The 113,787-nt window shown below is 73.9% G+C and carries 99 protein-coding genes and 1 pseudogene (2 of these 100 only partly in view); 55 read left to right on the top strand and 45 right to left on the bottom strand.

Features of this window, described 5'->3' with window-relative positions:
- A protein-coding gene (locus AC1UE5_RS02015) for a hypothetical protein (protein WP_482920389.1) crosses the window boundary here: on the top strand, positions 1-36 show its end. The gene continues 693 nt to the left of window position 1, outside the view; 36 of the gene's 729 nt are visible here — the last part of the coding sequence; its start codon lies beyond the left edge, outside the window; its stop codon occupies positions 34-36.
- A gap of 81 nt (positions 37-117) precedes the next feature.
- Positions 118-1,440, top strand: a complete 1,323-nt coding sequence (locus AC1UE5_RS02020; protein WP_482920390.1) for a glutamine synthetase family protein — start codon at positions 118-120, stop codon at positions 1,438-1,440.
- 6 nt (positions 1,441-1,446) lie between these two features.
- On the opposite strand, the gene AC1UE5_RS02025 is transcribed toward AC1UE5_RS02020, so the two are convergent.
- Together AC1UE5_RS02025 and AC1UE5_RS02030 are read right to left on the bottom strand one after the other, a co-directional pair.
- Complete coding sequence (locus tag AC1UE5_RS02025; RefSeq protein WP_482920391.1) at positions 1,447-3,852, bottom strand: MMPL family transporter; 2,406 nt, start codon at positions 3,850-3,852, stop codon at positions 1,447-1,449.
- A gap of 33 nt (positions 3,853-3,885) precedes the next feature.
- Positions 3,886-5,847 carry a thioredoxin domain-containing protein gene (locus AC1UE5_RS02030; RefSeq protein WP_482920392.1) on the bottom strand — a complete coding sequence of 654 codons (1,962 nt, stop codon included), beginning with the start codon at positions 5,845-5,847 and terminating at the stop codon, positions 3,886-3,888.
- 91 nt (positions 5,848-5,938) lie between these two features.
- Between AC1UE5_RS02030 and AC1UE5_RS02035 the strand changes: the two genes are divergently transcribed.
- A complete protein-coding gene (locus tag AC1UE5_RS02035; RefSeq protein ID WP_482920393.1) occupies positions 5,939-6,307 on the top strand; it encodes a YciI family protein in 369 nt (122 codons plus the stop codon).
- Complete coding sequence (locus AC1UE5_RS02040; RefSeq protein ID WP_482920394.1) at positions 6,304-7,548, top strand: RNA polymerase sigma factor; 1,245 nt, start codon at positions 6,304-6,306, stop codon at positions 7,546-7,548. Before AC1UE5_RS02035 ends, AC1UE5_RS02040 begins: the two co-directional genes overlap by 4 nt.
- On the opposite strand, the gene AC1UE5_RS02045 is transcribed toward AC1UE5_RS02040, so the two are convergent.
- Positions 7,532-9,469 carry an alpha/beta hydrolase gene (locus tag AC1UE5_RS02045; RefSeq protein ID WP_482920395.1) on the bottom strand — a complete coding sequence of 646 codons (1,938 nt, stop codon included), beginning with the start codon at positions 9,467-9,469 and terminating at the stop codon, positions 7,532-7,534. The two genes, AC1UE5_RS02040 and AC1UE5_RS02045, sit on opposite strands and share 17 nt — an antisense overlap.
- A 46-nt stretch (positions 9,470-9,515) precedes the next feature.
- Here AC1UE5_RS02045 and AC1UE5_RS02050 point away from each other — a divergent pair, with 46 nt between their 5' ends.
- From AC1UE5_RS02050 to AC1UE5_RS02065, 4 genes are all read left to right on the top strand, one after another.
- Positions 9,516-9,902 carry a Rid family detoxifying hydrolase gene (locus AC1UE5_RS02050; protein WP_482920396.1) on the top strand — a complete coding sequence of 129 codons (387 nt, stop codon included), beginning with the start codon at positions 9,516-9,518 and terminating at the stop codon, positions 9,900-9,902.
- 38 nt (positions 9,903-9,940) lie between these two features.
- Complete coding sequence (gene ilvA, locus AC1UE5_RS02055) at positions 9,941-11,116, top strand: threonine ammonia-lyase (protein ID WP_482920683.1); 1,176 nt, start codon at positions 9,941-9,943, stop codon at positions 11,114-11,116.
- 167 nt (positions 11,117-11,283) lie between these two features.
- Positions 11,284-12,171, top strand: coding sequence for an SDR family NAD(P)-dependent oxidoreductase (locus tag AC1UE5_RS02060; protein ID WP_482920397.1), 888 nt, complete (start codon positions 11,284-11,286; stop codon positions 12,169-12,171).
- A complete protein-coding gene (locus tag AC1UE5_RS02065; protein WP_482920398.1) occupies positions 12,168-12,779 on the top strand; it encodes a carboxymuconolactone decarboxylase family protein in 612 nt (203 codons plus the stop codon). Before AC1UE5_RS02060 ends, AC1UE5_RS02065 begins: the two co-directional genes overlap by 4 nt.
- On the opposite strand, the gene AC1UE5_RS02070 is transcribed toward AC1UE5_RS02065, so the two are convergent.
- The gene (locus tag AC1UE5_RS02070; RefSeq protein WP_482920399.1) at positions 12,748-13,389 is read right to left on the bottom strand and encodes a TetR/AcrR family transcriptional regulator; all 642 of its coding nucleotides are present in this window, start codon (positions 13,387-13,389) and stop codon (positions 12,748-12,750) included. The genes AC1UE5_RS02065 and AC1UE5_RS02070 overlap by 32 nt on opposite strands.
- Before the next feature lie 134 nt (positions 13,390-13,523).
- Here AC1UE5_RS02070 and AC1UE5_RS02075 point away from each other — a divergent pair, with 134 nt between their 5' ends.
- A complete protein-coding gene (locus tag AC1UE5_RS02075) occupies positions 13,524-15,713 on the top strand; it encodes an MMPL family transporter (RefSeq protein ID WP_482920400.1) in 2,190 nt (729 codons plus the stop codon).
- A gap of 38 nt (positions 15,714-15,751) precedes the next feature.
- Here AC1UE5_RS02075 and AC1UE5_RS02080 read toward each other — a convergent pair whose 3' ends face one another.
- Positions 15,752-16,471, bottom strand: a complete 720-nt coding sequence (locus tag AC1UE5_RS02080; protein ID WP_482920401.1) for a potassium channel family protein — start codon at positions 16,469-16,471, stop codon at positions 15,752-15,754.
- Between the two features lie 611 nt (positions 16,472-17,082).
- Here AC1UE5_RS02080 and AC1UE5_RS02085 point away from each other — a divergent pair.
- Both AC1UE5_RS02085 and AC1UE5_RS02090 read left to right on the top strand, forming a co-directional pair.
- The gene (locus AC1UE5_RS02085; RefSeq protein WP_482920402.1) at positions 17,083-20,076 is read left to right on the top strand and encodes a DUF6923 family protein; all 2,994 of its coding nucleotides are present in this window, start codon (positions 17,083-17,085) and stop codon (positions 20,074-20,076) included.
- 79 nt (positions 20,077-20,155) lie between these two features.
- Positions 20,156-20,476, top strand: a complete 321-nt coding sequence (locus tag AC1UE5_RS02090) for a helix-turn-helix domain-containing protein (protein ID WP_482920403.1) — start codon at positions 20,156-20,158, stop codon at positions 20,474-20,476.
- Here AC1UE5_RS02090 and AC1UE5_RS02095 read toward each other — a convergent pair.
- The 7 genes from AC1UE5_RS02095 to AC1UE5_RS02125 are packed head-to-tail and all read right to left on the bottom strand — an operon-like array spanning position 20,473 to position 29,866.
- A complete protein-coding gene (locus tag AC1UE5_RS02095; RefSeq protein ID WP_482920404.1) occupies positions 20,473-21,219 on the bottom strand; it encodes a 3-oxoacyl-ACP reductase in 747 nt (248 codons plus the stop codon). The genes AC1UE5_RS02090 and AC1UE5_RS02095 overlap by 4 nt on opposite strands.
- Positions 21,220-22,590, bottom strand: a complete 1,371-nt coding sequence (locus AC1UE5_RS02100; protein ID WP_482920405.1) for an aldehyde dehydrogenase family protein — start codon at positions 22,588-22,590, stop codon at positions 21,220-21,222.
- The gene (locus AC1UE5_RS02105) at positions 22,587-23,918 is read right to left on the bottom strand and encodes a glutamine synthetase family protein (protein WP_482920406.1); all 1,332 of its coding nucleotides are present in this window, start codon (positions 23,916-23,918) and stop codon (positions 22,587-22,589) included. The genes AC1UE5_RS02100 and AC1UE5_RS02105 overlap by 4 nt, the downstream gene beginning before the upstream one ends.
- Positions 23,915-25,336, bottom strand: a complete 1,422-nt coding sequence (gene eat, locus AC1UE5_RS02110; RefSeq protein WP_482920407.1) for an ethanolamine permease — start codon at positions 25,334-25,336, stop codon at positions 23,915-23,917. Before eat ends, AC1UE5_RS02105 begins: the two co-directional genes overlap by 4 nt.
- A 54-nt stretch (positions 25,337-25,390) precedes the next feature.
- Positions 25,391-27,643 (bottom strand): GGDEF domain-containing protein, encoded by a 2,253-nt coding sequence (locus AC1UE5_RS02115; RefSeq protein WP_482920408.1) that lies wholly within the window; start codon positions 27,641-27,643, stop codon positions 25,391-25,393.
- 59 nt (positions 27,644-27,702) lie between these two features.
- A complete protein-coding gene (locus AC1UE5_RS02120; protein WP_482920409.1) occupies positions 27,703-28,425 on the bottom strand; it encodes a FadR/GntR family transcriptional regulator in 723 nt (240 codons plus the stop codon).
- Positions 28,426-28,435: 10 nt separating this feature from the next.
- Positions 28,436-29,866 (bottom strand): acetate--CoA ligase, encoded by a 1,431-nt coding sequence (locus AC1UE5_RS02125; protein WP_482920410.1) that lies wholly within the window; start codon positions 29,864-29,866, stop codon positions 28,436-28,438.
- 101 nt (positions 29,867-29,967) lie between these two features.
- On the opposite strand from AC1UE5_RS02125, the gene AC1UE5_RS02130 reads away from it, so the two are divergent.
- The 5 genes from AC1UE5_RS02130 (at position 29,968) to AC1UE5_RS02150 (ending at position 35,386) form a co-directional block, all read left to right on the top strand.
- Complete coding sequence (locus tag AC1UE5_RS02130) at positions 29,968-31,320, top strand: hypothetical protein (protein ID WP_482920411.1); 1,353 nt, start codon at positions 29,968-29,970, stop codon at positions 31,318-31,320.
- Between the two features lie 34 nt (positions 31,321-31,354).
- Entirely contained in the window at positions 31,355-32,680 is a 1,326-nt protein-coding gene (locus tag AC1UE5_RS02135; protein ID WP_482920412.1) for a hypothetical protein, read from the top strand.
- Positions 32,681-32,776: 96 nt separating this feature from the next.
- A complete protein-coding gene (locus AC1UE5_RS02140) occupies positions 32,777-33,991 on the top strand; it encodes an acyl-CoA dehydrogenase family protein (RefSeq protein WP_482920413.1) in 1,215 nt (404 codons plus the stop codon).
- A gap of 94 nt (positions 33,992-34,085) precedes the next feature.
- The gene (locus AC1UE5_RS02145) at positions 34,086-35,039 is read left to right on the top strand and encodes an AF_0692 family protein (protein WP_482920414.1); all 954 of its coding nucleotides are present in this window, start codon (positions 34,086-34,088) and stop codon (positions 35,037-35,039) included.
- Complete coding sequence (locus tag AC1UE5_RS02150; RefSeq protein ID WP_482920415.1) at positions 35,012-35,386, top strand: SCP2 sterol-binding domain-containing protein; 375 nt, start codon at positions 35,012-35,014, stop codon at positions 35,384-35,386. The genes AC1UE5_RS02145 and AC1UE5_RS02150 overlap by 28 nt, the downstream gene beginning before the upstream one ends.
- On the opposite strand, the gene AC1UE5_RS02155 is transcribed toward AC1UE5_RS02150, so the two are convergent.
- Positions 35,383-36,021: a TetR/AcrR family transcriptional regulator gene (locus AC1UE5_RS02155; protein WP_482920416.1), complete on the bottom strand. Its 639-nt coding sequence runs from the start codon at positions 36,019-36,021 to the stop codon at positions 35,383-35,385. The genes AC1UE5_RS02150 and AC1UE5_RS02155 overlap by 4 nt on opposite strands.
- 45 nt (positions 36,022-36,066) lie before the next feature.
- On the opposite strand from AC1UE5_RS02155, the gene AC1UE5_RS02160 reads away from it, so the two are divergent.
- Positions 36,067-37,968: a TolB-like translocation protein gene (locus tag AC1UE5_RS02160; RefSeq protein WP_482920417.1), complete on the top strand. Its 1,902-nt coding sequence runs from the start codon at positions 36,067-36,069 to the stop codon at positions 37,966-37,968.
- A 37-nt stretch (positions 37,969-38,005) separates the two neighbouring features.
- Here the strand turns inward: AC1UE5_RS02160 and AC1UE5_RS02165 are convergent, their stop codons facing one another.
- Complete coding sequence (locus tag AC1UE5_RS02165) at positions 38,006-39,607, bottom strand: LCP family glycopolymer transferase (RefSeq protein WP_482920418.1); 1,602 nt, start codon at positions 39,605-39,607, stop codon at positions 38,006-38,008.
- Positions 39,608-39,701: 94 nt separating this feature from the next.
- Between AC1UE5_RS02165 and AC1UE5_RS02170 the strand changes: the two genes are divergently transcribed.
- Positions 39,702-40,721: an ABC transporter substrate-binding protein gene (locus AC1UE5_RS02170; protein WP_482920419.1), complete on the top strand. Its 1,020-nt coding sequence runs from the start codon at positions 39,702-39,704 to the stop codon at positions 40,719-40,721.
- Here AC1UE5_RS02170 and AC1UE5_RS02175 read toward each other — a convergent pair.
- Genes AC1UE5_RS02175 through AC1UE5_RS02185 form a run of 3 tightly spaced genes read right to left on the bottom strand, consistent with a single transcriptional unit; the run spans position 40,718 to position 42,502 of the window.
- Entirely contained in the window at positions 40,718-41,176 is a 459-nt protein-coding gene (locus AC1UE5_RS02175; RefSeq protein ID WP_482920420.1) for a DUF2269 family protein, read from the bottom strand. The genes AC1UE5_RS02170 and AC1UE5_RS02175 overlap by 4 nt on opposite strands.
- A gap of 7 nt (positions 41,177-41,183) precedes the next feature.
- Positions 41,184-41,522 carry a sigma-70 domain-containing protein gene (locus AC1UE5_RS02180; protein WP_482920421.1) on the bottom strand — a complete coding sequence of 113 codons (339 nt, stop codon included), beginning with the start codon at positions 41,520-41,522 and terminating at the stop codon, positions 41,184-41,186.
- Positions 41,519-42,502 carry a winged helix DNA-binding domain-containing protein gene (locus AC1UE5_RS02185; RefSeq protein ID WP_482920422.1) on the bottom strand — a complete coding sequence of 328 codons (984 nt, stop codon included), beginning with the start codon at positions 42,500-42,502 and terminating at the stop codon, positions 41,519-41,521. The genes AC1UE5_RS02180 and AC1UE5_RS02185 overlap by 4 nt, the downstream gene beginning before the upstream one ends.
- Positions 42,503-42,517: 15 nt before the next feature.
- Here AC1UE5_RS02185 and AC1UE5_RS02190 point away from each other — a divergent pair, with 15 nt between their 5' ends.
- The 6 genes from AC1UE5_RS02190 to AC1UE5_RS02215 all read left to right on the top strand — a co-directional run bounded on the left by AC1UE5_RS02190 (position 42,518) and on the right by AC1UE5_RS02215 (position 55,367).
- Positions 42,518-43,753, top strand: a complete 1,236-nt coding sequence (locus AC1UE5_RS02190; protein ID WP_482920423.1) for an MFS transporter — start codon at positions 42,518-42,520, stop codon at positions 43,751-43,753.
- Between the two features lie 106 nt (positions 43,754-43,859).
- Complete coding sequence (locus tag AC1UE5_RS02195) at positions 43,860-47,534, top strand: SdrD B-like domain-containing protein (protein ID WP_482920424.1); 3,675 nt, start codon at positions 43,860-43,862, stop codon at positions 47,532-47,534.
- Positions 47,531-48,289: a L,D-transpeptidase gene (locus AC1UE5_RS02200; RefSeq protein WP_482920425.1), complete on the top strand. Its 759-nt coding sequence runs from the start codon at positions 47,531-47,533 to the stop codon at positions 48,287-48,289. Before AC1UE5_RS02195 ends, AC1UE5_RS02200 begins: the two co-directional genes overlap by 4 nt.
- Before the next feature lie 51 nt (positions 48,290-48,340).
- Complete coding sequence (locus tag AC1UE5_RS02205; RefSeq protein WP_482920426.1) at positions 48,341-49,606, top strand: sigma-70 RNA polymerase sigma factor region 4 domain-containing protein; 1,266 nt, start codon at positions 48,341-48,343, stop codon at positions 49,604-49,606.
- Complete coding sequence (locus AC1UE5_RS02210; protein ID WP_482920427.1) at positions 49,603-51,225, top strand: Ig-like domain-containing protein; 1,623 nt, start codon at positions 49,603-49,605, stop codon at positions 51,223-51,225. The genes AC1UE5_RS02205 and AC1UE5_RS02210 overlap by 4 nt, the downstream gene beginning before the upstream one ends.
- The gene (locus tag AC1UE5_RS02215) at positions 51,222-55,367 is read left to right on the top strand and encodes a CLIPPER-2 domain-containing protein (protein ID WP_482920428.1); all 4,146 of its coding nucleotides are present in this window, start codon (positions 51,222-51,224) and stop codon (positions 55,365-55,367) included. The genes AC1UE5_RS02210 and AC1UE5_RS02215 overlap by 4 nt, the downstream gene beginning before the upstream one ends.
- Here the strand turns inward: AC1UE5_RS02215 and AC1UE5_RS02220 are convergent.
- The 7 genes and pseudogenes from AC1UE5_RS02220 to AC1UE5_RS02250 form a co-directional block, all read right to left on the bottom strand.
- Positions 55,364-56,158, bottom strand: coding sequence for an Fpg/Nei family DNA glycosylase (locus AC1UE5_RS02220; RefSeq protein WP_482920429.1), 795 nt, complete (start codon positions 56,156-56,158; stop codon positions 55,364-55,366). The genes AC1UE5_RS02215 and AC1UE5_RS02220 overlap by 4 nt on opposite strands.
- Positions 56,159-56,168: 10 nt before the next feature.
- The gene (locus tag AC1UE5_RS02225; RefSeq protein ID WP_482920430.1) at positions 56,169-56,570 is read right to left on the bottom strand and encodes an NUDIX hydrolase; all 402 of its coding nucleotides are present in this window, start codon (positions 56,568-56,570) and stop codon (positions 56,169-56,171) included.
- Between the two features lie 97 nt (positions 56,571-56,667).
- Positions 56,668-57,612, bottom strand: coding sequence for an HpcH/HpaI aldolase/citrate lyase family protein (locus AC1UE5_RS02230; RefSeq protein ID WP_482920431.1), 945 nt, complete (start codon positions 57,610-57,612; stop codon positions 56,668-56,670).
- Positions 57,609-58,676: an HpcH/HpaI aldolase/citrate lyase family protein gene (locus AC1UE5_RS02235; protein ID WP_482920432.1), complete on the bottom strand. Its 1,068-nt coding sequence runs from the start codon at positions 58,674-58,676 to the stop codon at positions 57,609-57,611. Before AC1UE5_RS02235 ends, AC1UE5_RS02230 begins: the two co-directional genes overlap by 4 nt.
- Before the next feature lie 63 nt (positions 58,677-58,739).
- Positions 58,740-59,111, bottom strand: coding sequence for a type II toxin-antitoxin system VapC family toxin (locus tag AC1UE5_RS02240; protein WP_482920433.1), 372 nt, complete (start codon positions 59,109-59,111; stop codon positions 58,740-58,742).
- The gene (locus AC1UE5_RS02245; protein WP_482920689.1) at positions 59,108-59,248 is read right to left on the bottom strand and encodes a hypothetical protein; all 141 of its coding nucleotides are present in this window, start codon (positions 59,246-59,248) and stop codon (positions 59,108-59,110) included. Before AC1UE5_RS02245 ends, AC1UE5_RS02240 begins: the two co-directional genes overlap by 4 nt.
- Before the next feature lie 6 nt (positions 59,249-59,254).
- A pseudogene (locus AC1UE5_RS02250) lies at positions 59,255-59,353 on the bottom strand (hypothetical protein); the annotation flags it as partial.
- A gap of 45 nt (positions 59,354-59,398) precedes the next feature.
- Here AC1UE5_RS02250 and AC1UE5_RS02255 point away from each other — a divergent pair.
- Positions 59,399-59,917 carry a MaoC family dehydratase gene (locus AC1UE5_RS02255; protein WP_482920434.1) on the top strand — a complete coding sequence of 173 codons (519 nt, stop codon included), beginning with the start codon at positions 59,399-59,401 and terminating at the stop codon, positions 59,915-59,917.
- A gap of 39 nt (positions 59,918-59,956) precedes the next feature.
- On the top strand, positions 59,957-61,762 hold the full coding sequence (locus AC1UE5_RS02260; RefSeq protein WP_482920435.1) for a phosphoenolpyruvate carboxykinase (GTP): 1,806 nt from the start codon (positions 59,957-59,959) through the stop codon (positions 61,760-61,762).
- 34 nt (positions 61,763-61,796) lie between these two features.
- Here the strand turns inward: AC1UE5_RS02260 and AC1UE5_RS02265 are convergent, their stop codons facing one another.
- A complete protein-coding gene (locus tag AC1UE5_RS02265) occupies positions 61,797-62,420 on the bottom strand; it encodes a TetR/AcrR family transcriptional regulator (protein ID WP_482920436.1) in 624 nt (207 codons plus the stop codon).
- A gap of 56 nt (positions 62,421-62,476) precedes the next feature.
- On the opposite strand from AC1UE5_RS02265, the gene AC1UE5_RS02270 reads away from it, so the two are divergent.
- The 3 genes from AC1UE5_RS02270 to AC1UE5_RS02280 are packed head-to-tail and all read left to right on the top strand — an operon-like array spanning position 62,477 to position 66,372.
- On the top strand, positions 62,477-63,901 hold the full coding sequence (locus tag AC1UE5_RS02270) for a DHA2 family efflux MFS transporter permease subunit (protein WP_482920437.1): 1,425 nt from the start codon (positions 62,477-62,479) through the stop codon (positions 63,899-63,901).
- Positions 63,898-64,584, top strand: a complete 687-nt coding sequence (locus AC1UE5_RS02275) for an SGNH/GDSL hydrolase family protein (RefSeq protein ID WP_482920438.1) — start codon at positions 63,898-63,900, stop codon at positions 64,582-64,584. The genes AC1UE5_RS02270 and AC1UE5_RS02275 overlap by 4 nt, the downstream gene beginning before the upstream one ends.
- 60 nt (positions 64,585-64,644) lie before the next feature.
- The gene (locus tag AC1UE5_RS02280) at positions 64,645-66,372 is read left to right on the top strand and encodes an ABC transporter ATP-binding protein (protein ID WP_482920439.1); all 1,728 of its coding nucleotides are present in this window, start codon (positions 64,645-64,647) and stop codon (positions 66,370-66,372) included.
- Here the strand turns inward: AC1UE5_RS02280 and AC1UE5_RS02285 are convergent.
- The 3 genes from AC1UE5_RS02285 to AC1UE5_RS02295 are packed head-to-tail and all read right to left on the bottom strand — an operon-like array spanning position 66,362 to position 69,076.
- Complete coding sequence (locus tag AC1UE5_RS02285) at positions 66,362-67,609, bottom strand: S1 family peptidase (protein WP_482920440.1); 1,248 nt, start codon at positions 67,607-67,609, stop codon at positions 66,362-66,364. The genes AC1UE5_RS02280 and AC1UE5_RS02285 overlap by 11 nt on opposite strands.
- Before the next feature lie 51 nt (positions 67,610-67,660).
- Positions 67,661-68,455, bottom strand: coding sequence for an esterase/lipase family protein (locus AC1UE5_RS02290; RefSeq protein WP_482920441.1), 795 nt, complete (start codon positions 68,453-68,455; stop codon positions 67,661-67,663).
- Between the two features lie 60 nt (positions 68,456-68,515).
- Positions 68,516-69,076, bottom strand: a complete 561-nt coding sequence (locus AC1UE5_RS02295) for a hypothetical protein (RefSeq protein WP_482920442.1) — start codon at positions 69,074-69,076, stop codon at positions 68,516-68,518.
- A 30-nt stretch (positions 69,077-69,106) separates the two neighbouring features.
- On the opposite strand from AC1UE5_RS02295, the gene AC1UE5_RS02300 reads away from it, so the two are divergent.
- Together AC1UE5_RS02300 and mobA are read left to right on the top strand one after the other, a co-directional pair.
- Entirely contained in the window at positions 69,107-69,946 is an 840-nt protein-coding gene (locus AC1UE5_RS02300) for a crotonase/enoyl-CoA hydratase family protein (protein WP_482920443.1), read from the top strand.
- Positions 69,943-70,494, top strand: a complete 552-nt coding sequence (gene mobA / locus AC1UE5_RS02305) for a molybdenum cofactor guanylyltransferase (RefSeq protein ID WP_482920444.1) — start codon at positions 69,943-69,945, stop codon at positions 70,492-70,494. Before AC1UE5_RS02300 ends, mobA begins: the two co-directional genes overlap by 4 nt.
- On the opposite strand, the gene moaA is transcribed toward mobA, so the two are convergent.
- Complete coding sequence (gene moaA, locus AC1UE5_RS02310; protein WP_482920445.1) at positions 70,491-71,483, bottom strand: GTP 3',8-cyclase MoaA; 993 nt, start codon at positions 71,481-71,483, stop codon at positions 70,491-70,493. The genes mobA and moaA overlap by 4 nt on opposite strands.
- 347 nt (positions 71,484-71,830) lie before the next feature.
- On the bottom strand, positions 71,831-74,851 hold the full coding sequence (locus tag AC1UE5_RS02315; protein ID WP_482920446.1) for a DUF7933 domain-containing protein: 3,021 nt from the start codon (positions 74,849-74,851) through the stop codon (positions 71,831-71,833).
- Positions 74,852-75,409: 558 nt separating this feature from the next.
- Here AC1UE5_RS02315 and AC1UE5_RS02320 point away from each other — a divergent pair.
- Both AC1UE5_RS02320 and AC1UE5_RS02325 read left to right on the top strand, forming a co-directional pair.
- Positions 75,410-77,632 carry a winged helix-turn-helix domain-containing protein gene (locus AC1UE5_RS02320; RefSeq protein ID WP_482920447.1) on the top strand — a complete coding sequence of 741 codons (2,223 nt, stop codon included), beginning with the start codon at positions 75,410-75,412 and terminating at the stop codon, positions 77,630-77,632.
- Between the two features lie 50 nt (positions 77,633-77,682).
- The gene (locus tag AC1UE5_RS02325; RefSeq protein WP_482920448.1) at positions 77,683-78,090 is read left to right on the top strand and encodes an Rv0361 family membrane protein; all 408 of its coding nucleotides are present in this window, start codon (positions 77,683-77,685) and stop codon (positions 78,088-78,090) included.
- Between the two features lie 4 nt (positions 78,091-78,094).
- Here the strand turns inward: AC1UE5_RS02325 and AC1UE5_RS02330 are convergent, their stop codons facing one another.
- The 4 genes from AC1UE5_RS02330 to AC1UE5_RS02345 are packed head-to-tail and all read right to left on the bottom strand — an operon-like array spanning position 78,095 to position 81,008.
- Positions 78,095-79,069: an LLM class flavin-dependent oxidoreductase gene (locus tag AC1UE5_RS02330; protein ID WP_482920449.1), complete on the bottom strand. Its 975-nt coding sequence runs from the start codon at positions 79,067-79,069 to the stop codon at positions 78,095-78,097.
- A 7-nt stretch (positions 79,070-79,076) separates the two neighbouring features.
- Positions 79,077-79,475 carry a hypothetical protein gene (locus AC1UE5_RS02335; protein WP_482920450.1) on the bottom strand — a complete coding sequence of 133 codons (399 nt, stop codon included), beginning with the start codon at positions 79,473-79,475 and terminating at the stop codon, positions 79,077-79,079.
- Positions 79,472-79,771 (bottom strand): antibiotic biosynthesis monooxygenase family protein, encoded by a 300-nt coding sequence (locus AC1UE5_RS02340; protein ID WP_482920451.1) that lies wholly within the window; start codon positions 79,769-79,771, stop codon positions 79,472-79,474. The genes AC1UE5_RS02335 and AC1UE5_RS02340 overlap by 4 nt, the downstream gene beginning before the upstream one ends.
- Before the next feature lie 10 nt (positions 79,772-79,781).
- Positions 79,782-81,008 carry an ROK family transcriptional regulator gene (locus tag AC1UE5_RS02345; protein WP_482920452.1) on the bottom strand — a complete coding sequence of 409 codons (1,227 nt, stop codon included), beginning with the start codon at positions 81,006-81,008 and terminating at the stop codon, positions 79,782-79,784.
- 101 nt (positions 81,009-81,109) lie between these two features.
- On the opposite strand from AC1UE5_RS02345, the gene AC1UE5_RS02350 reads away from it, so the two are divergent.
- From AC1UE5_RS02350 to AC1UE5_RS02380, 7 genes are read left to right on the top strand one after another with little or no spacing between them, the layout of a single operon-like run.
- Positions 81,110-82,039 carry an ROK family protein gene (locus AC1UE5_RS02350; protein ID WP_482920453.1) on the top strand — a complete coding sequence of 310 codons (930 nt, stop codon included), beginning with the start codon at positions 81,110-81,112 and terminating at the stop codon, positions 82,037-82,039.
- Positions 82,032-83,300, top strand: coding sequence for a M20 family metallopeptidase (locus AC1UE5_RS02355; RefSeq protein ID WP_482920454.1), 1,269 nt, complete (start codon positions 82,032-82,034; stop codon positions 83,298-83,300). The genes AC1UE5_RS02350 and AC1UE5_RS02355 overlap by 8 nt, the downstream gene beginning before the upstream one ends.
- The gene (locus AC1UE5_RS02360) at positions 83,282-84,421 is read left to right on the top strand and encodes a substrate-binding domain-containing protein (protein WP_482920455.1); all 1,140 of its coding nucleotides are present in this window, start codon (positions 83,282-83,284) and stop codon (positions 84,419-84,421) included. Before AC1UE5_RS02355 ends, AC1UE5_RS02360 begins: the two co-directional genes overlap by 19 nt.
- 9 nt (positions 84,422-84,430) lie before the next feature.
- Positions 84,431-85,435, top strand: a complete 1,005-nt coding sequence (locus AC1UE5_RS02365; protein ID WP_482920456.1) for an ABC transporter permease — start codon at positions 84,431-84,433, stop codon at positions 85,433-85,435.
- Positions 85,436-85,439: 4 nt separating this feature from the next.
- On the top strand, positions 85,440-86,624 hold the full coding sequence (locus AC1UE5_RS02370) for an alanine racemase (RefSeq protein WP_482920457.1): 1,185 nt from the start codon (positions 85,440-85,442) through the stop codon (positions 86,622-86,624).
- The gene (locus tag AC1UE5_RS02375; RefSeq protein ID WP_482920684.1) at positions 86,621-87,379 is read left to right on the top strand and encodes an ATP-binding cassette domain-containing protein; all 759 of its coding nucleotides are present in this window, start codon (positions 86,621-86,623) and stop codon (positions 87,377-87,379) included. The genes AC1UE5_RS02370 and AC1UE5_RS02375 overlap by 4 nt, the downstream gene beginning before the upstream one ends.
- A complete protein-coding gene (locus tag AC1UE5_RS02380) occupies positions 87,376-88,410 on the top strand; it encodes an SIS domain-containing protein (RefSeq protein WP_482920458.1) in 1,035 nt (344 codons plus the stop codon). Before AC1UE5_RS02375 ends, AC1UE5_RS02380 begins: the two co-directional genes overlap by 4 nt.
- Before the next feature lie 23 nt (positions 88,411-88,433).
- Here the strand turns inward: AC1UE5_RS02380 and AC1UE5_RS02385 are convergent, their stop codons facing one another.
- The 4 genes from AC1UE5_RS02385 to AC1UE5_RS02400 are packed head-to-tail and all read right to left on the bottom strand — an operon-like array spanning position 88,434 to position 92,604.
- Complete coding sequence (locus AC1UE5_RS02385; protein WP_482920459.1) at positions 88,434-88,607, bottom strand: hypothetical protein; 174 nt, start codon at positions 88,605-88,607, stop codon at positions 88,434-88,436.
- Between the two features lie 23 nt (positions 88,608-88,630).
- Positions 88,631-89,659, bottom strand: a complete 1,029-nt coding sequence (locus AC1UE5_RS02390) for a ubiquitin family protein (protein ID WP_482920460.1) — start codon at positions 89,657-89,659, stop codon at positions 88,631-88,633.
- Between the two features lie 6 nt (positions 89,660-89,665).
- Positions 89,666-90,619, bottom strand: a complete 954-nt coding sequence (locus tag AC1UE5_RS02395) for an ArgK/MeaB family GTPase (RefSeq protein ID WP_482920461.1) — start codon at positions 90,617-90,619, stop codon at positions 89,666-89,668.
- The gene (locus tag AC1UE5_RS02400; protein ID WP_482920462.1) at positions 90,616-92,604 is read right to left on the bottom strand and encodes a methylmalonyl-CoA mutase family protein; all 1,989 of its coding nucleotides are present in this window, start codon (positions 92,602-92,604) and stop codon (positions 90,616-90,618) included. Before AC1UE5_RS02400 ends, AC1UE5_RS02395 begins: the two co-directional genes overlap by 4 nt.
- 72 nt (positions 92,605-92,676) lie before the next feature.
- On the opposite strand from AC1UE5_RS02400, the gene AC1UE5_RS02405 reads away from it, so the two are divergent.
- Genes AC1UE5_RS02405 through AC1UE5_RS02430 form a run of 6 tightly spaced genes read left to right on the top strand, consistent with a single transcriptional unit; the run spans position 92,677 to position 96,825 of the window.
- A complete protein-coding gene (locus AC1UE5_RS02405; protein ID WP_482920463.1) occupies positions 92,677-93,204 on the top strand; it encodes a PIN domain-containing protein in 528 nt (175 codons plus the stop codon).
- Positions 93,194-94,021: a uracil-DNA glycosylase family protein gene (locus AC1UE5_RS02410; protein WP_482920464.1), complete on the top strand. Its 828-nt coding sequence runs from the start codon at positions 93,194-93,196 to the stop codon at positions 94,019-94,021. The genes AC1UE5_RS02405 and AC1UE5_RS02410 overlap by 11 nt, the downstream gene beginning before the upstream one ends.
- Positions 94,018-94,872, top strand: coding sequence for a class I SAM-dependent methyltransferase (locus AC1UE5_RS02415; RefSeq protein WP_482920465.1), 855 nt, complete (start codon positions 94,018-94,020; stop codon positions 94,870-94,872). The genes AC1UE5_RS02410 and AC1UE5_RS02415 overlap by 4 nt, the downstream gene beginning before the upstream one ends.
- Positions 94,869-95,708: an MBL fold metallo-hydrolase gene (locus AC1UE5_RS02420; RefSeq protein ID WP_482920466.1), complete on the top strand. Its 840-nt coding sequence runs from the start codon at positions 94,869-94,871 to the stop codon at positions 95,706-95,708. Before AC1UE5_RS02415 ends, AC1UE5_RS02420 begins: the two co-directional genes overlap by 4 nt.
- Positions 95,705-95,992, top strand: a complete 288-nt coding sequence (locus tag AC1UE5_RS02425; RefSeq protein ID WP_482920467.1) for an ATP-dependent Clp protease adaptor ClpS — start codon at positions 95,705-95,707, stop codon at positions 95,990-95,992. Before AC1UE5_RS02420 ends, AC1UE5_RS02425 begins: the two co-directional genes overlap by 4 nt.
- A 56-nt stretch (positions 95,993-96,048) precedes the next feature.
- A complete protein-coding gene (locus AC1UE5_RS02430; protein ID WP_482920468.1) occupies positions 96,049-96,825 on the top strand; it encodes a SigB/SigF/SigG family RNA polymerase sigma factor in 777 nt (258 codons plus the stop codon).
- A gap of 24 nt (positions 96,826-96,849) precedes the next feature.
- On the opposite strand, the gene AC1UE5_RS02435 is transcribed toward AC1UE5_RS02430, so the two are convergent.
- The gene (locus tag AC1UE5_RS02435; RefSeq protein ID WP_482920469.1) at positions 96,850-96,984 is read right to left on the bottom strand and encodes a hypothetical protein; all 135 of its coding nucleotides are present in this window, start codon (positions 96,982-96,984) and stop codon (positions 96,850-96,852) included.
- A gap of 105 nt (positions 96,985-97,089) precedes the next feature.
- Here AC1UE5_RS02435 and AC1UE5_RS02440 point away from each other — a divergent pair, with 105 nt between their 5' ends.
- From AC1UE5_RS02440 to AC1UE5_RS02475, 8 genes are all read left to right on the top strand, one after another.
- Positions 97,090-98,490: a sensor histidine kinase gene (locus tag AC1UE5_RS02440; protein WP_482920470.1), complete on the top strand. Its 1,401-nt coding sequence runs from the start codon at positions 97,090-97,092 to the stop codon at positions 98,488-98,490.
- Positions 98,487-99,161, top strand: a complete 675-nt coding sequence (locus AC1UE5_RS02445; protein WP_482920471.1) for a response regulator transcription factor — start codon at positions 98,487-98,489, stop codon at positions 99,159-99,161. The genes AC1UE5_RS02440 and AC1UE5_RS02445 overlap by 4 nt, the downstream gene beginning before the upstream one ends.
- An 85-nt stretch (positions 99,162-99,246) precedes the next feature.
- On the top strand, positions 99,247-99,369 hold the full coding sequence (locus AC1UE5_RS02450) for a hypothetical protein (protein WP_482920472.1): 123 nt from the start codon (positions 99,247-99,249) through the stop codon (positions 99,367-99,369).
- An 86-nt stretch (positions 99,370-99,455) separates the two neighbouring features.
- Positions 99,456-101,150, top strand: a complete 1,695-nt coding sequence (gene kdpA, locus AC1UE5_RS02455) for a potassium-transporting ATPase subunit KdpA (RefSeq protein WP_482920473.1) — start codon at positions 99,456-99,458, stop codon at positions 101,148-101,150.
- 9 nt (positions 101,151-101,159) lie between these two features.
- The gene (locus AC1UE5_RS02460) at positions 101,160-101,729 is read left to right on the top strand and encodes a potassium-transporting ATPase subunit C (protein ID WP_482920474.1); all 570 of its coding nucleotides are present in this window, start codon (positions 101,160-101,162) and stop codon (positions 101,727-101,729) included.
- Positions 101,726-103,735: a potassium-transporting ATPase subunit KdpB gene (gene kdpB, locus AC1UE5_RS02465; protein WP_482920475.1), complete on the top strand. Its 2,010-nt coding sequence runs from the start codon at positions 101,726-101,728 to the stop codon at positions 103,733-103,735. Before AC1UE5_RS02460 ends, kdpB begins: the two co-directional genes overlap by 4 nt.
- A gap of 10 nt (positions 103,736-103,745) precedes the next feature.
- A complete protein-coding gene (locus AC1UE5_RS02470) occupies positions 103,746-104,861 on the top strand; it encodes a histidine kinase (RefSeq protein WP_482920476.1) in 1,116 nt (371 codons plus the stop codon).
- Positions 104,862-104,908: 47 nt separating this feature from the next.
- Entirely contained in the window at positions 104,909-108,073 is a 3,165-nt protein-coding gene (locus AC1UE5_RS02475; protein ID WP_482920477.1) for a bifunctional diguanylate cyclase/phosphohydrolase, read from the top strand.
- Here AC1UE5_RS02475 and AC1UE5_RS02480 read toward each other — a convergent pair.
- The 6 genes from AC1UE5_RS02480 to AC1UE5_RS02505 form a co-directional block, all read right to left on the bottom strand.
- Positions 108,044-108,937, bottom strand: a complete 894-nt coding sequence (locus tag AC1UE5_RS02480; protein ID WP_482920478.1) for a DUF4097 family beta strand repeat-containing protein — start codon at positions 108,935-108,937, stop codon at positions 108,044-108,046. The genes AC1UE5_RS02475 and AC1UE5_RS02480 overlap by 30 nt on opposite strands.
- A 5-nt stretch (positions 108,938-108,942) precedes the next feature.
- Positions 108,943-109,602, bottom strand: coding sequence for a response regulator transcription factor (locus AC1UE5_RS02485; protein ID WP_482920479.1), 660 nt, complete (start codon positions 109,600-109,602; stop codon positions 108,943-108,945).
- Between the two features lies 1 nt (position 109,603).
- Positions 109,604-110,854 carry a sensor histidine kinase gene (locus AC1UE5_RS02490; protein ID WP_482920480.1) on the bottom strand — a complete coding sequence of 417 codons (1,251 nt, stop codon included), beginning with the start codon at positions 110,852-110,854 and terminating at the stop codon, positions 109,604-109,606.
- A gap of 95 nt (positions 110,855-110,949) precedes the next feature.
- Entirely contained in the window at positions 110,950-111,351 is a 402-nt protein-coding gene (locus AC1UE5_RS02495) for a hypothetical protein (protein ID WP_482920481.1), read from the bottom strand.
- Positions 111,352-111,354: 3 nt separating this feature from the next.
- A complete protein-coding gene (ccrA, locus tag AC1UE5_RS02500) occupies positions 111,355-112,548 on the bottom strand; it encodes a crotonyl-CoA carboxylase/reductase (RefSeq protein ID WP_482920482.1) in 1,194 nt (397 codons plus the stop codon).
- A 156-nt stretch (positions 112,549-112,704) separates the two neighbouring features.
- Positions 112,705-113,112, bottom strand: a complete 408-nt coding sequence (locus tag AC1UE5_RS02505) for a hypothetical protein (RefSeq protein WP_482920483.1) — start codon at positions 113,110-113,112, stop codon at positions 112,705-112,707.
- A 162-nt stretch (positions 113,113-113,274) separates the two neighbouring features.
- Between AC1UE5_RS02505 and AC1UE5_RS02510 the strand changes: the two genes are divergently transcribed.
- Positions 113,275-113,787, top strand: the beginning of a protein-coding gene (locus AC1UE5_RS02510; protein ID WP_482920484.1) for an exonuclease domain-containing protein. 1,194 nt of this gene lie beyond the right edge of the window; only the first 513 of its 1,707 coding nucleotides appear in the window; its start codon is at positions 113,275-113,277; its stop codon lies beyond the right edge, outside the window.

The raw sequence follows: 113,787 nt of genomic DNA on the forward strand, positions 1-113,787 counted from the left end.
TCCGATCCGGGCACCGCGGGCGCCGCGGGCTTCTAGACCGACTGTCGCAACGCGCGGCCAGATCCTTCGCCCCGTGGCTAAACGGGGCGTCGCCGCCACGTCGTAGTCTCCGCCGCTATGTCGCCCGATCGCCCGCGCACCGCCGACGACGTCAAGGCGCTCGTCGAGGAGCGGAACATCCGCTTCGTCCGCTTCTGGTTCACGGACATCCTCGGCCAGCTCAAGTCCTTCGGCGTCGGCCGCGAGCACCTCGACGAGGCGCTCGCCAACGGCATCGCGTTCGACGGCTCCTCGATCACCGGCTTCAACCCGGTCGAGGAGTCGGACATGATCGCCATGCCGGACCCGTCCACGTTCGCCGTCCTGCCGTGGCGGCCCGACGAGCAGGGCGTCGCGCGGATGATCTGCGACATCCGCACCCCCGAGGGCACGCCGTACGAGGGCGACCCGCGCCACGTGCTGCGCCGCGCGATCGAGCGGCTCCTCGGCCTCGGGTTCGACCAGTTCAACGTCGGCGTCGAGCCCGAGTACTTCCTCTTCCGCGACGCGCACGGGACGCAGCCGCTCGACGAGGGCGGCTACTTCGACCTGACGACGCTCGACGCCGGCACCGACGTGCGCCGCGAGACCGTCCTCGCGCTCGAGCAGCTCGGCATCCCCGTGAACACGTCGCACCACGAGGGCGGCCCGAGCCAGCACGAGATCGCGCTCGCCGCCAACGAGGCGCTGAAGATGGCCGACGACGTGATGACCTACCGCATCACGGTCAAGGAGTACGCGGTCAAGGAGGGCTGGCACGCGACGTTCATGCCCAAGCCGCTCGAGGGCGAGAACGGCTCCGGCATGCACACGCACCTCGGCCTGATCCGCGGCGAGGGCGACGCGTTCCTCGACGAGAGCGACGCGTACGGGCTCAGCAACGTCGCGCGCGGCTTCATCGCCGGCCAGCTGCGCCACGCGCGCGAGCTGAGCGCGATCTTCGCCCAGTGGGTCAACTCCTACAAGCGCCTCGTGCCGGGCTTCGAGGCGCCGGTGTACGTGGCGTGGTCGCGGCGGAACCGCTCAGCGCTCGTCCGCGTGCCCCCGCGCGCGTCGCACATGGAGCTGCGCTGCCCTGACCCGGCGTGCAACCCGTACCTGACGTTCGCGGTCCTGCTGCAGGCCGGGCTGGAGGGCATCGAGAAGGGCTACGAGCTGCCCGAGCCGATGGAGAAGAACCTCTACCACCTGTCGCCTGACGACCGCCGCCGCCTCGGCATCGAGCAGCTCCCCGAGACCCTCGGCGAGGCGGTCGAGATCACGGCTGAGTCCGAGATCGTCCTGCGCACCCTCGGCGAGCACATGTTCAACCGCTTCATCGAGATCAAGCGGCAGGAGTGGGAGGACTACCGCGTGCAGGTCACGCAGTGGGAGCTCGACCGCTACCTGCCGGTCCTCTAGCGCCCGCTACGCCGTTACGCGCTCCCGCTCCGGATCGGGCGGGGGCGCGCCCTCGCGGGCGAGCTTCGACGGCCACCAGATCTTCGGGCCCAGGTCGAACACCAGGGCCGGGACGAGGATCGAGCGGACGACGAAGGTGTCCAGCAGGACGCCGAACGCGACGACGAACCCGATCTCGGTCAGGAAGGTCAGCGGCAGCACGCCGAGGACCGTGAAGGTGCCGGCCAGCACGATGCCGGCGGACGTGATCACGCCGCCGGTGACGCTCAGGCCGCGCAGCATGCCCTCGCGCGTGCCGTGCTTGAGCGCCTCCTCGCGCACGCGCGCCATGAGGAAGATGTTGTAGTCGACCCCCAGCGCGACCAGGAAGATGAACGCGAACAGCGGGATCGACGGGTCGCTGCCCGGGAAGCCGAACACGACGTCGAAGACGATCGCGCCGACGCCGAGCGCCGCGAAGTACGACAGGACGACGGTGAGGATCAGCAGCACCGGGGCCACGATCGAGCGCAGCAGCGCGACGAGGATCACGAACACGATCGCGAGCACGAGCGGCATCAGCAGCCGCGCGTCCTGCGCGTTGGCGTCGCGCAGGTCGAACTCGATCGCGGTCGGGCCGCCGACCAGCGCGCCGGGCGCGGCCCCCGACACCGCCTCGCGCAGCGGCTCGATGAGGTCGAACGCCTCGGTCGAGTACGGGTCGGCGGTCAGGAACGCGGCGAGCTGGACGCCCTCAGGGCCCTCGGCGGCCGGCCGCACCGGCACGTCGGCGACGCCTTCGATGCCTCTTGCGGCCTCGACGACGGCGGGGATGCGGTCGCGCTCGGAGGCCGGGACGACGATGTCGGTCGGCGCCGACTGGCCCGCCGGGAACGACTTGGCGATCAGCTCCTGGCCCTCGATCGACTCGACGCTGTCGCGGAACGTGTTGCTCTGCGTCAGCCCGTTGGAGTAGTTGAGGAGGCCGAGCGCCATGATCGCGAGGAGGACGACCGCGCCCCCGCCGATCCGCCGCGGGTGCGCCCGCGTCCACTCGCCGACGCGGTGCCACAGGCCGTGGGTCTCGTCGACCTGGTGCTCACGCGCGTGCATCCGCTCCTCGAACCGCGCCAGGCCGCCGGCCCGCCACGCCCGGTAGGGGAAGCGGAAGAGCGTCACGAGCCCGACGACGACGGCGAGCACGATCGCGCCCGCGACGACGTTGCCCGCGAGTACGCCGAGGGCCGCCAGCCCGCCGACGATCGCGAACGTCAGCACGCCCGGGCCGAGCTTCTCGACCAGCGGCTGGAGGCCGCGCACCTGCATCGGCGTGTGGTCGGGCGCGCCCGCGCCCTCGGGCCCGTACGGCACGAACGGCCAGAACGGGCGGCGGCCGACGATCGTCAGCAGCGCCGGCAGGAACGTCAGCATCGAGAGCAGCGCGACGAAGATGCCCATCGCGCCGGTCGGGCCGAGGCCCGCGGTGCCGTTCACCTTCGCCAGCGTCAGCGCGAGCAGCGCGATCATCACCGTCGCGCCCGACGCGACGATCGCCGGGCCCGCGCTGCGCAGCGCGAGCGCCATCGCCTCGTGCTTGTCCTGGTGGCGCCGCAGCTCCTCGCGATATCGCGCGACGAGCAGCAGCGCGTAGTCGGTTCCCGCGCCGATGACGAGCACCGAGAGGATCGACGACGACTGGCCGTTGACCGTCACGCCGACCTCGGTCAGCCCGTAGCCGAAGGCGCGCGCCGCGATCTCCGCGAAGACCACCGCGAGGATCGGGAAGAACCAGAACGTCGGGCTCCGGTAGATCATGATCAGCAGGACGATCACGAGCGTGAACGCGGCCCCGATCAGCACGCCGTTGATGCCCTCGAAGACCTTGATGGCGTCCGCGGAGATGCCCGACGGGCCGGTGACCTTGGCCTCCAGCCCCTGCGGCAGGTCGGCGCTGACGATCTCCCGGTACTTGTCGACGGGGTCGAGGATCACCGCCGTGTCGCTGCCGCCGTCGGACTTGACGACGTTGCCGATCAGCGCGGTGGTGCCGTCCTCGGACACCTGGAACGGCTCGGGCTGCTCCCGCCCCGCGGGGTTGCCGAACGGCGTCGTGTTGCGGAACGCGCGCGTGGCCTGGTTCAGCTCGCCGATCTGCTGCTCGATGAACTGGCGGTCCTGCTGCGTCAGCCCGCCGTCGCGGCGGTAGACGATCACGGTCGGCGCGGTCTCGCCGTCGGCGAGCGCCTCGGTGACCTCGAGCGCCTTGGTCGACTGCACGTCGGCGGGGAGGAACGAGCGGGACTCGTTCTCCTCGGCGTCCGAGAACTTGCCCGGCAGGTTGGCCGCCATCGAGACGACGAGCGCGGCGATCCACACCGCGAGGACGACCCACTTGCCCTTCTGGGTCGCGGAGTAGGTGAGCGCGCGCTGCATCGCCCGATCCTACGGGTGTGGTCCAGCGACGGCTTAACCGAGCAGTGGAGCCAGCTCGGCCGGCTCGGTCACCGGCCGCTGGCAGGTGAACCGCTCGCAGACGTAGGCCGCCGCCTTCCCGTCGACCGGCGTGCGGTCGCGCAGGAGCGGCACGTCGCCCGTTCCGGCCGCCAACACCACGTCGGGCCGGAAGGTGGAGCGCACGACGCGCGCCAGCTCCGCGACGCCGGCCGCATCGCCGACGAGCGCCACCTCCCGCACCGGACGGGTCTGGAACGCGAGCGCCTGCAGGAGATGGCCGAACGCGTGGGGGTGGCGCGCCGCGAGCTCGTGGACGAGCTGCAGCTGCCCCTCCGCGGCCTGCGCGTACTTGCGTTCGTTCGTGAACGCAGACAACCGCAGGAGGCCGTAGGCGGCGCTCGCGCCGGCCGACGGGATCGGCGAGTCCTCCAGGTCCTTGCGGCGCGCGACGAGCTGCTCGTGATCGTCGCTGGTGGTGAAGAACCCGCCGGCGTCGGGGTCGGCGAAGCGGGCGAGGATCGTGTCGGCGAGCGCGCGGGCTTCGGCGAACCAGCGCTCCTCGAACGTCGCCTCGTAGAGCGTCAGCAGCGCCTCGAGGAGGTACGCGTGATCCTCCAGGTAGGCGTTGAGCTTGGCCGTGGTGCCGTCCGACGTGCGCAGCAGCCGCCCGTGATCGTCGCGCATCGTGTCGAGCACGAACGCCGCGGCCTCGCGCGCGACCGCCAGGTACTCCGGCCGCTCCAGCACCGCGCCGGCCTCCGCGAACGCCCCGATCGCCAGCGCGTTCCACGAGGCCAGCCGCTTGTCGTCGAGTCCCGGCCGCACCCGCGCCGACCGCACCTCCAGCAGCCGCGCCCGGATGCGCGCGCGGGTGGCGGGGTCCGGCGCCGGCCCGCGGGCCTCCAGGACGTTCGCGCCCTCGAAGTTCCCCTGCTCGGTCGCCCCGAAGTACGCGACGGCGGCGTCGTAGTCGGCCGGGTCGAGCGCCGCGCGCAGGCCCTTCAGCGTCCACACGTAGAAGCGTCCCTCGACGCCCTCGGAGTCGGCGTCCAGCGCGCTGAAGAACCCGCCCTCCGGCGCCCGCAGCTCCCGCGCGAGGAAGGCGAGCGTCTCCTCGCACGTCTCGCGCAGCCGTGGGTCCCCGCTGACCTGGAAGCCGTGCAGGAAGGCGCGCGCGAGCAGCGCGTTGTCGTAGAGCATCTTCTCGAAGTGCGGGACCGTCCACGTCTGGTCGACCGCGTACCGCGCGAACCCGCCGCCGACCTGGTCGTTGATGCCGCCGGTGCGCATCGCGTGCAGCGTCGTCAGCGCCATCCGCTGCTCGCCGCGGCCGAGCAGGAAGTCGATCACCGACGCGGGCGGGAACTTCGGCGCCCCGCCGAACCCGCCCCACTGGTGGTCGAACTGGCGGCTGAGGCCGACCTCGGCGGTGTCGAGGTCGCGCGGGTCGAGCGGGCGCTGCGACGGCCGCAGCACCGCGGCGCCGCGCAGCCGCTCGGCCATCCGCGTGCCCTGCTCGGCGATCTCGTCGCGCTGGCTCTCCCACGCGTTGCCGACCGCGGCGAGCACCTGCGACCACGACGGCAGGCCCTGGCGCGGCTCGGGCGGGAAGTACGTGCCGCCGTAGAACGGCACCTGGTCGGGCGTGACGAAGACGTTCAAGGGCCAGCCGCCCTGCCCGGTCATCGCCTGGACGGCCTCCATGTAGAGCGCGTCGACGTCCGGGCGCTCCTCGCGGTCGACCTTCACGCACACGAATCGCTCGTTCATCAGCGCCGCGACGTCGGCGTCCTCGAACGACTCGCGCTCCATCACGTGACACCAGTGGCAGGCCGAGTAGCCGATCGAGACGAGGATCGGCTTGTCCTCCGCCCGCGCCCGGCGCAGCGCCTCGTCGCCCCACGGGAGCCAGTCGACGGGGTTGTCCTTGTGCTGGAGCAGGTACGGGCTGGTCTCGTGTTGAAGAGCGTTCACGCGCCAATTCCTGTCGAGGTGTCGATCGAGGCCCTACCCGGCCGTCGGCCGGTTGAGAGATCGTTCCAAGCCCAACTGAGGAGGGCCACCCATGAAGTACATGCTGCTGCTCTACATCGAGCCGGACCAGCGCCCTGAGCCGGGCACGCCGGAGGCGGACGCCAACCTCGCCGCGTGGTGGGCGGTGCAGGACGAGATGGAGCGCGAGGGCGTGCTGGTGCACGGCGCCGCGCTCCAGCCGACCGAGGCCGCGACGACGGTGCGGACGCCCGACGGCGGCGCGGCCGTGCTCACCGACGGGCCGTTCGCCGAGACGCGCGAGATGCTCGGCGGCTACTACCTGCTCGACGTCCCCGACCTCGACGCCGCCGCCAAGTGGGCGGCGCGCATGCCGAACCTCCGCGCCGGCGCGGTGGAGATCCGGCCGCTGATCGAGTTCAACCGCTCGAAGGTGGCGTGACCCCAGCGCCCACGGCGCTCGAGCGGGCGTGGCGGGACGAGCGCGCGGCGATCCTCGCCACGCTCACCCGCCACGTCGGCGGCGACCTCGGCCTGGCCGAGGACGCCGTGCAGGACGCGTTCGCCGCCGCGGCCGCCGACTGGCCGCGGCGCGGCGTGCCGGCCAAGCCCGGCGCGTGGCTCACCGTCGCGGCGCGGCGCAAGGCGATCGACCGGCTGCGCCGCGAGCGGACCGAGGGAGAACGGGCGGCGGCGCTGGAGCGGCTGGCCCGGCTGGAGGAGGACGACGTGGTGCCCGAGGACGCGTGGCCCGACGACCGGCTGCGGCTGCTCTTCACCTGCTGCCACCCGGCGCTGGCGCCCGAGGCGCGCATCGCGCTCACGCTCCGCGCGGTCGGCGGCCTGGAGGTCCCGCACCTCGCGCGCGCGTTCCTCACCACGGAGACCGCGATGCGCCAGCGGCTCGTGCGGGCCAAGCGGAAGATCGCGGTCGCGGGCATCCCGTACCGCGTCCCCGAGGGCGCCGAGCTGCCCGACCGGCTGGCCGGCGTGCTGCGCGTCGTCTACGTGATCTTCACCGAGGGCCACACGGCGTCGGAGGGCGGCGAGCTCGTGCGCGCGCCGCTGTGCGACGAGGCGCTTCGGCTCGCCCGGCTGCTCGCGGCGCTGATGCCCGACGACGCCGAGACGCACGGGCTGCTCGCGCTCCTGCTGCTGACCGACGCGCGGCGCGCGGCGCGGCGCGACGCCGCGGGGGCCTTCGTCGCACTGGAGGAGCAGGACCGCACGCGCTGGGACGCCGCGAAGATCGAGGAGGGGGAGGCGGCGCTGGAGCGGGCGATGCGCCTCCGGCGGCCCGGGCCGTACCAGCTGCAGGCGGCCATCGCGGCGCTGCACGCCCGCGCGCCGTCGGTGGCCGAGACGGACTGGCCGCAGATCGCCGCGCTCTACGGCGCGCTGGCCGCGCTCGACCCGTCGCCCGTCGTGGCCGTCAACCGCGCGGTCGCCGTTGCGCAGGCCGACGGGCCGCAGGCGGGGCTCCGGCTGCTCGCCCCGCTCGAGGCCGACCCGCGGCTGGTGCAGTACGTCCCGCTCCACGCCGCCGTCGCCGAGCTGCGCCGCCGCGCAGGCGACGAGGCGGCCGCGCGCGCCGCCTACGCCCGCGCGATCGCGCTGACGGGCAACGCGCGCGAGCGCGCCGAGCTGGAGCGGCGCGCCGCGGGCGTCAGCGGAGCGGGGTGAACGCCGCGCCCGAGGCCTGCAGGAGCTTCGGGAACGGCACGTCGGCCGCGGCCTGCGTCAGCTGCGCCACGTCGGTCCCCGCGGACGCCGCCCGCGCCCGAGCGCGGAGGCGAATGCGGCGGCCGGAGAGCGTGCCGGTCAGCTGCTGGCCGCCGTTGGAGAACGTCAGCGTGCCGCGCGCCGCGCGCGAGCCGCGGACGGTCAGCCGCCCGTCGCCGCTGGCCTGGAACGTGCCGCTCACCGTCACGCCGGGGACGAACGTCACGCCGCGGAGGGTGATGGTGTCGCGGTTGAGCGTGATCGTGCCGCCGCGCAGACCCCCGAACCGGCCGGACTGGCCGTCGAGCTGCGCGCCGACCGCGCGCGCCGCCGCGTCCGCGCGTGTGCGGATCACCGCCGTCAGCGTCCGGCCGACCTTGCCCTTGTAGTCGCCGGTGGTCGGCAGCTGGCCCAGGCTCGTGGCGGGGCGCGGCAGCGGCGGGATGAGCGGCTGGGCGGCCGGGCACGGCGTCACGCCCTGGCCGTTGAAGAAGCCCGCGATGGCCGCGCCCGCGCAGCCGCTGGAGTCGACGCCCACGACCGAGTGGCCGACGTGCGGGACCGTGACGAGCGTCGCGCCGGGGATCATCGCCTGCGCCCGCGCGGCGTCCTCGGCGGGCGTCCGCAGGTCGGCGCTGCCGTTGAGGATCAGCGTCGGGACGGCGGGCAGCGCGCCGGTCGGGGTCGGCGCCGGGGCGGCGTTCGGCCACGCGGCGCAGAGGCCGAGCACGCCGCTCTCCACCACCGCGCTCGGCCCGAAGGGCGAGAACGTCCCGGCCGGCTGGGCGAGCAGGGCGGTGCGGGCCTCGCGCGCCCGCGTCGTCGCGTCGGCGGTGCGCGTCCACGGGAAGGCGACGTCCTCGCACGTGGTGGCGAGGAAGAGCGCGGGGCTGCTCGCGTCCTCGATCGACTGCGACTGCGAGCCGGTCGCCGTGATGAGCGAGGCGGCGGCGAGGCGGATCAGCGGGCGGTTGTCGCCGCGGACGGCGGCGCGCAGGGCGCCCGGGGTCAGCGCGCGCCAGGCCGGGTTGAGGTCGCCGGCCGTGAGGATGGAGTAGATCGTCGAGGGCTCCAGCACGCCCGTGCGGCGGCGCCCGCGCCCGTCGATGTACGGGCCGCGGATCGCGCGGCCGCGGCGCACGAGCGTGCGCAGGTCGTTGACCGGGTTCGGCGACGCGCCCGTGCAGCGGCGGTCGGCGCACAGCTCGGCGAGCACGCGGGAGACCGCCTTGAAGCTCGACACCTGGAGCGCGTCGGGCCCGTCGGGCAGGACGACCGAGTCGAGGATGAGCCGGTCGACGTTCTGCGGGTACTTGGCCGCGTAGGCGAGCGCGACCTTCGTGCCGTACGAGACGCCGAACAGCGCGAGCTTCGCGTAGCCGGCCTCGACGCGGAGCGTCTCGAGGTCCTCGACGCTGTCGGCCGTCCGGAAGAACGCGCGGCGCGGGCCGAGCTCGTTCGCGCACGCGGTGACGGCGCGGTTCGTGCTCGAGGTGCTGTTGTCGAGCGCGCTGCACGACAGCGCGCCGGACTGGCCGGTGCCGCGCTGGTCGAACACGATCAGGTCACGGTCCTTCAGCCCGGGTGCGAGCGCGGTCGCGAACTCTGCCGCGATCGGCGCCGCGGCCTGGCCCGGGCCGCCCGCCAGCGCGACCATCGCGGTGCCCGTCGGGTTCGTGGGCGCCTGCAGCCGCCGCACGAAGAGGTTGAGCTGGCCCGCGGCGGGGTTGGCGTGGTCGAGCGGCTGGATCGAGGTGCCGCACTGGAAGGCGCCGAAGCCGGCGTCGGTGCACGGCCCCCACGTGATCGCCTCCGCGGCGGTGGGGGAGGCGAGGAGCGCGGCGGCCGCGAATGCCGCTGCGAGGAGTCGTGACGGGCGCATGCGACGTCCACCGTACCCGGCCGCAATCGGTACTAGCCTCAGGCCAATGCCCACCTCGCGCGAAGTCGTCACCGCCCCGGATGCCCCGAACGCGGTCGGTCCGTACAGCCACGGGGTCAAGACGGGCGACCTGCTGTTCTGCTCGGGCCAGATCCCGCTCGACCCTGCCACGAACGAGCTGGTCGAGGGCACCGCCGCCGACCAGGCCGAGCGCTGCCTGCAGAACCTCGCCGCCGTCTGCGCCGCCGCGGGCACGTCGCTGGAGCGCGCGGTCCGCCTGACCGTGTACCTGAAGGACATGGGCGAGTGGGGCGAGGTGAACGAGGCCTACACGAAGTTCTTCCCGTCCGACCCGCCCGCGCGCGTGGCCTTCGGCGTCGCCGCGCTGCCCAAGGACGCGAAGGTCGAGATCGACGCGGTGGTCGCGCTCTGACGGTCACCCTGGACGATGTCCTCGCCGCGCGCGAGGCGATCGCCGGCGTCGCCCGGCCGACGCCCGTGCTGCCGTCCGCGACGCTGACCGGGCGGCTCGGCGGGGGCGAGGTCGCGCTGAAGGCGGAGATCCTCCAGCGCACCGGGTCGTTCAAGGTGCGGGGCGCGGCGAACAAGGTCCACGCGCTCGGCGACGCGTGCGCGCGCGGGGTCGTCGCGGCCTCGGCGGGCAACCACGCGATGGCGCTGGCCCATGCGGCGCGGGCGCTGGGCGCGCCGTGCACGGTCTTCATGCCCGAGGGCGCGCCGCTGAACAAGGTCGAGGGCGCCGAGGCGCTCGGCGCGCGGGTCGTCGTGGGCGGGGCGAGCGTCGACGAGTGCCTGCTCTCCGCGCGGATGCACGCCGACGAGCACGGGCTCTCGTTCGTCCACCCGTTCGACGACCCGCACGTCGTCGCGGGGCAGGGGACGCTGGGCCTGGAGCTGCTCGACGACGTGCCGGACCTCGCGAAGGTCGTGGTGCCGGTGGGCGGCGGCGGGCTGGCGGCGGGCGTGGCGATCGCGGTCAAGTCGCGGCGGCCGGACGTGGAGGTCGTCGGCGTGCAGGTCGAGGCGTTCGCGCCCTACGTGGAGTCGCTGCGGACGGGCGTCGCGGTCGAGGTCGAGCACCGGCCGACGATCGCCGACGGCATCGCGGTCAAGCGACCGGGCGGGCTGACGCTGGCGCTCCTGCGCGAGTGGCTCGACGACGTCGTCGTGGTGTCCGAGGAGGAGACCGCCGAGGCGATCGTGCTGCTGATGGAGAAGGCCAAGCTCGTCGTCGAGGGCGCGGGCGCCGTGGGGGTCGCGGCGCTGCTCGGCGGGCAGACCGCGGCGGCGCCGTCGGGGACGACGGTCGCGGTGCTGAGCGGCGGGAACATCGACGCGGGCCTGCTCCACCAGGTCGCGCGCCGGCACGAGACGGAGGCGGGGCGCCGCGTCGTCGTGCTGACGCGGGTGAGCGACCGGCCGGGCTCGCTCGCGCGGCTGCTGACGGTGATAGGCGACGCGGGCGCGAACCTCATCGAGCTCCAGCACGTGCGCGAAGGCGTCGACCTGTCGGTGCGCGAGACCGCGGTGCAGCTCGTGCTGGAGACCCGCGGGCGCGACCACGCCACGCAGCTGCTCGGGGCGATCGGCGCGGCCGGCTACCCCGTGCAGACGGTCACGACGTAGCGCCGCCAGGCGCGCGGCGAGGTTCGCGGCCCCATCGGCGGCGCGGCGCAGGTCGGCGGCGATCAGCGCGAGCGCGTCCCATCCGATTCCGTCACACCATCGCCCGGCGCGTCCTCCTTCCGGTAGAACGTCCTCTGCCGGAGGAGGACGACGCGAGGAGGTCGGTCATGGCGACCGGGTCACTGCAGGGGCGACGGGTGCTCATCACGGGAGCCGCGCGCGGCATCGGCGCGGCGACGGCCAAGCGGCTGCACGCACGCGGCGCGCGGGTCGCGCTGGTCGGGCTGGAGCCGGAGCTGCTGGCGCAGGTCGCGGCCGAGTGCGGCGACGCGCCGTGGGCGGAGTGCGACGTGACCGACCGCGCGTCGGTCGACGGGGCGGTCGCGCAGGCGGTCGGCGCGCTCGGCGGGCTCGACGCCTTCATGGCCAATGCCGGCGTCGCGGCGCAGCTGCCGCTGATCGGCGGCGACACCGAGATCTTCGACCGCACGATCGCGGTCAACCTCACCGGCGTCTACAACACCGTGCGCGCCGCCGGGCCGCACGTGGCGCACCCCGGCGGCTACGCGCTGCTCGTCGCGTCGCTGGCGGCGGCCGTGCATGCGCCGCTGCTCGGCGCGTACAGCGCGTCGAAGGCCGGCGTCGAGGCGCTGGGGAACACGCTGCGGATCGAGCTGCGCGGCAGCGGCGCGCGGGTCGGCGTGGCGTACTTCGGCGAGCTCGACACGGACATGACGCGGCGCGGGTTCGGCACGCGCGCGGCGACGAAGATGAACGAGCTGGGTGGGCCGATCACGCGCGTCGCGCCGCTGGAGCCGGGCATCGACGCGATCGAGCGCGGGTTCGCGCGGCGGGCGCGCCGCGTGTACTCGCCGCGGTGGGTCGGGCCGGTGCTGCCGGTGCGGATGGCGGTCCAGCGCGGGGCGGACCTGCTCATGCGGCGGGGGATCGACGAGGCGCTCGCGATCGCGCGCGAGGAGCACGCGCCGCTGACGACCGAGCAGCCCACCGAGCCGCCGGCGCGGTTCTCGACGCCCGAGCACGCCGCGCGGTGAGCCGCCTCGCGCAGCTGCGGGACCTGCGCAAGGACACCGCCGACGTCCCGTACCCCGGTGAGGCGCGCCGCCCGTACGGCGCGCGCGTCCCGCCGGGCACGCGCGCCGAGATCGGGCCGGTGAACGCCGCGATCTGCGGCGCGCTCGCCCGCGTCGCCGGCGGTGGGCAGGCGCCGCACGTCTTCACGACGCTCGCGCGCCACCGCCGCATCTTCCGCCCCTGGCTGCGGTTCGCGGGGCGGCTGATGCCGGCGGGCAAGCTCCCGCGCCGCGAGGCCGAGCTCGTCATCCTGCGCGTCGCCGTGCTGTGCGGCAGCGACTACGAGTGGCACCAGCACGCGGCGATCGGCCAGCGCGCGGGTCTCACGCCGGACGAGGTCGCGCGCGTCGGGGCGGGGCCGGCAGCGGGGGAGTGGAGCGACCGCGACCGCGCGCTCCTCACCGCGACCGACGAGCTGGTCGACGACCACGCGCTCTCGGACGCGTGCTGGCGGACGCTCTGCGGCCACTTCAGCGAGGAGCAGCGGATCGAGCTCTGCCTCCTCGCCGGCCACTACGCGATGCTCGCGGGCACCCTCAACGCGCTGGGCGTCGAGCCGGAGCGCTGAGCCCGGCCGCAGCCGGCGCGCGGAGCGCGGTCAGGCCGCTGTTCAAGAACGCGAGCCCGCGGTCCAGCTCGGCGCCCGGGTCGCCCTCGCAGACGCCGGCGGCGAAGTTGTCGCGCACGCTGAGCAGGACCGCGAGCGTCGCGGCCGCGAAGACGCGCGGCCCGACGCCGCCCGGCGCCTCGCCCAGCTCGTCGGCGACCGCCGCGGCGATCTTGGCCTCCGCCTCCTCCAGCAGCACCCGCTCGCGCGTGCGCAGGTGCTCGTCGGCCGCCACGGCCTGCGCGCGCAGGACGTCGAGGTCGTCGTCGCCCAGGTGCTCGGCCTCGTCGGTGAGCCATCCGCGCAGGCGCTCCACGAGGCCACCGTCGCCGGTGGAGAGCCGCGCCACGAGCCGGTCGATCGCGGCGTCACCGCCCGCGAAGACGATGTCCTCCTTGTGGGGGAAGTAGAGCGAGACGGTGCGCGGAGCGACCTCCGCGCGCTCGGCGATGTGCTGGATCGTCGCGGCGGCGAAGCCCCGCTCGATCGTCAGCTCGAGCGTCGCCCGGACGATCGCGCTGCGCGTCCTCGCCTTCTTGCGCTCGCGCAGCCCGAGCTCTTCGATGCTCATCGGCGCCGACACTAGCACCGGTTGCGACGAGCGGCAGACATACGTCCAATCGCATAACCACAGCGAAGGAAAAGATGCAGTCCGTTGTAGGATTGCGCCTCCCTCCTTCTTTCCGCGACCCCTCCGGAGCCCTCATGTCCGCACTCCTCGCCCGCATCGCGCGGGCGATCACCCACCACTGGAAGCGCAGCCTCGTCGCCGCGCTCGCCGTGATCGTGCTGCTCGGCGCGGCCGCCGGCGCGGGCGGCAAGGCCGCCGACGACTTCGCGATCCCCGGCACCGAGACGCAGAAGGCGCTCGACCTCTTCAAGGCGCACAGCCCGGCGTTCGCCGGCGCGGACGCGACGGTCGTCTTCAGCGTCGAGGACGGCACGCTGCGCGACGGTGAGCGCAAGGCGGCGGTCGAGAAGGCGCTCGGCGAGATCAAGGGCCTCGAGCACGTCGAGGCGGTCTCCGACCCGTACGCGGCGGGCGGCGCCCTGTCGCAGGACGGCCGCATCGCCAACGTCTCGGTCCGCTACGACGTCGAGGCCACCGACATCGAGAAGGAGGACGGCGAGGCGCTGGAGCGCGCCGCCCGCAGCGCCGAGGCCGGCGGCGTCGACGTCTCGATGCGCGGCATCGTCGTCGACCTCGCCGCCGAGCAGGAGGCGCCGGTCGGCGAGCTGATCGGCGTCGCGATCGCGATCGTCCTGCTCACGCTGCTGTTCCGCTCCGCGGCCGCGATGGCCGCCACGCTGTTCGGCGCGCTGCTCGGCGTCATCATCGGCCAGATCCTGCTCGCCGCGCTGGCCAAGCCGCTCGGCCTGCCGGAGTTCGCGACGACGATCGCGGTGATGCTCGGCCTCGGCGCGGGCATCGACTACGCGCTGCTGATCATCGGCCGCTACCGCGAGCAGGTCGCCGCCGGCGACTCCGTGCGCGACGCGTCCGCCAAGGCCGCCGCCACCGCCGGCGCGTCGGTCGTCGCGGCCGGGCTCATCGTCATGGTCGCGATCGCCGGCCTGCTGGTCATCGGCATCCCGATGATCGGCAAGATGGGCATCGGCGCGGCCATCGGCATCGCGGCGGTCGTCGTCTCGGCCATCACGATCCTCCCGATCATGATCGGCGCGTTCGCCAAGCGGCTGCGCCCGAAGAAGCCCGAGCACGTCCAGCCGTCGCCGGCGTTCAGCCGCTGGGGCGCGTTCGTGACGGCCCGTCCCTGGGCGTCGATCGCCGCGGGCGTCGCCGTGCTGCTCGTCTTCGCGATCCCGGTCACGCAGATGCGGCTCGGCCAGCCCGACGACGGCAACCAGCCGGAGGAGAAGACGCAGCGCGTCGCCTACGACAAGCTCAGCGAGGGCTTCGGCGCGGGCTCCAACGGCCCGTTCCTGCTCGCCGTCGACATCCCGCGCGGCGACGGGCAGACCAAGGCCCAGCTCACCAAGCTCGAGCAGGCGGTCGCGGAGCTGCCGGGCGTCGCCGCGGTGACGCCGGCGATGGTCAGCCAGGACGGCGAGATGGCGACGATCACCGCGATCCCGACGACCGCGCCGCAGGACTCCAAGACGAGCGACCTGCTCGAGACGCTGCGCGACGACACGATCCCCGCGGCCACGGCCGGGACCCCGCTCAAGGTCTACGTCGGCGGCAACACCGCCGGGTTCGAGGACTTCTCGGCGAAGGTCTCCAGCCGCCTGCCGCTGTTCATCGGCGTCGTGATCGGCCTGTCGGTGCTGCTGCTGATGGCCGCGTTCCGGTCGCTGCTCATCCCGCTGGTCTCCGCGGTGTTCAACCTGCTGTCCGTGCTTGCCGCCTACGGCGTCGTCGTCGCGGTCTTCCAGGAGGGCATCGGCGCGAGCCTGATCGGCGCCGACACCGGCGTCCCGATCGTGTCGTTCATCCCGGTGATGATCTTCGCGATCCTCTTCGGCCTGAGCATGGACTACAACGTCTTCCTGCTCTCGCGGATCCACGAGGCGTACAACGAGGGCGACGGGCCGCGGGAGAGCGTCATCCACGGCGTCTCGCGGATCGGCAAGGTGATCCTCTTCGCCGGCCTGATCATGGCCTCGGTGTTCCTCGCGTTCGTCACGACCGACGAGGTGACGGCGAAGATGATGGGCCTCGGCCTCGGCCTCGCGGTCCTGATCGACGTGCTCATCGTCCGCCTGGTGATCGCACCCGCCGTCGTGACCCTGCTCGGTGACCGCGCCTGGTGGCTCCCCGCTTGGCTCGACCGCGTCATGCCGAACGTCTCGCTCGAGGGCCACCTCGTCGAGAACGTCGACGGCCCCACCGCCGGCGCCCGCGACGACCAGCGCGAGAAGGTCGCGGCCTAGTCGCGTGCACCCGCCCTCCCGCGCCGCGGGAGGGCGGGCTATCGCCGCTCGTCGAGCGCGTCGAGGCGGCGCATGATCTCGTCGAGCTTCGCGTGGAGCAGCGCGAGGTCGTCCTCGTCGTCCTCGCGCTGCGCGCGCGTGAAGCGCTCCGCAGCGGCCGCCGTGAGGATCGCGACGAACCCGATCCCGACCGCCATCACGGCGATCGCGATGACGCGCCCGGCGGTGGTGGTCGGGTAGGAGTCGCCGTAGCCGACGGTGGTGACCGTCGTGACGGCCCACCAGACGCCGTCCCACGTGCTCAGCTGCTCGCCGTCGGAGCCGGTCTCCACCGCCGCGTAGACCGCGCCGCCGCCGAGCACCGTCATCAGCGCGAGCACCGCCGCGTCGCGGATCCCCTCCGTCGACAGCATCCGCCGCGCGCGCAGCACCGCGCTCACGAGCCTGAGGAGCGGGAGGAGGCGGAACACCCGTGCCGCCTGCAAGCTCGCCGGGAGCACCGGCGGCGTCAGGAGGATGATCGCGACGTCGAGCGGGTGGTCGCGCAGCCACCGCCGGCGGTCCGGGGTGACGCGCAGCACGAGCGCGGCGGCGACGACGAACGTCAGCCAGATCGCCCAGTTGAGGATCGTCGCGGCGAGGTCCAGCGTCGCGCCGGCGTCGCCGGCCTGGATCGCGATGACCGGGATCGTGAGCATCGCCGCCACGAACAGCGGCGGGTCGAGGCGGCGCTGGAGTCGCTGGGCGCGGTCGTCCACGCGCCTCCGTTCGACGTGGTGCTCCGCTCGCCTTCACCGGGACGTTCGCCCGGTTGGGGTCGAGGGCTTCCTGGCGACGCGGGCGCGTGCACCGGTCCGCTCCGTCCGGGAACGAAACGCGGGACCGTATCGGTCGGCCGGTGTCTCATCCGGTCGATGTTCGTCTTCCCTGGCGCGTATCCGCCCGGAAGCCGTGCAGAACCTCCACCGGATCTGCCGGCGACCGCCGGGACACGCCGCCCGCGGGCGTGGAGCGGGGCGCGGTGGGCGACGCGAAGTTCACCAGGATGAGAACGCGTCTCCCACCTTCCGGTGAGCCGTCCGGGGATCTACGGTTGCGCCCGCCACAGGCCAATACCCAGAAGGTCGGACCGACGTAGGACGACCTGTCCGCTGGACGCGGACGTTCTCATCAACGCGTGACGGCGCCCGACCGGCGCCGGCGCGGCCATCCCAGGCAGGGGGATGCGCCGCCCGCAGACCCGCCGCGCCGCACGGCCGCGCGGCGCGTTCTCTGGCGGCCGATGACCCCTGCGGTCCTCCCGGAGGGACACATGTCATCACCTCGTAGGTCAACCCCCCGTCGCAGGCGAACGTGCCTGCGCGCCGGGGTGCTCGGCGCGCTCGTCGCCGGGATCATGGCGATCGCGGCGCCGGCGGCGTCGGCGGCGCCCTGGCAGTGCGACGCGTACGGCTACCTGTTCCAGGCGCCCAGCAACGCGGTCCCGAGCTACGTCCAGCAGATCGACCTCGCGACGGGCGAGTACACGACGGTCGGCCGGCCGACGTCCGTCCTCAACGGCGTCGGCTACAACACGCTCGACAACTACTTCTACGGCTACGACTTCACGAACGGCACGGTCGTCCGCATCGAGGACGACTTCAGCCTGACCCCGGTCCCCACGCCGCCCGGGTACACGGGCTCGGCGATCGGCGACTTCGACGACCAGGGGCACTACTGGACGCTGATCGGGGCGCCCGCCAACACGCTGGTGGAGATCGACTACGCGCCGGGGTCGCCCACGTACGGCCAGATCGTCAGCCAGAAGGCGAGCCCGCAGCCCGGCACCTTCGCGGGCGGCGGCGCCGACTTCTCCTGGATCGACGGCTACCTGTACCGGCTGTTCACCGACGCCTCAGGGCGGCTGCATCTCGTCCGGGTCGACCCGAGCACCGGCGCGCAGGTCGACCTCACGCCGACGGGCGTCGCCGGTATCACCGGCACGGTCGGCGTCGGCGCGACGTACACCGACGCGAACGGCTACCTCTACGGCAGCGACAACTCCTCGGGGATCATCTACCGCATCGATCCCCGGACCCTGCAGGGCATCACGCTGTCGACCGCGACTCCGGCCGGCTCGAACGACGGCGCGCGGTGCGCTGACGCAGTCATCCCGACCGTGACCGTCAAGAAGGCCGTCGACGGCCGCGTGCGGCCGGCCGACCAGTTCACGGTCGGGCTCGCCGAGGCCGGCGGGCGTGTGCTCGACACCGCCACGACGTCGGGGAGCGAGACGACCGCCTCGACGACGAACTGGCCCGTCTCGCAGGGCGACACGTACACGATCACCGACGCGATGGCCGGCGGCTCGCCGACCCCGCTGAGCGAGTACGCCAAGTCGATCGCCTGCGTCGACGGCGCGGGCAACCCCGTCACGACGGGCGGCAGCGCGGGCCGGTGGACGCTGAACATCGCAGACGCGACGTACTACACGTGCACGGTCACCAACAAGGCGGAGGCCGACCTGGCGATCGACAAGAGCCTGGCGTCCACACCGCCGCTGGTGCCGGGCACCAACGCGACGTACCGCATCACGGTCACCAACAACGGCCCGAGCACCGCGATCAACGCCACGGCCAGCGACCCGCTGCCGGCCGGCATGACGTTCGTCTCGGCCGACGCCGGCTGCACGGCGTCGGCCGGCACGGTCACCTGCAACGCCGGTGATCTCGCCCCGGGCGCGTCGCGGACGTACACGATCACCGCACGCGTCAACAGCAACGTCACCGACCCGACGCTCACCAACACGGCGACGACCCGCAGCGACACGCCCGACCCCAACACGGGCAACAACACCGACGGCCACACCGACCCGGTCGACCCGCGCGCCGATCTGCGGATCGTCAAGCACGCGACGAGCGACAAGCTCGTGCCGGGCCGCAACCTGACGTACCAGCTGATCGTCACCAACGACGGCCCGAGCGACGCGCGCAACCTGAAGGTCAGCGATCCGCTGCCCAAGGGCCTGACGTTCGTCTCGGCGTCGAACGGCTGCACGTTCGCGTCGGGCACGGTGACGTGCACCGCTGCGACCCTCGCGGCCAACCAGCCCATGACGTTCGAGGTCGTCACCAAGGTGGCCAGCTCGGTGGACGACCGGGTCACCAACACCGCCACGGTCACGAGCGACACGAAGGACCCCGACACGAGCAACAACGAGGACGAGGAGCAGGTCCCGCCGGGCCCGCAGGCCGACCTCTCGCTCACCAAGACCCCGGCCGTCAAGACCGTGAGCGTCGGGAGCCAGCTGTTCTACACGCTCGTCGTCAAGAACGACGGTCCCAGCGACGCCCGGAAGGTCGTCATCACGGACAACGCCGGCCCGGGCCTGACGCTGGTCTCCGCCCAGACCGAGCAGGGCACCTGCCAGGTCGCCGCCGCGAAGGTCACGTGCGACATGGGGACCGTCCCGGCCGGCGGCACGGCGCAGGTCCTCGTGTCGGCGCGCGCCGACCAGGCCGGTGAGCTGACCAACGGCGCCCACGTCGGCTCCATCACCGACGATCCGGACCCGAAGAACAACGACGACGACGAGAAGGTCACCGGCAAGCAGGACCCGCCGGCCCCGCCGGCCGACCTGGAGATCCGCAAGACCTCCAACACGAAGTCGCTGACGGGTTCGGGCACGATCACCTACACGCTGCGGGTGACGAACCACGGGCCGGGCGCCGCGACCGGGACGCAGGTGATCGACACGCCGAGCCTCCCGCTCAAGGTGAGCTCGGTCAAGACGACCGCCGGCACGTGTGGCAAGACCGCGCCGATCACGTGCGACCTCGGGACGCTCGCCCCGGGCGCCACGGCGACGATCACGGTCGTGGCCCGTCCGATGGCGGCCGGCTCGCTGAAGAACACCGCGAGCGTGACCGGTGACGTGCCGGACCCGAAGACCGACAACAACATCGACGGCAACACCGTCAAGGTCCAGGGTCGCCTGGCCGTCACGAAGGTCGCCAGCACGAAGACGGTGGCCGCCGGGGGCAAGCTGTCCTACCGGATCAAGGTGACCAACCAGAGCGCCTTCGCCGTCACGGCGGTGAAGGTGTGCGACGACCTGCCCTCCGGGCTGGTCTACGTCTCGTCCAGCCCGCGGGCGAAGCCGTCCGGCGGCAAGTACTGCTGGACGATCCCGACGCTCGGCGCCAAGAAGAGCAAGGCGTTCACCATCACGGCCCGGGCGCTGAAGGGCACGGGCGGGCGCAAGGTGAACGTGGCGACCGCCACGTCGCCGAACGCGCGCGGCGCGAAGGCCCGGGCGGCGACCGACGCGGCCGCCGTCCAGGTCCTCGGCCAGCAGGTGCGCGCCGGGGGCGTGACGGGCTAGCGCCCTTCGCCTCTGACCACCAGGGTGCGGCCCGGCCGGCTGGCCGGGCCGCACCCGTGACCTGCGAGGGACGACCACGATGAGCAGCCCCAGCGGCCCGCCGCCGGCCCCGGCCGGCATCGCGGCGTTGACCCCGCGTGAGCGGGAGGTCCTCGCGCTCGTCGCCGAGGGCAAGCCGACCGCCGTGATCGCGGCGCAGCTCGGGATCGCCGAGAACACGGTGAAGTCCCACTGCACCAGCGCCTACAAGAAGATCGGCGCGCGCAACCGCGTCGAGGCGGCGCGCTTCTACCTGACCTCCATGGCCGGGTCGCCGGTGCAGGAGGCCGGCCTGCTGCAGGCCCAGATCGCCGCGCTGCAGGCCCGGCTCGACGCCCTCCGCGCCGTCGACCAGGGCTAGAGCGGCGTCACGTAGGCGCCCGCGATGCCGCCGTCGACGAGGAAGTCGGTGGCGGTGATGAACGAGGAGTCGTCCGACGCGAGGAAGAGCACCGCGTTGGCGATCTCGCGGGCGCGCGCGAAGCGGCCCATCGGGACGTGGACCATGCGGCGGGCGGCGGCCTCGGGGTCGTTGGCGTACAGCTCGCGCAGGAGCGGGGTGTCGACCGGGCCGGGGCAGAGCGCGTTCACGCGCACGCCGTTGCGGGCGAACTGCACGCCGAGCTCGCGCGACAGGGCGAGCACGCCGCCCTTGGAGGCCGTGTAGGAGATCTGCGACGTCGCCGCGCCCAGCCGCGCGACGAACGACGCGGTGTTGATGACGCTGCCGCCGCCGCTGTTCAGCAGGTGGGGGATGCCGTGCTTGCAGCAGAGGAACACGGACTTGAGGTTCACGTCCTGCACGCGCTGCCACGCCTCGACGTCCGTGTCGAGCACCGACACGTCGTCCGGCGGCGAGATGCCCGCGTTGTTGAACAGCACGTCGATCCGCCCGTACTCGCCCGCGACGCGCTCGTACAGCGCCCGCACCGCGTCCTCGTCGGTGACGTCCGCGCGGATCGAGAGCGCGACCCCCTCGGACTCGTCGAGGTCCACGCCGACGACGATCGCGCCCTCGTCCGCGAACACGGCGGCGGTCTCGCGGCCGATGCCGCTCGCCGTCCCGGTGATCACGCACACCCTGCCTTCGAGTCGTCCCGCCACTCAGTCCTCCGTCGAGATGAAGATCGTCTTGACCTCGGTGTAGGCGTCCGTCGCGTGCGGCCCGAGCTCGCGGCCGACGCCGCTCTGCTTGAACCCGCCGAACGGGGTCGTCACCCGCACCGAGCTGTTCGAGTTGATCGAGAGGTTGCCGCTCTCGAGCCCGCGCGCGACCCGCAGCGCCTTCGCCCCGTCGCGCGTCCACACGCTCCCGCTCAGGCCGTAGATCGTGTCGTTGGCCAGTCGGAGCGCCTCCTCCTCGCCGTCGAACGGCACCACCACCGCGACCGGCCCGAAGATCTCCTCGCGCACCGCCGGCGCGTCCCACGGGACGTCCGTCAGGACGGTCGGGGGGAACCAGAACCCGTCGCCGTCCGGCGCGCGCCCGCGGATCGCGACCGAGCCGCTCCCGCCCGCCGGCACGTACGACGCGACCTTCTCCCGCTGCGCCGCGCTGATGAGCGGCCCCATCTGCGTGTCGGGGGAGAGCGGGTCGCCGACGCGGATGCCCTCGACGTGCGGCTGCAGCGCGGCGAGGAAGTCGTCGACGACCGCCCGCTCGACCAGGATCCGCGACCGCGCGCAGCAGTCCTGGCCCGCGTTGTCGAACACCGCCCACGGCGCCGCCGCCGCGGCCCGCTCCACGTCGGCGTCCGCGAAGACGATGTTCGCCGACTTGCCGCCGAGCTCCAGCGTCACGCGCTTGATCGTCTCCGCCGCGCCGCGCGCGATCGAGCGCCCCACCGCGGTCGAGCCGGTGAACGCGATCTTCGCGACGTCCGGGTGCTCCACCAGCCGCGCGCCGACGTCCGCGCCCGAGCCGGGCACGACGTTGACGACGCCCTCGGGGAGCCCGGCCTCCAGCGCCAGCTCCGCGAAGCGCAGCGCGGTCAGCGGCGTCAGCTCGGCCGGCTTGAGCACCACGCAGTTCCCCGCCGCCAGCGCGGGCCCCATCTTCCAGGTCGCGATCGCCAGCGGGAAGTTCCACGGCGTGATGAGCCCGACGACCCCGAGCGGCTCGCGCACGGTCAGCACCTGCCCGCCCGTCACGGGGATCGTGTCCCCGAGCAGCCGCTCCGGCGCCCCCGCGTAGTAGCGCAGCGTGTCGGCGACCATCGCGATCTCGCCGCGCGCCGACCCGATCGGCTTCCCGGCGTTGCGGGCCTCGAGGACGGACAGCTCCTCGTGTGCCTCCTCGACGCGTGTCGCCAGCCGGGCGAGGAGGCGGGAGCGGTCGGTTGGGGACACGGCGCGCCACCCGGGGAACACGGCCTTCGCGCGGGCGACGGCCGCGTCGAGGTCCTCGACCGTCGCGCGCGGGATGGTCTCGAGCACGCCACCGGTGGCGGGCTCCAGGACGTCGAGCGTGCTCACAGCCGCTCGAACCCTCGGTACCGCTCCCAGTCGGTGACGGCAGCGTGAAAGGCGTTCAGCTCCACGTCCGCCATGTTGACGTAGTGGGCGACGACCTCCTCGCCCAGCGCCGCCTTCGCCACCTCGGAGGCCGCGAACAGGTCGCGCGCCTCCTGCAGCGTCCCGGGCACGCGGGCGTGGGAGTCGTCGTTGTACGCGTTGCCCTCGAACGCCGGCTCGAGCTCGAGCCGCTGGTCGACGCCGTGCAGCCCCGCCGCGATCAGCGCGCTCAGCGCCAGGTACGGGTTGACGTCGGCGCCGGGGATCCGGTTCTCGAAGCGCAGCGACTTGCCGTGCCCGACGACCCGCAGCGCGCACGTGCGGTTGTCCTTGCCCCACGCGACCGTCGTGGGCGCGAACGAGGCGTTCGCGTAGCGCTTGTACGAGTTGATGTTCGGCGCGAAGAGGAGCGTCAGCTCCCGCAGGCACGCGAGCTGCCCGGCGAGGAACGCGTGGAAGATCTTCTCGTCCTCCGCGAACACGGACTCCCCGTCAGGCGTCTGCAGCGAGAAGTGGATGTGGCACGACGACCCCTCGCGCTCGTCGAACTTCGCCATGTAGGTGATCGACATGCCCTCCTGCGCGGCGATCTCCTTGGCTCCGTTCTTGTAGATGACGTGCTCGTCGGCGGTCTTCAGCGCCGGGCCGAAGTGGAAGTTGATCTCGTGCTGGCCGAGGTTGCACTCGCCCTTGGAGTCCTCCACGCGCATCCCCGCGCCGCCCATCGCGTTGCGGATGCGGCGGATCAGCGGCTCGACCCGCGAGGTGCCCAGCAGCGAGTAGTCGACGTTGTAGAGGTTCGCCGGCTCCAGCCCCTTGAACCCCTTGTGCCAGGCCTCCTCGTAGGTGTCCTTGAAGACGATGAACTCGAGCTCGGTGCCGGCGAACGCGCTCCACCCGCGCTCCTCCAGGCGCGCGAGCTGCCGCCGCAGGATCTGCCGCGGGGAGGCCGCGACGGGCCTGCCGTCCTCCCACTGGACGTCGGCCATGACGAGCGCGGTGCCCTCGATCCACGGCACCGGCCGCAGCGTGTCCAGGTCGGGCTTGAGCACGAAGTCGCCGTAGCCGCCCTCCCAGGACGACATCGCGTAGCCCTCGACCGTGTTCATGTCGACGTCGACCGCGAGCAGGTAGTTGCACGCCTCGGCGCCGTGCTCGAGCACCTCGGAGAGGAAGTGCTCGGCGGTGAGGCGCTTGCCCATCACGCGGCCCTGCATGTCCGCCAGCGCGACGACGACCGTGTCGATCGCCCCGCGGTCGACGGCGTGGCGCAGCTCGTCGATCGTCATGCGCCCGCGAGCTCCCGCTCCGCCTTCTCGATCGCGTCGAACTCCTCCTCCGGCGCCTTGGCCACCAGCCGGTGGCGCGAGTAGAGCGCGAAGTAGAGGATGCCGACCGCGTAGACGCCGAGCGTGATCAGCGCCGCCTCGACGTCGACGGTGAAGACCGCGACGACCGCCGCGCACGCCAGCACGAGGCCGACGCCGGACGTGGCGACGCCGCCTGGGGTCCGGTAGCCGCGCTCCAACCCTGGCTCACGTTGCCGCAGCAGGATGTGGGAGAGCAGCATCAGCACGTACGAGACGGTCGCGCCGAACACCGCGATCTGGATCATCCGCGCGCCGTCCTCGGTGATCGCGGCGAGCAGGAACCCGATCGCGCCCGGCAGCAGCAGCGCCAGCGCCGGCACGCGGCGGCCGGACGTGACCGACAGGGAGCGGGGGAGGTAGCCCGCGCGCGACAGCGCGAACAGCTGCCGGGAGTAGCCGTAGATGATCGAGAAGAAGCTCGCGATGAGCCCGGCCAGGCCGACGTAGTTGACGAAGTCCGCCACGCTGGTGCTGCCGACCGCGTCCGCCGCCTCGGGCAGCGGGTTGCCCGACGCCTGCATCGCGTTCGAGCCGCCGGTGCCCGGCACGAGCACCAGCATCAGCGCCGCGAACACGAGCAGGATCAGCATGCCCGCGATCAGGCCCTTCGGGAGGTCGCGCTTGGGGTCGCGCGTCTCCTCGGCCGCGAGCGGGACGCCCTCGATGGCGAGGAAGAACCAGATGCCGTAGACGAACGCCGACAGCACGCCCGCGTAGCCGAACGGCAGGAAGTCCGAGGAACCCGACGCGTCCGGGTCGGCCGGGATGTCGGTCAGCTTCGACCCGTCGAAGTGCGGGATCATCCCGACGACGAAGACGAGCAGCGCGATCACCGCGAGCACCGTGATCGCGAAGATGACCTTCAGCGCCTCGCCGACGCCGTACAGGTGGATGCCGATGAACACGGCGTAGAACGCGAGGTAGAGCGGCCATCCGGCGGTGATGCCGAGGAGGTCGAGCGACTCGACGTACGCGCCGATGAACACGACGATCGCGGCAGGCGCGATCGCGTACTCGATGAGGATCGCCGTCCCCGTGAGGAACCCGCCCCACGGGCCCATCGCCCGACGCGCGAAGCCGTAGCCCCCACCGGCGGTCGGGATCGCCGAGGACAGCTCGGCGAGCGCGAACACCATGCAGGTGTACATCGTCGCCATGAGGATCGTGGCGATCAGCAGGCCGCCCCAGCCGCCCTCCGCCAGCCCGACGTTCCAGCCGGAGAAGTCCCCGGAGATCACGTACGCCACGCCGAGCCCGGCGAGGAGCACCCATCCGGCCGCGCCGCTGCGCAGCCGCCGCTTCTCGAGGTAGTCGTCCTGCACTGCCTGGTCAGCCACGGCGCACCCTCTCCCCTCGTTTGGGGGAGGTCTAACCTGCGCGGCCGTCCGAAATCAAGTGCGCATCGAAACGACCGCGCCGGGCGGGGCCTGGACGATCCGGTCGCGGCCGTCGCGCTTGGCCTGGTAGAGCGCCGCGTCGGCGCGCGCCACGAGCCCGTCGGCGCGCTCCTGGCCGTCCCACAGCGCGACGCCGACCGACGCCGTCTGCCCGTGCGGGACGACCCGTCGCAGCCGCTCCAGGACGTCGAGCGCGGCCGGGACGCCGCAGGCGGGCAGCAGCACGGCGAACTCCTCGCCGCCGTACCGGGCGAGCACGTCGCTCGCGCGCAGCTCGGCCTTCCAGGCGGCGGCCGCGTCGCGCAGGAGCGCGTCGCCGGCGGGGTGGCCGTGGGCGTCGTTGAAGCGCTTGAAGCGGTCGAGGTCCACGACCGCGACGCAGAGCGGGTCGCCCGTCCGGCGGGCGCGCGCGAGCTCCTCGGGGAGCCGCTCGTCCCACGTGCGCCGGTTCGCGATGCCGGTCAGCGCGTCGGTGCCGGCGGTCGCCTCGAGCTGGGCGATCAGCCGGGTGCGGTCGATGGCGAGCGCCGCCTCGCTGGCGAGCAGGTCGATCAGGCGGCGGGTGCGGTCGTCCAGCTGCGCCCGCGGGGCGTCCCAGCCGACGGCGAGCACGCCGACCGGGCGGCCGTCGTGGAGGACCGGGTGCCAGATCGCGGCGCGCAGCCCGAGGTCGTCGATGAGCGCGTGGTCGACGCCCTGGGCGGTCGCCAGCTCGCCCTCGAACAGCGTTTCGCCGAGCAGGAAGGAGGTGGCGGTGCCGCTCAGCGCGCCGGTCATCGGCAGACGCGGCCGGACGCCGTCGCCCATGCCCGCGGTGCCGGTGGCGCGCAGCTCGGTGCGCTCCGGGTCGGGCTCGAAGAGGACGGCGAGCGACGCGCCGGTCGCCTCGGCGGCCGCGGCGCAGATCGTCGCGCGGACCGCGTCGAGGTCGTGCTCGGCCGCGAGCTCGTGCGCGACGCGGCCGACGGTCTCCAGGTCCGCCGCGTGCTCGGCCGCGCGCTGCTCGGTCGCCCGCAGCGTCGTGATGTCGAGCATGCTCGCCACCGCGCCGAGCCGCTCGCCCTGCTCGCCGACGATGGGCGAGGCGCCGACGAGCACGTGGCGGTTGCCGACCATGATCTCGGTGTCCGGGACGGTGTCGCCGTCGAGCGCCCGCGCGAGCGGGATCTCCTCGTGCCGGAGCCGCTCACCGGTGGTGCGCGAGCGCAGGTCGAACGCCTCCGACCAGCGCTCGGGGTGCAGGCCGCTTGCCCGTTCGTTGCTCGTGAAGGGGTTGCCGTGGAAGACCTGGAGCCGGCCCTCGGCGTCGGCGACGACGACGCGGTCGCCGAGCTGGTGGAGCACCGCGCGCGAGAACGCCCGGTCGGCCTCCAGCTCCTGCTCGAGCCGCTTGCGGTCGGTGACGTCGCGCATCGTGCCGGCGAACCCGGCGACCCGCCCGCGCGCGTCGCGCTGCGCGCGCGCCGTGAAGGCGACCCACCGCTCGGTGCCGTCCGCGACGTGCACGCGGTTGTCGCGGGTGACGATCTCGACGCGGCCGTGCGCCAGCTCGGCGAACGCCGCGAACGTGGGCGCGATGTCGTCGCGGTGTGTCAGCTCGTGCCAGGCGTGGCCGAGCGCGTGCTCGGCGGGGTAGCCGGTGAACTGCTCGTAGGCGGGGCTGAGCGCGGTCCAGCGGCCTTCGAGGTCGACCTCGAAGAGGACCTCGCCGACCTCGGCGAGCGTCGCTGCGTGGCGGCGCTCGGCCGAGCGCAGGCGGACGACGAGGCCGTTGATCGAGAGCGCGACCATCGGCGCCAGCGACGCCCACAGCAGCACGCGGCGCAGCTCGTCGGTGGGGTAGCCGAGCGTGAGGATCGGGAGGAGGAAGACGAGCGTGAGGCCCCCGGCGGCGGCGAGCGCCTGCCGGCGCGTCCCGTACATCGCCAGCCACACGACGGGCAGCACCGCGATCTGCGAGTAGCCGGAGTGGGCGCCGCCGGTGGCCTCGCGCAGGAGGAAGACGACGGCGAGGAAGCCGAGCGGGACGAGCGCCTCGCTCCAGGCGGGCAGCCGCGGCCACGGGACGAGCGCGCCCGCGGCGACGAGGCCGGCGGCGAGACCCGCGGCGCCCGCGAGCCAGGCGGGGTCGATCGTGGTGCCCGGCAGCGCGAGCGCGGCGAAGGCCAGCGCGAAGATCGCCAGGAACGGCAGCGCCCGGCGGCCCAGGGCGTCGGCGGAGAGGGGGCGTGCCGGCGCGGGGCTCATGCCCGCGTGGTCGGCTCCGGGCGGCTTATGTTGAGGCGGCGGCGGAGTGCGCCGGCGGCTCAGGCGGCGGCGAACCGCTGCTCGAGCAGCCCGGCCAGGAGCCGCTCGGTCTGCTCCAGGTGCGCGCGCAGCACGCCGACCGCGGCGACGCCCTCCTGACCGCGGAGCAGGTGCGTGATCTCGCGGTGCTCGGCGTTGGCGCTGCGCAGGACGTCGGTGGGGTGCGCGATGAGCGCGAGCAGCTCGGTCATCTCACCCTGCACCTCGGTCATCGCCGCGATCAGCCGCGGCGTGCCGGTCGCCTCGGCCAGCGCGATGTGCCAGCGCACGTCCGCGCGCCGGTAGGCGTCGAAGTCGTCGGCGGCGTCCATCTGGTCGGCCAGCCGCTCCATCCGGTCGAGCGCGACGCCGTCCACCCGCTCGGCGGCGAGCAGCGCCGCGCCGCACTCGACGACGACGCGGTGGTCGAGGACGTCGCGCCAGTCCGGCCGCAGCCGGCCGTCGCCGCCCGACAGCGGCGGGGCCTCGGCGACGAACGTGCCGCCCGTCCGCCCGCGGAAGGAGACGAGGTGTCCTGATTGCACGAGGGTCGTCAGCGCCTGGCGGAGCGTCGAGCGCGAGATGCCGAGCTGCTCGGCCAGCTCGCGCTCCGGCGGGAGCCGCTCGCCGGGCTCGAGCAGCCCGAGGCGAATCGCGGTACCGAGGCGCTCCACCGTCTCCTCGAACGTCGTGGGCGGGTGGACCGGCTCGAAGACCGTCCCCAGCGCCGTGGCTCCATCCATGCGAGCGACCCTATGCGGCCGGCGGGTGCTCGCGCAAGAGCGCGCGCCGGATCTTCCCACTCGTCGTCTTCGGGAGGTCGGCCACGAAGTCGACGATGCGCGGGTACTTGTACGGGGCCGTCTCGTCCTTGACGTGGTCCTGCAGCTCGCGCGCGAGGTCCGGTCCGGGCGCGTAGCCGTCACGCAGCACCACCACGGCGCGCACGACCGCGCCACGCTCGTCGTCCGGCGCCGCGACGACGGCGGCCTCGGCGACCGCCGGGTGGGCGACCAGCGCGGACTCGACCTCGAACGGGCCGATGCGGTACCCGGCGCTGATGATCACGTCGTCGGTGCGACCTTCGAAGTACAGGAAGCCGTCCTGGTCCTGGCGCACGCGGTCGCCGGTGCGCCACGGCTCGTCGCGCGGCGCGCCGAGGAAGAACGTGGGGACCGTGCGCGGGTCGGCGACGAGCTCACCGTCCTCGACGGTCAGCGCGATGCCGGGCAGCGGCTTGCCCATCGAGCCGGGGCGGACCTCCTCGTCCAGCGGCGTCCCGGTGAGCTGGCCGGTCTCCGTCTGGCCGTAGCCGTCGCGGATGCGCAGGCCGGTCGCCGCGTGCCAGGCGTGCAGCACCTCGGGGTTGAGCGCCTCCCCGGCGGCGACCAGGCCGCGCAGGGCGGGGAACGGCTGGATCGTCGTGCGCTTGGCGATGACGCGGTACTCGGTCGGGGCCATGCAGAGCACGTTGACGCTCTCGTCCTCGAGCACCTGCAGCCGCTCGGAGGGGTCGAACCGCGCGTCGTGCAGGAGCGCCGCGGCGCCGCGGATCCACGGGGCGATGAAGACGTTGCGGGCCGACTTGGACCAGCCGGACGCGGCGGTGCACCAGACCAGGTCGCCGGGGCGCGCGTCGAGCCAGTGCTTGGCCTGGACGCGCTGGCCGGTGAGGTAGCGCTGGCCGTGGAGGATCGGCTTCGGCTCGCCCGACGTGCCGCTGGTGAACGTGATCAGGCACGGGTCCTCGGGCTGCAGGTCGGGCGCGGGCGGCGGCGTGCGCTCGGGCCAGGCGCCCCACGGGGCCCAGATCGTCGGGCCGTCCCAGCCGGCCTCCTCGAGCACGGCCGCGTTGCGCTCGTCGCACACGACGAGCCTCGGCTCGGTCGCCGCGATGCGGAGCCGCAGGTCCTTCGCGCGCAGCTGCTCGGTGCACGGCAGCACGACGAACCCCTGGCGGAAGCACGCGACCATCGTGAGGACCCACTCGGGCCGGTTGCCGACGAGCGTCATGACGACGTCGCCGCGGCGGACGCCGCGCTCGGCGATGTGCGCCGCGACCGTCCGTGCCGTCCTGGCGACCTCGCCGAACGTCCACTCGCGCCGGTCGCCGGCACGGGAGAGCTCGACGAGCGCGAGACGGCTCGCATCGGCCGCTTCCACGATCTCCCGCGCGAAGTTCACGGGCGCGAGGATACGGCCGGGCGGTTCTGCGTCGAACCAGGGCGGCCGATGCACCGGAACGCGTCGTTGCCACGCGGACGTGCGCGGAGTAGCGATGGCCCATGAGGTCCAAGCGTCTGTCCCGTCCGCTCGTGCTCGTGGCCCTGGCGGCCCTGGCCATCTTCGGCACGGGGTGCCTCGTGCAGTCCGTGACGGTGAGCCAGGAGGTGGGGGGACCGGTCGTCATCGAGGTCCAGCTCTGCCAGCAGGACGACTTCTCCGGGATGGGCAACCCGATCTCGCTCGAGTGCGACCCGGCGGCGGGCGACACGAGCTCGACGCCGTCGGTGCTCAAGACCCAGGACGTGCAGCTCATCCTCGGCCTCCAGGTGCCGGAGGGCACGACGCCGCGTGACGCGGCGCTGACCGGCGGCCTCAGCGGCCCGCTCCAGTTCACGCAGGAGGGCTCGGACCGGTTCACTGCGCAGGTCCCGCCGGTCGTCGGCCGCAAGTGGATCGCGTTCAAGACCGGGCGGCTGCTGAACGGGACGACCAACACGGCCAAGCTCACGGCGCGGCTCGACCCCCCGCCGGGTTTCGGGGGCCAGACGTTCCCGTTCACGTCGCTCGTCGCCGGCCGTCCGGTGGCCACCGACGACGAGGCGAACATGCCGCTGCCGAACCCGTTGGTGGCGATCGAGGTCCCCGCCATCGCGGGCACGTCGCTGAGCGGGACGATCCCGGTCCGCGACATCACCCTCGCGCCCGCCTCCGTCGCCCCGATCGACGCGCGGCGCGGGCAGACGGTCGCGGTGCCGTTCGTGGCCGACTACCGCGGCACGAGCGGGTCGGGGCTCCTCCCGCTGGCCGCGTCGACGACCCTTCCGGGCGCGACGGCGGCGCCGGACGTGAGCCCGCTGCAGTTCGCGAGCACCGGGACGGCGCCGCTGCGTGCCAACGTCGCGATCCCGCCGGGCGCGCCGGTCGGGCTCCACAACGTCACGCTCACGCTCCCGCTGGCCGACGGCGGGACGCGCACGGCGACCGGTCAGGTGCGGGTCCTCGCCGATCCGCCACCGCCGGCGACCACCGTGCAGCCCTCGGCGACGCCGCAGCTGACGGCCCGCCAGATCCGCAGCCTCCTCAGCGTCGTCGCGTTCCGCTCCACGCGACGCTCGACGGTGCTGCGCGACGGCCTGCGGTTCGAGCAGACGTTCCCGGGGCCCGGCACGGTCGTCTGGGAGCTGCGCACGCGCGGGTCCTCCGCACGCGCCGCGCAGGCCGGCCGCCGCCTCGCCCGGCTCACGCGCACGATCACGCGCGCGGGGAGCCAGCGCGTGACGATGCGGCTCACCCGGGCGGGGCGCCGCATCGCCAGCCGCGGCCGCCGCGCGCCGGTCGCGCTGCGCACGACGTTCACCCCGACCGGACGGGGCGCGATCACCGCGACGAAGAACCTGACCTTGCGGCGGTAGCCCGACGGTAACCGGGGCCGCGGAGGGTCGGGCCATGCGAACCCTCCGCCGTCTCCTCCTCCCAGGCGTGCTGGCCGCCGCGGCGCTCGCCGCCGCCGGCTGCTACCCGGTGATCCAGTCGGTCGACACGAGCCAGCCGGACGTCGGCGGGCCGGTGACGGTCACGGCGACGATCTGCCAGGGCAACAACACCGACAACGGCGGCGCGAACCCGTGGGGGACCGTCTGCGACCCGGCGCCCGGCGACCCCACGGCGACGCCCAACAAGCTGATCACGCTCGGCTTCCAGCTCCTCGCGGGCTATCAGGTCCCGAGCGCGGCGACCCCGGTCGACGCGCACACGAGCGGCGCCGTCGAGCAGCCGCTGCACCTGCACCAGCCGTACACCGACTACCTGACCGCGTCGTTCCCGCCGCCCGCCGGCCGCAAGTGGGTGGGGTTCGCGTCCGACGCGCTGCCGGACAGCACGTCCAACGTCGCCGACGTCGCCGCGCGCTTCACGATGCCCGAGGGCTCGGCGGCCATGCCGTACGAGATCGTCCTGCGCGGGCGTGACCTCAGCTCGCTCGACGCGGACGCGCCGGTCCTGCCCGGGCACCTGTACACGAGCACGCCGCTCGCCGGCGTCGTGCCCGAGGGCGAGGCGCCGCTGCGCGACGTGACGCTCGCGGCGGCCTCGGCCGCCCCGGTCGAGGCGCATGCCGGCCAGACCGCGTCGGTGCCGTTCGTCGCCGAGTACCGCGGCGCGTCGCCGTCGGGGCCGCTGCCGGTCACTGCCGCGACCGCGCTCCCGGGCGCCACCGCCGCGCCCGACGCGAGCCCGGTGCAGTTCGGCGCGTCCGGCACCGCCCCGCTGCGCGCGCTCGTCACCGTGCCGCAGGGCGCGCCGCTCGGCGACCACGAGGTGGCGCTGACGATCCCGCTCGCCGACGGCGGGAAGCGGACCGCCAGCGCGACGCTGCGCGTGGTCGCGCCTCCGCCCGCGGCGGCGGCCCCCACGAAGGCCGCGTCGGGCGCCGGCGCGCAGGGCGGGAAGAAGGCTGCGCGGCTGAAGCTCGGCCAGCTGGCCTTCCGCTCCACTAAGCGCGCGGTCGTGCTGCGCGACGGCCTGCGGTTCACGCAGGACATCCCGGCGGCCGGGAAGGTCGTGTGGGAGCTGCGGCGCGGCACCACCCGCATCGCCCGCCTCACGCGCACGGTCACCCGCGCGGGGAAGCAGACCGCGACGCTGAAGCTCACCAAGCCGGGCAAGCGCGCCGCCCGCCGCGGGCGCCGGGCGCCAGTGACGCTGAGGACGACGCTCACCCCGGCCGGCGCCGCCGCGGTGACGCAGGTCCGCAGCCTGACCCTCGGCCGCTAGCCGAACGGCCCCGCGCGGCGCGTCATCACGGCGCGCCGCGCGGACCGCGCGGGGTATCTTCCAAGGGCTGAACCCGAGCTTGGAGACTGACCCGTAATGGCCGTCGCAACCAGCGCTTTCTACGAGAAGACCGATGAGCAGCAGGCGATCACCGAGATGGTCCGCCAGTTCACGGACGAGCAGATCATCCCGAACGCCGAGAAGTACGACCACGAGGACTCGTTCCCCGAGCCCATCGTGGAGCAGCTCAAGGAGCTGGGGCTGTTCGGCATCACGATCCCGGAGGAGTACGGCGGTCTCGGGCTCGACCTGACGACCTACGCGATGGTCGTCGAGGAGCTCTCCCGCGGCTGGATCTCGATCTCCGGCGTCATCAACACGCACTTCATCGGCACCTACCTCCTCCTGAAGTTCGGGACCGAGGAGCAGAAGCAGAAGTACCTGCCGAAGATGGCGACCGGCGAGGTGCGCGCCGCGTTCTCGCTGTCCGAGCCGGAGCTGGGCTCCGACGTGCAGGCGATCAAGACGGCCGCCAAGAAGCTCGACGACGGCAACTACGAGATCAACGGCCAGAAGATGTGGGTCACGAACGGCCTCCGTTCGACGCTCGTCTTCACGCTCGTCAAGACCGACCCGAACGCCGAGAAGCGCCACAAGGGCATGACGTGCTTCATCTGCGAGAAGGAGCCGGGCGTCAGCGAGAACACCGGCCAGTACGCCGGCCTCATCGTCCCGCCGCAGCTCAAGAAGATGGGCTACAAGGGCGTCGAGTCCACCGAGCTCGTCTTCGACGGCTACAAGACGCCGGCCGACTCGATCCTCGGCGGTGAGGAGGCGGGCCTCAACAAGGGCTTCGCGCAGATGATGGACGCGCTCGAGCTGGGCCGCGTCAACGTCGCCGCCCGCGGCGTCGGCCTCGCGCAGCGCGCCTTCGAGCTCGGCATCCGCTACGCGCAGGAGCGTAAGACGTTCGGCGTCCAGATCGCCGACCACCAGGCGATCCAGTTCAAGCTCGCCGACATGGCGACGCAGATCGAGGCCGCGCGCATGCTCGTGCTCAAGGCCGCGCGGATGAAGGACGCCGGCGTGCGCTCCGACATCGAGGCGGGCCAGGCCAAGCTGTTCGCGTCCGAGACGGGCCGCTTCTGCGCGGAGGAGTCCCTGCGGATCCACGGCGGCTACGGCTACTCGAAGGAGTACGAGATCGAGCGCATCTACCGCGACGCGCCGCTCCTGCTCATCGGCGAGGGCACGTCCGAGATCCAGCGCATGGTGATCGGCAAGAAGCTCCTCCAGCGCTACAAGATCTAGGTCTTGCGTCGGCGCCGCCCCCGCCTTCGGGCGGGGGCGCGTCTAGCCCTCCGGCCGATGTGGGCGGAGGGGCCGCGGCGGGACGATCCGCGGCATGGAGCGTCGCGCCGCCATCGTCGTGCTCGCCGTGCTGTCCGCCGTCGGGGCGGAGCTGCTCGCGGGGTACGGGGACTCGACCGGGCGGCCCGGCGAGCTGGCCTTCGCGGTCGGCTTCTTCGCGCTGCTCTACGGGTGCCCGGCGCTGCTGATCCGGGACCTCGCGCGGCGGCGCGGGCTGGGGTGGGGCGCGATCGTCCTGCTCGCGGGGGCCGCCGGGCTCGTGCAGGCGGGGCTCGTGGACCAGTCGCTGTTCGCGCGCGAGTACGGCGGCGTGCGCGGCTGGGACGAGCTGGTCGAGCCGACGTGGATCGCGCCGGTGGGGCTCAGCGCCCACGCGACGCAGTCGTTCCTCGTCGGCCACGTCGTGTTCAGCTTCTGCGCGCCGATCGCGATGGTCGAGGCGCTCTTCCCGGCGCGGGCGCGGGAGCCCTGGCTCGCGCGGCGGGGGACCGTGACGGCCGCAGTGCTCTGGCTCCTGGTCGCCGCGGCGATCCTGTCCGCGCCCGAGGGGGACGGCGCGACGCCGGCGCAACTCGCGGCGGCGGGCGTGGTGGTCGTCTCGTCGGTCGTCGTCGCGCTGCGGCTCCCGCGCCGTCGTCAGCCCGTCGGGCTGCCGCGTCCGCCGTCCGTCGCAGCGGCCGCGGCGGCGGGGTTCGCCGCCGCGACCGCCCACGCGCTGCTCCCCGCGACGTGGGCCGGCACGGCCCTTGCCCTCGCCCTCGTCGTGGTCACGGTGGTGGCGGTGCGCCGCCGCGGGTGGGACCTCCGCGCCGCCGCGGCGCTCGCCACGGGCGCGCTGGTCAGCCGCGGGCTGCTCGCGTTCACGTACTTCCCGGTGGTGGGGGAGCAGCCGGCCGCGGGCGCGAAGTACGCCCACAACGCCGTCATGCTGCTCGTGGTCGCCGCGATAGGGTGCGCGGCATGTCGAGCACCGACGCCAAGCCGCTGATCGAGAGCGCGGTCCGCCGCTTCCTCGACGAGGTGCCTGCCCTCAAGCCGATGAAGCTCGTCGTCAAGCTCGAGCTCCGCGCGCGCGGCGACGAGCAGCAGTTCCGGGTCGAGCTGCCCGACGTCAAGGTCACCAAGGACGTCGCCGCCGACGCCAAGGTCACCGTCCACATGCAGCGCGCGTTCTTCAACGAGATGGCCAAGGACGCCAAGGTCGCCGACTGGCGCGAGGCGTTCATGTACGGCCAGGCCAAGGCCTCGGGCCCGACGCAGATCCTGCAGCTCATCGAGCGCGTCGTCGACAAGCAGGAAGAGCGCAACCGCCAGCGGCGGGCGCGCCAGCACTAGACGTCGAGCAGCTCGCGGTTCAGGCCCCACACGGCGCCGACCACGAAGGCGGTGCCGACGCGGGCCGCCCGCGCGGCGCTCAGCGTGGGGTCGTCCTGCAGCCGGCGCGCGCCGTCGACGCACGCGCCGACGATCATCGCCGCGACGAGCGCCGCGGTCGCGTGCTCCCGCTGGTCGAGCCGCGCCAGCGCCCCCTCGATCAGGCCGGTCACGCGTGCGGTGACCTCCTCGTGCATCGCGGCGAGCAGGTCGGCCGCGGGCTCGTTCTCACCGCCGCCTGACAGCAGCAGCCGGTAGGCGTCCGGCCGCCGGTCGGCGTAGTCGAACCACGCGTGCACGGCGCGCTCGACGAGCACGCTGACCGGCTCTCGCTCGGCCGCGACGTACGCGGAGAACAGCTGCTCGAGGAACTCGTCCCGCTCGCGTGTCACCGCGGCGCGGTACAGGTCGGCCTTGGAGCCGAACCGGGCGTACAGCGTCGGCTTCGTGGCCCCGCACGCCTCGGCGACGGCGTCGACCGTCGTCGCCGCGTAGCCGTGGCGCGAGAAGACCGCCGTGGCGGCGTCGAGCAGCTTCTCGTCGCTGTGCTGCGGGCGCCGGCGCGCGGGCCGGTCGTTGACACTAGCTTTACTCACGAGTAAGACTAAGGGTGGTTGCTGTCCCAGCCTACGGAGAGATGGATGAGGGTCAAGAAGGTCCTGGCCGTCGCGGCGCTCGCCGCGGCCGCCTGCACGGCGCACGCCGCCGGCGCGAGCGCTGCGACGCCGTTCTACGCGATCGACCACCAGCGGATCGCCACGCCGCCCGGCGTGCAGCCCTGGCTGCCGACGTACACCGCCGACGGGCGGGCGATCGTCTTCCAGAACCAGCTCGACGGCACGACGTGGACCGTGCCCGCGAAGGGCGGGAAGGCACGCTGCATCACGTGCGGGTTCGACGATCGGCCGCAGATCCGCGGCGGCTTCACGTACGCGTTCCCCGACGGCGAGCGGCTCCTGCTCACCCACGAGCTGGGCGGCTCGCAGGGCGTCGACAGCGGGCCGGACGCGGACGCGTGGGTGCTGGAGTGCGCCCCGAGCATCGGCGACTGCCGCCGCCACACGTACCTGCCGGTCGACATGTCGCAGGACAAGGGGACGAAGTACATCGTCCAGCGCCGCACGTGGCACCTGGCGCCCGACGGCCGGCACCTCGGGTGGTCGGAGATCCGCCTCGACGGGATGATCATGGTCGTCGCGCGGCTGGAGCGGCGGGACGGGAAGTACGTCGCGACCGACCAGCGCGTGGTCAACCCCGCGGGCCCGACAGGACCTGGCGACCGCGACCCGCAGCGGTGGGAGAACGCGAACCAGCTGTACGAGCTCAAGTCGTTCACCGACGGCGGCCGGGCGATCCTCGCGGTCGCGCAGCGCTCGTTCAACGTCGACGTGCTGAAGATCGACCTCGCCACCGGTCGCACCACGCGCGTGACCAACGGCCCCGACTGGGATGAGGACGGCGGCATGTCGCCCGACGGCGCGCACGAGGTCCTCTACTCGTGGCGCACGCGCCGGCGCGTCGAGGCGCTGGGGATGATCCCGCAGCTGCGCGGCTTCACCGCGATGCCGATGGCCGCGGCCGTCCTGCCGTACTACGTCTCGACCTGGCCGGGCTTCCAGTGCGACCTCGCGCCGTGGCTGCTGCCCGGGAGCGGCGACGACGGCGGCGCGCTCGTCGGGCAGCCGCTCAACGTCTACGGCGGCGGCCTCGTGCCTGGCAACAACCTGTCCGGCGAGGCGTTCTGGAGCCCGGACAGCACGAGCGTGCTGCTCCAGGAGCGGCGGACGCAGGCGCCGCCGGCCAGCGCGAGCGAGCACGTCGGCCAGAAGGGGCTCGTGCCCAACCGCGTGCTCGTCGCCCGCATCCGCCGCGCGGCGGGCCGCCGGGCGGAGGTGCACGCCACGAAGGTCGGGGCGTGGGCGAAGACGCCGACGACGTACAGCGGGACGACCGACTCGAACCAGACCGTGACGCTGCCCGGCAAGCGCGGAGGGAGCGTGACGCTCGTCTACCAGGGCTCGCTCGCGGCGGGCAGCTGGTCGCAGACGTACGCGGGCTACAGCGAGGACGGCAGGACGTTCGTCGACGGCACGGTGAGCGTTGCCCGCACCCGCGCGGGCGTCTGGACGATCCACGCCGACGCCCGCGTTCGCGGCGCGCACACGGGCGCCCTGACCGGCGACGTGACGATCGCCGGCCCGGCGGAGGAAGGCGGCCTGCCGGTCAAGACGGGGAACCTGAAGGCGACCTACGACGGCCGGACGTCCGCGCCGCTGCCGGCGCTCGGCGCGTGCCCGGACGACCTGCCCAAGCGGACGGCGGTCACCGTGCGCGCGCGGCAGGTCGGTGGGCGCGTCGCGGTGCGCGTCACCGCGGCCATCGCGGGCGACCGGCGGCCGGTGGCGGGCGCGGTCGTGCGGCTCGGCGCGCGCCGCGCGCGGACCGACGCGCGCGGCCGCGCGGTGCTCGCCTCCGGCGGCGGCTCGGAGGTGCGGGTCGACGCCGGCGACACGTTCCTGCCCGGACGGGCGCGCGTGCGCTGAGGTGGCGGCGCCTGTGGGCCGGCGGCGGCGCGTGGCGCTAGCCGGCCCGCAGGCAGTCGCGCGCGACCGCGATGAGCGCGCGGTCGGAGAGCTCGTTGCGGAGTGTGTTCGTCACCCACGCGCGGGTGGTGCCGGAGCGCCAGGCGGCCATGCGCAGGCGGCCGGACTCGTAGTAGAGGTCGACGTCGTGGCCCTGGAGGCGGATCGTGTCGGAGGGCCTGGCGAGGACCGGCGGCGTCTGCCACTCGGTGAACATGAAGAGGAGCGAGCGGCCGCTGCCGGCGGTCGCCCACATCGCACCGGCGGGCTTGCCGTTGAGCTCGTACGAGCGGGCCGGCTCGGTCGGGCCCCAGCGGTAGCCGGCGGGGAGCGCGCTCGGGGCGCACGCCTCGACGCCGCGCAGCGACCGCGCCAGCCGCGCGCCCGCGCCGCCGTCCGGCACGAGCCGCACGCCGGCTGGTGCCTTGGACGACGACGACCGCCGCGCGCTCTTGCGCGCGGCCTTCGCCTGCCGCTGCTGCGCCTTGACGCGCGCGCCGACCCCGGCCCACTGCCGCAGCGCCGCGCGCTTCTGCCCGCGCGTCGCGACGACGTACGACGCGCCGCCGATCATCTGGCCGCTCCCGCTCAGCACGACGCGGTTGATGCGGTCCGGCGGGGTGGAGCGCAGCGCCTCGGCGAGCTTCAGCGTCTCGCCCAGCGAGTCGAGGTCGGAGGTCGTGGCCTTGGCGATCGACTCGACGAGCGAGGGGAGCGCCGTGACGTCGCTCGTCCGCGCCTGGAGCTGGCGGCCGACCTCGCGCAGGAAGAGCTGCTGGCGGGCGGCGCGGTGGAAGTCGCTGTCGCCGTGGCGGAAGCGCACGAACTGCAGCGCCTGCGTGCTCGACAGCTTCTGGTAGCCGGGGTGCACGTCGATGTCGGCGTAGTTGTTCGCCGCGGTCCCGTCGTTGACGTGCAGGTAGCGCCCGTCGACCGGCAGGTACACGCCGCCGAGCCGCTGGATCACCTCGCGGAAGCCGCCGAAGTCGACCTGCACGAAGTGGTCGACCTTCACGCCCAGCTCCTCCCGCACCGTCGCGATGAGGAGCTTCATGCCGCCGTACGAGTACGCCGCGTTGAGCTTGGCGACGCCGTGGCCGGGGATCGCGACGCGCAGGTCGCGGGGGAGCGAGAGCATCGACACCGCACCGCGCGCCGCGTCGATGCGGACGAGGAGCATCGTGTCCGAGCGGCCCTTGCCGCTCTCGCCCGCGCGCCGGTCCGAGCCGACGGCGAGGATGACCTTGGCCTTGCCCGCCGCGCCGGTCGTCAGCGCGGGCTCGATCGGGTCGGTGGGCGAGAGGTCGAGCTCCGGCGAGGCGGCCTCGACGACCTTCTCCTTCGCCCCGGCGCGGAACTCGGAGATCAGGTCGCTGGCCTGCCACACCGCGACCAGGCCGACCGCGGCCAGCACGACCGCCGTCCACATCGCGCCGAGCAGCGCGCGCTGCCACAGCGGCGTCCTGGGCGCCGGCGGCGGGGGTGCGACGGGTGCCTCCTCGAGCAGCTCGAGGCGCGCCTCGATCTCCGCCCGCGCCCGCGCGAGAGCCTCCTGGCGCTGCAGGCCGGCAGGCGGGGGCGGCGTGGTCGGGGGCGGCACGCACCCGCGTGGATCGGCACGGGCGCGCCCCGCTTGAGCCGGATCGCGGCGGCGCGACGCCGCGCGGCACCCTCAGTTAGGGTTCCCTAACAGCATGCGCATCAGCTCACGAACCCTCCTCGCCCTGCTCGCCGCGACCCTCGTCCTCGCCGGATGCGGCGACGACGGAGGCGATGGCGGCAGCGCGGACGCCGCCGCCGCCGGCGCCGAGGCCGCGTTCCCGGTCACCGTCCAGCACAAGCTCGGCACAGCGAAGATCGACGCCGAGCCCAAGCGGGTCGTCGCGCTCGACGGCCCGAGCGCCGACGCGGTGCTGGCGCTGGGCGTCACGCCGGTCGGGATGTACGAGATGACGTACCTCGAGGGCGGCATGGGCGCGTGGACGCGCGACGCGCTGACGCGGCTCGGCGGGAAGGAGCCCGAGCTGCTCGACACCGACCGCGGCTTCCCGCTGGAGAAGATCGCGGCGCTGCGGCCGGACCTGATCGTCGGCACGAACACGTACCCGCTCATCGCCGACGCGTACGACAAGCTCTCGGCCCTCGCGCCGGTCGTCGCGCACGTCGGCGCGCCCGGCGAGGACGCCTGGCAGGAGGGCGTCCGCAGCGTCGGCAAGGCGCTCGGCCGCACGGAGGAGGCCGAGAAGGCGATCGCGGACGCCGAGGCCGCCGTGGCGGACGCGAAGAAGGCCAACGCGCAGTTCGCGGGCCGGAGCGTGACGCTCTTCAACTACATCGCCACCGACGGCGTGTACGCGATCAGCTCGAACGACGACGCGTCGATGAAGTTCCTCACCGCGCTCGGGTTCTCCGGCGTGACGCCGACCCTCTCCAGGGCGCCGGACCCCGAGGGCACGCACCGCGCGCAGCTCTCGGCCGAGCGCTACCGCGACCTCGACGCCGACGTCGTGATCGGCACGACGCCGGCGGCGGGCGCGCTGAAGCAGCTGGAGCGGCAGGGGCTCTTCCAGCGCGTCCCGGCCGTCGCCGACGACCGCTACGTGACGATGGACATGGCCGAGGCGCAGGCGATGGCGTTCCCGTCCGTCCTCAGCGTGCCGTGGGCGGTGCGGGAGCTGACGCCGCGCCTGGCGGACGCGGTACCCGCCGCCTAGCCGGGCTTGACGACCATGTCGAACACGACGAGCACGAGCACGGCCAGCTCCAGCCGCGCGTAGAGGAGGAACCGGTCGGCGAGCGACCGCGACGCGTCGGTCAGCGCCGGGCCCGTCTTCTCGAGCTCGGCGCCGAGCTTCCCAGCGGCCTGGCCGGCGAGGTTGCCGCCGATGAAGCCGGCGAGGATCCACCCCGCGAGCGCGAGCGAGATCCACAGCTCCCCGAACGACAGGTCGGCGTCGACGATCATCAGGATCGCGGTGACGAGCAGGACGCCCGCGGCGGTCGGGTGCGCGCGGCTGGCCCACCAGCCCGCGGCGGGGAGGAACCCGGCCAGCCCGTCCCCACCGGTCGCCATCAGCCGGTACGAGATGACGGTGATGGCGAGCGTCGAGCCGATGTAGAACGCGGCCGACAGGATGTGCAGCGACAGCAGCAGCTCGTACCAGGTCATCCGCGCATCATCCCTGCGCGGGCGGCGGATCCCACCCGAGCCGCGCGGCGATCTCGGCGTCCGTCGGCTCGCGGCCGAGCTCGGCGCGCAGGTCGGCCGTCGCCGCCTCCTTGACGCGGAGCAGGTGGCCGCCGGCGCCGACCGCCAGCGCGCCCCCGGCCGCCGACACCAGGACGTACGCGACGCTGCCCCGCAGGCCGAGGCGCGACGGCCACCGCGCGAGGTGGCAGACGTGGGGGAACAGGAGGTTCGCGCCGAACCGCCACGCCGCGTCCGACGCGATGCGGTGGCGTGGGCGCGAGAGGATCTCGTCGAGTCGCGTGTACGAGGGCCGGTCGGCGCTCATCCCGCGCTGAAGGCTTCCACGTCCGCCACCTCGTCTGCAAGGTCAGGGAGCGTCGCGCCGTCGAACGGGTCGACGGTGACGCGGCCCGCGCGAAGGGACCAGGTGGCGACCGCGAGGCCGTCGGCGACGACCGTCGCCCGGAGCGCGCCGCCGCCGGGGAAGACGCGCTTGGCGTGCGCCGGCGGGACGGCGAAGGCGCGGTCCTTCCAGCCGAGGAGGTAGGGGTCGAACGGCGGGAGGAGCCGCGGTGGGAGCGGGGCGCCGGGCGGCGGCTCGGGGGAGGGGGCGCCGGCCGCGGCGAGCCCCGCGCGGGCGTCGCGGAGCGGGAGGCCGGCCCAGGCCGCGAGGTCGGCGTCGGTCGCCGGGGCGTGGGCGGCGAGGTAGCGGCGGGCGAGCTCCGCCAGCGCCGCGTCGCGGTCCACGCGCGCGTCGACCTCCGCGTCGCCGAGCCAGCTGCGCGCGTGCGCGTACCGGTGCTCGCCGACGACCACGATCTCCCCGCGCAGCGCGGCTGCGCCGAGCAGGTGGGGGAGCGCCTGGCCCGCGGTCGGGATGCCCGCGGCGGCGAGCCGCGCGCCCAGCTCCTCCCGGCTGAGCGGGCCGTCGCCGGCGGTCGCGCGCGCGATGAGCGCCACGGCGCGGTCGACGTCGTCCGGCGCCACGCCGAGCTGCCCGAGCCGCCGCGCGCTCCCCGTCGCCTGCCGCGGCGCGGTCAGCGCGTGCAGCCAGGCCCAGTCCTCCGCGGCGACGGCGTGGAGCGTCCCACGCAGCAGCCAGCCGATCACCACCGACCGCTCCTCCAGCGCGGCGTCGAGGCCCTCCGCCGCCGACGACCGCGCCCGCACCGCCAGCCGCGCGCTGCGCAGCTCCTGCGCCTGCACGGCCAGCAGCGACCGCACGACGTCCACCGCGGCCCGGTCGCCGCGCTCCGCCAGCCCCTGCGCCACGACCCGGCCACGCCGCACCGTCGTCTCGTCCACGCGATGATCCTAGGCGTGCTGCGCATTCGGGACTTCCGCCTGCTGCTCTTCGGCCAGGGCATCTCCGTGCTCGGCGACCGCATGATCGTCGTCGCGCTCGCGTTCGCGGTGCTCGAGGTCGGCGGCAGCGCGAGCGAGGTCGGGCTCGTGCTGGCCGCCGCGACGGTCCCGCTCATCGCGTGCGTGCTGATCGGCGGCGTCTACGCCGACCGGTTCTCGCGGCGCCGCGTGATGATCGCCGCCGACGTCTTCCGGATCGCGACGCAGGGCACGATGGCGGCGCTGCTGATCGCGGGGAGCGCGGAGGTCTGGATGCTCGCGGCCCTCGCCGGGGCCACCGGCGCCGCGACCGGCTTCTTCAACCCGGCGTCGACCGGCCTGATGCCCGAGATCGCCCCGAAGGAGCGCCTGCAGGAGGCCAACGGCCTGCGCTCCACCGTCGTCGCGGGGGCGGAGCTGACCGGCCTCGTCGTGTCCGGCGCGCTGGTCGCGGCCGCCGGCGCCGGCTGGGCGATCGCCGTCGACGCCGCCACGTTCGCCGTCAGCGCCGCGTGCATCGCCGCGATCCGCCCGCCGGTCCGCGAGACGCGCGCGCCCGCGACGTTCTTCGCCGAGCTGCGCGAGGGCTGGCACGCGGTGCGCTCACGCCGCTGGCTGTGGACGGTCCTCGTCTACTTCGCGCTGGCGAACATGCTCTGGTCGGCGTGGGCGGCGCTCGGCCCCGTGGTCGCCGACCGCGACCTGGGCGGCGCGGACACCTGGGGCCTGATCCTCGGTGGGACCGCGGTCGGCTCCCTGCTCGGCGGGCTCGTCGCGACCCGCATCCATCCGTCGCGCCCGATCGTGCACGTCGCGCTGATGGAGGGGCTGTTCGTCCTGCCGATCGCCTTCCTGGCCGCCGCCGCGCCGGTCCCGCTGCTCGTCGTGGGCACGTTCCTCGGCGGCGTCGGCCTCGTGTTCGGGATGTCGGTGTGGGAGTCGACGCTCCAGCGCCACATCCCGGGTGACCAGCTCTCGCGCGTGGCCTCGTTCGACTGGTTCGTCTCGTCGACGTTCACCCCGGTGGGGCTGGCGATCTGGGGCCCGCTCGCGGCGCTCCTCGGGACACGCGAGGCGCTGTGGCTCGCGTTCGGCCTGCTGCTCGTCTCGATCGTCGTGCTGCTCAACGTGCAGGAGATCTGGAGCGTCCGCCCGTACGCGGAGGAGCCGGCCGAGCCCGCGCCGGTGCAGCCGGCCCATCAGCGCGCCTAGCGGCGACGCGACAACTCGAGGGGGGTCATCCCGGTCGGGCCCGCGACGACCGGTCATGAGCCCGAATCCTCTACGCCTCCTCGCACGTGGCGCCCTGGCCCTGGCCATGGTCGTCGCCGCGTGGTGCATGGCGGCCCCGATCGCGTCCGCCGCGCCGGTCACCGACCTCGCCATCCAGTCCGTCGCTGACGGCACCGCGCCCTTCGACGCGTCCGGCGGCCCCGGCGCCGACACCGACGCGTCCAACTCCGAGGTCCGCTCCTACGACACCGTCCGCTACGCGTGGGCGGTCAACGTCAACAGCTCCACCGGGAGCAGCGAGACGTTCGACGAGGTCGTCTTCACCCAGACGCTCCCGGCCGGCCTGACCTGGCCGGAGGCGAACGTCCCGGTCTACTGCCGCGGCACGGGCTGGGGCATCAGCAACGCCGGTCGAACCCTGCGCTGCGTCTACACGCCGCCGGGAGGGACCGGCAACACCGGCACGACGCTCAACTTCACGCTGTCGGCGCTCGCCGGCGGTGAGCCGGACGGGACGGTCGTCACCGCCGACCCCGGCTCGACCTCGGTCACCGTCAGCTCCGGCGGCTCGGCGTCGCCCGCCGACACCGCGACGGCGCCGCCGCTCACCATCCGCTCGCGCCCGTTCCTCGACATGGTCAAGCGCACCCCGTCGGCGAGCATCGCCCCGAGCGGCGACCCGCGCGGCCCCGGCTACTACCTCAACTACACGATCGCACTGCAGGTCCCGCCGGACCGCCAGAGCACGTACGGCCGCCGCGGCTTCCTGATGCCGCAGGCCCCGGTCACCTTCACCGACGACCTGTCCGGCGTCAGCGCGGGCGCCCAGTTCGTCTCGTGCAGCGGCGCGGCGACGTGCGCCGCGGGCGCCGGCCAGACGGTCGACGTGACGTTCTCGAGCCTCCCGGCCGATCCCGCCACCGATGGCGCGGTCGCGAGCGGGACGCTGCGCGTGTTCGTGCCCAAGGCCGACGTCGACGCCGACGCCGACGGCAACCTCAACACCGTCAACACGCTGACCGACCTCCAGGCCGAGGCGCCCGCCGCGGGCGGCGGCACGGTCCCGTCGACCGGCGACCAGCTCCCCAACAACACCGTCTCGTACAACCTGATCACGGTCGGCGGCGCGGGGAACGCCGGCTTCAACAAGCGCTATCTGGCGGCCGACGGCTCGCTGCTGCCCACGCAGACGAGCGCCAACGACGGCAACGGCCAGGTCCAGAACGGCCAGACGCTGCTCTCCGAGCTGCGCATCAGCAACAACTCGGCCACCGCGCCGGTGCCCGCGCCCGCCGTCTGCGACGTGTGGGACAACACCCGCGTCCACCTGTCGGCCGACGGCCCCGGCCCGGCCGCCCACGGCGGCGCCCCCGTGTGGGCGCAGTCCGTCCCATCCGGCTGGACCGCGGGCGACGACTACGTGATCGAGTACGGCACCCAGGCCACGGTCACCGGCACCGACGCCGACCGCTGGACCGCGCTGCGCGGGCGGAGCGCCTGCACCGACGGCAGTGACACGTGGACGACCACGCCGCCGTCCGACCTGTCGATCGTCACGAAGGTCCGCGTCCGGCTGCTCGCCGACCTCCCGCCGGCCGCGGGCACGGTCGTCTTCCGCGTCAACCTCGAGATCGACCACGGCACCGATGGCGACCTGGTCGCCAACTTCCTCGGCACCCGCGTCGGCACGGCGTGGTCGGCCAGCACCTACCAGCCGTCCACCAACGCCAACAACCAGCGCGGCGACCGCGTCCGCACCAACGGCGTGACCGTCCGCGTCCGCAAGCGCGCGATCGACCCGATGGTCTCGTTCGGCTCCCCGGCGCAGATCGTCGCCGGCGGGCCGGTGCGGTTCGAGCTGACGCCGACCGTCACCGCGCTCGACATCGGCACGGGCGCGCCCGTCGCGACGGACGTCGTGGTGCGCGACCGGCTCCCGCTCGGCCTCACGTACGACGCCAGCAAGCCGACCACGCCCGGCGCGATCACGCCGGTGGTGACGACCGACGGCAGCGGCCGGCAGGTCCTCACGTGGACGATCCCGACGATGACGAAGGGGAGCGAGCCCACGCTGACGTTCTGGGCCAGCTCCGCCGCGACGGCGATCGGCAACCGCGTCAACGAGGTGATCGTCGACAGCCGCGAGGACGTCGGCGGCCTGGACGCGTTCCCCGGCACGCCGGGCGCCGACCAGCACTACTCGACCCAGACGGTGACGCTCCAGTCGCCGGGCGGCGTGCGGATCTCCAAGGCCGCGCTGCAGAGCGTCGTCGAGCCGCTCGACGCGCTCGCGTTCCGGATCGACTACGCGAACCTGACCGCGACGACCGCCGCGAACGTCGACATCATCGACGTGCTGCCGTTCGCCGGTGACGGGACGCCCGTCGGCGCGATCCCGGGCCGCACGCCCGCGACCGACCGCCACGGCACGCTGCCGATCGCCGAGGTCGAGGTGAGCGCGGGGGAGACCGTGCGCTACACCGACGCGCCGGCCGCCGCCGTGTACCCCTCGAGCGACCCGGCGACCACCGTCGACGCCGACTACGGCCGCCTGCCGGCCGGCAAGAGCTGGTGCCTGCCGGCGGACTTCGGCACGGCCGGCTGCCCGGACGAGCTGGCGGACGCGACCGCGTACCGCGTGAGCCGCGCGTCGCTGCCGAGCGGCGAGAGCGGCTCGATCACGCTGCGGCTCGCGCCGAAGGGCAACCGCTCGGGCGACGTGTACTCCAACACCGCCGCGATCCGCTACGGCAGCGGCAACCTGGGCGCGCTGTCGAACGTGGCCACCAGCCGGGTCGTCGCCAGCACGATCGGCGACCTCGTGTGGGAGGACCGCGACCGCGACGGCACGCAGGACGCCGGTGAGCCGCCGCTCGCCGACGTGCGCGTGACGCTGTCGGGCAAGGACAAGCACGACCGGGACATCGCGGTCGAGACGCGCACGGACGCCGACGGGCACTACCGGTTCACGTCGTCCTCGCAGGCCGGCCAGGACGCCGGCGTGGTGGACCTCGTCAGCGGCACGTACACGGTGACCTTCCACCGTGACGGCCTGCCGGAGGGCACGGAGTTCACGGTCCCGAACGCGGGGGCCGCGACCGACGCGACCGACTCGGACGCCGACCCGGACACGGGCCGCGCGTCGGCGACGATGCCCGACCCGGCGCCGACCGGCGTGGACGGGGAGGACCTGACGGTCGACGCGGGCATCGTGCTCGGCACGCCCGCGCCGCCGACCCCGCCGACCACCCCGGAGGAGCCCAAGCCGCAGCCGCAGACGCCGCAGCCCACGCCGCCGGCGACGCCGGACGGGGCGAACGACACGGGCGTGCTGCCGGCGAGCGGCACCGTGGCCCGGCCGGCCGCGCGCCTGGCCGTGTCCAAGCGCGCCGGGAAGACGACGGTCGTCGCGGGCCGCAGCGTGCGGTACACGATCGTCGTCCGCAACACGGGCGGCACCACCGCCCGCGGCGTCGAGGTGTGCGACACGCCGGGCGCGGGCCTCACGCTCGGGAAGGTGCCGCGCGGCGCCCGGCTGAGCGGCGGCCGGCTGTGCTGGCGGGTCGGCGACCTGAAGGCCGGTGCGCGCCGCACGCTCACCGTGACGATGCGGACCGTCCGCGCGGACCGCGAGCGGCGGCTGACCAACACCGTCCGCGCGACCGCGCGCGGCGTGGCGGCGGCGCAGGCCACCGCGCGGGTCCGCGCGACGGCCTCGCCCGACAGCGGCGTCCTTCCGGCGGCCGGGGTCACCGGGTGACCCGGAGCCGCCGCACGAGCCTGGTCGCGGTGGCGTGTGCCACCGCGGCCGGGGGAGCCGCCCCGACCCTCCCTGCCGGGGCGGCCGCCTCTACCACCCCGGTCGGGGCGGCATCTGCCGCCCCGGCCGGCGGCGGGGCCGACAACCTCGCCCGCGTCATCGCCACCACCGAGGCCCGCAGCGCGCCCGGCGCGCGGGCCGGCCGGCGACTCGCCGTCCTGAAGCCGCTCGCGCCGCTCGGCGGCGGCGCCACGCAGCTGCGCGTCGTCGGCCGCCGCACCGTCGGCGACCGCACGTACCTGCGCGTGCTGCTGCCCCAGCGCCCCAACGAGGTCAAGGGCTGGATCCCCGCCGACCGCGTGCAGACCGCCCGCACCCGCTACGCGGTGCTCGTCGACCGCCGCGCGCGCCGTCTCACGGTCACGCTTGGCGGGCGGCGCGTGCTGATGACGCGCGTCGTCGTCGGCGCGCCCGCGAGCCCGACGCCGGCGGGCCGCTTCGCCATCTCGGAGGAGCTGCCGGGCCGCGCCGACGCCTTCACGGGCCGCTGGGTGCTGCCGATCACCGCGTTCTCCGGGACCTACCGCCAGTTCGCGGGCGGTCCGGGCCGCGTGGCGATCCACGGCCGCGGGGGCGCCAGCCTGCGCGATCCGCTCGGCACGGCCGCCTCCCACGGGTGCATCCGGGTCAGCAACGCGACGGTGGCGTGGCTCGCCCGGACGCTGCAGCCCGGCGTCCCCGTGACGATCCGGTGACCGGTGCATCGCATGGGAACTGGAACCGCGCCGTGCCATACTGGCCCGCCGATGGGACGTGCGCGGGGGAGCCACGTGTCCGCCGCGCAGGATGCGCAGAGGACGCTGGCCCAGGACTACGAGCGCCTGAAGGGCGAAACGCTCCGGACGGTGTCCGGGAAGCTGCGCGGCAGCTCGTTGTCCGTGCCCGAAGCCGACCTGGAGGGCTACTACAACCAGGCCTGGCACGCGCTGTACGACAGGATGGTCGCCGGGGTGGAGATCACCTCGACGGTCGGCTTCCTGGTCGAGGTCTCGTACCGCCGCGCGCTGGATGACGTCCGACGTATGCGCCCGGGCGACCATCAGGACGTCGACGCCGCCGAGCACGCCGTGGCCGAGGACGATCTCGTCGACCGCCTCGACGACCGCCGCCGCCTGCGCGAGCTGGTCGAAGGGCTGCGCAGCGAGCTCGGCGAGCGCGAGCGGATCGCGGCGAGCCTCTGCTACCTGCACGGCTACACGCGGCCGCAGGCGGCCGAGCTCATGGGGCTGCGGCCGTCGCGCATGAAGAAGGTGATGGACGAGGTCTCCAAGACGCTCGGCCGCCTGACGCGCGAGATCGAGGCGGGGACGCGCTGCGATGCGCGCGTCTCGACCACCAAGGCCTACGCGCTCGGCCTGCTCGACCCGGACGGCCCGCGGTACCGCGAGGCGCGCGCCCACATCGACGCCTGCTCGGGCTGCCGCGTGGACGTGCTGCGGATGCGCGGTCTCGCCGTCGTGGCGCCGGCGCCGCTGCTGCCGTGGGGCCTCGCGATCGCCGCCGGCGGCGGGGCTGCCGGTGGGGGAGCGGACGCCGTGCGGCCGCGCCGCCGGCCCCGGCGACCGTCGCGCTCCACCGCCACCGCGGGCGTTGCTGCGGCCGTGGCCGTCGTCGCTGCGTCGGCGTGGGGGCTGAGCGGCGGGGAGGACCCGCCCGACCGTGCCGTCGTGGCGCCGCCGCCGGTCGCGACGGCCGGAGCGGGTGGGAGCGCCGCCACGCCTGCCGCGCCGCAGCAGGACGCGTCGGAGCGCGCCGCGGAGCCGGCGAAGGGCGAGGCCAAGCCGACGAAGGCGAAGAAGCCGCGCGCGGCCGCGAAGCGCAAGGCGAAGGCCCGTGCCGCCGCCGCCCCGGTGACGCCCGAGCCCGTGGCGACGACGCCGGTGGCGACGCCCGAGCCCGCGCCCGTCACCCCGGCGCCCGCGCCGACGCCCGAGCCGGAGCCCGCCTCCGCGCCCGCCGCGACGGCCGCGGTCGACGAGTCGGGCACGCAGGAGTTCGGGGTGGAGCGATGAGCGCCGTACGCCTCGCGCTGGCCGCGCTCGCGGCCACGCTGCTCCTCCCGGCGCTCGCCCCGGCGCCCGCGAGCGCCGGCTCCTACACGGTCTGGTCGTGTCGCGGCCCGGCCGGGGAGCCGCTCACCGGCGCCGCGTGGGTGCCGTACGGGACCGCGACCAGCCCCGGCTCACGCGTCGACTCGTGCGCGACCGGCGGCGCGCTGACGGTGGCGCTCACCGCGGCGTCCGCCGACCGGCAGCCCGGCGCCGAGACCGGCTTCCGCCTCCTGCTCCCGCAGACCGTCACCCCGCTGCGCTACCGCGTCGAGATGGCGGCCCGCGCGACCTCGGCCAGCATGCCGCCCACGCACTACGACCTCGGCCTCGGCGTGGGGTCGGAGTCGCTGGACGCGGGCGTCGGCACCGAGTGCACGACGCTGACGTCGGACTGCACGTTCGGGACGTTCGCCGAGCCGCTCGCGCCGGCCAACGTCGTCACCGACACGCTCGCGCCCGGCGACGTGCTGCGCTTCAAGGCGATCTGCCACAGCACGATGCCGTGCACGCCGGGCGCCGGCGACCCGCCGGTGCTGGGGCAGCTCTTCCGCGCCGCCGTCGAGCTCGACGACCCCGCCGCGCCGCAGGTCGGCGCCGTCAGCGGATCGATCGCGGCGGCAGGCGCCGTCGGCGGCGTCCGCTCCGTCGTCGCCGACGCGACCGACGTGGGCGGCGGCGTGCACCGCACCGAGCTGCTCGTCGACGGCGCCGTGCGCGACGCCCGCGACGGCACCGGCCGGTGCGCCAGCCCGTACACCGCGGCGCAGCCCTGCCCGGACGCCGGGCGCGCCGCGTTCGACCTCGACACGCGGCAGCTGGCCGACGGCCCGCACACCGTCGTCGTGCGGGCGATCGACGCGGGCGGCAACGCCTCCGAGTCCGCCCCGCTCAGCGTCATGGTCGACAACCGGCCGCCCGCGCCGGTCGTCGTGACGGTGCCCGGCCCGCCGCAGGCGCCCGCCGGCGGCGCGCCGCCGTCGCTCGACGGCGCGCGGCTCGTGCTGCCCACGCGCCGCTCGGCCACCGCCGGCACGCGGGTGAGCGGCACGCTGCTCGGGGCCGACGGCGGTCCGCGCGCCGGCGTGAGCGTCCGCTTCGAGCGCCGGCCCTTCGGCGGCGACGCCGACGACTGGGAGCCGATCGGCACGCCGGCCGTCACCGGCGCCGACGGCCGCTTCCGGCTGCCGGTCGTCCGCGAGTCGGGCGAGGTGCGCGCGGTCGCCGGCAGCGCCGAGACGGCCACGACGGTCGCGTTCGTCGCCCCGCTGAAGGTGCGCGCCCGCGCTGCGGACCGGACGCTGCGCAACGGCTCGAGGTTCACGCTGAACGCCACGGTCAGCGGCGACGGCGGGGCGTTCGCCGGCCGCGAGGCGCTCGTGCAGTCCCGCGTCGAGGGGCGCTGGCGCACGGTCGACTCCGCGCGGGTCGCGGCGAGCGGCAAGGTCCGCTGGACCTACCGCTTCACGTCCACGCGCAGGACCGCGCGGTACCGCTTCCGCATCGTCCTGGCGAAGGTCCCGCGGCTCCCGTGGTCGCAGGTCCGCAGCGGCGTGGTGACCGTGCTCGTCCGGGGGCGGTGAGCGTGCGCGCGCAGCGCCTGCTCGCCGCCGCGCTCGTGGCGGCGTGCACCGCTCTGGCGGCGCTCGCGCCGGCGGCGCACGCCGACCGCGCGTTCACCCAGCGCTTCGGCGAGAACCTCCGCGGCGACATCACGCTCGCGGCGAACACGTCGGTCACGTGCGCCCCGAGCGTGGCCGACTGCGCCGCGCGCCAGGCCGGCACGGCCGCCAGCAACGACAACGGCGGCTTCCTGCCCGCGTTCGTCGACGTCGACGGCGACGTGACGACGTTCGCCTCCTCGCAGGCCGACCTCACGGTCCCGGCCGGCGCGACCGTCCGGTTCGCCGGGCTCTACTGGGGCGGCCGCCCGCGCCTGCAGCCGACCGGCGGGACGATCGCGGTGACGCCGGCGCAGTTCGGCGAGGTCAAGCTCCGCCCGCCCGGCGCGGCCGCCTACCAGCCGATCACCGCCTCGCAGGTCGACCAGGTCGTCTTCGGCACCAACGGCAACGAGAACTGGCAGGGGTTCGCGGACGTGACGTCGATCGTCCAGGCCGCCGGCTCGGGCACCTACACGGTCGCCGACCTGCAGATCGAGGGCGTCCGCAACACGACGAACGGGTCGTGGGGCGGCTGGACGCTCGTCGTCGCCTACGCGGACGCCACCCAGCCGTACCGCAACCTCGCGGTCTTCGACGGCCTCCGGCCCGTGCAATCGGGCGGCTCGACCGTCGACATCCCGCTCAGCGGCTTCGAGACGCCGCCCGCGCCGGCCGACGTGCGGACGACGATCGGCTTCATGACGTACGAGGGCGACCGGGGGAGCACCGGCGACAGCGCGCGGCTCATCCAGGGCGCGACGCAGACGGTGCTGACCGACGCGGCGACGCCGGCGAACAACTTCTTCAACAGCGCGATCGCGCGCGGCGGCGTCGACGTGGGGGACCGGCTCCCCGCCTACCCGAACCAGATCGGCTACGACAGCAAGCTGCTGCGGACGACGAACGTGCTGCAGAACAGCACGACGTCCGCGACGATCCGCGTCTCGACGGGCGGCGACGGCATCGCGCCGGGCATGATCTCGGCGGCGACGGACCTGTTCACGCCGCGCGTCGACGTCGTCAAGACCGTGCGCAACGTCGACCGCCCCGGCCAGCCGCCGGCGCCGGGGGAGACGCTCGAGTACGAGCTGCAGTCGAGCAACGCGCCGACGACCGCCGCGGACCCCGTCGACACCGCCGAGGCGCTCGTGCTCGAGGACGCGATCCCCGCGAACACGACCTACGTGCCCGGCTCGCTCACGGTCACCGCCGGCCCGGGCGCGCCCTCGACGCCGACCGACGGCGCTGGGGACGACGCCGCCGAGCACGACGCCGGCGCGAACCGCGTGCGCTTCCGCCTCGGCAGCGGCGCGACCGCCGGGACGGGCGGGAGCCTCGCGCCGGGCGCCGCGACCACCGTGCGCTTCCGCGTGCGGGTCGGCAGCGGCGTCGCCGACGGCACCCAGATCGCCAACGACGCGACGGTCGACGTGCGCGGCGCCTCCAGCGGCATCGTCGAGCAGGAGCGCTCCAACACGGTGACGTCGACCGTCGTCGTGCCCGCGGACCTCGCGCTCACCAAGACCGGGCCGGCCGAGGTGGAGCCGGGCGCGCCGGTGAGCTGGACGCTCACGCTCCGCAACGACGGCGACGCCACGAGCGGCGCCGCGACCGTCGTCGACGACGTGCCCGCCGCGTACACCGGCGTCGCGACGACGACGCCCGGGTGCACGGTCGCGGGGAACCAGGTGACCTGCGCCGCCGGCCCGCTGGCGCCGGGTGCGTCGGCGCCGATCGCGATCACCGCGAACGCCCCGGCCACGACCGGGACGTGCGCGACGAACACCGCGACGGTCACGGCGGCCGGCGACGGCGACGCCTCGAACGACAGCGCGTCGGCCGAGACGTGCACGCGCGCCGCGCAGGCGGACGTGCGGATCGCGAAGACCGTCATGACGAGCACCGTCCGCCCCGGCCAGCCGGTCGGCTACACGCTCACCGTGTCCAACCACGGCCCGGACGCCGCGCAGGCCGTCACCGTGACCGACTCCGCCACGCCGCAGGTGCCGCTGACGTCCGCGACGCCGAGCCAGGGCACGTGCGCGACGCCGAGCAGCTGCGCGCTGGGGACGGTCGCCGCCGGGCAGGTCGTGACGATCGCCGTGGCCGCCACCGCGACGGTGCCGGGGACCTTCGGGAACACCGCGCGCGTCACGACCACGACGCCCGACCCCGACCCGTCGAACGACGTCGACAGCGCGAACGTCGTGGTGCAGCCGGAGGCCGACCTGCGCCTCGCCATGGCCGTCAGCGCCACGACGGTGTCGGCGGGCGACGCGTTCACCTACACCATCGCGGTCACCAACGACGGGCCGTCGACCGCGCCCGACGCCGTGGTCACCGACGCCCTGCCCGCGGGCGTCCGGCTCGTCTCCGCGCAGACCACGCGCGGCACGTGCACGGACGCCGACCCGGTCGTCTGCCGGCTCGGCGACCTCCCGGCCGGCGCGTCGGTGACGATCACGCTCCGCGCCACCGCGACCGTGGACGGCGCGCCGGTCAACACCGCGGTGGCGGCGAGCGCGGCGCACGACCCCGACCCCGCGAACAACCAGGACAGCACGCCCCTGACGGCCAAGCCGCGCGCGGACGTGACGCTCACCAAGACCGCCGCCAGCGACGTCGCGGCGCTCGGCGGGGCGGTCGTCTACACGCTCGTCGCCCGCAACGACGGCCCGAGCGCGGCGCCCGGCGTCGTCGTGACCGACCAGCTCCCCGACGGCCTGACGCTCGAGTCCGTCGCGACCACCGCGGGCACCTGCACCGGCGCTCCGGCGGTCGTCTGCCGCGTCGGCACGCTCGGGAAGGGCGAGCACGCGACGATCACGCTGACCGCGCGCGCCGGCAAGACCGGCCGCGCCGCCAACACCGCCAGCGTGACGAGCGAGGTGCCCGACGCCGACGCGGACGACAACGTCCCGACCGCGGCCGTCGAGATCACCGAGCACGCCGACCTCGCGATCGCCAAGACCGCCAGCGCGGCGTCGGCCGAGCGCGGCGACACGGTGATCTACCGCGTCGAGGTCACGAACCGCGGGCCCGGCCCGGCGGCGAACGTCGTGATGACCGACGTCGTGCCCGCCGGGATGCGGGTCGCGTCGGTCGAGCCCTCGGCGGGCACGTGCTCCGGCACGCAGACCGTGACGTGCGCGCTCGGCGATCTGCCGGGCGGCGCGACCGCGGTCATCCGCATCGCCACCGTCGCCGAGCAGCCGGGCTCCACCCGCAACGTCGCGACGGTGACGAGCCCGACCCGCGACCCGCAGGCCGCCAGCAACCGGAGCGAGACCGCGCTCACGACGAGCTCCGCGGACCTCGCGATCCGCAAGACCGCCTCGCAGCGCAAGGCCGTCAGGCTGGGGGACACGCTCACCTACACGATCACCGTGACCAACTCTGGCGCCGCGCGGGCCCGGGGCGTCGTCGTCACGGACCCGACGCCGGCGGCGCTCGACGTCACCTCGGCCAAGGCGAGCGCGGGGACGTGCGAGGTCGGCCGCCGCGCGGTCGTCTGCCGCCTGGGCGACGTCCCCGGACGCACGACGCGGAAGGTCGTCGTGACCGCGCGGGCCGCCCGGCCCGGCACGGTCCGCAACGCCGCCAGCGTCGCCGCGCAGACGCCGAGCGACCCGGTGGCGGCCAACGACGTCGCGTCCGCGAGCGTGCGCGTCCAGCCGCGCCAGGCGAAGGTGTCGCTGCGCAAGACCGCTTCGCGCGACGCGGCCCGGCCCGGCGAGCTCGTCCGGTACGCGCTGACGGTGCGCAACCGCGGCGGGCAGACGGCGCACGGGGTCCGCGTCTGCGACGAGCTCCCGCGCGGGCTGGCGTTCGTCCGCCACCCGGGCGCGAAGCTGCGCGCCGGCAGCGCGTGCTGGACGGTGAAGACGCTCGCGCCGGGCAAGAGCCGGCGGTTCTCGGTCGTCGCGCGCGTGCTCGCGGGCGCCTCCGGGCGGCTGACGAACGTCGCGCGCATCAGCGGCACGAACGTCGTCGCGGGCCGCGCGGCGGCGGGCCTGCGCCGGGTCGGCGGGGCCGACCGTGCGGGCGGCGTGACGGGCTAGGCGTCGGGCTGCTCGGCGGGGCACCAGTACGTGGTGCGCCCGCCGACGGTCTCGCGCCGCAGCTCGGCGCCGCACGACGGGCAGACCCCGCCGCGCACGCGCGCTGGGATCAGCCGGCCGGTGTGGACGCCGCCCTTCGCGATCGCGTCGCGGTTGGCCGCGCGGACGTGCTTGCGCAGGGTGTCCAGCTCGTCGTCCGACAGCGAGCCCGCGGGCCGCACGGGTGAGAGCCCGGCGCGCCACAGCGCCTCGTCCGCGAGCAGGTTGCCGACGCCCGCGATCACGCCCTGGTCCATGATGCGCGCCTTCAGCGGCGCGTCGCCGCGGCCCACGCGCGCGCGGAACTCGTCGCGCGACACCAGCGCCGCGTCCGGGCCCAGCGTCGACAGGTCCGGGTCGAGCCGCACCCGCCCGAGCCGCCGCTTGTCGCGCAGCGTCAGACGCCCGCCGTCCTCGAACTCGAGCGTGAAGCGGTCCCACACCGGATGGCGGGTCGGGCCGCCGACGTACGGCGCGGGGTCCCCGGCGAACGCGTCGTCGACCACGATCTGGCCGGCCATCCCGAGGTGGAGGCCGAGGTCGGGGCCGTCGTCGCCGGTCTCGACCCACATCGACTTGCCGATCCGCTGCGCGCTGGTCAGCGACCGGCCGATCAGCGCGGTGGAGATCTCCCCCGGCGCGTGGGGACGGCAGACGTAGGTGTCGGTGTCGTCGACCGCGACGATCCGCCGCCCGAGCGCACGCTCGGCGATCAGCGACCGTGCGCGCTCCACCTCGGGCAGCTCGGGCACGGCTCCGAGACTACGACCGGCGCGCGGCCAGGAACGCGCCGAGCACCGCCGCGCTCCCGCGCCCGAGCGTCACCGGCGGCAGGTGCGGATCGAACCAGCCGACCTCGCTGATCTCGATCGGGTCGTACGCCTCGCGCGCGCCCGCGGGCATCCGCGCCGCGAAGTACGAGAGGTGCTCGTGCTTGAAGTCCCAGTCGCCGTCGACCGCGCCGACCGCCTCCACCGCGACGTCGAGCCCGACCTCCTCGCGCAGCTCGCGCGCCGCCGCGACGGGCGTCGGCTCGCCCCGCTGGATCCACCCGCCGGGGAAGTCCCACCGCGCCCGGTCGCCGTACGTGTGGCGGATGAGCAGCACGCGACCGGTGTCGTCGGACACGACGATCATCACGCCCCGCACCTCGGGGCGCCGCACGAGCGCGTAGAGCTGGAGGCCCCGGTACGCGACGCGGTAGCCGAGGCGGAGCAGCGCCGCCGACCGGGGCCGGCGGCGCAGCGATCCGAGCAGCAGCTCAGGAGGCGTCGGCCGCCACCTCGAGCCCGGCGGCCCGGCCGGCCTGCGCGATGCGCTCGGCCATCTTGCGGTTCGCCTCGTCGATCATCTCGCCGTCGAACATCGCGGCGCCGCGGCCGCCCGCGTCCGCCGCCTCGGCGTACGCGGCCAGCATCTTCTCCGCCCGCGAGTACTCCTCGACCGACGGCGTGAAGACCTCGTTCACCGTCGCGATCTGCGCCGGGTGGATCGTCCACTTGCCGTCGAGGCCGAGCGCGCGGGCCAGGCGGGCGCGCGTGCGCAGGCCCTCCTCGTCCTTGAACGCCGCGTACGGCCCGTCGATCGCCTGGATGCCGGCGGCGCGCGCCGCGACGACCAGCCGCGAGTACAGGTAGTTCAGGTGGTCGCCGGGATAGCCCTCGGGCGTCCCGCCGATCGTCGTGATCGGGATGCCGATCGCCGCGCTGTAGTCGCCCGGGCCGAAGATCAGCGTCTCCATCCGCGGCGACGCGGTGGCGATCTGCTCGCACGCGATCAGGCCCTTGGCGTCCTCGATCTGCGCCTCGATGCCGATCCGCCCGACCTCCCAGCCCTTCGCCAGCTCGATCTGGGTCAGGAGCTTGTCGGTCATCTCGACGTCGCCGGGCGTCTGGACCTTCGGCAGCATCACCGCGTGGATCCGCTGCCCGGCGTGCTCGACCACGTCGATGAGGTCGCGGTAGTAGTACGGCGTGTCGGTGCCGTTGACGCGGTAGACGACGGTCATCCGCTCGGGGAACTCGAGGCTGTTGAGCGCCTCGATCACCTTCCCGCGCGCGGCCTCCTTCTCGGACTGCGCGACGGCGTCCTCGAGGTCGAGGAAGACCTGGTCGGCGTCGAGCCCGGGGGCCTTGCTCAGGAACTTCTCGTTGGAGCCCGGGACCGCGTGGCAGGTGCGCCGCGGACGCTGGTGCTGGGTGCTCACGCAGCCGACCCCGAGAAGCCGTACGCCTCGGCCAGGTCGGCGTCCTTGCGCGCGAGCATCTCGGCCAGGTCGACCATGACCTTCGACTGCTTCCAGGTCGCGTCGTCCTGCATCTTGCCGTCGATCATGTGCACGCCGCGGCCGTCCGGGATCGCCTCGATGACCTTCTTCGCCCACGCGACCTCCTCCGGGTCGGGGGAGAAGACCTTCTTCGCGATGCCGATCTGGACCGGGTGCAGCGACCACGTGCCGACGCAGCCGAGGATGAACGCGGCGCGGAACTGCGCCTCGCAACCGACGGTGTCCTTGATGTCGCCGTACGGGCCGTAGAACGGGAGGATGCCGGCGGCCGTGCACGCGTCCACCATGCGGGCGAGCGTGTAGTGCCAGGGGTCCTGCATGTACGACGTGCGCGGATCGGTGACCTCGGCGCCCGGCGCCGGGTCCTCGATCGTGCGGTAGCCCGGGTGGCCGCCGCCGACGCGCGTGGTCTTCATGCGGCGCGACGCGGCCAGGTCCGCCGGGCCGAGCGACATGCCCTGCATGCGCGGCGAGGCGTTCGCGATCTCCTCCACGCGGGCGACGCCGCGGCCGGTCTCCAGCAGCGCGTGCACGAGGATCGGGCGCGTGACGCCGTGCTTGGCCTCGAGCTGCGCGAGCAGCCGGTCGACGTAGTGGATGTCCTCCGGCCCCTCGACCTTCGGGACCATGATCACGTCGAGCTTGTTGCCGATGTTCGCGACCAGCTCGGTGAGGTCGTCGAGCACCCACGGCGACTCGAGCGAGTTGCACCGCGTCCACAGCTGCGTGTCGCCCAGGTCGAGCTCGGCGCCGACCTTGATCAGCCCCGCGCGCGCGGCCTCCTTGCGGTCGGCCGGGACGGCGTCCTCGAGGTTCCCGAGGAGGATGTCCACCGTCGGTGCGATGTCCGGCGCCTTGGCGACCATCTTCTCGTTCGAGAAGTCGAGGAAGTGGATCATCCGGGACGGGAGGACCGGGATCTCACGGAGCGGTTCAGGTGCGTCGATGGCGAGCGGCTTGAAGAAGTCACGTGCGTGGCGCATGAGGCTCCTGACACTACGCAAAGTTGGCTTGACACCGCGTTGATCCGCGGGTCAACGAGCTCCTCAGTACGGCGCGCGGAGGCCCGTGAACATCGGGTAGCGGGCCGGGTCGCGGGTGAGGAGGTCGGCGCCGAGGCGCTGCGCGGTGGCCGCCACGACGTAGTCCACGGAGGGGATCGCGTCGCCGTAGCGCAAGGCCAGGTCCGCCGCTGCGTTGGCGATCTCGTGGTCCACCGCGATCCAGTCCAGCAGCAGGTCGACCGCCTCGACGGCGGGCCGCGCGCTCTCGCCGAGGCCGCGGCGCAGCTCGATCCGCGTCAGCACGCTGCCGGTCAGGCGCCGGCCGGACGCCAGCGCGTCGTCGAACGCGCGCGTGGCACCCGGGTTCGCGCGCAGGTGGTCGAGGAGCAGCGTGGTGTCCACGACGTAGGTCACAGGCGGCCCTCCTGGTCGCCGTCGAGGAACGCCGCGTCACGGGCCGCGGCGCCGTTGCCGTCGAGCGCGCCGGCCGTCTCGTGGAGCAGCCGCCGCTTCTCCTCCAACGACAGGTCCGCGCCATAAGCTCGGTCCACGGCCCTGCGGACCAGCTCCGCGAGCGACGCGCCTGTACGTTCCGACTCCCTCCGGAGACGCTCGTACTGCCGGTCGGCCAACGTGATCTGCATCCGATGGGCCATGATGTAACCCTACATCGCCCTACAGCGAAGGAGCCCGCTGAAACGATGAGCACTACCACTGACGGATTCACGACCGACCAGGCCGAGCGCGAGGCGTCCGGCGGACACCAGTACGGCCGCTACTTCGAGGAGTTCGAGGAGGGCGCGGTCTACAAGCACTGGCCCGCGAAGACGGTCACCGAGGGGGACGACCACCTCTTCTGCCTCCTGACGATGAACCACCACCCGCTGCACATCAACGACGTGTACGCGTCGCAGTCGCAGCAGGGCAAGAACGTCGTCGTCGGCCCGTACGTCTACTCGCTCGCCCTGGGCATGTCCGTCTCGGACATCTCCGGCAAGGCGATCGCGAACCTCGCGACGGAGTCCCTGTCGCACCCGAACCCGGTCTTCCACGGCGACACGCTGTTCGCCGAGACGGAGGTCCTGGAGAAGAAGGCGTCGCGCTCGAAGCCCGATCGCGGCACGGTCAAGGTCCACACCCGGGTCCTGAACCAGGACGGCACCCTCGTGGCGGAGTTCAAGCGCCTCGTGCTGGTGCCCAAGAAGAACCCCGGTTCCTGATTAGATGCCCGGATTCGGAGCAACTCTGGGAGTGAGACCGTGAGCACCACGACTGTCCCGACCACGCACGCCAAGCTGCTCGCCTGGGTCGACGAGATGGCCCAGCTCACGCAGCCGGTAGACGTGCACTGGTGCGACGGCTCGGCGGAGGAGTACGACGCGCTCTGCAAGCTGCTCGTGGAGCACGGGACGTTCCGCAGGCTCTCGGACGCCAAGCGGCCGAACAGCTACCTGGCGTGGTCGGATCCCAGCGACGTGGCCCGCGTCGAGGACCGCACGTTCATCTGCTCCGAGAAGCAGGAGGACGCCGGCCCGACGAACAACTGGGAGGACCCGCAGAAGATGCGGGCGACCCTCGAGCCGCTGTTCAAGGGCTCGATGAAGGGCCGCACGATGTACGTGATCCCGTTCTCGATGGGCCCGCTGGGCTCGGACAAGAGCGAGATCGGCGTCCAGGTCACCGACTCGGCGTACGTCGCGGTGTCGATGCGGATCATGACCCGCATGGGCAAGAAGGCCCTGGACGTGCTCGGCGCGGACGGCGACTTCGTCCCGTGCGTCCACACGATCGGCGCGCCCCTGGAGGAGGGGGCGGCGGACGTCGCGTGGCCGACCAACGCGGACACGAAGTACATCGTCCACTACCCCGAGACGCGCGAGATCTGGTCGTACGGCTCGGGCTACGGCGGCAACGCGCTGCTGGGCAAGAAGTGCCTGGCGCTCCGGATCGCCTCGGTCATCGCCCGCGACGAGGGCTGGATGGCCGAGCACATGCTCATCCTCAAGCTCACCTCGCCGGAGGGCAAGGTCAAGTTCATCACCGGCGCGTTCCCGAGCGCGTGCGGCAAGACGAACCTGGCGATGCTCATCCCGTCGATCGAGGGCTGGAAGGTCGAGACGGTCGGCGACGACATCGCGTGGATGAAGTTCGGCGACGACGGCCGGCTCTACGCGATCAACCCCGAAGCCGGCCTGTTCGGCGTCGCCCCGGGCACGGGTCACGACACGAACGAGAACGCCATCGAGGCGGTCAAGTCGAACGCCATCTTCACCAACTGCGCGCTCACCGACGACGGTGACGTGTGGTGGGAGGGGCTCACCGACGACCCGCCGGCGCACGCCATCGACTGGCACGGCCAGGACTGGACGCCGGAGAGCGACCATCCGGCCGCGCACCCGAACGCCCGGTTCACCGTCTCCGCCGCGCAGGCGCCGACGATGGCGCCGGAGTGGGAGGACCCGACCGGCGTCCCGATCGACGCGTTCCTGTTCGGCGGCCGCCGTGCGACGGCGGTGCCGCTCGTGCGGGAGTCGTTCGACTGGAACCACGGCGTGTTCCTCGGCGCGACGATGTCGTCGGAGATGACGGCGGCGGCCTTCGGCACCGTCGGTCAGCTCCGGTTCGACCCGTTCGCCATGCTGCCGTTCTGCGGCTACAACATGGCCGACTACTTCCAGCACTGGCTGGACATCGGCGCCAAGGGCGACAGCGCGAAGCTCCCGAAGATCTTCTACGTCAACTGGTTCCGCAAGGACGACGACGGGAAGTTCCTCTGGCCGGGCTTCGGCGAGAACTCGCGCGTCCTCGAGTGGGTCTTCCGCCGCTGCGACGGCGAGGGCCAGGCGGTCGAGACGCCGATCGGCCTCGTGCCGGCGGAGGACGACCTCGACCTCGAGGGCCTCTCGCTCTCCGACGACGCGCTCCACCAGCTCCTGACGGTGGATCCGGAGTCGGTCAAGGCCGAGCTCCCGCAGGTCAAGGAGCACCTCGCCAAGTTCGGCGAGCGGCTGCCCGCGGAGATCACGCGGCAGCTCGACGCGCTGGAGGATCGCCTCCACGCCTGACGCGTCTGCCTGACGGCGCGCTCGCCCGCTGGGGTCAGGGGGCGAGCGCGTCCAGGCGCGCCCACAGCGCATGCCGCGCACGGTCGAAGACCGTCGGGTCGTGCAGCAGCTGGTAGCCGTGCGTCACGGCTGAGCCGAGCGCGTCCAGCTCGAACTCGATCTGCGCCGGATCGGCCTGGGGATCGAGGTCGCCCGCCTCCTGCGCCTTGCGGATCTCCGCCGTCAGGAAGCGGTGCCAGCTCGTCTTCTGCGCGATGAGCGCGTCGCGGACCGGGGTGGAGGGACGGCTCTCGAACTCCGTCCACACGGTGGTGAAGAAGCAGCCGCCGTTGAACACCTCGCCGCGGTAGTAGGCGAGCCAGCCGTCGAGCACCTGCTCCAGCCGGGCGCGGCCGCGGGGCATGTCGCGCGACGGCTCGATGACGTGCGCGGAGAACTTGCGTGTCGCGGCCTCGATCGTCGCGAGCTGCAGCTCCTCCTTGGAGCCGAAGTGGGCGAACAGCCCGCTCTTGCTCATGCCCAGCTCCGTGGCCAGGCGCCCGATCGTGAGGCCCTCGAGGCCCTCGACGGAGGCGAGGTCGGCGGCGCGGTCGAGGATCGACTCGCGTGTCCGCTTGCCCTTCACCTTGCGGCCGTCGGTCTCGGATACCGGGCTCATTCCGACCGGAAAAGTAGCACGACCGTTCGTCCATCTGATACAAAGCACGACCGATCGTGCTTTTTTCTTCCTCGGACATAGCCACCAGCACCACCGCCACCGCGCCCGTCGCCTCGCGCCGCGCGCGTCCCGCCACCGCCTCCGTCGCCCTCGGGGTGGCGTCCGGCGCGGCGTTCCTCGCCCTCCTCGACGCCACCGTGGCGAACCTCGCGGTCGCCGACCTGCAGGGCGAGTTCGCCGGCGCGTCGGTGACCGACGCGACGTGGGTGATCACGCTCTACGCGGTCGCGTTCGCGGCGCTGCTGGCTCCGGCCGGGCGGCTCGCGGACGTCGTTGGGCGGCGCCGCCTGCTCGTCTGGGGCGTCGGCGGCTTCACGCTCTTCTCGGTCGCGTGCGCTGCGGCGCCGTCGCTGGGCGTCCTGCTCGTCGCGCGGGCGCTGCAGGGCGTGTCCGCGGCGGTGATGATCCCGGCCTCGCTGGCCGTCGTGCTGGCCGACACGCCGCCCGAGCGCCGTGCCGCGGCGATCGGAGCCTGGAGCGCGGCCGGCGCGCTGGCGGCCGCGGCCGGGCCGGCGCTCGGCGGTGTGCTGGTCGACACGCTCGGGTGGCGCTCGCTCTTCCTCGTGACCGTGCCGTTCTCCGCGGCGATCCTCGTCGGCGCGCGGTACCTGCCGGCCGCCGCGCCGCGGGACGGCGCGCGGCTCCCGGACGCGCTTGGGACCCTGCTGCTCGGCGCGGGCGTCGGCCTGGCGGCGCTCGGCATCACGCAGGCGTCGGAGTGGTCGTGGGGCGACGGGCGGACCGTCGCATGCCTCGGGGTCGCGGCGCTGCTCGTGGTCGGGGCGCTCGTGCGGTCGCAGACGCACGCGACGCCGGCGATCGACATCGACCTGTGGCGCACGCGGCGGTTCGCGCTCGCCAACGTCGGGTCGCTGCTCTACGGCACCGCGCTCTTCCCGTGGTTGCTGCTCGGCGTGCTCGTGCTGACGGGCGTGTGGGGCTACACGCCGCTCGAGGCTGGGCTGGCGATGACGCCGGGCGCGATCGTCGCAGCGATCGTGGCGCTGCGGGCAGGGCCGCTGGTCGCACGGTTCGGGCCGGGGCCCGTCGTGCTCGTCGGCGCCGTCGTGCTCGCGGTGGCCGGCGCGATCCCCGCGCTGTGGCTGCCGGAGGACCCGGCGTTCCTCGCGTTCTGGCTCCCGCTCGCACTGCCGATCGGCATCGGCACGGGGGCGATCACGACGGGCATCTCGACGGCCGCCGCGCTGAGCGTGCCGCCCGCGCAGTTCGCGGCGGGCACCGGGCTCAACCAGACGGCGCGGCAGGTGGGCGGCGCGCTCGGCGTCGCGGCGCTGGCGGCGTTGCTGGCCGATGCGGGCGGCGATCCCGCCCCGTACCTCGACGTCTACTGGTTCGTGACGATCGCGACGGCGGGTGTCGCGGTCGTGGGCGCCCTGCTCGTGCGGGAGGCGCGGCGATGACCCCGCGCGACATCGCCGGCGCGGTCGCCGTCGCGTTCGAGCACGACCCCTACGTGCGGCCCGACGACGAGCTGGCGGCGATGGTCGCCGGCCATCCGTGGCGGCGCCTGGTGGTCATGGGCGACAGCGTCGCGGAGGGTGTGCGGGAGCCGTCGCCCGGCTGGCGCGACCTGTCGTGGACGGACCGGATCGTCGCGGCGCTCGGGAGCGTGTCGGAGGTCAACCTCGGGCGGCGCAACCTGCTTGCGCGGGAGGTCCGCGAGCAGCAGCTCGCCGCGGCGGTGGCGTCCCAGCCCGACCTCGTGATCCTGTCCGCGGGCGGCAACGACGCGATGCGTCGCGGGTTCGACCCTGACGCGGTCGAGGCCGAGCTCGACGCGATGGTCGGGCCGCTGCGCGCGGCGGGCGCGGACGTCGTGCTGATCGAGTTCATGGACATGACGAAGGCCGGGCTCGTGCCCGCCGAGCACGTCCCGCTCTTCGACGCGGGCATGCGCGTCCTCGCCGGCGTCGTCCGCTCGGTCGCCGAGCGCCACGACGCGCTGCTCGTGGCGATGCGCGGGCACCCGGCGTGCGCCAACCCGGCCCTCTACGCCTCCGACCGCATCCACCTCACCGCCCACGGCCACGCGGTGGTCGCGACGGAGACGGTCAAGGTGCTCCGCGCCGCCCTCGACCGCTGACCCTGCCGCCGCGCGCCCCTCGCCCCGGGGCGCGCGGCGGCGAGCTACGATGGTTGAGGTTTGCAACTTTCTCGCATCACCGCGCTCTTCCGCCCCTACCGGGCGCGGCTGGGCGCGGTGCTCGCGCTGATCATCCTGTCGGCCGGGCTCGGGATGGTGTCGCCGTTCCTCCTCAAGGAGGTGCTCGACGACGCGATCCCCAACGCGGACACGACGCTGCTCGCGTGGCTGGTCGGCGGGATGGTCGCCGTCGCGATCGCCACCGGCGTGATCGGGGTGGGGCAGACGTGGCTGTCCAACGTCGTCGGGCAGCGCGTGATGCACGACCTGCGCGCGGACGTCTACCGCCACCTGCAGCGGATGTCGCTCGCGTTCTTCACGCGCACGCGCACGGGCGAGGTGCAGTCGCGCATCGCGAACGACATCGGCGGCGTGCAGAACGTCGTCACGTCGACCGCCACCTCGATCGTCTCCAACGTCACCACGGTGCTCGCGACGATCGCGGCGATGGTGCTGCTGGACTGGCGGCTGGCGCTCTTCAGCCTGATCCTGCTGCCGTTCTTCGTCTACCTGACGCGGCGTGTCGGGCGCGAGCGCAAGCGCATCGCGTCGGTGCGGCAGGGGCGGATGGCCGACATGAGCTCGCTCGTCGAGGAGTCGCTCAGCGTCAGCGGCATCCTGCTCGGCAAGACGATGGGCCGCGCGCCCGACCTCGCCGACCGCTTCACGCGCGAGTCGGCCGAGCTGGCCGACCTCGAGGTCCTCTCTCGCATGGCCGGCCGCTGGCGGATGGCGACCGTGCAGATGTCGTTCGCGATCATGCCGGCGCTCGTCTACCTGTTCGCCGGGATGGCGATCTCGAGCGGGAGCGACTCGATCTCGCTGGGCACCCTCGTCGCGTTCACGACGCTCCAGACGCGGCTCTTCTTCCCGATCGGCCAGCTGCTCAACGTCAGCGTCGACGTGCAGACGTCGCTCGCGCTGTTCGAGCGGATCTTCGAGTACCTGGACCTGGACGTCGACATCGCCGAGCGCCCGGGCGCGCGGGACCTCGACGAGCCGGTGCGGGGCGAGGTCGCGTTCGAGGACGTCGCCTTCGCCTATGGCGAGGACGCAACCATCCTGCGCGGCATCGACCTCGTCGTCGAGCCCGGCACGACGACCGCGATCGTGGGCGAGACGGGCTCCGGCAAGACGACGCTCGCCTACCTCGTCGCGCGCCTGTACGACCCGACCCGCGGCCGCGTGACGATCGACGGCGTCGACGTGCGCGACCTGACGTTCGCGTCGCTGGCCCGCACGGTCGGGCTCGTCTCGCAGGAGACGTACCTCTTCCACGCGTCGGTTCGGGAGAACCTGCGCTTCGCCCGCCCCGAGGCGACCGACGCGGAGATCGAGGAGGCGGCGCGCTCGGCCCGCATCCACGACTTCATCGCGTCGCTGCCGGAGGGCTACGACACGGTCGTGGGGGAGCGCGGGTACCGGTTCAGCGGCGGCGAGAAGCAGCGCATCGCGATCGCCCGCACGATCCTCCGCAACCCGCCGATCCTGCTGCTCGACGAGGCGACGAGCGCCCTCGACAACGAGACCGAGCGCGCGGTGCAGATCGCGCTCGACGACCTCGCCGAGGGGCGCACGACGATCGCCATCGCGCACCGCCTCTCGACCGTCCGCGACGCCGACCAGATCGTCGTCCTCGCCGACGGCGAGATCGCCGAGCGCGGCACGTACGACGAGCTCGTCGAGCGCGGCGGGCGCTTCGCCGAGCTGGCCGCCCTCAGCGGCTGAGCTTCAGCCGGCGCGAGGCCGTCACCCGGCGATCGGCCGCGTCGGTCCCCACGACCTTCAGCGTCACCGTCCCGGCGCGGAGCTTGCGCCGCACCACGAGCGAGATCCGCTGCGGGCCGGGCGCGAGCGTCGCGAGCTTCTTCGAGGCGAGCGTCTTGCCGCCGCGGACGACGGAGATCGTCACGTTCGTGAGGAAGGCGGAGGTGCGCATCGAGATGTCGAGCGTGCCGATCCGGTTGGCGTCCGACGCGCTGCCCAGACGCTTCTTGGGGAGCGTCAGCTTCGCGCGCGCGATCGCGTTCTTCGCCGTGGCGCTCGACGCGACGGACTTGGCCGGCTTGGACGAGCTCGACGTCGCCGCCACGGGTGCGGCGGCGCCCGGTGCGGGCGCGGCAGGTGCGGGCGCGGGCGGGTCGTCGGCGGTGGAGAGCGCGGACGCGTGCTGCTCGATCCACGGGCGCAGCGCGTCGCCGCCCGCCTCGCCGTAGACGCCGTACTGCGTCGGGAACGCGCAGCCCAGGCCGTACGAGACGGTGCCGACGAGCAGCCAGCCGCCGCCGTGGTTGACCATCAGCGGCCCGCCGGAGTCGCCCTGGCACGAGTCCTTGCCGCCGAGCAGGTGGCCCGCGCAGATCGCGGTCGGCGCGTCGGGCCGGCCGATCAGCAGCCCGGTGATGCCGTACGCCAGTGCGCAGTCGTCGTCGGCCACCAGCGGCACGTCCGCCTCGTAGAGCTCGTCCGGGACGTCCGGCGCGCCGAAGAACTGCGTGCCCCAGCCGATCACGATCGCCGCGTTCCCGGCGGCGTACTGGTTCGACGTCGCGACGGCGATGGGGGAGCCGAGCGTCGACGGGCTCGCGAGCTTGACCAGCGCGACGTCGGAGCCGTCGCCGCCGCTCGCGTCGTAGTTCGGGTGCTCGAGGATCTGCGTCGCGGCGATCCGCTCGCCGCCCACGCTGCGCTGCTTCGTCCCCAGCAGGAACCGGAACTGCCCCGCCGGCTCCGTCCCGCCGTCCTCGGCGTCCACGCAGTGCGCCGCGGTCAGCACGACGTCCAGCCGGATCAGCGACCCGCCGCACCGGAACGCCCACTCGGCGTCGCTCGGCGCCTTGAACTCCATCCCGGCCATGTGCGGCCAGTCGCGGGTCGTCTTCGTCCCGCCGACGATGGCGGACGCGGTGGCGGGCACGGTCGCCAGGAGGACGACCGCGATGACGGGTGGGAGCAGCCGGCGCATGTTCAGCACAACGCCAGGAGGCTCCCACCCTTGCGCGTCAGATGCGCCAGTTCAGAGGCAGCTCGGGCGGTAGGCGGGATCCGCCGGGCCGGTGCGGCCGAGGGCGTTGAGGATCCAGCGCACCGCGAGGGGGTCGTAGATGATCCCGAGGTGCTCGACCGGCCGCAGCGGGCAGCGGTCCTGCAGGGCGACGTTCGTCACCTCGGCCGGGCCGGACAGGTAGCCGGAGGTGTACGGGATGACGACCTCGTCGTAGCGCGTGGTGACGTTGGTGTAGTCGATCGGCTCGGGCGCCTCGGGTGGCGCGTTGAGGCGCTGCATGAACGCCGAGCCGGCCAGCTGCTCCAGGCACGCGGGGCAGATGACGCCGGCGGGCACAGCGAGCGGCTGCACCGTTCCGTGGTTGGAGGGCGCGAGGCCGACGATGTCCTCCGTCTGCTCCAGTAGGCCACGGAACTTCGCCACGTACCGGGGGAGCATCCCGCCCTGCGAGTGGCCGACGAACGAGACCTTCGCCGCGCCCGTCCGCGCCAGCACGTCCCGCGCGAACGCGGCGAGCTTGTCGGCCGACTCGTCCATCGGCGCGGTGCCGCGCCGCACGAGGTCGAGGGCGAACAGGCAGTAGCCCTCGGCCTTCAGCCGCGGCGCGATCAGGTTCCAGCTGATCGTCATGTCCGCGAACGTCCCGTGGACGAGGATCACGGGCGTCGGGTGCGCGGTCGACCGGCACGAGTAGTCGTTCGTCCCCGGCGGCGGGATGCCGGGTGACTGGGCGGCCGCGGTGGCGCTGGAACCCAGCAGCGCGACGGCGGCGGTGGCGAGCAGCACGGACAGAGAACGACGCATGTCCGGAAGGGTCCGGCATCGCGGCGCGCCCCGCGCCGCTTGCGGGGTACGTGGGAGGCTCTAGTGGCGCTCGTCGCCGGTGGCCGCCGGCGGGCGGGACTCCTCGGCCAGCGAGGTGATCGTGAGCGAGCCGCGCGCCGCGTCCTCGAGGACCGAGGTCGCCTCGTCGAGGTCGCGCGCGTAGAGCTCGACCAGCAGGTGGACGACGATCTTGTCGTCCTCGTGCTTGTGGAAGCGCACGTGGGTGAAGAACTCGCGCGTGCCGTGGTCGCCGAACGCGGCGTAGCTCAGGGCGTCGCCGGCCTCCGGACCGCTGCACGTCTCGACGTCGTCGGCGTCGACCGTCACGGTGACCGACGCGACCCACGGTGTGCCGGCGATCATCCGCTCCCACCGGTCCTCGATGGGCTGCACGCGCCCGTCGACGAACCCGAGGTGCGGCTGGTCGTGCATGCACTCCAGGCACTGCACGATCGCCTCCTGCATCTCGTCGACGACCTCCGATCGCTCCCCCGTGTCGGGGTCGATCTTGTGGATGCCCTCGTAGTGGACCTGGACCTCGAGATCCTGCGACCAGCAGCGGTAGCAGCGAAGCCAGGCGGGCGTGGTCTCCGTCGACATGGTTCGAGTCTATTGGCGACACTCTGCCGCGTGACCACCGTGCTGTACGAGGCCGAGCGGGGCGTCGCGACGCTCACGCTGAACCGGCCCGACCGCCTCAACGCGATCACCGAGGAGCTGATCGCCGACCTCGACACCGCGCTGCGGCGCGCGTGGGCCGACGGCGACGTCCGGGTGATCCGCCTGCGTGGCGCCGGGCGCGCGTTCTGCGCCGGCTACGACATCGGCTGGGGCGCCGAGTGGATGGAGGCGGCCGAGGGCGACAAGCCGTGGGATCCGATGGCCGACCTCGCCGGCATCGGCCGCTTCGTCGACGCCTACAAGCAGCTGTGGGACTCGCCCAAGCCCGTCGTCGCGCAGGTCCACGGCTACTGCGTCGGCGGGGGAACGGACTTCGCGCTGTGCTCGGACCTGATCGTGTGCGCCGAGGACTGCCGCATCGGCTACCCGCCGGCGCGCGTGTGGGGCTCGCCGACGACCGCGATGTGGACGTACCGGCTCGGGCTGGAGCGCTCCAAGCGCCTGCTGCTGACCGGCGACGCGCTCGACGGACGGCGCGCGGTCGAGTGGGGGCTGGCGAGCGAGGCGGCGCCGGAGGCGGAGCTGGACGAGGCCGCGCTCGCGCTCGCGCAGCGGGTCGCGCAGCTGCCGGCGAACCAGCTGCGGATGATGAAGCTGCTCGTCAACCAGACGATCGAGGCGATGGGCCTGCGCCAGACGCAGCTGCTCGGGACGATGCTCGACGGCGCCGCCCGCCACACGCCCGAGGGCGTCGACTTCACGCGCCGCGCGATGGACGACGTGCGGGGCGCGGTGCGCGAGCGCGACGCGCCGTTTGGCGACTACGGCGAAGGGCCGCGGACGGCGTGATCGGCGCGGTCCTGGCCGGCGGCCGCGGCGCGCGCCTCGGCGGCGCCGGTAAGGCCACGGTGGAGCTGGCGGGGCGGCCGCTGGTCGAGCACGCGATCGCCGCGCTGCGCGGCGCCGGCCTCGACGAGGTGGTCGTGGTCGCCAAGCCCGAGACGCCGCTCCCCGAGCGCATCACCGCGCCCTTCTGGCCCGACGAGGACGACGACCACCACCCGCGCCACGGCATCGTCAGCGCCCTGCGCTACGCCGAGCCCGGCCCCGCGCTCGTGCTCGCGGTCGACCTCCCGCTCGTCCCCCGCGACGTCCTCGTCGCCCTCCGCGACGCCGGCGCGCTGGCCCGTGACCCCGGCGGCCGCCTCCAACCCCTCTGCGGCGTCTACCCGCCGTCCGCGCTCGCCGCCCTCGAGCAGGCCCCGCCCGACGAGCCCCTCACGCGCACGGTCGAGCGCCTCGAGCTCCCCACGTTCGACGTTCCCGCGGGAACGCTCCTCAACGTCAACACCCCCGACGACCTCGCGGCCGCGGAGGCGGTGCTGGCCGCGCGCTAGCCGCCGATGGCGGACATCGTGCGGGCCGGCTGGACGAAGCCCGGCTCGTTGACGCGGTGCTTGAGCTCCTTGCGCCAGACGGCGTCGCGGATGAGCTGCTCGAGGTCGGCGTCGGTGGCGCCCGCGCGCAGCGGCGCGCGGAGGTCCGTCTCGTTGACGGAGAAGAGGCAGGTGCGGAGCTTGCCGTCGGCGGTGAGGCGGATGCGGTCGCAGTCGCCGCAGAAGGGCTCGCTGACGGGGTTGATGAAGCCGATGCGGCCCTGCCCGTCGGCGAAGCGGTAGACGCGGGCGGTGGCGTGGGGCTCGCGGGGCTCCGGCTCGAGCGGGTGCACCGCGTCGATCGCCGCGCGGATCTCCTCGCCGGTGAGCACCTTGTCCATGTCCCACGCGTGGTCGGCGTCGAGCGGCATGAACTCGATGAACCGCACCTCGTACGGGTGGGTGCGGGCGAACTCGGCGAACGGCACGACCTCGTTCTCCGTGAAGCCGCGCAGCCCGACGGCGTTGATCTTGATCGTGTGCTCCGCCCCGGCGACGTGGGCCAGGGCGTCGAGCCCGCCGAGCACGCGGGGGAGCGCGTCGCGGCGCGTCATCTCGAAGAAGCGGTCGCGCTGCAGCGAGTCGATCGACACGTTGAACCGCTTCACGCCCGCGTCGATCAGCGCGGCCGCGTCGCGCTCGAGCAGGTAGCCGTTCGTCGTGATCGCCAGGTCGTCGACGAGCGGGGCGAGCATCCCCGCCAGCTGCGGGAAGTCGCGCCGCACCAGCGGCTCGCCGCCGGTCAGCCGGACCGAGTGGACGCCCATCCGCGCGCACAGCGCGACGAGCCGCTCGATCTCCTCGAAGCTCAGCACCTCCGAGCGCTCCAGCCACGGCAGGCCCTCGGCGGGCATGCAGTACTGGCAGCGGAAGTTGCAGCGGTCGGTGACCGAGAGCCGCAGGTCCCCGATGACCCGGCCGTGCCCGTCGCGGAGGGGCTCGACTGCCATGCGCACGAGCCTACCGGCCGCGTCCACCGTGCACCTCGTGGGTTCCAAGGATGAGGAGCGACCGCCGCGGCGGCGAGGAGGGGGCGGTACCTCGCCACCGCAGCGGTGCTCCCTGGGAGCCGTTCTGTCCGTGACCGCGCCGGCTCCGGTGGGGGAAGATGTGACCGGGAGGCGAGGTGGGCGGCTCATGTGAGGTATCGCGCAAAGAGCGCAGATCCACACTCAGCCGATCGGTCAGAGATCCGGTTGATCGGGATGGCGGCGGTGCGCCACCGCCATCGCGACGTGTCACCGGGGTGCGGCCCCGCGGGGGGAGCCGGGCCGCACCCGTTGGCGACGAGGGAGCGTCAGCCGGTCACGCCACCGGCGCGGGCCTGCGCTCCCAGGACCTGGACGGCTGCCGTGTCGGTCGCCGTGCGGGCCTTGGCCCCACGGGCGCCCGGCGCGCTCGCCGTCGCGATGTTGACCTTGCGCCCGCCGGAGCCGCTCAGGGCCCGGGCCTCGATCGTGAACGCCCGGCTCTTCTTGGCGCCGAGGCTCGCGATCGTCCAGCAGTACTTGCCGCTGGAGAGCCTGGCCCGCGGGGTGGAGGAGACGTAGACCAGCCCGGACGGCAGGTCGTCGCACACCCGCACGCCGGTGAGCGCGAACGCGCTGGTGTTCGTCACCTTGATCCGGTACGACACCGTGCTCCCGGCGGCGACCGTCCGGCGGTCGGCGACCTTCGTGATCGCCAGCCGGCCACGCACGTTCGTGATCGCGCCGTCGATGTTGTCGTCCGTCTTCGGGTCGGGCTGGTCACCCGTGACGCTGGCGCTGTTGCGCAGCGTCCCGGCGGCCATCGGCTGCGCGACGACCGTGATCGTCGCCCTGGCGCCCGGCGCCAGCGTCCCGAGGTCGCACGTGATCGGCACCTTCGTGCCGCACTTGCCGACCGTCGTCTTCACCGAGCGGACCCGGATCGGGAGGCTCGGCGTGTCGATGACCTGCACGCCCGTGGAGGCGCCCGGGCCCTTGTTCGTCACCCGCAGCGTGTAGGTGATCGTGCCCGACGTGACGGTCGACCGGTTGGAGGTCTTCTCGATCGCCAGGTCGGCCTCCGGGTCCTTCGGTCCGGGGTTCGAGGGCGTCTCCTCGTCGTCGGTGTTGTCCTTCGGGTCCGGGTCCTTGGTCGGCGACTCGACCGACGCCGAGTCCTTCAGCGTGCCGGCGTGGTCGGCCCGCGCGGAGACGAGCACCTGCATCGTCCCGCCCGCCTCGACCGTGCCGACGTTGCAGGTGACCTTCGCGGCGGTCACGGTGCAGCTGCCCTGGCTGGCCTTGGCGGAGACGAGCGTCAGACCGGTCGCCGCGGTGTCGGTGACGACGACCTTCTGGGCGTCGCTGGGCCCGTCGTTCTTGACGACCAGCGTGTAGAACAGCTGCTCGCCGACCGTGACGGACGCGACCGACGGGACCTTGTCGATCGACAGGTCCGCCTCGGGGCTCGGCGGCACGTCGCCGGTGCTGGTGTTGTTGCCCGGGTCCGGGTCCTTCGTGTCGCTGTCGACCTTGGCGGTGTTGGCCACGCGGTCGGTGACGGACGCCGCCGCACGGGCGGTGATCTCGAACGTCCGCGACTCGCCCGGCGCCAGCGACGCGACCGTGCAGGTGACCGTGCCGTCGGCGTTCGTGCAGCCCTCGGTGCTCGAGACGTAGCTCAGGCCCTTGGGCAGCGGGTCGGTGGCCTTGACGTTCTTCGCGACGCTCGGGCCGTTGTTGGTGACGACCAGCTGGTACTTGATCGTGCGGCCCGGGACGACCGTGTCGGACAGCGCGCGCTTGACGATCGACAGGTCGGCCTGCGGCTCGACGGGCACGGTCGTCGTGGACGTGTTGTCCGACGGGTCCGGGTCGGGCAGGTCGCTGCCGACGGTCGCGGTGTTGGTGAGCGTGCCCGCCGCCATGTCGGCCGCGAGCGTCGCCGTGACCTGGAAGGTCCGCGACTCACCGACGCCGAGCGTGCCGGCCGCGCAGCTCACGGTCGACCCGGTCGCCGCGCACTCCGGCGACGAGGAGCGGAAGGTGAGGCCCGCCGGCAGCGGGTCGGAGACGCGCACGTTCGGCGCGGCGTCCGGGCCGTCGTTGCGGACGACGAGCTCGTACGTGATCTCGGCGCCCGGGATCGCCGGGGTGCTGAGCGCCCGCTTGGCGATCGAGACGTCCGCCGCCCGGAACGTGACGGTCGTGGTGCCGGGCGGGTTGAGGCCGTTGGGGACGATGTTGTCCGGGCCGTTGGTGTACGTCCCGGCGACGGTCGCGGTCACGTCGACCGCCACCGTGCACGCGGCCTCGCCGGCGTTGAGGTCACCCGCGACGCCGATCGACGTCGCGCCGGCGGCGGCCGTGACCGTGCCGTTGGCGCACGTGGTCGACGCGTTCGGCGTGTCGGCGACGCGCAGGTTGGCCGGCAGGTTGTCGGTGAACGACCAGCCCGGCTTGGCCGCCAGCTCGGACGTGTTGGTGATCGTGAACGTCAGCCGCGACGTCTGCCCGAGCTCCCGCACGGTGGGGCTGAACGCCTTGTCGAGCTGCGGCGTCGCGTCGAGGACGCGGATGTTGTCGAACGCGGCGTCGTTGCCGGTGCCGCTGCCCTGCGCGTTGCGCATGCGGATGCCGAGCTCGGAGCCGGTGAACAGGACCGCGCGGTTGCCGGCGAAGCTGCCGGTCAGGTAGTCCTTGGCCGGGTTCGTGCCCACCGGGGGCACCGTGATCGTGCGCGCCCGCGGATCGGCGCACGGCTCGATCGGCGTCGTGAACGTCGGGATCTCCGTCGCGCCGTCGACGAGGTAGAACTCGTACAGCGCGTGGTTGGCGTGGCAGTTCGTCTCGGTCGCGTCGACCGAGAACGTCAGGTAGCGGCCGTTGGTCGGCAGCGGGATCGGCGAGGTCGTCTCGAACTGGATCAGATCGGCGCCCGGGTTGCCCTCGGTCATCGCCGTCACCGCGTGGTTGACGGCCGGGTTGGCCATCCCGCGCAGGTTGCCCAGCGCCCACGCCATCTGCCGCACGTTGCCGTAGTCGACGGCCAGCGCGCACCCGCTGGCGCCCTGGGCGGCGTCGGGGGAGGCGAACTCGAGGATCACGCCGTTGCAGTTGATGAGCCACGGGGCGTCGGCCCGGTACGTCGTGCCGGACGCGCCGGTGTAGGCGGTCAGCGGCACGGGCGTGGCCGCGACGCCGTTCTCGAACGGCTCGTCGTAGGCGACGACCGGCGCCTGCGGCGTGCCTGGCGTGCCGGGCGCGGCGACCGCCGTGCCGGCTCCCACCGTGAACACGGCGAGCAGCGCGAGGCCGAGCCCTACGGCCCTCGACCTGAGTTTGAACATGCGAACCTCCGGATGAGCGCAGGCGCCGTCACGGCGGGGGTGACCGCGCCGCGCTCGCGCCGTGGCCCCCCGACCGTGACGATGCCCCCTGCCTTGGGGATGTGGTGCACGGCGTGCGTACGCGCCGTCCTGCCTTGCGCCGCCTCCGTCCCGTGAGAGGTCGGGTTCGTGCCCGTCGTTCCGGTGAGCGGCTTGGAGCGCGGCCACCGTAGCCGTCGGCCTGGGTCACCGGAAAGGGCGAGGGCCGAAGATCGACCGGATGAACATGAGTCAGCGCCGCCGGCGCGCTTGGCGCGCTGCCGCTGCGACACGTGGCGCGCAGGCGTCAGGCCTGCTCACCGATGGGCAGGTTCGCGCAGGCTTCGCGCCCGTCACGCGGCGTCTCATACGGATGACGCGCACCATCGCCCCAAGCGCGCTATGGCGGGCCCAGAGAGCGGTGATTTCATCCGGATGAAACCGGGGGGAGCGTCGGGCCCCGGCGATAAACATGGGACGACGACGTCCCGAGCGGGTCGGGCACGTCGCACTTCGCCAGCAGGGGCAGATGTGGCAGTGATGAGCAGAACAGAGGTGGTTCAGGTCTCGCAGTTCGACGCGCCGGTGGTCCTCGCCAAGATCACGCCGCCGCGGGTGCGGCCGAACGCCTTGGTGCGGGACCGGGTCGCGGAGCTGGTGGCGCACGCCGCCGGGGAGCCGCTCACGCTGGTCACCGCCTCGGCCGGCTGGGGCAAGACCACGACGCTCGCGCTGTGGGCACGGACGGCGACGATGCCGGTCGCGTGGCTGACGCTCGACGCGGGCGACGACGAGCCGCGGCGGCTGTGGGAGCACCTGATCGCCGCGCTGGACCGCGTGGTGCCCGGGGCGCTGCAGGCGGCGCGGTTCGCGCTGCGCGGCGGTGCGGGGCTCGTCGACAGCGTCGTGCCGCTCGTCGTCAACGCGCTCGAGCAGCACGCGGGCGACGGCCTGGCGATCGTCATCGACGACTACCACCACGTCGTCGACCCCGCGGGGCACCGGGCGCTGCTCGCCTTCCTCGACACCGCGCCGCCCTGCGCGCACGTCGTCATCGCGAGCCGCACGGTCCCGCCGCTGCGCCTGAGCCGCCGCCGCGCCGCGGGCGCGGTCGTGCTCGGCGTGCGCGAGCTCGCGTTCACGCGGGAGGAGTCGGCGGCGCTGCTGCGCGACCGCCTGCGGCTCCGGCTCGACGCCGCGGAGCTCGAGCGGGTGGACGCGCGCGTCGCCGGGTGGCCGGCGGGGCTCGCGTTCGTGGCGACGACGCTGGCCGAGGCGAACGGCCGCAGCGTCTCGGAGGCGCTCGGCAGCGCGGGAGCGCTGATGGAGGAGTACCTGGTCGAGGAGGTGCTCGACCAGCTCCCGGCCGACCTGCGCGAGCTGCTCGTGCGTACCGCGATCGTGGTCGAGCTGGACGCCTCGCTGTGCGAGACGATCGCCGGCATCCCGGGCGCCCGTGAGCTGCTGGCCGACGCACGGCGGGCGAACCTGCTGCTGCCGGTCGAGCGCGACGACCCGCACCACGTCGCGCGGTACCGCTGCCATCCGGTGCTCGCCGAGGTGCTGCGCAGCGAGCTGGACGCCCGGCCGCCCGCCGTCGTCGCGCAGCTGCACCTGCGGGCCGCGCGGTGGTTCGCGCAGGCGGGGCACGCCGAGCGCGCCATCACCCACGCGAGCCTGGCGGGCGACGGCGAGCTGGCCGCGCGGGTGCTGCACGACGCCGCGCCGCGCATGCTCGGCCACGGCCGTCACGAGACCGTCCGCCGCCTGATCGACGCGATGCCCGCGGACCGCGGCGCGTTCGGGCCGTTCACCGCCGCGGCGCGGCTCTACACGCTCCAGCTCGACGGCGCCGAGCCGTCGCTGGTCTACGAGCGCTGGCAGGAGATGGACGACGCCCGCGACGCGCCCGGCGTCGCGCGGATCGCCGACGCCGCGCGCGTGTGGCCGTTCTTCGGGCGGATCGGCGAGGGGGTGCGCTTCGGCTGGGGCGCCTACGAGGAGCTGCGCGCCGCGCCGCCGGAGCTGCGCCACTCGCTCGCCGGCCAGCTCGGCCTGGTGCTCTTCTTCGCGGGCGACCCGGCAGCGGGCCAGGCGATCGTCGAGCGGCACCTGGACGCGATGGTCTACCCGCTCAGCAAGAGCTGGGCGTGGGCGACGCTGGCGCTGTGCGCCGCGCAGGAGGGCGACGGCGACGCGGCGCGCAGCCACGCCGACCGCGCCGTCGCGCTCGCGCACCGGCACAAGCGCGGCGAGCAGCTCGCGTTCTCGATCGCGTTCCAGGCCCAGGCCGACGCCCTGCGCCTGTGCGGGCGCCTCGACGCCGCGCGCCACGTCCTCGACCACCTGGAGGCGGTGACCGGCCGCCATCCCGGCTCGATCCACCACGCGCTCACGCTCATCCTCCGCGCGGAGGTCCACCTCGCCCGCCACGAGCGCGTCGAGGCCCGCCGCGCGGTGGCGCACGGGCGGCGGCTGCTCGGCCAGTTCCCCGACGTCGGCATCCTGGAGCAGCGGGCGGCCGCGGTGGAGGCGCTCCTCGAACGCCGCGCCGACGACACGCTCGTCGGCAGCACGCCGACCGCGGCCGAGCAGCGCGTCCTGGAGCTGCTGGCCCGCGGCCTGACGCTCGAGGCGATCGCGGGCGAGCTGTTCGTCACCATCCACACGATCAAGAGCCACACCCGCCGGCTCTACCGCCGGCTCGGCGCCACCAACCGCGGCGAGGCGATCGCCGCCGCCCGCCGGCGCGGACTGCTGTAGGCGGCGCCGACCGGCACGATCCGGCCGGCCGGCGCGTACGCTCCGGGGCGATGTCCCGCGCCCGCGTCCGCCTGCTCGCCGCCGTCCTGCTCGCCACCGCCACCGCCTCCATCGTCGCCGCGTGCGGAGGGGAGGACGAGGAGGCCGCCGTCCGCGAGACGCTCGACGCGTTCGTCCAGGGAACCGAGCAGAAGGACTACCAGCGCCTGTGCGACGACGTGTTCGCCACCAAACTGGTGCAGGAGGTCGCGAAGGTGCTGCCGTGCGAGGCCGCGCTGAGCCGCTCGGACCTGGGCGAGGCGAAGGACCCGAAGATCGAGGTCCGCAGCGTCGAGGTCGACGGCGCGACCGCGACCGCGAGGGTGCGCTCGTCCGCCGCCAACCAGAAGCCGTCCGAGGACACGGTCCGCCTCGTCAAGGAGGACGACGGCTGGCGGATCGTGGCGCTCGCCAGCTAGGCGGTCACGCCGCCGCCGCGCTCCCGGCCGCCGCGCGCAGCGTGCCTTCGAAGTCGCACTTGGCGATCGGCCCGATGCACGGCGACGTCACGCCGGCATCGACGTAGCGCCGCACGCCTGCGCGCACGTCGTCGCCGGTGCCGACCGCCGTCAGCGCGCGCAGGAAGCGGTCGGAGATCGCCGCCGGCATCGCCTCCGCGTCGCCCGCGGCCGCGTCGAACGCCTCGATCTCCTCGCCGAAGCCGCTGCGCTCGATCATCGCGCGGTAGAAGGGGAGCCCGAAGTAGGGGATGAGCGCCTGGCGCTGCACGGCGTACGCGACGTCGGGCGTGTCGGTGGCGGCGGACGGCACCGCGGTCACCACGTCGAACCCGTCGAGCGTCTTGCCCGCCTTCTCGCGGCCGGCGCGCAGCTCGGGGATCACCACGTCGCGGATGTACTCCGGCACGCAGAGCCAGAGGATCACGCCGTCGGCGACCTCGCCCGCCAGCCGCAGCATCTTCGGCGACAGCCCCGCGAGGTAGATCCGCACGTCGGCCGGCGGCTCCATCCCGAGCAGCATCCCGGTCTGCCACTTCTCGCCGCGCGGCGGCGCCTCGCCCGCGAGGATCGCGCGCACGATCGCGACGTACTCGCGCATCTCCGCGACGGGCCTCTCGATCGTCTGCCCGTGCCAGCCCTCGACGATCGGCCGGTGCGAGACGCCGAGGCCGAGGTTCAGCCGCCCGCCGCTGATCTCGTCGATCGTCGCGGCCTCCTGCGCCATCGTCGCCGGCGTGCGCGTGTAGATCGGCACGACGCCCGGCCCGAGCCGGACGCGCGCGGTGTGCGCCGCGTAGTGGGTGATGACGGTCAGCGAGTCGCGCGCGTTGATGTGCGTGACGTACGCCGACTCGTAGCCGAGCTCGTCGGCGAGCTTGACGCGGTCGACGGCCTGGTCGAGCGTGCGCCCGACCGACACGAAGCATCCGAGGCCCATGGGGCCGTCAGCCTGCCACGGTCGGCGCGACTTCGCGCAGCCGTGCGGCCGCGCCCTCGCTGTGCGGCGCCACGACGTCGGCGCACAGCTCCAGCGTGCGGGCCAGGCGGTCGAGCGGGAAGTCGCGCGCGGCGAGCACGCGCGCGAGCCACGCGACCTGCTCGTCGAGCTTCACCGTCCCGGCGGTGTCGAGGATCGCCCACTGCAGCAGGTACTGCGCGTCGTGCGTGCACCATGCGCGCCACACCGCGGGCTCGTAGCGCTCGTCCTCGTCCGGGTAGGCGTCCGCGTAGCGCTCGGTCACCTGCTGGGCGAGCGAGAGCAGCGCGATCCCCTCTGCCTCCGTCGGCGCCGCGGCGCCGGACGGCGGATCGGTGCGGCGGCGGCTGGGCGCGGCGTCGCTCACCGGGCGACCACGTGGAGGTGCTCGAGCCGCTCGAGCTTGATCGCCGCGTCCAGGTCGGGGTCGATCCGGTCGTGGCTGACCTGGTGCTCGCGGCTCTTCATGTAGGTCTTGAAGCAGTCGCGGTCACGCCAGCGGCTGACCATCGTCAGCTCACCGGGGTCGCGGTCGTTCTGCCAGACCTCGAGGTCGACGAAGCCGTCGAACGCGTCGACCAGGCCGGCGCGGGCGCGGAACGCGGTCACCAGCTCGTCGGCGCGCTCGGCCGGGACGCGCAGGCGCGAGAGGGAGACGTACACGCGTCGGACGCTAGCGCTCGCCGAGCGCGGACGTCGGCGCCTGCTCGGCCGCGACGACCCGCGTCACGGTCTGCGCGCGGGCGAGCTCGAGGCCGACCGCGACGGCGCCGTCGCGCAGCGCCCGGTCGCCCAGGTGGGCCTGCTCGATCCGGGGCGCGGCCGGGAGCAGCGCGGCGGCCGCCTCGCGCACGCCGGGCAGCAGCAGGTCGCCGTTGGCGCCGATGCCGCCGCCGAGCAGGACGAGCTCGACGTCGACCACGGCGCAGACCGCGGCCACGCACGCCGCGATCCGCCGCGCGGTCACCGCGACGACCTCGCGCCCGAGCGCGTCGCCGCGCCGCGCGCCGTCGAACAGGGCCTGCACGTCGAACGGCGGCCCGAGCCGCGTCGCGAGGGCGGGGTCGGCGGACAGCTCCTCGGCCAGCGCGACGATCGCGCGGCTGGACAGCCGCGCCTCCATCGGCCCGCCCTGCGCGGGCGCCGCCGCCGCGGCGCCGTCGCCGTCGCCGACGGGCAGGAAGCCGATCTCCCCGGCGGCGCCCCGCGCGCCGCGGTGGAGCCGTCCGTCGAGCACGATCCCGGCGCCGAGACCGGACCCGACCGACAGGTACGCGAACGACGCGGCGCCGCGGCCGCCGCCGTGCGCGGCCTCGCCGAGTGCCGCGAGGTTGACGTCGTTCTCGACCTGGACCGGCATCTGGAGCGCGTCGCTGAGCACGGCCTCGGCCAGCACGCCCTCCCAGCCTTGGATGTTCGGCGCGGCCTCGATGTGGCCGGTCGCCGGATCGACGACGCCGGGGGAGCCGACGACCGCCAGCGCGGTGCGCGCGGCGCGATCCCCCAGCGCCGCACGGACGCTGCGCATGACGGAGAGCACCTCGTCGACGTGCGGGCGCTCGAGCCGCAGGGTCAGCTCCTCGAGCGCGGCGCCGTCGAGGTCGGCGAGCACGGCGCGGACGTACCGGGCGCCGATGTCGACGCCGAGGACGAGGACGGCGTCGGGGACGTGCTCGTAGAGCGAGGCGCTCGGGCCGCGCCGGCCCGTGGTCCGGCCGTACTCGCGGACGAGCCCGGCGTCCTCCAGCGACCGCAGCGCGCCGCCGACGGTCGGCTTCGAGAGCCCGGTGCGCTGCGCGAGATCCGCCCGCGACGCCGGCCCGTGGGCACGCACGGTCTCGAGGACCGTCGCGACGTTGCGTTCGCGGATGGCGGTGCTGGTGCCGTAGCTGGGGGACACGAGCCCCGACAATAGGGAAGCGCGTTGTCGGTTCGCAAGAGGTTCGGCAAACGCTTGACGCCGGTCGGTCGACGGGTTTAGGCTGTCAATAGAAAATCGCCTTGCCAGTTTCAGTTGACACCCCACTCGTCCTCGGCGTCGACCTCGGCGGCACGAACCTCCGCGTCGCGCTCGCCGGCCCGGACGGCCTGCCGATCGCCGAGGGCAGCGTCCCGACCGCGGCGTCATCGGCGCGCGACCTCGTGACGCGGCTGTCCGCGGCCGCCCGCGACGTCGCCGCGACCGCCGGCGTGGCGTGGGCGCGCGTCGGCGCCGCCGGCATCGGCGTGCCCGGTGTCGCCGACGGGAGCACGCTCCTGCACGCGCCGAACCTCCCGTCGTTCGACGGCCTCGCGCTCGACGCGGCGCTGCGCGCCGAGCTGGGCGTCCCCGTGGCGGTCGACAACGACGTCAACGTGGCCGCGCTCGCCGAGCACCGCCACGGCGCGGCGGCCGGCGCCGACGACTTCGTCCTCGTCGCCGTCGGCACCGGGATCGGCATGGGCATCGTGGCCGGCGGGGCGCTCCAGCGCGGCGCCCGCGGCGCGGCCGGCGAGATCGGCCTGCTCCCGCTCGGCACCGATCCGTTCGACCCCGCCAACCAGGTGCACGGCGCGCTCGAGGAGGCCGTGGGCGGCGTCGGCATCGTCCGCCGCTACGTCGAGCGGGGCGGGGACCCGGAGACGGACGCCCAGGACGTGTACGCCCGCGCCGAGGCCGGCGACGCCGCCGCGCTGGCCGTCGTCGACGAGCAGGCCCGCTCGCTGGCGCTCGCGGTCGTCGCCGTCCACGCCCTGCTCGATCCCTCCGTCGTCGTCTTCGGCGGCGGCATCGGGACGCGTCCGGACGTGCTGTCGCGCGTCGAGGCGATCCTCCCGCGGCTCACCCGCCACGCGCCGCCGCTCGTCCCCAGCCGCCTCGGCACACGCGCCGGCCTGATCGGCGCCGCCCAGCTTGCGGCCGACCTCGCCCGGGAGACCGCCGATGTCTGACGCGCTCCGCGTCGACGACGCCGCCGCGCTCGCCTGGCTGCGCCGTGCGGTCGGCACCCCGAGCGTGACCGGCGACGAGGCCGCGTTCGCCGCGCTGGTCGCCGACGAGCTGCGGGCCGTCGGAGCCGACGAGGTCCACGTCGAGGAGGCCGCGCCCGGCCGCCCGGTCGTGTGGAGCGTCCACCGCGGGACCGGCGGCGGCCGCAGCCTCCTGCTCGCCGGCCACCTCGACACCGTCCGCGCGACCGGCTGGGCCGAACGCTGGGCGGGGACCGAGCGCGAGGACCCGTTCGGCGCCGTCATCGCCGACGGCGCGGTGTGGGGGCGGGGCGTCGGCGATCTCAAGGGCGGGATCGCGACGGCCATGGCCGCCCTCCGCACGTTGCACGCGGCCGGCGCACGGCCCGCGGGGGACGTCGTCACCGCCTGGGTGTCGGACGAGGAGAGCGGCGAGCCGGGGCTCGGCCGGTCGATCGGCATGCGCCTGGTCGCCGAGCGGATCGCCGCCGGGGCCATCCCGCGCGCCGACGCCGCGATCTACGTCGAGCCCACGCGCCTCGAGGTCCTCGTGGCGCAGATCGGCTTCCTGATCGCCGACGTCGAGGTCGCGGGGCGCAGCGCCTACTTCGCTCGGCCGGAGGAGGGCGTGGACGCCCTGCGCGCCGGCCACCGGGTGCTGAGCGAGCTGTGGGCGCACGCCGACGAGCTGGCGGCCCGCGCGCCGCACCCGCACGTCGGGCGGCCCGCGCTGCTGGTCACCGACGTGACGTCCGGCGGGTACATCGCGGTGCCCGGCAGCTTCCGGCTGAGCCTCATCCGGACCCTGCTGCCCGGTGACGACCTCGACGCGGCCGCGGCCGCGATCGAGGCGGCGGTCCAGCGTGGCGTCGCCGGCACCGGCACGACCGCGTCCGTCGCGTTCCCCGCCGGGCGCGACCACGCCGTCGGCGGGCTCCCGTTCGAGACGCCGGCCGACACGCCGTTCGTGACGGCGCTCGTCGAGGCCGTCCGCGCCGTCGCGCCCGACCGCGCCCGCGTCTCGGGCGCCCCGTTCTGGTCCGAGGGGTCGTTCCTGGCCGCCCTCGGCATCCCCTGCGTCTACTGGGCGCCGGGGGACATCGCGCTCTGCCACACCGCCGAGGAGCACGTCGCGGTGGAGGAGCTCCTCGCCGCGGCGAGGTGCCTGTCGCAGTTCATCGCCGGCCACTGCGGTGCCGGCAGCCACGGAGGAGGAGGAACTCCATGCACGCCCGCCGTCTGATCGCGACCCTCGTCGCGGTCGCCATCCTGCCGACGGTCGCCGCCTGCGGCGACTCCGGCGACGACTCCAGCGCCGCCGGCGACTCCGGCGGCGACGCGGTGAAGATCACCGCGTCGAAGACGCTCGGCGAGACGCAGGGCCCGGCCGGTGAGAAGGCCACGCCGACCAGCGACCTGCAGCTCAGCGCCGACGAGATCGAGAAGCTCAAGTCCGACGACCACACCGTCGCGCTCGTGTGGCACCAGTCGTCCGACTTCGTCACCGCGGTCAGCGGCGGCGCGAAGGACCGCCTGGAGGAGCTCGGCATCGACGTCGTCGCCGAGACCAACGCGAACTTCGACGCCGCCAAGCAGAAGAGCGACGTCGAGACGGTCCTGGCCAAGAAGCCCGACGTCCTGCTCACGCTGCCGGTCGACCCGGTCGCCACGAAGGCGGCCTACGCCGAGGCGAACCGCAAGGGCACGAAGATCGTCCTGCTCTCGAACGTCCCGCAGGGCTTCCAGCACGGCAAGGACTACGTCTCGCTGCTCACCGACGACCTGTACCAGATGGGCAAGCAGGCCGCCGACGCGCTCGCCGCCCACATCGGCGGCAAGGGCAAGATCGCCTACTTCTTCCACGACGCCGAGTACTACGTGACCAACCAGCGCGACCAGGCGTTCAAGCAGACGATCGAGCAGAACTACCCCGACATCGAGATCGTCGCCGAGCAGGGCATCGCCGACCCGAACAAGGCCGAGGAGCAGGCGTCGGCCATCCTCACCCAGAACCCGGGCCTGGACGGGGCGTACGTGACGTTCTCCCAGCCGCCGGCCGAGGGCGTGCTGAGCGCGCTGCGCAACGCCGGCAACACGGACGCCAAGCTCGTCTCGCTCGACCTCGACGAGCCGCTGGCCGTCGACATGGCGCGCGACGGCAACGTCGCGGCGCTCATCTCCGACAAGGCGAACGAGCTCGGCGCGGCGATGGCGACCGCGGCCGCCTACGGCATCCTCGGCAAGGAGGCGCCGGCGTTCGTCGTCGCGCCCGCGATCACGGTGACGAAGGACACCATCGAGCAGGGCTACCGCGAGTCGCTCGGCGCGGACGCGCCGAAGGCCGTCAAGGACGCCCTCCGCTAACGCACCGCCATGGGCACGCCGAAGTCCATCGCCGACCCCCAGGCGCCGCGCGCCGGGACCGCCGAGGCGGCCCCGGCGTGGTGGCGGGGCCTGGACCCGCGCGCGTACGTGGTGTACGTCGCGTTCCTGCTGATCCTCGTGTTCTTCGCGGTGACCCTGTCCGACGACGGGTTCCTGACGTCGGACAACCTGCTCAACATCGCGCGGCAGACCGCGCCGATCAGCGTCATGGCGGTCGGGCTGGTCTTCGTCCTCAGCGCCGGCGAGATCGACCTGTCGATCGGGTCGATCGTCGCCCTCTCCGCGCTCGTCGGCGCGGTGGTGCTGCGCGACGTCGGCCTCGTCGCGGGCATCGCGGCCGGCCTCGGCGTCGGGTTCGCCGTGGGCCTGGTCAACGGGCTGTTCACGACGCTCCTGCGGCTGCCGTCGTTCCTCGTGACGCTGGCGACGATGGGGCTCGTCGCCGGCCTGGCGCGGACGATCACCGACCTCAAGGCGGTCGCGATCACCGACCAGACCTTCGTCGACCTCTTCGGCTCGGGCGACCTGGGGCCGATCCCGGGCCTGGTGGTGTGGACGGCCGTCGTCGTGGCGATCGGCCACGTCGCCTACCGCTCCTGGCGGTTCGGCGCGCACGTGCTGGCCACCGGCGACAACGTGGCGGCCGCGCGCGTGACCGGCATCCGCGTGACGCGCGTGAAGATCGCGGTGCTGACGCTGAGCGGCACGCTCGCCGGCCTGGCCGGGCTGCTCTTCGCGGGCCGCGTGCAGGCCGCGAACTACACGATGGGCGAGAACACGCTCATGATCGTCATCGCCGCGGTGGTGATCGGCGGCACGCGCCTCTTCGGCGGCAGCGGGAGCGTCGTCGGCGCGCTCGTCGGCTCGCTGATCATGGGCATGCTCAACAACGGGCTCATCCTCATGGGCCTGTCGTCCAGCGAGCAGCTGATCGCCCAGGGCGTGCTGCTGCTGCTCGCGATCTCCCTCACCCTCCGAGAGCCGAAGGGCTGACCCGATGTTCCTCGACGTCCTGCGCCGGCGGAACCCCGCCTTCCTGGAGGCCGCGGTCGCGCTCCACCAGGCGGGCGAGCTGCCGGCCAACAGCTACGCGCTCGACCTCGACGCGGTCGGCGCGAACGCCGCGGCGCTGAAGGCCGAGGGCGACCGCCTCGGCCTCGAGGTGCTCGCGATGACCAAGCAGGTCGGCCGCGCGCCGGGCTTCCTCGCCGCGCTGCGCGCGGCCGGCATCTCGGCCGGCGTCGCCGTCGACATGGAGGACGCCCGCGCGCTCGCCGCCGGAGGGTTGGAGGTCGGGCACGTCGGCCACCTCGTGCAGGTGCCGCGGGCCGAGGCCTCCGCTGCGGCCGCGCTGCGGCCGGCGAGCTGGACGGTCTTCAGCGACGACAAGGCCCGCGAAGCGGCCGCCGCCGCGGCGGCCGCGGGGCGCGAGCAGGCGCTGCTGGCCCGCATCCACGCGCCGGGCGACACGTTCTACCCCGGCCACGAGGGCGGGTTCGACGCGGCCGACGTCGTCGCGGTCGCCGAGCGGCTCGACGCGCTCGACGGCGCGCGCTTCGCCGGCGTCACGACGTTCCCGGCGCAGCTCTACGACGCGGATGCGCAGGAGGTGCGGCCGACGCCGAACCTCGCGACGCTCGCCCGCGCCGCCGCCGCGCTGCGGGACGCGGGCGTCCCCGACGTAGGCGTCAACGCGCCGGGGACGACGTCGACGGTGACCCTCGCCGCACTGGCCGACGCGGGCGCCACGCAGGTCGAGCCGGGGCACGGGCTGACCGGCACGACGCCGCTGCACGCGGTCCGCGACCTCGTCGAGCTGCCCGCCGCCTGCTACGTGACCGAGGTGTCGCACCGGCACGCCGGCCGCGCCTACGCGTTCGGCGGCGGCCTGTACGTCGACCCGGTCTTCGGGGACTACGAGGTCCACGCGCTGCTGGCCCCGGGAGCGCTGGCCGATGCCGAGCTCGTCCCGGCCGAGATCCCGCCGCCCGCCGCCATCGACTACTACGCGCAGCTCGACGCGCCGTCGGCGCCTGCGGGCGCGACCGTCGTGTTCGGCTTCCGCATCCAGGCGTTCGTGACGCGCGCGTACGTCGCCGGGATCGCGGGCGTCGCCGAAGGCCGGCCGCGGCTGGCCGGCCTGTGGACCCCGGACGGAAGGGAGGCCAGGTGGCCGCTGTGACCCAGGAGGCGCCCGCGGGGACGCCGCTCGTGCGGCTCGACCGGGTGCGCAAGGAGTTCGGCGCGGTCGTCGCGCTCCAGGAGCTCTCGCTCGACGTGCACGCGGGCGAGGTCGTGGCGCTGGTCGGCGACAACGGCGCCGGCAAGTCCACGCTCGTGAAGATGATCGCGGGCGTGCACGAGCCGAGCGCGGGCCAGATCGTCCTCGACGGCGAGCCCGTCAAGCTCGCCAGCCCGGCGGAGTCGCGCCGGCACGGCATCGAGTGCGTCTTCCAGGACCTGGCGCTGGTCGACGACCAGCCGGTCTACATGAACATGTTCCTCGGCCGCGAGCTCGTCAAGGGGCCGCTGCGGCGGCTCGACCGCGGCCGGATGGCCGCCGAGACGCAGGCGCTGCTCGACGAGCTCGACGTGCGCATCCCGAGCCCGAAGGCGACGATCCGCGCGCTGTCGGGCGGCCAGCGGCAGGGCGTCGCGATCGGCCGGGCGACGCACTGGGCGCAGCGGCTCGTGCTGATGGACGAGCCGACCGCCGCGCTCGGCGTGCAGGAGACCAGCCGCGTCGAGGACACGATCCTGCGGCTCAAGGAGCGCGGGCTCGCGGTGCTGATCGTCTCGCACAGCCTCGACCAGGTGTTCCGGATCTCGGACCGCATCTGCGTGCTGCGCCGCGGCGTGCAGATCGGCGTGCGCCGGACGAGCGAGACGGACGGCGACGAGATCGTGAGCATGATCACCGGGCTGCGCACCTCGTGACCGGCGGCGCCACGCTCCTGGAGGCCGAGATCCGCGAGCAGCCGGAGGCCGTCGGGCGGCTGCTCGCGTCCGGCGCCGCACGGCAAGCGGCCGGCGCGCTCTCCGGTCGCCCGCTCGACTACGCGATCGTCGCGGCGCGCGGGACGTCGGACAACGCCGCGCGCTATGCGCAGTACCTGCTCGGCGTGCGGCTCGGCCTCCCGGTCGCGCTCGCCGCGCCGTCACTGGGAACGATGTACGACGCGCCCGCGGTGCCGCCGGGGGCGCGGGCGCTCGTCGTCGGCATCTCGCAGTCGGGGCGCTCGCCGGACGTCGTCGGGGTGCTCGCGTCCGCGCGGGAGGCCGGCGCGGCGTCGGTCGCGATCACCAACGACGCCGGCTCGCCGCTGGCGCAGAGCGCCGACGTGGTGATCGAGCTGGGCGCCGGGCCGGAGCGCTCGGTCGCGGCGACGAAGACCTACACGACGTCGCTGGTCGCGCTGGCCGCGCTCGCGGTCGAGCTCGGTCCCGACCGGGAGGCCGGCCGGCGCGCGCTCGACGCCCTGCCCGGCGCCATCGGCGCCGCAGTCGACCGAGGGTTCGCCGACGCGCCGGGGCTCGACGCGCTGACGCGGCTGGATCACCTCGTCACGGTCGGACGCGGCTTCAACTACGCGACCGCGATGGAGGTCGCGCTCAAGGTCCGCGAGCTGACCGGCGTCGTCGCCGAGGGCTTCTCGCCGCCCGACCTCCAGCACGGGCCGATCGCCGCGGTCGGCGGGCGCACCGCGGCGCTGCTCGTCGCGCCGACCGGGCGGGTGCGAGCGTCGGTCATGGCGTGCGGTGAGGCGCTGCAGGCTCGCGGCGCCCACGTGGCCGAGCTGTCCGACGCGCCCGACGCGGCGCTGCGCCTGCCGTCCGGGGCCGCGGAGTGGGTCAGCCCGGTGGTCGCCGTCGTGCCCGGCCAGGTGCTCGCGCTGCGTCAGGCGGCGCTGCGTGGGCGCACGATCGACGCCCCGCCCGGGCTCACCAAGGTCACCGAGACGCGCTGAGGTCGCTCAGGCGGCCGGCCGCGCTACGTGCCCGCGCCCGACTCCGGTCCGCGGTAGAGGATCAGGCCGACGATCGCGCCCATGAAGGCGATCGAGCCGAACGTGAGGGCGGTGCCGAGGTTCGTCGCACCGAGGAGGGCGGCGATGGCGGTGGCGGCCACGAAGGCGCCGAAGCAGATGGCGAGGTCGCGGAGCATCGAGGTGCCCGCCACGGTACCGGCTACCGCGTCAGGACCAGGAACTTCGCCGTCGTCTCCGTGGCGCCGCCCGGGCCAGACGTGCGGACCGTCAGGACGTAGGTGCCCGGCTGGAGGCGCTTGCCGCCGGTGAGCTTGGTGAGCGGGACGCGGGTCGTCCCGGCGGGCAGCGCGAGCGGCTGCGTGCGGACGGTGCTCCACCGCTGAACGGTGCGCGTCGCGGTCCCGCGACCGAACGCGATGCACGCCCGGCGCGCCTTGGAGGTCGTGGCGCGGCGCAGGGTGGTCGTGACCGTCGCGTCCGCGGGCACCGTGACCGAGAACGACTGGGCCGACGTCGCGCGGGCGCAGCGGGTCCGCGTGGCGATGCGAGCGGGGGCCGGCGGCCCGGGCGTGGTGGCGGCCGCGGGCGTCGCGATCGGGGCGGGCGTGGGCGTCGCGGTGGGCACGACCGGCGTGGGCGCCGGCACGGACGGCGTCTCGTCCGGGTCGGTCACCGGCGGGTCCGGCACGACCGGCGGCGCGATCGTCACCCGTGTCACCGGGGACAGCGTGCTGCTGCCCTTGGCGCGGACAGCCAGGTCGTGCGTGCCCGGGGTCAGCTCGACCGTCGCGCTCCACGTGTCGTCCGGCTCGGCGAGGACGGTGGTGAGCACCGTGTCGCCTGACACGACCTCGACCTCCGTGTCCGCCGGCGCCGTGCCGCTGAGCTGCACCTCGTCGCCGACGACCTTCGCCTCGGAGATGGCGGGCGGCGTCGTGAGCCGCAGCACGAGGTGGATCGTGCTCTCGCTCTGGATGTTGTAGTCCGAGAGCGTGCGGCCGTCCTCGAGCTGCTTGCCCGCGAAGATCAGCCGCTGGTTCTCCGGCGGGATGCCCTCCTTGTCCTGGATCTTGGCCTTGACGTTCTCGATCGAGTCGGAGGGCTCGACGTCGAGCGTGATGGTCTTGCCGGTGAGGGTCTTGACGAAGATCTGCATCGCCAGCGCGCTTGCAGGCGCGACGGCGAGGAGGGCGAGGGCGAGGACGATGGCGGAAACGAGACGGCGCACCCCCGGTTAATCGGCAGCAAGCGCCTTCTCCTCCAGCCGCTGGACGAGCGTCGCCACGTCAAGTCCGGGATCCTGCTCGGCGAGGAACCGCAGCGCGGGGCGCCGGCCGCCCAGCGCGCGCAGCCCGCGCTCGCCGTGCTCGACGACGTAGTCGGCCAGCGCGGACGTGCGGCGCGCCTCGGTGCGGCGGGCGGGCAGATCGAGCGCGTCGCGGTGCGCGTCGATGGCGGCGACGAGGTCGTCGATGCCGGTGGTGGGGGCGATGCTCGACACCGCCACGACCTTCTTCTCCCGCTCGCCCAACGAGCGCAGCGACGCGGACAGATCCCGGCGCGCCCGCAGCGCGATGTCGCCCAGGTCGGCCTTGGTCACGACGAGCACGTCGGGCACCTCCATGATCCCCGACTTGATGAACTGCAGCGCGTCGCCGGAGCCGGGCTGCACGACGACCGCGACGGTGTCCGCGACCTCCGCCACCTCGGTCTCCGACTGGCCGACGCCGACGGTCTCGATCACCACGACGTCGAACGCCGCGCACAGCGCCTGCGCGGCCGCGCGCGTCGCGGGGGCCAGCCCGCCCAGCCGCCCGCCCGCGGCGGTGGAGCGGATGAGCACGCCCTCGTCGGCGGGGTCGAACTCGATCCGCGCGCGGTCGCCGAGCAGCGAGCCGCCGGAGCGCTTGGACGACGGGTCCACGGCCAGCACCGCGACGGTCCGCCCGTCCGCCCGCCACGCCCGAACGAGCGCGGACAGCAGCGACGACTTGCCGGCGCCCGGCGGACCGGTGAGGCCGACGAGGTGGCCGCGCGGCTCGGCTCCGATGGCCGCGGGGGAGACCTCGCGCAGCAGCGCGTGGACCTCCTCCGTCCGCGTCTTCGACTCGACCAGGTTGAGCGCGGCCGGGGCCGCGCTCAGATCGCCCTCGCGCAGCCGCCGGCCGAGATCCGCTCCAGCCGTCACGCGGAGGCGGCCACTCCGTTGCGCTCGGCCACCAGCTCGACGATGTCGCGCATGATCTTCGTCAGGTCGAAGTCCTTCGGCGTGTAGACGCCGGCGACGCCCGCCTCCTTGAGCGGCTTGACGTCGGCCTCCGGGATGATCCCGCCGACGACGACCGGCACGTCCTCCAGGCCCTTCTCGCGCAGCGCCGCGATCACGTCCGGGATCAGCTCCTTGTGCGAGCCGGACAGGATCGAGAGGCCGACGACGTGGACGCCCTCCTGCAGCGCGCTCGCCGCGATCTGCGCGGGGGTGAGCCGGATGCCCTCGTAGACGACGTCCATGCCCGCGTCGCGCGCGCGGACGGCGATCTGCTCGGCGCCGTTGGAGTGGCCGTCCAGGCCGGGCTTGCCGACGAGGATCTTCAGCCGCCGGCCGAGCGCCTCGCTGACCTGCTCGACCTCCTCGCGGACGGCCTCGATGAGGTCGCCGGGGACCTCGGAGCCCGCCGCCTCGCCGACGCCGGTCGGCGCGCGGTAGGAGCCGAAGACGTCGCGCAGCGCCTGCGCCCACTCGCCGGTCGTGACGCCCGCGCGGGCGGCGGCGATCGTCGCCTCCATCAGGTTCTCGTCCGTGTCCGCAGTGGCCCGCAGCGCGGCGAGCGCCTCGTCCGCCGCGGCCTGGTCGCGCTGCGCGCGCCACTGCTGCACGGCCTCGCGCTGGTGCGCCTCGGTGGCCGGATCGACGGTCATGATCCCGCCCTCGGCGTCCGCGGTCAGGGGCGACGGCTCGGTCGACTCGAACTTGTTCAGGCCGACGACCGTCTGCTCGCCCGCCTCGATGCGGCGGATGCGCTCGCGGTGCGAGTCGACGAGCTGGCCCTTCATGTACGACACGGCCTCGACCGCGCCGCCGTGCTCGGCCACGACCGCCATCTCCGCGCGGGCGCCCTCGACGAGCTCGGCCACGAGGCCCTCCATGACCTTCGAGCCCTCGAAGATGTCGGGGTACTCGAGGATGTCGGTCTCGTACGCGAGCACCTGCTGGATGCGGAGCGCCCACTGCTGGTCCCACGGGCGCGGGAGGCCGAGCGCCTCGTTCCACGCGGGGAGCTGCACCGCGCGGGCGCGCGCGTCGCGACCGAGCGTGACGGCCAGCGCCTCGAGCACGATGCGCTGGACGTTGTTCTCCGGCTGCTGCTCGGTGAGGCCGAGCGAGTTGACCTGCACGCCGTAGCGGAAGCGCAGGTGCTTGGGGTCCTCGACGCCGTAGCGCTCGCGGCCCAGCTCCTGCCACAGCTGGCCCATCGCCCGGAGCTTGGCGTGCTCCTCGACGAACCGGACGCCGGCGTTGACGAAGAACGAGATGCGCCCGAAGACCGGCCCCATCAGCTCCTGGTCGACGCGCTCGCGGACCGCGTCCAGCACCGCGATCGCGTTGGACATCGAGTACGCGATCTCCTGGACCGGGGTCGCGCCCGCCTCCTGGAGGTGGTACGAGCAGATGTTGATCGGGTTCCACTTCGGGATGTTGGTGACCGTGTAGGCGACCATGTCCGCGATGAGCCGCATCGACGGCCCGGGCGGGAACGCGTAGGTCCCGCGCGCGAGGAACTCCTTGATGATGTCGTTCTGGGTGGTGCCGGCGAGCTGGTTCTGCTCGACGCCCTGCTCCTCCGCCGCGACGATGTAGAGCGCGAGCAGCCAGGCCGCCGTCGCGTTGATCGTCATCGACGTGTTCATCTGGTCGAGCGGGATGCCCTCCATCAGCTGCTTCATGTCGCCGCGGTGGGCGACCGGCACGCCGACCTTCCCGACCTCGCCCCGGGCGAGCTCGTGGTCGGGGTCGTAGCCCGTCTGCGTCGGCAGGTCGAAGGCCACCGAGAGGCCCGTCTGGCCCTTGGCGAGGTTGCGGCGGTACAGCTCGTTGGACTTCGCGGCCGTGGAGTGGCCCGCGTAGGTCCGCATCATCCAAGGCCGGTCGGCCTTGTCCAGGCGCACGGTCATGTGTGGATCGTATGGCGAACTCGTTGCGAATGCGGCGTCTCCCGTTTCTACTACGATGCATAGCGTTAGGGGGTGAGCGGAGAACTGAGCGACGCGACAGCGCTGATCCACCTCGCGAAAGCCGACGCGTTCGCCGAAGCCGCGAAGATCGTGGGACCGCTTCTCGTCACCCCGATCGTCTGGGAGGAAGCCGTGGTGAACGGTCGCCGGAACGGCTACGCGGACGCCGAGCTGATCGACGCCGCGCGCGAGGCGGGGGACGTCACGGTGGCGGAGGTCCACGAGGGCGTGGCACGACACCGCGACCGCCTCGTCTACGAGGCCGGTCTCGGCGCCGGGGAGAGCGAGACGCTCGCGCTCGCGGTCGCGACCACTCGGCGAGCGATCGTCGACGACCGCGCGGCGCGCCGCGCCGCGTCACGGCTGGGCGTCGCGGCCATCCCCACCGTCGAGCTCGCGTTGCTCGGACGGGCCCGTGGTGTCATCGCACGCACGGAGGCCCGCGCACTCCTCCACCGCCTGGCCGTGGTCGCCCCATTGCGGGCGGCATCGATGCAGGACTACGAGCGAGCGCTCGAGGAGATGACCGATGGCCACTGAGCAGATCAACCTCCGGCTCGATGCGGCGCTCATCGCACGTCTCGAGGCGCTCGCCGCCGAGGAGGCGATCGACCGCGCGACGCTCGTGCGCAGGCTGCTCGTCGAGGGCGTTCGCCGCACGGTGCTCGAGCGTGCGCTCGCGAAGCACCGGGCCGGCCGGTGGTCCGCTGGGCGCGTCGCGCAGGAGACGGGCCTCTCGATCTGGGAGGTGCTCGACCACGCCGCGGTGACGGAACCCGATGGCGCGGCGGCCGCGACGGTCGGCGAACGGCTCGCGGCCTTCACTGTGGCGCGGGGCACGGCGCTCGACGACCTTCCGCCGCGCGAGGGCCGGATCCTCGTGGTCGGGTTCCGCGTGGCGCCCGACTCGGCAGCGGCCGGGCACTACCTCCAAGGGCCGCTCGGCCGCCGCCTCTGGTCGCGGCTGGTGCGCGCCGAGCTCCTCCGCGATCCGGTCCCTGGCCGCGAGGACGAGGCGCTGACCGCGGAGGGCCACGGCATCACCGTGCTGGCGACCGGACCGGGGCCTCTCGACAAGGCGTCGGCCTCGGAGCTGGCGAGCGGTCGGGCAGCGCTGGCGGCGAAGGTCGCCGCCTGGCGACCGGCGCTTGTCGTGTTCCTCCTCAAGCGGGCGGCAGCGGCCGCGCTGGACGACCCCGGCGTCCGGCCCGGCGCCGGTGAGGCGCTGGGCGGCGTGCCGACGTTCCTCTTGCCGAACCCATATGCGCCGGCGGAAGAGACGGACGCCGCGATCGCCGAGCTGCGGGAGGTCGCGGGCCGCCTCGCGCCGCCGACGTGGCAGGATCGGCGCCGATGACGAAGCCGCCGCTGTCCGAGCGCGTTCGCGACTCGCTCAAGCTCCGCATGCTCGACCTCAACGACCGGCTGCGCGGGCGCGGCGACCGGCTCGTGCCGCCGCGGCGGCTGGACTTCGTCGGGCACTCGGACTTCGTCGCGACCGGGGACGAGTTCCTCACGCACTTCGTCGAGCTGGCGGGGCTGCAGCCCGACGAGCACGTGCTCGACGTCGGGTGCGGGATCGGGCGGATGGCGCGCCCGCTGGCGGGCTACCTCAGCTCGTCCGGCTCGTACGACGGGTTCGACGTCAACCGCGACGGCATCGGGTGGTGCCGGCGCCGGTACGCCAAGCACAAGAACTTCCACTTCCAGGTCGCCGACCTCTACAACCGCCGCTACAACCCGCAGGGCGCGTACGCGGCGAAGGAGTACCGCTTCCCGTACGACGACGCGCGGTTCGACCTCGTCATCCAGACCTCGGTCCTCACGCACCTGCTGGAGGAGGAGGCCGACCACTACCTGGCCGAGACCGCGCGGGTGCTCAAGCCGGGCGGGCGGGGCCTCATCACCGCCTTCCTCCTCGACGACGACTCGCGCGCGGCGGTCCGGGCGGGGGAGGCGACCCTCGCGTTCCTCGACCCCGACGCGCACGTGGCGGTCATCAGCGACGAGGTCCCCGAGGACGCGGTCGCGTACGACACCGGGTGGCTGGCCGAGCGGCTGGCGGCCCACGGGCTCACGCTGCGCTCCACGCATCCGGGCACGTGGCGCGGCATCGAGGACGGGACGAGCTTCCAGGACCTCGTCGTGGTCGAGCGGGCGACCCCGGAGAGCCAGAACGGGCACGTCCCGTCAGACTCCGACGCGTGAAGCTGATCGACACGAAGCACCTGGGGCGCGAGCGGGTCATCGGCGCGTTCCTGCTCGACGGCGCCCTGATCGACTCGGGCCCGTCGACGGTGCACGACACGCTGGTCGCCGAGCTGGGGGAGGAGCGCCCGGAGCGGCTGCTCGTGACCCACATCCACCTCGACCACTCCGGCGGCGCCGGCAAGCTCGTCGAGCGCTGGCCCGACCTGGAGGTCTGGGTCCACGAGCGCGGGGCGCGCCATCTCGCCGACCCGTCGAAGCTCGTGGCCTCCGCGTCGCGGCTCTACGGCGACCAGATGGAGCGCCTGTGGGGCGAGATCGTCCCGGTGCCGCAGGAGAACATCCGCGTGCTGACCGGCGGCGAGACGATCGGCGCCTGGCGCGTCGCGTACACGCCCGGGCACGCCTCCCACCACGTCTCCTACCTGCACGAGCCGACCGGCACCGCGTTCTGCGGCGACACCGCGGGCGTGCGGATCGCGCCGGACGGGCCCATCCTCGCGCCGACCCCGCCGCCGGACATCGACCTCGAGGCGTGGCCGCGCTCGATCGACGCCATCGCCGCGTGGAACCCGACGGCGATCGCCGTGACCCACTTCGGCCTGTGGGACGAGCCGCAGGAGCACCTGGCCGGGCTGCGCGAGCAGCTGGCCAAGCAGGTCGAGTGGGCGCGGACGGCCGCGTCGGGCGAGGAGTTCGCCGCGCGCGTGCGGGAGGATCTCGCGTCGCGCACGTCGCCGGATACCGCGCAGGCCTACGAGCAGGGCATGCCTCCCGACCACCTGTACCCGGGCTTGGAGCGAGCGCTGTCGCGGGTATCCTCCGCCCAGACATGACCCAGACCATCGAGCTTCCGCGCACCAGCGGACCGGACTCGGGGCTCGGCGGTGCCTGGCGCGTGATCGTCCTCAACGACGACCACAACACCTTCGATCACGTCGCCCACTGCCTCGCCCGGTTCATCCCGGGTGTCTCCCTCGACTCCGGCTACGCGATCGCCGACAAGATCCACAACTCGGGCCAGGCCGTCGTGTGGTCGGGCCACCAGGAGCAGGCCGAGCTCTACTGGGAGCAGCTCCGCGACGCGGGGCTCACGATGGCCCCGCTCGAGCGCGGGTGACGACTGAGCGTCAGCGCTCTGACGAGGGACCTGTCACAGTTCCAGACGTGGAGCGCGTGCTCGATCACGGAGGCCACACTGGCGGGAGCGCCGACCGGGAGCGGATGCTCCTGCGCCGGTACCACGAGCATGGGGACACCCGTGCGCGGGACACCCTGGCGGAGGAGATGCTGCCGCTCGCGCGGGCGCTCGCCGGCCGCTACGCGGGCCGCGGCGAGCCGCTCGACGACCTCGTCCAGGTCGCCTGCGTCGGCATCATGAAGGCGATCGAGGGGTTCGACCTCTCGCGCGAGGTGCGGTTCTCCTCGTACGCCACGCCGACGGTGCTCGGCGAGATCAAGCGCCACTTCCGCGACAAGACGTGGGCCGTGCGCGTCCCGCGCGGCACGCAGGAGCTGCAGCTGAAGGTCGCCAAGGCGCGCGACGAGCTGACCAACCAGCTCGGCCGCTCGCCCACGGTGCAGGAGCTCGCGAACGCGATCGACGCGCCGTTCGAGGAGGTCCTGTCGACGATCCAGAGCGCCGACGCGCGGCGCGCGCGGTCGTTCGACGAGCCGATCGGCGAGGACGCCACGCTGGCGGACTCGATCGGGTCGAGCGACCCGGAGCTGGGGCGCGCGGAGATCCGCGTGCTGATCGACGGCGCGCTCGACGTGCTGACGGCGCGCGACCGGGAGATCCTGCGGCTGCGCTTCGAGGAGGACCTCACGCAGACCGAGATCTCGCGGCACATCGGGGTGTCGCAGATGCAGGTCTCGCGGCTCATCCGGCAGGCGCTCGCGCGGCTGCGGATGAACATCGAGCGGTCCGACCGGGCCGTCGACGCGGCCTGAGCGGCGCGCGGGCGCGCCGCGCGGCTACCAGTCGGCGCTCGTCGTGACCGGCGGGCGCGGCACGGGGACGACCTTCGCGTCCTGCAGGCGGTGCTCGGACGGCGCGGTCTTGGGCGGGGTCGGGGTCGGGGTCGCGGCGGGGGTGGGGGACGAAGCCATGTTCTCCATGTTCCTCAGGGACGTCGAAGCTCCTGTGCAGGAACCCCTGAGGCGCATCAAGGTTTCGTGAAGGGATCGTGAGGGTGGATACGGTCGGACGTAGCCATGCCGCTTCGCCGCCCGCCACTGGGGTTCGGGATCCTCGCCGCGGTCGCCTCGATCGCGCTGACGACCGCGATCGTCTACCCGCTCAAGACCGTCGCCGCGGCGATCTCGCTCGGCGTCGTCTACCTGCTCGCGGTGCTGCTCGTGGCGGCCTTCTGGGGCGTCTGGCTCGGCGTGGCGACGGCGGTGGGGAGCGCGCTGGCGTTCAACTTCTTCCACATCGAGCCGACCGGCCGCTTCACGATCGCCGACGGGGAGAACTGGGTCGCGCTCGCGGTGCTCGTCGTCGCCTCGGTGGTCGTGTCGTGGCTGGCCGAGGCGGCGCGGACGCGGGCGCTGGAGGCCGAGCAGCGACGGCGGGAAGCCGACCTGGCGGCCGAGATGGCGCGCATCCTGCTGCGCGGCGACGACCTCAGCTCCGCCCTGCCGGTCGCGGCCGCGCGCCTGTCGGCCGCCCTCGAGCTCCCCTCGGCGGCCATCACCACCTCGCCGTCGTCCGGCGACGACCGGCGCCTGGCGTTCCCGCTCCGCGACGGGTCGTCGCAGCTCGGCACGCTGCTGGTGCCGTCCGACCTCCCCGAGCCGGTCCTCCGCCGGCTGCAAGAGCGCGTCGTGCCGTCGCTCGAGGCGCTCCTCGCGGCAGCCCTCGAACGCGAGGCGCTGCTCGCCGACACCGTCGAGACCCGCGCGCTCCGCCGCTCCGACGTGCTGAAGACCGCGCTGCTGCGCGCGGTCTCGCACGACCTGCGCACGCCGCTGACCGCGATCCTCACGTCGGTCGAGCCGCTCTCCTCCGACACGCTCTCGCCGGAGGACCGCCGCGAGCTCGCCGCGGGCGTGGGGGAGGAGGCGTCGCGGCTCGCGCGGCTCATCGACCAGCTCCTCGACCTGTCGCGGCTGGAGGCCCACGCGGCCGAGCCGCGCGTCGACTGGTGCTCGGTCGACGAGGTGCTGCGGGTCGCGATGGACGACCTCGGCGCCCGCGGGTCGTTCACGGTCGCGATCGCCGACGACCTGCCGCTCGTGCGCGCCGACGCCGCCCAGCTCGAGCGGGCGTTCGCGAACCTGCTGGAGAACAGCGTCCGCCACGGCGCGGGTCACCCGGTCAGCGTCCGCGCGCGGGAGGTCAACGGGCGCGTGCTCGTGCGGATCGTCGACCGCGGCCCGGGCATCCCGCCGGCGCAGCTCGGCCGCGTCTTCGAGCCGTTCTACCGCTCCGGCACCGACGCCACGGGCCACCGCGGCAGCGGCCTCGGGCTCGCGATCGCGCGCGGGTTCGTCGAGGTGAACGGCGGGCGCCTGTGGGCCGAGTCGCTGCCCGGGCAGGGGACGAGCTTCGTCGTCGAGCTGCCGCTGACGCCCGCGCCGGCCGCCGCCGCGCCGGAGCCGACCGCCGCATGAGCGAGCGCCAGCGGGTGCTCGTCGTCGACGACGAGCCGCAGATCCTCCGTGCGCTGCGCATCGTCCTGCGGGACGCGGGCTTCGACGTGCTGCCGGCGGCGACGGTGCAGGAGGCCCTGGACGCCGCCGCGCTCCAGGCCCCGGACGCGGCGATCGTCGACCTCGTCCTGCCCGACGGCGACGGCATCGGCGTCACGCGCTCCCTGCGCGAGTGGTCCGGCGCGCCGATCCTCGTGCTCAGCGCGGTGGGGGACGAGGAGCAGAAGGTGCGCGCGCTGGAGGCCGGCGCGGACGACTACGTCACCAAGCCCTTCTCGCCGCGCGAGCTCGTCGCCCGCCTGCGCGCCGCGCTGCGCCGCGCCCAGCCCGAGCGCGACGACCCCGTCCTGCGCGCCGACGGCCTCGCGCTCGACCTCGCGGCCCACACCGTCGAGGTCGCCGGCGCGCCCGTGCACCTCACGCCGATCGAGTTCCGCCTCCTGACGGCGCTGATGCGCAACCGCGGACGGCTGCTGACGCACCGCGCGCTCCTCACCGAGGTCTGGGGCCTCGCCTACGCCGACGACGTCGCGACCCTCCGCACCCACCTCGCGAACCTCCGCCGCAAGCTCGGCCCCGCCGCCGCCCTCATCCGCACCGAGCCCGGCGTCGGATACCGCTTCGCCGCCTGACGATCGACGTGTTGGTCCCGGTATGCGGGACCAAGACGTCGATCGCCTTCACGGGCCTTGACGGGATCTTGATGGTCTCGCGCGAATGCGTGATGTCCGCCTGACACGCGCGGCGGAGAGTCGGGGCATGGACCTGATCTCCCTTGCGCTCGGCCTCGCGGCGTTCGCGCTGTTCCTCGCCCTGATCGAGGGGCTGGAGGCGGTATGAGCGCGCTCGACGGTGTGGTGCTCGCGATCTCGGGCCTCGTGGCGATCTACCTGCTCTACGCGCTGCTGCGCGGTGAGGAGCTCTAGATGACCGCCGCTGGATGGATCCAGATCGCCCTCTTCATCGCGGTGCTCACCGCGCTCACGCCGCTGCTCGGCGGCTACCTCGCTCGCGTCTTCAACCGCGAGCCGGTCGCGCTCGACCGCGTGCTGGGGCCGCTCGAGCGCGGCATCTACCGCGTCCTGGGCAGCGCCACGCAGGCCGAGCAGGACTGGAAGCGGTACGCACGCTCGATCCTCGTCTTCAACCTCGCCGGGTTCCTCGCGCTCTACGCGATCCTGCGCACGCAGACGCTCCACCCGTTCAACCCGCAGGGGCTGAGCAGCCCGGCGTGGGACCTGAGCTTCAACACCGCCGCGTCGTTCGTCACCAACACGAACTGGCAGTACTACGCGGGCGAGACCACCCTCACGTACTTCAGCCAGATGGCCGGGCTGGCGGTGCAGAACTTCCTCAGCGCGGCGGTCGGCATCGCGGTCGTCGCCGCGGTCATCCGCGGGTTCGCGCGCCGCAGCACGAGCGACCTCGGCAACGCGTACGTCGATCTCACGCGCGTGACGCTCTACGTGCTGCTGCCGATCAGCGTCGTCGCCGCGCTCTTCCTCGTCAGCCAGGGCGCGATCCAGAACCTCGACGCCTACAGGACCGTCGACACGCTGGTCGGCGGCACCGAGCAGACCCTGGCGATGGGCCCCGCGGCCAGCCAGGAGGCGATCAAGATGCTCGGCACGAACGGCGGCGGCTTCTTCAACGTCAACGCGTCGATGCCGTTCTCCAACCCGAGCGGCCTGACGAACGTCGTGCTGATGCTGCTGATCCTGCTCATCCCGGCGGCGCTCACGAACACGTTCGGCCGGATGGTCGGCAGCCGCCGCCAGGGCTGGGCGATCTACGCCGCGATGTCGGTCATGTTCATCGCCGGCGTCGTGATCGTGTACGTCGCCGAGTCGCACGGCACGCCCGCGATGCACGCGGCCGGGCTCGACGGCGCGAACCTCGAGGGCAAGGAGACCCGGTTCGGGATCGGCTCCTCGAGCCTCTTCGCGGTCGTCACCACGGTGGCGAGCTGCGGCGCGGTGAACGCCGCGATGGAGTCGCTCACCGGCATCGGCGGGGCGATCCCGCTCGCGAACATGATGACCGGCGAGGTGATCTTCGGCGGCGTCGGCTCCGGCCTGTACGGGATGCTGCTCTTCGTCCTGCTCGCCGTGTTCCTGGCGGGCCTGATGGTCGGCCGCACGCCCGAGTACCTGGGCAAGAAGATCGGCGCGCGCGAGATCAAGCTCGTCGCGGTCGGAACGCTCGCGGTGCCGCTGATCGTGCTCGCCCTGACGGCGGTCGCGATCGCCACGACGTACGGGCGCGCCTCGATCTTCGACACCGGCCCTCAGGGCTTCAGCGAGACGCTCTACGCGTACACGTCGCAGGCGAACAACAACGGCTCGGCGTTCGCCGGCTACACCGGCGTGACGTTCGCGAACGTCGTCGGCGGGCTCGCGATGCTCTTCGGGCGCTTCCTCCCGATGATCGCCGCGCTCGCGGTCGCCGGCGCGCTCGGCAGCAAGCGGGTCACCCCTGCGGGCCCGGGCACGATGCGCACCGACACGCCGACGTTCGTCGTCCTGCTGATCGGCAGCGTGATCCTCGTCGCGCTCCTCACCTTCGTCCCCGCGCTCCTCCTCGGACCGATCGCGCAGGGCCTCACCGACCACCTCTTCTAGGAGCATCGCATGCTCAAGGACCTCAAGGCGGCCGTCGTCGCGGTGCTCGTCTTCACCGTGCTCTGCGGCCTCGCCTACCCGCTCGCCATCACCGGCGCCGCGCAGGTGATCATGCCCGGCAAGGCCAACGGCTCGCTCGTCCGCGACGCCGGCGGCAAGACCGTCGGCTCGCGCCTGATCGGCCAGGACTTCAGCGGCCGCGACGACCTCTTCCAGTCGCGCCCGTCCGTCACCGGCTACAGCGCCTCTGCGACGTACTTCAACAACCGCGGGCCGAACCAGGCGACCCTGGCGGTGCAGCAGCGGCGGTTCGCGCTCGACTACGCCGAGCGCGAGGGGATCGCCGTCCGCGACGTCCCCGCCGACGCCGCGACCACCAGCGCCTCGGGCGTCGACCCGCAGATCAGCGTCGAGAACGCGCGGATCCAGGCGCGGCGGGTGTCGCGTGAGTCGGGCATCCCGCTCGACCGCGTGAACGCGCTGATCGACGACCACACCGACGGCCGCGGCCTCGGCGTGTTCGGCGAGCCCGGCGTGAACGTGCTCGAGCTCAACCTGGCCGTGGAGGCCGCGCGATGAACGTCCAGTGGAGCGCCGTCCTGACCGAGGCCGCGCGCAAGCTCGACCCCCGCATCATGGCCCGCAACCCGGTCATGTTCGTGGTGGAGATCGCCGCGGTGCTCGCGACGGTCCTGATCGTCGCCGGCGACGGCGACCAGCCCGCCTGGTTCACCGCGACCGTCGCGCTGTGGCTGTGGCTGACCGTGCTCTTCGGCAACCTCGCGGAGGCCGTCGCCGAGGGGCGCGGCAAGGCGCAGGCCGCGACGCTCCGCGCGATGCGCACCACCACCACGGCGCGCATGACGGACGGCAGCGTGCGCGCTGCCAGCGACCTGCGCCGCGGCGACACGGTGGTCGTCGAGGCCGGTGACGTGATCCCCGGCGACGGCACGGTCGTCGAGGGCATCGCGAGCGTCGACGAGTCCGCGATCACCGGGGAGTCCGCGCCGGTCATCCGCGAGGCGGGCGGCGACCGCTCCGCCGTGACGGGCGGCACGAGGGTGCTGAGCGACCGCATCGTGGTCGAGATCACGCAGGAGCCGGGGCAGTCGTTCCTGGACCGGATGATCGGCCTCGTCGAGGGCGCCGCCCGGCGCAAGACCCCGAACGAGATCGCGCTGGGCATCCTGCTCAGCGGCCTGACGCTGATCTTCCTCACCGTCGTCGTCGCGCTGCGCCCGTTCGCCGACTTCGCCGGCACGGACGCGTCGACCGCGACGCTCATCGCCCTCCTCGTGGCGCTCATCCCGACGACGATCGGCGCGCTGCTCAGCGCGATCGGCATCGCGGGCATGGACCGCCTCGTGCGCCGCAACGTGCTCGCGCTCAGCGGCCGCGCGGTGGAGGCGTCCGGCGACGTGGACGTGCTGCTGCTCGACAAGACGGGCACGATCACGCTCGGCAACCGCCAGGCCGCGAAGTTCATCCCGATGCCGGGCGTGAGCGAGGGCGACCTGGCGGAGGCGGCGCAGCTCTCCTCGCTGGCCGACGAGACGCCCGAGGGCCGCTCGATCGTCGTGCTCGCCAAGCAGTACGGGCTGCGTGAGCGGGAGCTGGCGGCGGGCGAGGCGAGCTTCGTGCCCTTCACCGCCCAGACGCGGATGAGCGGCGTCGACGTGAACGGCACCCGCCTGCGCAAGGGTGCCGGCGACGCGGTGCTGCGCTGGGTCGAGGCCGAGGGCGGCCAAGCGCCGCCGGAGCTGCGCACGGAGCTCGACCGCATCGGCCGCGAGGGCGGCACGCCGCTCGCCGTCGCCCGCGACGAGCAGGTGCTCGGCGTGATCGAGCTGCGCGACGTGGTCAAGGAGGGCATGAAGGCCCGGTTCGACCAGCTCCGCGCGATGGGCATCCGCACCGTCATGGTCACCGGCGACAACCGGCTGACCGCGGAGGCGATCGCCAAGGAGGCCGGCGTCGACGACTTCCTGGCCGAGGCGACGCCCGAGCGCAAGCTCGAGCTGATCCGCGCCGAGCAGGAGCAGGGCCGGCTGGTCGCGATGACCGGCGACGGCACGAACGACGCGCCCGCGCTCGCGCAGGCCGACGTCGGCGTGGCGATGAACACGGGCACCCAGGCCGCGCGCGAGGCGGGGAACATGGTCGACCTGGACTCCAACCCGACGAAGCTCATCGAGATCGTCGAGGTCGGCAAGCAGCTCCTGATCACCCGCGGGGCGCTGACGACGTTCTCGATCGCCAACGACGTCGCGAAGTACTTCGCGATCCTCCCGGCGATCTTCGCGTTCACGTACGCCACGGCCCCCGGCGAGCGCGGCCCGCTCGACGACCTGAACGTCATGGGGCTCGGGACGCCCGAGTCGGCGATCATCTCCGCGATCGTGTTCAACGCGCTCGTCATCCCGGCGCTCGTGCCGCTGGCCCTGCGGGGCGTGAAGTACAAGCCGGTGGGCGCGACCGCGCTGCTGCGGCGCAACCTGCTGATCTACGGGCTCGGCGGCCTCGTCGCGCCGTTCGTCGGGATCAAGCTGATCGACCTCGTCGTCCACAACCTCCTGGGGGCGTAGGCGCAGGCAGGTGCGTGAGCGCGGCCACTACAAGGTCTTCCTCGGCATGGCGGCCGGGGTCGGGAAGACGTACCGGATGCTCCAGGAGGGCCACGCGGCCGCCGCCGACGGCCGCGACGTGGTGATCGGCGTCGTCGAGACCCACGGGCGCGCGGAGACGGCGGCGCTCGTCGAAGGGCTGGAGCTGGTGCCGCGGCGGTCGGTCGACTACCGCGGCACCGCGCTGTCCGAGATGGACCTCCCGGCGCTGCTGGCCCGGGCGCCCGAGCTGTGCCTGGTCGACGAGCTCGCCCACACCAACGCGCCCGGCGTCGAGCACCTCAAGCGCTACGAGGACATCGCCGACCTGCTCGCGGCCGGCATCGACGTGCACGCGACGGTCAACGTCCAGCACCTCGAGTCGCTCAACGACAGCGTCCACGAGCTGACCGGCGTGCGCGTGCGGGAGACCGTGCCGGACGCGGAGCTGGGGCTGGCCGACGAGGTCGTGCTGATCGACCTGACGCCCGAGGCGCTCATCCAGCGCCTGCGCGAGGGGCGCGTCTACCCGCAGGCGCGCGTGCCCGCGGCGCTCGGCGGGTTCTTCAAGATCGAGAACCTGCAGGCGCTGCGGGAGGTCGCGCTGCGGCAGGTCGCCGAGGACGTCGAGGCCAAGCGGCTGGTCCGCGCGTCGCTCGACGCGCGCGAGGAGCGCCTGTTCGGCGGCGGCCCGGCCGACGCGCCGAAGGCGATCGCCGAGCGGCTGCTGGCGCTGGCCAAGCTCGATGCCAGCTCCGAGCGCGTGGTCCGGCGCGCCTGGCGCTCGGCGCAGCGGCTCTCCACCGACCTCGACATCCTCGTCGTGCGCCCGCCGGGGGAGGGGACGGCCGCCGAGCGCGAGCAGCTCGAGAGCCTGCGCCGCATCGCCGCCGTGCTCGGCGCGACGCTGCTCGTGGAGGAGGGCGACGACGTGGCCGCCGTCGCCGTCCGCGTCGCCCGCGAGCGCGGCACGACCTACGTCTTCCTCGGCAGCCCGACGCCGCGCCGCGGCCTCGGCCGGCTCGCCGAGCCGCTCCCGCTCCGCCTCGCGCGCGAGCTGCCCGCGGTCGACGTCCGGCTGGTGTCGGACCGCGGCGCCTCGGGTTGAGCGACAGGAGCGGCGGCGCGCCAGCCGGAGGGGTCGGTGGTGGAGTCGTGAGCGATTCGCTCAAGCCGCTGAGCAGAGGCGCCGACACGGACGGGGTGACTGCAGCTCACCGGATCGCGGTGCAGTGCTGGAACGTGGCCGTCGCCGGCGGCTTCGTCGCGCTGCTCGTGCTGTCCGGCCACGAGGTCGGGCTCGGGTTCGACGCGGTCGCCGCGCAGTGGGTCCAGTCGGCGCTCTGCCTGCTGATCGCGGGCCGCGCCGGCCTCCACGCGTGGCGAGCGCGCAGCGCGGCGTCGGGACTGCTGGCCGGCGGGACGCTCGCGTGGGCGCTCGGCTCCGTGTACTTCACGGTCGCCCTCACCGCCGATCCGACGCCGTCGTTCCCGTCGCCCGCCGACGCGCTGTGGCTCCTGTGCCCGGTGCTCGTGTACGCCGGAGCGGTGCTCGTCATCCGCACGCACGTCGCCGGCCGCGACGCCGCGCTGTGGCTCGACGGCCTCGTCGCGTCGCTCGTCGCCGCCGCGGTGGGCGCGGCGATCGTCGTCCCGATCGTGGACCGCGGGAGCCTGGACACGCTCGCCGTCGCGACCAACGTCGCGTACCCGCTGCTCGACGTGCTGCTGCTCGGGGTCGTCGCCGGCGGCTGGGCGCTCACCCGCGCGCAGGCGTCGACGACGTGGCGCTGGCTCGCCGCCGGCATCGTCGTGCTCACGGTCACCGACGTCGAGTTCATGCTCGTCGTCGCGACGGACAACTTCGTGGTCGGCGGCATCGACGACCTGGGCTGGCCACTGGCACTGCTCTGCTTCGGCCGCGCCGCGCGCGCCGCCGCGCAGGTCGCGGTCCCCGCCCGCCGCCGGGTCGTCGTCCGCGGCGTCCCGGCCGTCGCGTTCCTCTGCGCCGCCGTCGCGGTGGCGCTGCTCCTCTTCGACCACTGGGTCCGGCTCGACGCCGTGACGATCGTCCTCGCCGGTGTCGCGGTCCTCCTCGCCGCCCTGCGCACCGCGCTGACCCTGCGCGCCAACGCCCGGCTGCTCGACACCGAGCGCCAGGCGCTCACCGACGAGCTGACCGGCCTGGGCAACCGCCGCCGCCTGCTGCGTGACCTCGGCCGCGCGAAGGTCGCGACGCTCGCGCTGTTCGACCTCGACGGCTTCAAGACCTACAACGACGCCTACGGCCATCCCGCCGGCGACGCGCTGCTCAGCGCGCTCGGCGCCCGGCTGGCCGACGCGACCCGCGGCCACGGCCGCGCGTACCGGCTCGGCGGCGACGAGTTCTGCGTGGTCGTTGACGCGGTCGGCGTCGACCATGCGCTGGTGCTCGACCGCGCGCTCGAGGCGCTCAAGCAGGAGGGCGACGGCTTCGCGGTCGGCGCGTCGTACGGCACGGTCAAGGTGCCGGAGGAGGCCGTGCGGCCCGAGGACGCGCTCCAGCTCGCCGACACGCGCATGTACGCGCAGAAGGACGCGCGCCGCTCCTCGACCCGCCGCCAGAGCCGCGACCTGCTGCTCCAGCTCCTGCACGAGCAGCAGCCAGACCTGGAGGAGCACTCCGGCGACGTCGGCGACCTCGTCGCGGCGGTCGGCGCGCGGCTCGGGCTCGACGAGGAGGCGCTCGACCACGCGCGCCACGCCGCCGAGCTGCACGACGTCGGGAAGGTCGCGATCCCCGCGTCGATCCTGCGCAAGCCCGGTCCGCTCGACGACGAGGAGTGGGCGCTGATGAAGCGCCACACGGTCATCGGCGAGCGCATCCTCGCCGCGGTGCCCGCGCTGGTGCCGGTCGGGCGGATCGTCCGCGCGACGCACGAGCGGTGGGACGGCGGCGGCTACCCGGACGGCCTGCGCGGTGAGCAGATCCCGCTCGCGGCGCGCGTCATCGCCGTGTGCGACACGTTCCACGCGATCACCACCGACCGCCCGTACCGCACGGGCAAGCCCGACGCCGACGCGCTGGCCGAGCTGCGCCGCTGCGCCGGCACGCAGTTCGACCCGGCCGTCGTCGAGGCGTTCGCGCAGGAGCTGGCGGCGGACGGCGCGCCGGGCGACCCCGACGCGCCGCGCCCGGACGGCGCGCACGCGCAGATCGCCCCGACCGTCGCGCCGATGCGCGTCGCGCCCGCGGGCGCCGTGGCCAGCGCCGCGGCGGGGGAGCTCGCCCAGCTCGCGCAGCTGCGCGGCCTGCTCCAGGTCACCGAGCTGGCGCGCCACGGCGCGGACGTCAGCGAGGTGCTGGAGGCCGTCGGCCGCACGATCTCGACGTCGCTCGGCTTCCGCGTCGTCTCGATCAACCTCCTGCGCCCCGCGTGGGACGACTTCGTCTGCACCGCGGTCGAGGGGCCTGAGGAGGTCCGCGAGTTGCTGCTCGGCAAGGCCCGCAACGCCGCGTCGTGGGAGCCGTTCCTCGCGCCGCGCTTCGCCCGCGGCCGCACCTTCTTCGTCCGCGCCGGCGAGGTCGAGTTCGAGGACGACGAGGACGAGGCGTGGCACGTCCCGGACATCGAGGCGCGCGACGACGACCCGAACGCCTGGCACCCCGACGACGTCCTGTTCGTCCCGCTCCGCGCGACCGACGGCGCGATCGTCGGGATGGTCAGCGTCGACGAGCCCGTCTGGGGCCGGCGCCCGACCGACGCCGAGCTCGAGGTCCTCGCCGCCGTCTGCGACCACGCGGCGCTCGCGGTCGACGCGGCCCGCACCCGCGCTGACGACCGCGCCTGGCGCGGCACCCGGGAGGCCGGCGCGCGCCTGGCCGCCAGGCTCGGCGCCGCGCCCGACGCGCCCGCGGCCGCCGCCGCTCTGCGCGACGCGGTCCGCGACACGCTCGGGTTCGCGGTCGCCGACGTCGAGCTGGTCGACGGCCCGGCGACGGCCGACGCGCTGGAGGAGCAGCTCGCCGCCGGGCTCGCGGAGGCCGGCACCGTCCTGCTCGCAGGCCCGGCCGCCCAGCGCGTCCGCGAGCGCCGGCTGCTCACGAGCGGCGACCGCAACGGCCGCGGCCCGCGCGCCTGGCAGGACCACCTGCTGGCCGTGCCGGTCCGCGGGCCGGGCGACGCGCTGCTCGCCGTCCTGTGGGTGAGCGGCCCGGCGGACCGGCTGCTCCCCTCGGACTCGGCGCGCAGCGCGCTGCGGTGGCTGGCGGCGCAGGCCGCGGTCGCGCTCGCCCAGCTCGGCAGCGGCTCAGCGCTGCCGGACCTGCACGTCGCCTGAGCCGGTCTCGACGTCGATGCTGTGCCGCGCGTCCGGGTCCTGGCGGACCTGCACGTCCTCCTCGCCCGAGCCGGTCTCGGTCCGCACGCGATAGGCCGCGTCCGGGACGACGAGGCCCACGTCGCCCGAGCCGGTCTTGGTGAAGATCGAGCGCGGCGGCGTCCCGTCGGCGACGCTCAGGTCGATGTCGCCCGACCCGCTTCGGGTCTCGATCGCCCGCGCGCGGAGCGGGTCACCGGTCACCTCGCCGGAGCCGGTGCGGACGTCGATCGTCGCCACGTCGACGTCGGCCAGGTCGATGTCGCCGGAGCCGGTCTCCGCGTCGAGGTCGCCGCCGCTCAGGTTCGTGATCGAGATCTCGCCCGAGCCGGTCTCGAGCGTGGCGTCGCCCTCCATGCCGTCGACCTCGATGTCGCCCGAGCCGGTGCGCAGCTCGACCGGCACGCCGCGCGGGACGAACAGGACGTGCTCGGAGCCGCAGGCGTTGGAGACCCAGCCGGGGCACTCGCTCGAGACGACCAGCCGGCCGTTCTCGTTGCGGATGTCGACGTCCGGCCCTCCGAGCAGGCCGCTCCACTCCTTCGTCTCCAGCACGGTGTCGCGGCCGCTGCCGGGACGCACGGTGATCTCGCCCGAGTCGGTCTCGAGCTGCACCGTCCGCACCGCGCCGAGCGAGCGGGTGGAGGACGTCTCGTCCTTGGCGAGCTCGTCGAGGCCCAGCAGCGCCGTCCACGCGACCGTGAAGAACGCCAGCAGCGCGAGGAGGATGAGCCCGGCGTTGCGCAGGCTCGGCGGCGTGGTGTACGGCGGGGGCTGCTGCTCCTTGCCGGGGGCCGGCGGGGCGGGCTCGGTCTGGGTCGCCATGGCGGTCACACTCCGAGGTAGGTCAGGACGGCGAGCACGCGGCGGTGCAGCACGTCGGACTGGGGCAGGTCGAGCTTGCGGAAGACGGCGGCGCTGTGCTTCTCCACCGCCCGCGTCGTGACGCCGAGGCGGTCGGCGATCGCGACGTTGGCGTGGCCCTCGGCCATCAGGGCGAGCACCTCGCGCTCGCGGCGCGTCAGCTCGCCGAGACGGTCGACGCCGGCGGGGCGCTGGACCATCAGCAGCTGCGAGACGACCTCGGGGTCGAGCGCCGTGCCGCCCTGCGCGACGCGCCGGGCCGCGTCGATGAACTCGTCCACGTCCGCGACGCGCTCCTTGAGCAGGTAGCCGACGCCCTCGGTGCCGCTCGCGAGCAGCTCCGATGCGTAGCGCTGCTCGACGTACTGGCTGAAGATGAGGATCCCCATTCGGTCCCCGCCCACCCCGGAGCGGCGGATCGCGAGCGCCGCGCGCACGCCCTCGTCGCTCTGGTTCGGCGGCATCCGCACGTCCACGATCGCGAGGTCGGGGCGGTGCTGGGCGACCGCGTCCTCCAGCGACGGCCCGTCGCCGACCAGCCCGACGACCTCCTCACCGGCGTCGGTGAGCAGCGAGGCGAGCCCCTCGCGCAGGAGGACCTGGTCCTCGGCGATGACGACGCGCATGTCAGGCCTCCTGACGCGCGGTGGGGGCGGGGAAGACGGCACTGATCGTCGTGCCGTTGCCGGGCGGGGAGGTGACGAGCAGCTCCCCGTCGAGCGCCTCGACGCGCTGGCGCAGGCCCGCGAGGCCGCCGCCGGCGTCGTCGACCGCGCCGCCCGCTCCGTCGTCGGCGACGGTCACGAGCAGCCGGCCGGCATCGTCGTACTTGACGTCGACCAGGGCGCGCTGGGCGCCGGAGTGCTTGCCGACGTTGGTCAGTGCCTCGGCGACCACGAAGTACGCGGCGGTCTCGACGGCCACGCCCGGCCGCGTCGGGACGTCGACCTCGACGGCGACGGGAACCGGGCAGCGGCCGGCCAGGCCGGAGATCGCCGCCTCCAGGCCGCGGTCGGTGAGGATCGACGGGTGGATGCCGCGGACGAGGTCGCGCAGCTCGGCCATCGCGTTCTTGGACTCCTCGAAGGCGCGGTCGATCAGCGGCGCCGCCGCCTCGGGGTCGGTCCGCAGCTTCTGCCGCGCGCGCCCGAGCTCCATCGCGACGTACGCGAGCCGGTGCTGCGCGCCGTCGTGCAGATCGCGCTCGATCCGGCGCAGCGTCTGGTCGGCGGACTCGACGGCGCCCGCGCGGGTGGTCTGGAGCGTCTCGACCCGGTGCTCGAGCTCCTCCCGGCCGTCGGGACCGAGCAGCGCGGCGGCGACCGCCCCGGCCGCGACCCCGAGCGCCTCGGCGAGCAGCGCCGCGATGGCGAGCATGATCAGGCCGCCGAAGGGAGCGGCGACGAGCGCCCACACGGGCAGGTCGCCGAGGTCCGAGCCGTCCGCGACGAGCGGGGCGGCGATCGGCGTGCCGAGCAGCCCGAACGCGAGCGCCCAGGCGGCGGTGGTGACCGCGGCGCCGATCACCGAGACGGGGATCGTGAGCAGCGTCCAGCCCAGCTCCTTCCACGTCGCACGGGTGCGGACGTGGGCGCCGACCTTGTTGAGCAGGCCAGGGCCCTTGGGCGGCTTGAGCGACGGCTTGGCGATCGGGGCGCCGAGCACGAGGGCGGCACGATCGCGCTCCAGGACGGCGACCGAGCGCCACCCGAACATGGTGAGCGCCAGGATCGGCAGGCCGATCAGGAAGACGGGGAGGAGCCCCACGCCGAGCGCGAGCCCGGTCGGGAGGACGACCGCGACGACCGTGGCGACGATCGTGCCGCCGTAGAAGTACGTCGTCGCGAGGAGGGAGCGGCGGAGGTGGACTGCGAGCACGACCAGGACACTAAGCCCCGGTCCGGCACCTCACGTTGGAGGAATCCAGCGTCCGCGGGGTGGTGCTGCCACCACCCCGCGATCGTGGAAGCTCGTCAGCCCGCCTGGACCTCGCCGGTCGCCGCGACCGGCTCGCCCGACTCGGTCGTCTCGCGCTCGCCCGCGGCGGCGCCGGTCTGCGCCTCCTCGGTGTCGTAGCCGAGCTCGCCCGTGGCCGTGCTGTCCGCCCACTGGTACAGGAGCGGGACCTGGTAGTACGAGCTGTTCAGCGCGCGGAAGCGGCTGAACTCCGGCCCGTACCAGAAGAGCTCGAACTGCTTCTTGTCCTCGAACGCGAGGACCTGCAGGAACTTGTACCGGTCGTCGCGGTAGCGGAAGACCGTGTAGCTCGTCGCCCCGTGGCGCAGGGCCACCGGCGAGAACTCGTTCAGCGCCTGCTCGAGCTTGTCGGCACGCAACCCCGTCGCGTACCAGGGGATGTGGACACTGCCTGCCATGTCTTAGGCACCAACCTCTGCCCGGATCGCGCCGGGCCCGTCTTCGGTCTTGCCCTCGCCTTCCTTCTCGGCTCCGACCAGGATCGAGATCTTGCCGAGGTGCTTGTTCTCGTGCATGAGCTGGTGCGCCTTGGCGACGTCCTCGAAGGGCATCGTCTTCCAGAGTACGGGCTGGATCTGCCCGGTCTCGATCAGGTGGTTGGCCTTGAGGCACTCCCACGCGTTCGCGAAGTGCGAGCCGACGATCTCCTTCTGGCGCATCCAGAGGTAGCGGACGTCGAAGTCGAGCTGGTAGCCGGACGTCGCGCCGCAGATCACGACCTTGCCGAACGGCTTCACGCAGAGCACGGACGTGGGGAACGTCGCCTTGCCGACGTGCTCGAAGACCACGTCCGGCGGGCTGCCGAAGATCTCCTTGACGCGCTTGGAGAACGCGCGCGAGACCTTGAAGCGCTCCTTCTCCTCCTCGGGCGTCTCGTTGCCCGTGCGCATCATGCCCTTGAACTCGTTGCGGTCGATGTAGTCGACCGCGCCGAGGCGCTTGACGAGCTCGCCCTTCTCAGCGCTGGAGACGACGCCGATCGACTCGGCGCCCGCCGCCTTCGCGAGCTGGATCGCGAAGACGCCCAGACCGCCCGCGGCGCCCCAGACCAGGACCTTGTCGCCGGCCTGGATCCGCGCGCGCTCCATGAGCATCCGGTACGCGGTGAAGTACGTGAGGCCGTAGGACGCGGCCTCCTCCCAGGTGAGGTTCTTCGGCTTGGGGAGGAGCTGCTGCGCCTGGACCTTCGTGAACTGCGCGAAGGAGCCCCAGGTGGTCTCGTAGCCCCAGATCCGCTGTGACGGCGCGGCCATCGGGTCGAGGCCGTGGACCTCGGGATCCTCGTACGAGGCCTGGTTGCAGTGGATGACGACCTCGTCGCCGACGTTCCACCGGGTGACGCCCTCGCCGACCTTCCACACGATGCCGGACGCGTCCGAGCCGCCGATGTGGTGGCCGTACTCGGGGTGGTCGCCGGAGCGGAAGATGGAGATCGGCTGCCCGAGCGCCGCCCAGACGTTGTTGAAGTTGACGCCCGCCGCCATGACGCGGACGATCACTTCGAACGCGCCAGGCTCCGGTACCTCGATCTCCTCCACCTGGAACGCGTCGAGCGGTTCGCCCTCGCGCTCCTGCCGGATGACCCATGCTGCCATGGTCTTGGGCAGCTCGCCCGGCTCGGTGTCGATGCTGGAGACTTGACTGAGATCAACGGCCACTGGTTTCGTGTCCTTCTTCGCTGAGCGAGGAGTGGGCGCAGACCTTACCCAGCCAGGCGCCGCGAGGGCCCCGCCACGCGCGGCGCCGGGCCGCTACGGCTGCAGGAGGTCGTTCTGCGCGGACGGGCGCTCGTCGCCCACGCGCAGGCGGGTGTCCGCGATCGAACGGCGGTCGACCGCGACGCGGTACGTGCCGGTCTTCAGGTCGGCCTTCAGGGACGCGGTGTCGCCCGGGTTGATCGGGCCCGAGCTCTGGGCGATGCCGGGCTCGTCGCCGCCGATCTCGTCCGTCTCGAGCGTGACCTCGCGGGCCGCGTCGGTCTGGTTGGTGACGATGAGCGTGATCGGGCCCGCGCCGAAGGAGCGGGGCGATACGGACACACGCTCGTCGCTGATGGCCGCGCTGATCACGATGGGAGCCGGCGGGCGCGGCTCGTTCGCGTAGTCGTCGTCCTCGCTGCCGCATCCGGCGATCAGCAGCGCCGCCCCGGCGACCGTCAATGCTCGATGGATCTTCCGCATCCTCTCCACGCGCGCGGGCCTTCGAAGCCCGCGACCCGGGCGAACCCTACTGAACACACGCGTCCATGCGCGACACGGACGCTCCACCTTCCGGGACGACGGTGTCCATGTCGTCCGAACCCGACCCGTACAAGTGTTCGCATGGACCTGCTGGACCACCCGCTCGCGACGGCCGAGTTCCTGGTCGTCGACACGGAGACGAACGGGAAGGCCGGCGACCTCTGCGAGCTGACCGAGATCGGCGCGGTGCTCGTCGGCGGGGGCGAGCTGCACGACCGGTGGGAGACGCTCGTGGGCGTCCGCGCGCCGCTGTCGCGCGGCATCCAGCGCTTCACCGGCATCACGCAGCAGATGGTCGACGAGGCGCCGGCGGCCGAGCTCGTCCTGCCCGACCTGCTCGAGCAGCTCGACGGGCGCGTGCTGGTCGGGCACAACGTCGCGTTCGACAAGCGCGTCCTCGCGCAGGCGTGCGAGCGCGCTGAGCTGGAGTGGCCCTCGCCGCCGTCGATCTGCACGGTGGCGCTCGCGCGCCGGTTCGCGCCGCTCGTCTCGCAGCGCAAGCTCTCGCTGCTGGCGCCCGCGCTCGGGATCGACGTCGAGGTCTCGCACCGCGCGCTGGCCGACGCGGAGACGACCGCGCGGGTGCTGTGCGCG

The organism is Parviterribacter multiflagellatus, from assembly GCF_056863265.1.

What these genes read in the sequence shown, in the direction of transcription:
- AC1UE5_RS02445 (WP_482920471.1), top strand. Translation starts at nt 98,487, where the DNA reads ATGAGCGAGCGCCAGCGGGTGCTCGTCGTCGACGACGAGCCGCAGATC.
- AC1UE5_RS02410 (WP_482920464.1), top strand. Translation starts at nt 93,194, where the DNA reads ATGGCCACTGAGCAGATCAACCTCCGGCTCGATGCGGCGCTCATCGCA.
- AC1UE5_RS02315 (WP_482920446.1), bottom strand. Translation starts at nt 74,851, where the DNA reads ATGTTCAAACTCAGGTCGAGGGCCGTAGGGCTCGGCCTCGCGCTGCTC.
- moaA (WP_482920445.1), bottom strand. Translation starts at nt 71,483, where the DNA reads ATGGCAGTCGAGCCCCTCCGCGACGGGCACGGCCGGGTCATCGGGGAC.
- AC1UE5_RS02175 (WP_482920420.1), bottom strand. Translation starts at nt 41,176, where the DNA reads ATGACCTGGTACGAGCTGCTGCTGTCGCTGCACATCCTGTCGGCCGCG.
- AC1UE5_RS02285 (WP_482920440.1), bottom strand. Translation starts at nt 67,609, where the DNA reads ATGCGCCGGCTGCTCCCACCCGTCATCGCGGTCGTCCTCCTGGCGACC.
- AC1UE5_RS02050 (WP_482920396.1), top strand. Translation starts at nt 9,516, where the DNA reads ATGCCCACCTCGCGCGAAGTCGTCACCGCCCCGGATGCCCCGAACGCG.
- AC1UE5_RS02170 (WP_482920419.1), top strand. Translation starts at nt 39,702, where the DNA reads ATGCGCATCAGCTCACGAACCCTCCTCGCCCTGCTCGCCGCGACCCTC.
- AC1UE5_RS02385 (WP_482920459.1), bottom strand. Translation starts at nt 88,607, where the DNA reads ATGCTCCGCGACCTCGCCATCTGCTTCGGCGCCTTCGTGGCCGCCACC.
- AC1UE5_RS02295 (WP_482920442.1), bottom strand. Translation starts at nt 69,076, where the DNA reads ATGTCGACGGAGACCACGCCCGCCTGGCTTCGCTGCTACCGCTGCTGG.
- AC1UE5_RS02160 (WP_482920417.1), top strand. Translation starts at nt 36,067, where the DNA reads ATGAGGGTCAAGAAGGTCCTGGCCGTCGCGGCGCTCGCCGCGGCCGCC.
- AC1UE5_RS02235 (WP_482920432.1), bottom strand. Translation starts at nt 58,676, where the DNA reads ATGCGCCACGCACGTGACTTCTTCAAGCCGCTCGCCATCGACGCACCT.
- AC1UE5_RS02135 (WP_482920412.1), top strand. Translation starts at nt 31,355, where the DNA reads ATGCGAACCCTCCGCCGTCTCCTCCTCCCAGGCGTGCTGGCCGCCGCG.
- AC1UE5_RS02150 (WP_482920415.1), top strand. Translation starts at nt 35,012, where the DNA reads ATGTCGAGCACCGACGCCAAGCCGCTGATCGAGAGCGCGGTCCGCCGC.
- AC1UE5_RS02355 (WP_482920454.1), top strand. Translation starts at nt 82,032, where the DNA reads ATGTCTGACGCGCTCCGCGTCGACGACGCCGCCGCGCTCGCCTGGCTG.
- AC1UE5_RS02320 (WP_482920447.1), top strand. Translation starts at nt 75,410, where the DNA reads ATGAGCAGAACAGAGGTGGTTCAGGTCTCGCAGTTCGACGCGCCGGTG.
- AC1UE5_RS02330 (WP_482920449.1), bottom strand. Translation starts at nt 79,069, where the DNA reads ATGGGCCTCGGATGCTTCGTGTCGGTCGGGCGCACGCTCGACCAGGCC.
- AC1UE5_RS02075 (WP_482920400.1), top strand. Translation starts at nt 13,524, where the DNA reads ATGTCCGCACTCCTCGCCCGCATCGCGCGGGCGATCACCCACCACTGG.
- AC1UE5_RS02025 (WP_482920391.1), bottom strand. Translation starts at nt 3,852, where the DNA reads ATGCAGCGCGCGCTCACCTACTCCGCGACCCAGAAGGGCAAGTGGGTC.
- AC1UE5_RS02020 (WP_482920390.1), top strand. Translation starts at nt 118, where the DNA reads ATGTCGCCCGATCGCCCGCGCACCGCCGACGACGTCAAGGCGCTCGTC.
- AC1UE5_RS02115 (WP_482920408.1), bottom strand. Translation starts at nt 27,643, where the DNA reads ATGAGCCCCGCGCCGGCACGCCCCCTCTCCGCCGACGCCCTGGGCCGC.
- kdpB (WP_482920475.1), top strand. Translation starts at nt 101,726, where the DNA reads ATGAACGTCCAGTGGAGCGCCGTCCTGACCGAGGCCGCGCGCAAGCTC.
- AC1UE5_RS02440 (WP_482920470.1), top strand. Translation starts at nt 97,090, where the DNA reads ATGCCGCTTCGCCGCCCGCCACTGGGGTTCGGGATCCTCGCCGCGGTC.
- AC1UE5_RS02210 (WP_482920427.1), top strand. Translation starts at nt 49,603, where the DNA reads ATGAGCGCCGTACGCCTCGCGCTGGCCGCGCTCGCGGCCACGCTGCTC.
- AC1UE5_RS02180 (WP_482920421.1), bottom strand. Translation starts at nt 41,522, where the DNA reads ATGAGCGCCGACCGGCCCTCGTACACGCGACTCGACGAGATCCTCTCG.
- AC1UE5_RS02265 (WP_482920436.1), bottom strand. Translation starts at nt 62,420, where the DNA reads ATGAGCCCGGTATCCGAGACCGACGGCCGCAAGGTGAAGGGCAAGCGG.
- AC1UE5_RS02360 (WP_482920455.1), top strand. Translation starts at nt 83,282, where the DNA reads ATGCACGCCCGCCGTCTGATCGCGACCCTCGTCGCGGTCGCCATCCTG.
- AC1UE5_RS02130 (WP_482920411.1), top strand. Translation starts at nt 29,968, where the DNA reads ATGAGGTCCAAGCGTCTGTCCCGTCCGCTCGTGCTCGTGGCCCTGGCG.
- AC1UE5_RS02325 (WP_482920448.1), top strand. Translation starts at nt 77,683, where the DNA reads ATGTCCCGCGCCCGCGTCCGCCTGCTCGCCGCCGTCCTGCTCGCCACC.
- AC1UE5_RS02415 (WP_482920465.1), top strand. Translation starts at nt 94,018, where the DNA reads ATGACGAAGCCGCCGCTGTCCGAGCGCGTTCGCGACTCGCTCAAGCTC.
- AC1UE5_RS02195 (WP_482920424.1), top strand. Translation starts at nt 43,860, where the DNA reads ATGGTCGTCGCCGCGTGGTGCATGGCGGCCCCGATCGCGTCCGCCGCG.
- AC1UE5_RS02140 (WP_482920413.1), top strand. Translation starts at nt 32,777, where the DNA reads ATGGCCGTCGCAACCAGCGCTTTCTACGAGAAGACCGATGAGCAGCAG.
- ccrA (WP_482920482.1), bottom strand. Translation starts at nt 112,548, where the DNA reads ATGGCAGCATGGGTCATCCGGCAGGAGCGCGAGGGCGAACCGCTCGAC.
- AC1UE5_RS02090 (WP_482920403.1), top strand. Translation starts at nt 20,156, where the DNA reads ATGAGCAGCCCCAGCGGCCCGCCGCCGGCCCCGGCCGGCATCGCGGCG.
- AC1UE5_RS02145 (WP_482920414.1), top strand. Translation starts at nt 34,086, where the DNA reads ATGGAGCGTCGCGCCGCCATCGTCGTGCTCGCCGTGCTGTCCGCCGTC.
- AC1UE5_RS02275 (WP_482920438.1), top strand. Translation starts at nt 63,898, where the DNA reads ATGACCCCGCGCGACATCGCCGGCGCGGTCGCCGTCGCGTTCGAGCAC.
- AC1UE5_RS02485 (WP_482920479.1), bottom strand. Translation starts at nt 109,602, where the DNA reads ATGCGCGTCGTCATCGCCGAGGACCAGGTCCTCCTGCGCGAGGGGCTC.
- AC1UE5_RS02480 (WP_482920478.1), bottom strand. Translation starts at nt 108,937, where the DNA reads ATGGCGACCCAGACCGAGCCCGCCCCGCCGGCCCCCGGCAAGGAGCAG.
- kdpA (WP_482920473.1), top strand. Translation starts at nt 99,456, where the DNA reads ATGACCGCCGCTGGATGGATCCAGATCGCCCTCTTCATCGCGGTGCTC.
- AC1UE5_RS02450 (WP_482920472.1), top strand. Translation starts at nt 99,247, where the DNA reads ATGCGTGATGTCCGCCTGACACGCGCGGCGGAGAGTCGGGGCATGGAC.
- AC1UE5_RS02290 (WP_482920441.1), bottom strand. Translation starts at nt 68,455, where the DNA reads ATGCGTCGTTCTCTGTCCGTGCTGCTCGCCACCGCCGCCGTCGCGCTG.
- AC1UE5_RS02495 (WP_482920481.1), bottom strand. Translation starts at nt 111,351, where the DNA reads ATGGCAGGCAGTGTCCACATCCCCTGGTACGCGACGGGGTTGCGTGCC.
- AC1UE5_RS02255 (WP_482920434.1), top strand. Translation starts at nt 59,399, where the DNA reads ATGAGCACTACCACTGACGGATTCACGACCGACCAGGCCGAGCGCGAG.
- AC1UE5_RS02370 (WP_482920457.1), top strand. Translation starts at nt 85,440, where the DNA reads ATGTTCCTCGACGTCCTGCGCCGGCGGAACCCCGCCTTCCTGGAGGCC.
- AC1UE5_RS02400 (WP_482920462.1), bottom strand. Translation starts at nt 92,604, where the DNA reads ATGACCGTGCGCCTGGACAAGGCCGACCGGCCTTGGATGATGCGGACC.
- AC1UE5_RS02205 (WP_482920426.1), top strand. Translation starts at nt 48,341, where the DNA reads ATGGGACGTGCGCGGGGGAGCCACGTGTCCGCCGCGCAGGATGCGCAG.
- AC1UE5_RS02120 (WP_482920409.1), bottom strand. Translation starts at nt 28,425, where the DNA reads ATGGATGGAGCCACGGCGCTGGGGACGGTCTTCGAGCCGGTCCACCCG.
- AC1UE5_RS02035 (WP_482920393.1), top strand. Translation starts at nt 5,939, where the DNA reads ATGAAGTACATGCTGCTGCTCTACATCGAGCCGGACCAGCGCCCTGAG.
- AC1UE5_RS02105 (WP_482920406.1), bottom strand. Translation starts at nt 23,918, where the DNA reads ATGACGATCGACGAGCTGCGCCACGCCGTCGACCGCGGGGCGATCGAC.
- AC1UE5_RS02460 (WP_482920474.1), top strand. Translation starts at nt 101,160, where the DNA reads ATGCTCAAGGACCTCAAGGCGGCCGTCGTCGCGGTGCTCGTCTTCACC.
- AC1UE5_RS02425 (WP_482920467.1), top strand. Translation starts at nt 95,705, where the DNA reads ATGACCCAGACCATCGAGCTTCCGCGCACCAGCGGACCGGACTCGGGG.
- AC1UE5_RS02060 (WP_482920397.1), top strand. Translation starts at nt 11,284, where the DNA reads ATGGCGACCGGGTCACTGCAGGGGCGACGGGTGCTCATCACGGGAGCC.
- AC1UE5_RS02365 (WP_482920456.1), top strand. Translation starts at nt 84,431, where the DNA reads ATGGGCACGCCGAAGTCCATCGCCGACCCCCAGGCGCCGCGCGCCGGG.
- AC1UE5_RS02070 (WP_482920399.1), bottom strand. Translation starts at nt 13,389, where the DNA reads ATGAGCATCGAAGAGCTCGGGCTGCGCGAGCGCAAGAAGGCGAGGACG.
- AC1UE5_RS02045 (WP_482920395.1), bottom strand. Translation starts at nt 9,469, where the DNA reads ATGCGCCCGTCACGACTCCTCGCAGCGGCATTCGCGGCCGCCGCGCTC.
- AC1UE5_RS02435 (WP_482920469.1), bottom strand. Translation starts at nt 96,984, where the DNA reads ATGGCTTCGTCCCCCACCCCCGCCGCGACCCCGACCCCGACCCCGCCC.